The organism is Streptomyces sp. NPDC048603 (assembly GCF_043199475.1).
In the GTDB taxonomy this organism is placed as follows: domain Bacteria; phylum Actinomycetota; class Actinomycetes; order Streptomycetales; family Streptomycetaceae; genus Streptomyces.
The window spans coordinates 1-111,289 of the sequence record NZ_JBICVY010000005.1; the positions used below are offsets into that span (position 1 = coordinate 1).

Below are 111,289 nucleotides of genomic sequence, written 5' to 3' on the forward strand. Positions count from 1 at the left end.
AACCCGGAAGCTAAGCCTTTCAGCGCCGATGGTACTGCAGGGGGGACCCTGTGGGAGAGTAGGACGCCGCCGAACAATCATTGCGGGAAGCCCCGGACCTCATGGTCCGGGGCTTTCTTGCGTTCAGGGCACATGTGTTCTCCTGTAGGGTCAAGAGGCATCGTTCGCACGTTCAACAGTGACAGTGGAGGCCCCCGGGTGGAGGTCCAGGAGACTCGGGTTCAGACCGACCGAATTTTCACCATTCCGAACATCCTGAGCATGGCTCGGCTCGCCGGCATACCCCTGTTCCTCTGGTTGATCCTTGCGGAGTACGACGGTTGGGCGCTGCTCGTGCTCATGTTGAGCGGTGTCAGCGACTACCTCGACGGAAAGCTCGCGCGGCGGTGGAACCAGGTCAGCAGTCTCGGGCGGCTGTTGGACCCGGCCGCGGACCGGCTCTACATCCTCTCGACCCTCTTCGGTCTGACCTGGCGCGAAATTCTACCGCTGTGGCTCACTCTGGCCCTGCTCGCCCGTGAGGTCATGCTGGCGGTCATGGTGCTGATCCTGCGCCGGCACGGCTATCCGCCGCCGCAGGTCAACTTCCTCGGGAAGGCCGCGACCTTCAACCTCATGTATGCCTTCCCGTTGCTCCTCCTCAGTGATGGCACGGGATGGTTGGCCTGGCTTGCGTCTGTTTTCGGATGGGCGTTCGCTGGATGGGGTACAACCCTCTACTGGTGGGCAGGGATCCTTTACGTGGTCCAGGTTCGCCGGCTCGTGAAGGCGGACGCTGTGGCCGATTGAGCCGAGGAGGAGTAATCCGACATGAAGGCCGTCGTGATGGCCGGAGGCGAGGGCACACGCCTTCGCCCCATGACCTCAAGCATGCCCAAGCCGCTCCTGCCGGTGGCGAACCGGCCGATCATGGAGCACGTGCTCAGGCTGCTCAAGCGGCATGGGCTCAGCGAGACCGTGGTCACCGTCCAGTTCCTGGCGTCACTGGTGCGGAACTACTTCGGTGACGGCGAGGAACTCGGCATGGAGCTCACCTATGCCAACGAGGAGAAGCCACTCGGCACCGCCGGCAGCGTGAAGAACGCCGAGGCGGCCTTGAAGGACGATGCCTTCCTCGTCATTTCCGGTGACGCGCTCACCGACTTCGACCTCACCGACCTCATCAACTTCCACAAGGAGAAGGGCGCACTGGTCACGGTGTGCCTGACCCGGGTGCCGAACCCGCTGGAATTCGGCATCACCATCGTGGACGAGGAGGGCAAGGTCGAGCGTTTCCTGGAGAAGCCGACCTGGGGCCAGGTGTTCTCGGACACCGTCAACACGGGCATCTACGTGATGGAACCCGAGGTCTTCGACTACGTCGACCCGGACGTCCCGGTGGACTGGTCGGGCGACGTCTTCCCACAGCTGATGAAGGAAGGCCGGCCCATCTACGGCTACGTCGCCGAGGGCTACTGGGAGGACGTAGGCACCCACGAGAGCTACGTCAAGGCACAGGCCGACGTGCTCGAGGGCAAGGTCCAGGTCGAGATGGACGGCTTTGAGATCTCCCCGGGAGTGTGGGTCGCCGAAGGTGCCGAGGTACACCCGGACGCCGTGCTGCGCGGGCCCCTCTACATCGGGGACTACGCCAAGATCGAAGCCGGGGCGGAGATCCGCGAGCACACCGTCGTCGGGTCGAACGTGGTCGTCAAGAGCGGGGCCTTCCTCCACAAGGCCGTGGTGCACGACAACGTGTACATCGGTCAGCACAGCAACCTGCGCGGCTGCGTCATCGGCAAGAACACCGACATCATGCGGGCCGCACGGATCGAGGACGGCGCGGTCATCGGCGACGAGTGCCTGGTCGGTGAGGAATCGATCGTGCAGGGCAACGTGCGGGTCTACCCGTTCAAGACCATCGAGGCGGGCGCCTTCGTCAACACCTCCGTGATCTGGGAGTCCCGCGGCCAGGCGCACCTGTTCGGCACGCGTGGCGTGTCCGGGATCCTGAACGTGGAGATCACGCCCGAGCTCGCGGTCCGGCTGGCCGGTGCGTACGCCACGACCCTGAAGAAGGGCTCGACCGTCACCACCGCCCGTGACCACTCCCGCGGTGCGCGGGCGCTGAAACGGGCCGTGATCTCCGCGCTGCAGGCCAGCGCCATCGACGTGCGGGACCTGGAGAACGTACCGCTGCCGGTGGCCCGGCAGCAGACCGCGCGGGGCAGCGCCGGCGGAATCATCATCCGGACCTCGCCCGGGGTGCCGGACTCCGTGGACATCATGTTCCTCGACGAGCGCGGGGCCGACCTCTCCCAGGCGCAGCAGCGGAAACTTGACCGGGTGTACGCGCGCCAGGAGTACCGGCGGGCGTTCCCCGGCGAGATCGGTGATCTGCAGTTCCCGTCCAGCGTGTTCGACTCGTACACCGGCTCGCTGCTGCGGCGGGTGGACACCACCGGCATCGCCGAGTCCGGGCTGAAGGTGGTCGTGGACGCCACCAACGGCAGTGCCGGCCTGGTGCTGCCCAGTCTGCTCGGCCGGCTCGGGGTGGACGCGCTCACCATCAACCCGGGCCTGGACGAGACGCGGCCCACGGAGACGGCGGAATCCCGCAGGTCCGGACTGGTACGGCTCGGCGAGATCGTCGCCTCGGCGCGCGCCGCGTTCGGGGTGCGCTTCGACCCGGTGGGGGAGCGGATCTCGCTGGTCGACGAGCGCGGGCGGATCATCGAGGACGACCGGGCGCTGCTGGTGCTGCTGGACCTGGTCGCGGCCGAGCGGCGCAGCGGCCGGGTGGCGCTGCCCGTGACCACCACGCGGATCGCCGAGCAGGTCGCGGCGTACCACGGCACGCAGGTGGAATGGACGACGACCTCGCCGGACGACCTGACCAGAGTCGGCAGGGCCGAGAACACGATCTTCGGCGGTGACGGCCGGGGCGGGTTCATCGTGCCGGAGTTCAGCAGCGTCTTCGACGGCTCCGCGGCCTTCGTCCGGCTGATCGGCCTGGTGGCGCGGACGCAGCTCACCCTGAGCCAGATCGATGCGCGGATACCGCGTGCGCACGTGCTCAAGCGGGACGTGCCGACCCCGTGGGCGGTCAAGGGCCTGGTCATGCGGCGGGTGGTCGAAGCGGCCGGAGACCGGCACGTGGACACCACCGACGGTGTGCGGGTGGTCGAGGCGGACGGGCGCTGGGCGCTGGTCCTGCCCGACCCCTCGGAAGCGGTGACCCACCTGTGGGCCGAGGGCCCGGACGACGAGTCCGCGCAGGCCCTGCTGGAGGAGTGGGCCGGCGTGGTGGACGGCGCCGGGCACTGAGCCCGGAGGGCGCCCCCGGACAGGAGCCCGGGGGCGCCCTCATTCGGTGATGGGCGCGCCGACGTGCGACGATGTGCGGCATGTCGCAGCCGTCCCAGAACCGGAGCTCCCAGCCGCCCGCGCGTCCGGACGCCTCCATGTCGCTGCTGACGCACGTGATGGACAACAGTCTGGACGAGGGGTACGCGGAAGCCGCGGCCCGGCGCGAAGCGGCCGGCGCGGCCGGCCTGCCCCGGACGCTGAAGGCCAAGCTGGGTCTCGCCGCGGGTCTGGTGGTCGCCGCGGCGATCGTCACGCTGGGTGCCGCCGAGACGCGGCTCAGCGCGCCGGTGCTGGCCAAGGAGCGGCAGGAGCTGATCAACAGGGTCGAGCGGGCCGACCGCCGGGCCGATGTCCTGGAGAAGGACGTCGACACCCTGCGTGAGGACGTGGCGGCGCGGCAGCGGGCGGCCCTCAAACAGCACGGCGGTGACCAGGCGCAGCTCGTCGCGCTGCTCTCCGGCGCCACCGAGGTCCGCGGCCCGGGGATCAAGCTGGTCGTCGACGATGCCAAGGGCTCCGCGGCGGAGGGCGGCGGGCCGCGGGAGAACACCGGTTTCTCCGACACCGGCCGGCTGCGGGACCGGGACATGCAGCGGATCGTGAACGGGCTGTGGCAGTCGGGCGCGGAGGCGGTGTCCATCAACGGGCAGCGGCTGACCTCGCTGTCGGCGATCCGGGCAGCGGGTGACGCGATACTGGTCGACAACCGGCCACTGGTGCCGCCGTACGAGGTGCTCGCGGTCGGTGACAAGGGACGGCTGGGCACCGCATTCCAGGACAGTGCCGACGGCCAGTACCTGCACGTGCTGCAGGAGAACTACGGCATCCGGTACTCCCTGTCCGCCGAGAACGAGGTGCGGCTGCCGGCCGCGTCGAGCCTGACCGTACGTACAGCTACAGCAGCAGAGCCGAAGAAGGGTGCATCGTGATCGCGGTACTGGGCCTGGTGGCCGGAGTGGTGGTCGGGCTTCTGGTCCGGCCCGAAGTGCCGGCCGTCGTCGAGCCTTATCTGCCGATCGCCGTCGTGGCGGCGCTGGACGCGGTGTTCGGCGGTCTCCGCGCGATGTTGGACGGCATCTTCGTGGACAAGGTCTTCGTGGTGTCCTTCCTGTCCAACGTCGTGGTGGCGGCGCTGATCGTCTTCCTCGGCGACAAGCTGGGCGTCGGCGCCCAGCTGTCCACCGGTGTGGTCGTCGTCCTCGGCATCCGCATCTTCTCCAACGCCGCGGCCATCCGCAGGCACGTGTTCCGGGCGTGAGGGCGGTCCGATGAGTACGCATGACACTCCCCCGGAGGGGACTCCCGAGCCGGAGCAGCCGGAGCAGCAGCGGCCGGACCCCGAGTCGAAGCGGCCCGAGTCGATGCGGCCCGAATCGATGCGGCCCGAGCCGAAGCGGCCCGAGCCGGAACCGGAACGGCCGGAGCGGGTCAGCCCGCCGCCCGGACCGCCGCCCGGGCCCGAGGAGACCGGCCGGCAGCGGCTGAGGGCCGGCCTGTGGCCGCCGAAGTTCAGCCGCGCCCAACTGATCGTGGCGCTCCTGCTGTTCGTGCTCGGCCTGGGGCTGGCCATCCAGGTGCGGTCCCACACCGAGTCCAGCGCGCTGCGCGGAGCCCGCCAGGAGGACCTGGTCCGCATCCTCGACGAGCTCGACGGGCGCACCCAGCGCCTGGAGGACGAGAAGCAGCGGCTGGACGAGCAGCGCCGGGAACTGGAGAGCAGCTCGAACCAGGCGGAAGAGGCGCGCAGGCAAACCGTGGAGAAGGAGCGCCAACTGGGCATCCTGGCGGGTACGGTGGCAGCCCAGGGTCCGGGTATCACGCTCAAGGTCTCCGATTCCCAGGGTCTGGTGCAGTCCGACATGCTGCTGGACGCCATCCAGGAGCTGCGGGCCGCCGGTGCCGAGGCCATCCAGGTCAACGGAGTGCGCGTGGTGGCGGACACCTACTTCTCGGACGAGGACGGCGGTGTCGGCATCGACGGCAAGAAGATCGCACAGCCTTACGAGTTCAAGGTCATCGGCAAGCCGCAGGATCTGGAACCGGCACTGAACATTCCCGGCGGTGTCATCCAGACGCTGGAGAAGGAGCAGGCCACGGCCACTGTCGTACGGTCGCCCAAGATCGTTGTTGACGCCTTGCGGCCGGCGAAGCAGCCTGACTACGCTCGGTCGTCATCGTCATGAGGCGGGACGGAGGACGCAGCGTTCCACGTGGGCGCGAGCCTGCGGGGGGTCGACGCACGGAAGTCGCGGTGCGTGGTGGAAACTGTCTGGTGGTTACGGACGTTGTGAGAATGTCCGGGTCGGCAGGTGTGTCATTCGGAGTTCGTCCTGCCCCACGGGCGGGTCTGTTTCGGTCAAGGGGAATCGCCCGTGAAGTTGTTTGAGAAGTTGTTCGGCAAGAAGAACCGTGAGGAAAGCGGTGCGGCCAAGCACCGTGCGGGTCACGGGGAAGGGCAGGGCGACCGGCCGCTCTTCCGGGACGAGGTCGCCGGCCAGGGCGACCTCCCGGGAGGTCAGGGCGCGTCGGCCGCTGACCCCGCCGGTACCGCACGCATAGGCTTCGGTGACCCGTCAACCTCGACTGCGGGTGGAGGGTTTGACTCCGACCCGTACGCCACTCATGTCTCCGCGGGGCAGCCGCGGCCCGGGGAGGCGTCCGCGTCGGCCGACCAGGTGTGCGGCAGGTGCGGTCACCGCGCCCGGGCGACCAGCCGTTTCTGCTCGAACTGCGGCGCGCCGCTGCGGGCGGGGCTGACGCCGGAGCGGGCCTCGGAGACCACGTCCACCATCTCGATCTCGGGCCTGGAGGCCTACGAGGCCGAGGTGACCGGACAGCACCCGTCGCCCACGCTGTCCCCCGAGGCCCAGGCCGCGGTGGAGGCGCTCCCGTCGGGCTCCGCGCTGCTCATCGTGCGGCGCGGTCCGAACTCGGGCAGCCGCTTCCTGCTGGACGGTGAGCTGACCACGGCGGGCCGGCACCCGCAGAGCGACATCTTCCTGGACGACGTCACCGTCTCCCGGCGGCATGTCGAGTTCCGCAGGAGCCCGGACGGCGGCTTCACCGTCGCCGACGTCGGCAGCCTCAACGGCACGTACGTCAACCGGAACCCGATCGACTCCGTCGCCCTGAACAGCGGCGACGAGGTGCAGATCGGCAAGTACCGGCTGGTGTTCTACGCGAGCCAGCGAGGCATCTGACTCTGAATTCCCCCCGGGCTTCCGTCCGGGGGCATCCCAGGGAAGGTCCATGCTGCGTACACCGACGGGCGGTGCCGGGAACGGCGCCGCCGGCTCGGCGGAGCGGCTGGTGAGCATCGGGTCGGTGCTCGCCATGCTCCGCGACGAGTTCCCCGAAGTCACGATTTCGAAGATCCGTTTCCTGGAAGCGGAAGGGCTCGTGGAGCCCCGGCGCACCCCGTCCGGATATCGCAAGTTCAGTGCCGAGGACGTCGAGCGGCTGGCTCGGATCCTGCGGCTGCAGCGTGATCACTACCTCCCGCTCAAGGTCATCCGTGACCAGCTCGACGGGCGCGAGCCGGGTGAGCCGGCCCGGATCCCGGGCCCGGCGGCGCACGGCGACGAGGCTTCCGGTGCCCCGGAGCGGGCCACGGTCGGCAAGGTGGGCCGGGCCGAGCTGCTCGCCGCCGCCGAGGTGGACGAGGCGCAGCTGGCCGAGTGGGAGTCGTACGGCCTGGTGGCGGAGACGCCGGAGGGCGGTTTCGAGGCCCAGGCGGTCGCCGTGGCCAGGCTGGTGGCCGATCTCGGCCGGTTCGGGCTGGAACCCCGTCACCTGCGGGCCATGAAGGCGGCCGCGGACCGGGAGGCCGGGCTGGTGGAACAGGTGGTGGCACCCCTGCGCCGGCACCGCAACCCGCAGACCAGGGCCCATGCCGAGGCGACCATGAAGGAGCTCGCCGGGCTGTCCGTACGGCTGCACGAGGCCCTGGTGCAGACGGCCCTCGGGGTACGTCTGAACTGAGCGGGTGCCGCCCCGACTACCCAAACCCACACGGCAGGTCCTAGGGTTGCTGTGTGAACGAGCTCGACGTTGTGGGTGTCCGGGTGGAAATGCCCTCCAACCAACCGATCGTGCTCCTGCGTGAAGTGGGAGGCGACCGGTACCTCCCCATCTGGATCGGTCCCGGGGAAGCGACCGCGATCGCCTTCGCCCAGCAGGGCATGGCGCCTGCGCGGCCGCTGACGCACGACCTGTTCAAGGACGTGCTGGACGCGCTCGGAGAGGAACTCACCGAGGTCCGGATCACGGATCTGCGGGAGGGGGTCTTCTATGCGGAGCTGGTCTTCGCCAGCGGGGTGGAGGTCAGCGCGCGGCCGTCCGACGCCATAGCGCTGGCGCTGCGCACGGGTACGCCGATCTACGGCAGTGACGGGGTGCTGGACGACGCGGGGATCGCGATCCCGGACGAGCAGGAGGACGAGGTGGAGAAGTTCCGCGAGTTCCTCGACCAGATCTCGCCCGAGGACTTCGGGACCAGCAACCAGTGACGCACCGGCCACCGGTGACATCGATGAGATCGGTGCATGGTGGCGGGTGTTCCACCCCATTCGAGTAGCCTTTCCCCGATTCAGGGCACGGGAAACCACTCTCAGGGTGATTATCACTCGGCGTGCCGAGTGTGGCGATCGTTGACGCTGCCCTGGTGACTGCCTACCGTCGAGATGGCAGGTCAAGGACGGAGGGTCGGCGTGAGAGTCACGGGCGACGGTACGACCGGGGGCGTCCCCGCGCGGGGTGAGGGCGGGCCCTACCCGCTGCACGGGAGTGCGGTGGGTTCCGCGCGCCGGTCGCCGGAATGCGCGGCCGTGGCGCCGGTCGGGCCGGCCGGTGGCGGTGGGCAGGCCCGCGAGCAGATCGGCTACCGGGGACCGACGGCCTGTGCCGCGGCGGGGATCACGTACCGGCAGCTCGACTACTGGGCGCGGACCGGACTGGTCGAGCCCAGCGTGCGTCCGGCCTACGGCTCGGGCACCCAGCGCCTGTACAGCTTCCGCGACGTGGTCGTCCTGAAGATCGTCAAGCGTTTCCTGGACACCGGGGTGGCGCTGCAGAACATCCGTACGGCCGTCCAGCACCTGCGCGAGCGCGGCTTCGCGGACCTGGACCGGCTGACGCTGATGAGCGACGGCGCGACCGTGTACGAGTGCACCTCGCCGGACCAGGTCGTCGACCTGCTCCAAGGCGGCCAGGGCATCTTCGGGATCGCGGTGGGCGTGGTCTGGCGGGACGTGGAGAACGCGCTCTCGCAGCTGCACGGGGAGCGCGTCGACACGGGGGAGACCCTGGTCGGCCACAACCCGTCCGACGAGCTCGCGGCCCGGCGCAACCGGGCCGTCTGACCCCCGCCGGGCCGTCCGGTGTGACACGTGTGACCCGGCTGTCAGTGGGGTGAGGCAGCATCGGGGGTGTGAGAGCCGCGCCGACCATCCTCCACCTGGACATGGACGCCTTCTACGCCTCTGCCGAGCAGGCGGCGAAGCCCAGCCTGCGCGGAAAGCCGGTGATCGTGGGCGGGCTCGGGCCGCGCGGGGTGGTGGCCACCGCCTCGTACGAGGCACGGCGCTTTGGGGTGCACTCCGCGATGCCGATGGGCCAGGCACGGCGGCTCTGCCCGAACGGCGCCTACCTGTTCCCCCGCTTCACCCTCTACCGGGCGGTCAGCGACCAGGTCATGGAGCTGCTGCGGGCGCTGTCGCCGCTGGTCGAGCCGCTCAGCCTGGACGAGGCCTTCGTGGATCTCGAGGCGGGCGGGGTCGCCTTCGACTCGGCCTCGGCCCGGGCTGTCGGGGAGCGGCTGCGGGCGGACATCCGGGCGGTGACCGGACTCAGCGGATCGGTGGGCCTGGCCGGGTCGAAGATGCTGGCCAAGGTGGCCTCCGAGGAGGCCAAGCCGGACGGGCTGATGATGATCGAGCCGGGCACGGAGCGGGCGCTGCTGGCGCCGATGCCGGTCCGGACCCTGCCGGGGGTGGGGCCGGCGACCGGGGAGCACCTGCGCCGGGCCGGGATCACCACGGTGGGGGAGCTGGCCGAGGCGGGCGAGGACGAGCTGGTCCGGATGCTGGGGCGCGCACACGGTGTGGCGCTCTACCGGATGGCGCTGGCCCTGGACGACCGGGCGGTCGTGGCCGAGCGGGACGCCAAGTCGGTCTCGGTGGAGGACACCTTCGACGTGGACCTGCACGACCGGGTCCGGATCCGCTTCGAGGTGCAACGGCTGGCGGACCGGTGCGTGGGCCGGCTCCGCGCCTCCGGCCACTCGGGCCGCACCATCGTGCTCAAGGTGCGCAGGTACGACTTCTCCACCCTGACCCGGTCGGAGACCCTGCGCGGGCCCACCGACGACCCCGCGGTCATCCGCGAGGCGGCCGGCCGGCTGCTGGACGGGGTGGACACCACGGGCGGGGTGCGGCTGCTCGGCGTGGGGGTGTCGGGCCTCGCGGACTACACCCAGGAGGACCTCTTCGCCCAGACCCTCGCGGCTGAGCCGGACGGGGCTCCCGAGGCCCCTGTGGAGCCCGTGACGGCCGAACCGGTCCAGGAGGCCGAGACCCCGGTCGAACGGCGCTGGCCGGCCGGGAGTGACGTCCGGCACGCCCTCTACGGTCCGGGCTGGGTCCAGGGCAGCGGGGTCGGCCGGGTCACGGTCCGCTTCGAGCAGCCGTGGTCGCCGCCGGGCCGGGTGCGGACGTTCCTGGTCGACGACCCCGAGCTGGAGCCGTCGGAGCCGCTGCCGCTGATCGAGCCGGCGGCAGCGGGCGACCTGCCGGTCCCGTGGCACACCCCCGCCCCGGCGAGCGCGGCGGAGCCCGCGGAGGGCGCCCGGGGCCGCCCGGGGGACGCGGCGTAGGTCCTCTCGTGGACGCGGCTCAGCCGTCGTCGCCCGCCAGCCGGCCGAAGTCCCTGTCCTGGCCGTTGCGGAAGTCGCTCGGCAGGGCCACGTCCAGGCCGTAGTGGTGGTACAGCTGCAGCTCCTGCTCGGGCGAGAGGTGGCGGCCGACCCCGAAGTCCGGCGCCTCCTTGATCAAGGCGCGCTCGAACGGGACCCGGAGGGTGTCGTTCACCAGCTCGCTGGGCTCCAGGGGGACGAACGCGTCCCGGCTGAACAGGCCCGTGCGGACGGCCGCCCACTCCGGGACGCCGGTCGCGTCGTCGAGATAGACCTCGTCGACGGTGCCGATCTTGACGCCGTTGCGGTCGAACGCCTTGCGGCCGATCAGGCTGCGCGGATCGATGTCGGTCTGCACGGTCCCTCCATATGGTCGCAACTCCTCCGTAAGGACAACGAAAGGGCATATTCGGGGAGAGGGCCACTTGAGGGAGCCACGGAAGGCCCGGGAACGGCGCTGGTAGTCTGGGTGACGGCTGTCGACCCCGTGCGGGAGAGTCCTCCGACCGAGCCGGGACGGAGGCGCCGAAGGAGCAAATCCTCCCCGGAATCTCTCAGGCAGACGTACCGCATGGACGAGGCCACTCTGGAAAGAAGGGTGGACGTCGGGACCGCGGTGCCGACACTCCTCCCTCACCGACGGTGAAAGCCGGCGTCACCGGGCGACCCCCGGGAGCCGGTGAAGCTCTCAGGTTGAGATGACAGAGGGGGAGGCCGTCCGGGTGCCCGCCGTGGTACCCCTCGCAGGTCGCGCAGACCAGCAGACCAGGAGGCCTCCGTACATGACCGCCAACCGCATTTCGCTCTCCCAGCTGGAGCGGGGCATCCCCTTCGAAGAGCGCCACATCGGCCCCGACGCCGAGGCCCAGGCGAAGATGCTCGCCCAGGTCGGCTACGGCTCCCTCGACGAGCTCACCGCCGCCGCGGTACCGGATGTGATCAAGAGCGCCGGCGCTCTGAACCTGCCCTCGGCGCGTACCGAGGCCGAGGTCCTCGCGGAGCTCCGCACCCTCGCGGACCGCAACCAGGTGCTGCGTCCGATGATCGGTCTCGGCTACTACGGGACCTTCACCCCGCCCGTGATCCTGCGCAACGTGATGGAAAATCCGGCCTGGTACACGGCGTACACGCCGTACCAGCCGGAGATCTCGCAGGGCCGTCTGGAGGCGCTGCTCAACTTCCAGACCGTGGTCGCCGACCTGACCGGTCTGCCCACCTCCGGCGCCTCCCTCCTCGACGAGGGCACCGCCGCCGCCGAGGCGATGACGCTCGCCCGCCGGGTCGGCAAGGTCAAGGGCGGGGTCTTCCTCATCGACGCCGACACCCTGCCGCAGACCATCGCCGTGATCGAGACCCGCGCCGAGCCGCTCGGCATCGAGGTCGTCGTCGCCGACCTGTCCGAGGGCATCCCCGCGGAGATCGCCGAGCGCGGCGTCTTCGGTGTCGTGCTCCAGTACCCGGGCGCCTCCGGTGCCGTCCGGGAGATCAAGGCCGTCATCGACCAGGCCCACGAGCTCGGCGCGATCGTCACCGTCGCCGCCGACCTGCTGGCCCTGACCCTGCTGGTCTCCCCGGGCGCCCTGGGCGCGGACATCGCGGTCGGCACCACCCAGCGCTTCGGCGTCCCGATGGGCTTCGGCGGTCCGCACGCCGGCTACATGGCCGTCCAGGACAAGCACGCCCGCTCGCTGCCCGGCCGCCTGGTCGGTGTCTCCGTCGACGCCGACGGCAACCGGGCGTACCGCCTGGCCCTGCAGACCCGCGAGCAGCACATCCGCCGCGAGAAGGCCACCAGCAACATCTGCACCGCGCAGGTGCTGCTCGCCGTCATGGCCGGCATGTACGCCGTCTACCACGGCCCGGAGGGTCTGAAGACCATCGCCCGCCGCACCCACCGGTACGCCGCGCTGCTCGCGGCCGGTCTCACCGCCGGCGGGGTCGAGCTGGTCCACGGCTCGTTCTTCGACACGATCACCGCGCGGGTCCCGGGCAAGGCCGCCGAGGTCGTCGCCGCCGCCCGCGAGGCCGGCATCAACCTGTACCCCGTCGACGCCGACCACGTCTCCGTCTCCTGCGACGAGACCACCCTGCGCGCGGACATCGAGGCCGTCTGGGCCGCCTTCGGCGTCACCGCCGACCTCGAGGCCCTGGACGCGTCCGCCGCCGACACGCTGCCCGAGGGCCTGCTGCGCTCGGACACGTACCTGACGCACCCGGTGTTCCACCAGCACCACTCCGAGACCGCGATGCTGCGCTACCTGCGCAAGCTTTCGGACAAGGACTACGCGCTGGACCGCGGCATGATCCCGCTGGGCTCCTGCACCATGAAGCTCAACGCGACCACCGAGATGGAGTCGGTGACCTGGCCCGAGTTCGGCCAGCTGCACCCCTTCGCGCCGATCGACCAGGCCCAGGGCTACGCCACGCTCATCCGCGAGCTGGAGGAACGTCTCTGCGAGGTCACCGGCTACGACAGCGTCTCCATCCAGCCGAACGCCGGTTCCCAGGGTGAGCTGGCCGGCCTGCTCGCGGTCCGCGCCTACCACCGCGCCAACGGCGACGAGCAGCGCACCGTCTGCCTGATCCCCTCCTCGGCGCACGGCACCAACGCAGCCAGCGCCGTGATGGCCGGCATGAAGGTGGTCGTGGTCAAGACCGCCGAGGACGGCGAGGTCGACGTCGAGGACCTGCGCGCCAGGATCGAGCAGCACCGTGACGAGCTCGCCGTGCTGATGATCACCTACCCGTCCACCCACGGCGTGTTCGAGGAGCACGTCGCGGACATCTGCGCCCTGGTCCACGAGGCCGGCGGCCAGGTGTACGTGGACGGCGCCAACCTCAACGCCCTGGTCGGCCTGGCCAAGCCCGGCCACTTCGGCGGCGACGTCTCGCACCTGAACCTGCACAAGACCTTCTGCATCCCGCACGGCGGCGGCGGCCCGGGCGTGGGCCCGGTCGGGGTGCGCGCGCACCTCGCGCCGTACCTGCCGAACCACCCGCTGCAGCCGACCGCCGGTCCGGAGACGGGCGTCGGCCCGATCTCGGCCGCCCCGTGGGGTTCGGCCGGCATCCTGCCGATCTCCTGGTCGTACGTGCGCCTGATGGGCGGCGAGGGCCTCAAGCGCGCCACCCAGGTGGCGGTGCTCGGCGCGAACTACATCGCCAAGCGCCTGGAGCCGCACTACCCGGTGCTCTACACCGGCCCGGGCGGGCTGGTCGCGCACGAGTGCATCATCGACCTGCGCCCGCTGTCGAAGTCGACCGGCGTCTCGGTCGACGACATCGCCAAGCGCCTGATCGACTACGGCTTCCACGCGCCGACGATGTCCTTCCCGGTGGCCGGCACGCTCATGATCGAGCCCACCGAGTCCGAGGACCTGGGCGAGATCGACCGGTTCTGCGACGCGATGATCGCCATCCGCGCCGAGATCGAGAAGGTCGCCTCCGGCGAGTGGCCGGCCGGCGACAACCCCCTCGCCAACGCCCCGCACACGGCGGCCGCGCTCGGCGGCGAGTGGAACCACCCGTACACCCGCGACGAGGCGGTCTTCCCGGGCGGGGTCGTCGCGTCCGAGAAGTACTGGCCGCCGGTGCGCCGCATCGACGGTGCCTTCGGTGACCGGAACCTGGTCTGCTCCTGCCCGCCGCTGGACGAGTACGACAACTGAGGTTGGTTCCGTGCAGGTCCGTGAACGACCGATGTCCGTGAACGACCGACGTCCGTGAACGGCTGAGGGGCCGGTCCGGGGGAGTGATCCCCGGGCCGGCCCCTCGGCCGTTGTCCGGAGCCGTCAGGCGGCCTTCACCACGTGCGCCGCCGCGAGCGGGCGGTGCGGGGCGATGATCTGGCCGTCCGGCAGCAGCTCACCGGTGTCCTCGAAGAGCAGGACGCCGTTGCACAGCAGGCTCCACCCCTGCTCCGGGTGGTTGGCCACGGGCCGCGCGGCCTCCCGGTCGGCGGAGTCGGCTGATGGGCAGGCAGGCTGGTGCTGGCACATGGATGCGTTCTTTCGCTGCGGTGTCGTCTGTGTGCTGCGGCTCGATGCGTTGTTCATGGCCGCCCCCCGTATCGATCGCGGTTGGTCAGGATCCCAGTGTTGCCCCGCGGGCTCTGCTCCGCAGGGATTTCCCGGTAGCTGTCCTCTGGGATTGATGACGCATCACTCGTGCGGGCGGTTCAGCTCAACTCCCCTGCCAATTCGGATGGTTATGGCCTGGCCCGGGGGGACTAGGCCGAATGGGGCAACCGGGTCAGGCGGCCGCCTCACCCGCGAGCGCGGGCGGGGTGAGCCGGTGCGTCATCACCGGGAGCAGCTCCGAGAACGGATGCGGCCGGTACGCCGCGATCCCGGGCGGGGCCGGTGCCAGCGGGACCAGCAGGTCGGCGGCGTCCGGCAGGCCCCCGGCGGGATCCGCCCCGGGTGCCCCGTGCAGCCACAGGGTCAGCATGTACAGCTCCGGTACGGACAGCAGCCGCGGCTGGTAGGAGGCGCCCAGCGCACTCAGGGATTCGGCCTGGCGCAGCGCCCGTTCGGTGGCCGCGACGTACGGCCCCTCGAAGAAGTGGGAGAAGGCCCAGCCGTCGGGGGTGAGACGGGTGTCGGCGGCGGCCACGAACCGGTCACCGCTGCGGATGAGGAACCGCCAGGCCGCCAGACGGGTGCGGGGTGGCCGGCCTCCGGCGCTCACCCGGTCCAGGACATGGACGGGAAGCGGGAGTTCGGCCGTCACCGGTCCCTGCAGGGCGCGCAGGGCCGGGGTGTGATCGTCGCGGACGGCGGTGGGGGAACCGAGTGCCGCGAGAACGCTGCGCAGGGCGGGCGCGGGGGCCGGGGGGACATGCAGCGGCATGTGGGTCGCCTCTCACTTGGGAGACCGGTGGGAAGAACAGTGCGTGCGGAGGGCGCTGTCGCATTCTGGGGCCAGAGGGGGGCTGTGGGGCAATGGCCGCGCGCCAACTCTGTGCCCAGTCTGCGGAGTTTATACGACATGTGTTCACACGGTGTTTCGGCTAGCCGTCCCGTCAATTGCCGACAAGGCGCATACCGGTCCCGCTGTCCTGGAATTCATGCCGAGAGCGCGCGAAAGACTCGCGCTGACCTCGGAGGTTACCCGAAGCCTGCTCGGCTGGAAAGCATCGGTATTGCGATCGCCCGAACTTCGGCAAGTCCGGCGGGCAATGTGCATCCGGCAAGGTGCCGGGTGAATGTGCCAGGGCGCGGGCGGCGCGCCGGTGTGGCCGAACCGGCGTACGCTCCCCGGCCGTCGCGCCCCCTCCGCGTTAGGGATCGCGCCCCCGGGGCATCATCGACCGTAACGCGCGCGCCCGGGTGGCCGGGTGGGGCCCGCTCGAGGAGGGACGCTTCGATGGGGGAGAAGGTCGTGGCAGGCGGATTCGACCTGTCCGATCGGCAACGGTATCGGAGGAAGCTCCACGAGTGCCTGGAGGGACTGGAGCAGCTTCTGGCCGAGAAGAGGTTCGATCGCCCCAAGAATCTCATGGGTCTTGAGATCGAATTGAATCTGGCGGGTTCCGACGGTCTGCCGAGAATGGTGAACGCCCAGGTTCTGGAGCGGATAGCGAGTCCGGATTTCCAGACCGAACTGGGAATGTTCAACCTGGAGCTCAACATACTCCCGCACCGGCTCGGCGGACGGGTTTTCGACCAGCTCACCGAGGAGATCAGTGCCGGACTGGGTTACGCCCACCGGCATGCCGCCGAGGTCGACGCCGGCGTGGTGATGATCGGCATCCTTCCGACGATCTCGCAGGCCGACCTGGTGGCCGCGAACCTCTCCGCGGTGGACCGGTACTCGCTGCTCAACGAGCAGATCCTGATGCTGCGGGGCGAGGACTTCCACCTGGACATCGACGGGGTGGAGCGGGTCAGGTGGACCGCCGGGTCGATCGTGCCGGAGGCCGCCTGCACCTCCGTCCAGTTGCACCTGCAGGTCACCCCGGGCCGTTTCGCGGACGTGTGGAACGCGGCCCAGTGCGTGACGGCGGTGCAGATCGCGGTCGGCGCCAACTCGCCCTTCCTGTTCGGCCGGGAGCTGTGGCGCGAGTCGCGGCCGCCCCTGTTCCAGCAGGCCACCGACACCCGGCCGCCGGAGCTCCAGGCGCAGGGCGTGCGGCCGCGGACCTGGTTCGGTGAGCGCTGGGTGGACTCGGTGTACGAGCTCTTCGCCGAGAACGTCCGCTACTTCCCCTCGCTGCTGCCGATCTGCGACGAGGAGGAGCCGCTGCGGGTGCTGGCCGAGGGCGGGGTGCCCAGCCTGCAGGAACTGGTCCTGCACAACGGCACGGTGTACCGGTGGAACCGGCCGGTGTACGGGGTGGCCGACGGGCTGCCGCACCTGCGGGTGGAGAACCGGGTGCTGCCCGCTGGTCCGACCGTGACCGACGTGGTCGCCAACGCGGCCTTCTACTACGGGCTCGTCCGCACCCTCGCCGACGAGAAGAGCCCGGTGTGGAGCCGGCTGCCCTTCGCGGAGGCCGAGGCCAACTTCGACGCCGCGTGCCGCTACGGGATCGACGCCAGGCTCCGCTGGCCGCGGCGGGGCCGCTCGGGCGGGCTGGCGAGCGTACCGGCGGTCCGGCTGGTCCTGGACGAGCTGCTGCCGATGGCCGCCGCGGGACTGGACGCGTGGGGCATCGAGCCGGCGGACCGGGACCATTACCTGGGCATCATCGAGGAACGGTGCCGGCGGCGGGTGAACGGGTCCACCTGGCAGGTGGACACCTACCACCGGGGACTGGCCGGCGGCCTGGACCGGGACGCGGCACTGGCCGCGACCACCCGGCGCTACAGCGAGCTGATGCACAAGGGCGACCCCGTCCACACCTGGCCGGTGGGGCTTCCCGACCTGCCCGGGTGACCGTCCCTGATCCTCTCCCCGATCTCCTCCCCGCTCCCTTCGCCGCTCCCTCCGGTCCCCCTTCCGCCGTCGGCCAGGCAGTATGGGGTGATCGGAACGGGATCACGGGACGGGAGCGGGGCGTGCGGGCGGAACCGGTGCTGGAGGAGCTGCGCGAGGACGGGCGGCGCAGCCTGCTGCGCACCGAGATGCTGCTGGTGCTCGCCCTGTCGCTGGGCGCGAGCGGTGTCTCCTCCCTGATCAGTTTCATCGGCTCGCTGACCCGGCCCGGCGGGCTCAAGGACCAGGCCGCCACGCTCAACGGCTCGTACGCCCCCGGCCGGCCCTGGCTGGACCTGGCCTGGCAGCTGTTCGGCATCACCACCGCCCTGGTGCCGGTCCTGCTGGTGGCGCACCTGCTGACCCGGGAAGGGGTCGGCGGGCTGCGCGTCCTCGGCTTCGACCGCAGCCGGCCCGGGCCGGACCTGGCCCGCGGAGCGCTGGTCGCGGCGGGCATCGGCAGTGCCGGGCTGGCGTTCTACCTGGGGGCGCGGGCCTCCGGGTTCAACCTGACGGTGGTGCCGGAGGCGCTGCCCGAGGTGTGGTGGAAGTTCCCGGTGCTGATCCTCTCCGCCGTGCAGAACGCCGTGGTGGAGGAGGTCATCGTGCTGGCCTACCTGCTGCGCCGACTGGACCAGCTGGGCTGGTCGCCGAGGGCCTCGCTGCTGGGCAGTTCGCTGCTGCGCGGCTCGTACCACCTCTACCAGGGCATCGGCGGGTTCATCGGGAACGCGGTGATGGGCGCCGTGTTCGTCCTGCTCTACCGGCGGTGGGGACGGGTGGGCCCGCTGGTGGTTGCGCACTCCCTGCTCGACATCGTGGCCTTCGGCGGGTACGCCCTGCTCGCCGGAAAGGTGGGCTGGCTGCCCACCCCCGGCGGGAGTTAGGCCGTGTCTTTCGGATCATGCCGGGCCCGTGGCGGGCTGATCCGGCCTGATCCAAAAGACGCGGCCTAGCCCCCCGGCCGGCTCCTACCGTGCCGCGGCGCACTGCGGCAGGGTGGCCGGGCCGGGGGCGGTGCGGCTGCCCGTCACGACGATGACGCTGTCGCCCGGGGCGAAGGTGATCCGGTCGGCCTTGGCGGGGTTGATGCGGACCCCGAACCGCGGTGGGCGGGTGGACTGCCCGTGGATCCGGTAGCCGATGGCCGAGTGGCCCTGGCGGCGGGCCGATTCCACCACCGTCCGGAAGGCGACCTCGGTGCCTGGGCGCACGTATCCGGAGGCCGGCCGGAGGGAGATCTCGCTGCCGTGCGGGGAGAAGAGGTCGTCGAAGAGGCGGGCGAGGTCGCGGTTCTCGGCGATCTGGGTGAGCAGCAGGGCGATCAGGCGGCCGTTGACGACGAAGTCGTCCCCCCGGTTGACCGGGGCGAGCACCCTGCTGCGGTCGTCGTTCATCTCGGCCACCACGTGGATCTCACGGCCCAGGGTCCGTTCCAGTTCGCGCAGGTGGAGGAGGGTCACCAGGGTCCGGCCGTCGGACACCCAGCCCTCGGCGTCCCCCTCCTCCTCGTGGGCGAGGACCACGACGTGGTCGTAGCGGCCGACGTCCAGGCCGCGCAGTGTCTCCGGGTCGGTGACGTCGCCGTCCCGGAACGTGGTCTTCAGCAGGCCCGCGCCGGGCCCGTCACCGGGGGCGGGATCCGTGGCCACCACGTCCAGCACAGAGCCGGGGGCGGCGTACTGCGCCAGCAGCCCGACGACCAGCGGCGCCCGCCGGTTCCAGCCGAGCAGGAGCACGGACTCGGGGTGGGCGGGGTGGCACACCTGCGCGGTGATGGCCGAAGGGTCGGCGGCGGACGGGTCGGCGGCGGGCGGGCCGCCGCCGAGGACGACGGTGTCGTCGTCGCGGGAGATCGCGACGACCGCGTCGCCGGGGCCGATCGGGGTGGTGGAGGGAGGATTGAGCAGGAGCGAGCCGTCCGCCGCGCGCAGGCCGATGACCGACGAGGTGTCATAGGCGAGCAGCGCGTCTCCGTAGGTCCGTCCGGCCAGCCGGGGTTCCTCGGTCATGTAGATCTCGTCGCCCGCGTAGTCGAGGAGCTCCAGGTAGACGAGGGGAAGGCCCGGCTGACGGCAGGTCTGCACGATGAGCCGGGCCAGGATCTCGTCGTGGCTCAGGACGCAGGTCCCGGATCCGCCGGCGAGCTCGGCCGCGACGCGGTTGGCGCCCGACCGCACGGCGGTGACCACGTGGGGCCGGTGGCCGCCGGGCCGGTCGGCGCCGGCGCTGTTCAGGGCGAGCAGGGTCCGGACGATCCGGACGTCGGCGGTGGCGTCCGGCGGGGTGAGGACGATCACCGAACGGGCGGTGGCCGTGCCGACGAGGGCGATGTCGGCGGGGTCGTCGGTGCGGCCGGTCCGGCAGATGACCCGGGTGGGGCCGGTGCGCGGCACCTGGGTCCGGATCTCGTCCTCCATCTCCACCTTGTCGCGGTCGGCGAGGACCGCGACGGCCGCCCGGCGGCGGTTGGAATTGGCCTCGGCCAGTTCGGCGATCATCGGGAACACCTGGTCGGACCACCCGAGCAGCACGGTGTGGCCCTGCTCCAGCACCACCGAGCGGCCCTTGCGCAGGTCCATGATCCGGCGGTTGAGGCCCGCCGTGATCAGGCCGACCAGGGCGCTGGCGAAGAACAGCCCGACCAGGGAGACGAGGAGGGAGAGCGCCACGAACGCGGGGCTGCCGACGGGGCTGCCGAGTTTGAAGACGCCGGCCACGTTCTTCCAGACCCCGAGCAGCAGGGTGCGGGAGGTGGTCGGGACGTTCTCGTCCACGTGGACCAGCAGGGCCCCGGCCGGGACCACGACGGCCAGGCAGAGCAGCGACAGCCAGCCGATCAGGGCGGTGGTGCCGCGGGTCATGGTCGTGTCGAACCAGTAGCGCAGGCGGAGACGCAGGGGCGGGGCGGGCGGTGGCTGCGGGCCGGGCCGGGCGTGCGGGTCGGGGGTGACGCCGGGGGTGGCGCCGGGCGTTAAACGGGTGCCGGGGCCGGTGCCGGGGCCGGGGTGGGCGGGAGTCATGGTCGTACCTCCATCGGAACTCTCGGCACGCTACCGGTCGCAGCCTGTGACCGATGACCTTCCGCCGTTCCGCCGTACCGCCGTCCCCCGTATTGCTGACGCCGGCCCGGGTCCCGCACTCAGGGGCGTGCGAGCAGTTCGCCGTCGATCACCGTGACGGCCCGGCCGGTGAGCAGGGTGCGGTCGCCGGCCAGGGTGACCTTGACCAGGCCGCGGCGTACGCCGCCCTGGAGGCCGGTCAGTGTGTCGCGGCCGAGGCGGGCCGCCCAGAACGGGGCGAGCGCCGTGTGGGCGCTGCCGGTGACCGGGTCCTCGTCGATCCCGACGAGCGGGAAGAAGCCGCGGGAGACGAAGTCGTAGCCGCGGGAGGGGTCCTCGGCGGGGGCGGTCACGATCACCCCGCGCTTGGCGAAGGCGCGCAGGGCCGTGTGGTCGGGGCGGAGGCCGTGCACCGTCCGCTCGTCGGCGAGCTCGACGACCAGGTCGCCGATGTGGTCCGAGGTGTCGTGGACCGAGCGGATCTCGATGTCGCCGAGGGCGGCGGCGATCTCGGCCGGCGGGTCCCAGGGGGTCAGCGAGGACGTGGGGAAGTCCATGGTGATCGTGCCGTCCGCGGCGGCCTCGGCGGTGAGGACGCCACACCGGGCGGAGAACCGGATCAGCCCCTCGGCCAGGCCCGCCTGCGCCAGGACGTGCGCCGTTGCCAGGGTGGCGTGGCCGCACATGTCCACTTCGGCCGCCGGGGTGAACCAGCGCAGAGCCCAGTCGGCGTCCCCGCCCGGGGGCAGCGGGTGGGCGAACGCGGTCTCGGAGAGGTTGACCTCGGCGGCCACCTGCCGGAGCCAGGAGTCCGCGGGGAACGCGTCGTCCAGCAGCAGGACGCCGGCGGGGTTGCCGCCGAAGGGGCGCTCGGAGAAGGCGTCGACGATTCGGATTCGCATGGCACGACGGTAGGGGCCGCCGCTCGGCGTGATCCAAGGCCAATCCGGGACGACTGGCCTTGCTCACCGAACAGTTCCGATATATCGTTGACGCATCGCGACAGAACGGCGATGCTCGTAGTAATGACGGAATCGGACATGGCGAAAGGAGCGCGGTCATGCGTTCACATGGACACGAACACGGATACGGCCACGGACATGGGCACGGCCACGGCCACGGACGTGGTGACGGGTTCGGGCACTGCGGGCCCGACCGTCAGGGAGAGCGCGAAGGGCGCCGGCGGGCCTTCGGGCCGTTCGGCCCCGGCTTCGGCCCCGGATTCGGGGGCGGCCCCTTCGGCGGCCGCGGCGGACGCGGCGGCCCGCACCGGCGGGCGCGGCGGGGCGACGTACGCGCGTCGATCCTGGCGCTGCTCACCGACCGCCCGATGCACGGTTACGAGATGATCCAGGAGATCGGCGAGCGCAGTGGCGGGGCGTGGAAGCCCAGCCCCGGCTCGGTCTACCCGACCCTCCAGATGCTGGAGGACGAGGGGCTGATCAGCAGCGAGAGCGAGGGCGGCAAGAAGCTGTTCACGCTCACCGACTCCGGCCGCACCGAGGCGGAGGCCGGCCCGGCCGCCCCCTGGGAGGAGGCCGGACGCGGTGTCGACTGGGAGAGCATGAACGAGATCCGGTCGGCCGGCTTCGGCCTGATGGAGGCGTTCGGGCAGGTCTGGAAGACCGGCACGCCCGAACAGCGGCAGAAGGCCGTCGGGGTCATCAACGAGGCCCGCAAGAAGCTTTACCTGATCCTCGCCGACGAGCACTGACCGCCGGCGGACACCACGTCAGCGCCCCGCGACGCAGGTCGCGGGGCGCTGACGCCTGTGCGATTGCGGTGCAGCGGGTCAGGCCACCAGCCCGGCCAGCTTGCGCAGCGACTCGTTGAGCGCCGCCGTGGCGGAGTCCTTGAGCTTGCCCGCCATCAGCGACACGGCCGCGCCGGTGAACTCGCCGTCGATCCGGACGGTGGTCGACTCCCCCTCGGGGATCAGGGTGTACCGGGTGCCCACGACCACGCCCATCGGGCCCTTGCCCTTGATCGCGAAGACCCGCTCGGCCTCCAGCTCCTCGATGGTCCAGGTGACCTCGGCCGGGAAGCCCATCATCTTCATGTTCTCCTCGAAGGTGGCCCCGACCGCCAGGCTCTGCGGACCGCCCTCCGGGAAGTTGGTGTGGGTCATGCTCCACTGGCCGTACGCGCCCCAGTCCGTCAGCTGGGACCAGACCTTCGCGGCGGACGCCTCGATGCGTGATTCCGCGCTGACTTCGGCCATGCGACCACCCCTTCTCGTCGGGTACGCGTCCGGTTCGTGTGGCGGAACGTAATCCTGGCGGCCCCAACATTCAATACTGATGACATGTCAGAAAATCTGTGACCGTCTCAACAGGCGTCACCGCCGTGACGCTCCTGTCATGCGGTGTCATGATGGCCCGATGAAAGCGTCAGGGAAGAACTCCGGGCTGGGCATCGCGCTCATCTCGGCGGCCGCGTTCGGCGGCTCGGGTGTGGCGGCGAAGCCGCTGATCGAGGCGGGTCTGGACCCGCTGCACATGGTCTGGCTCCGGGTGGCGGGGGCCGCCCTCGTGCTGTCGCCGCTCGCCTGGCGGCACCGGGACCTGGTGCGCCGCAAGCCCGCCCTGCTCGCCGGCTTCGGGCTCATAGCCGTCGCCGGTGTACAGGCCTTCTACTTCGCTTCCCTGTCCCGGATCCCGGTCGGCGTGGCCCTGCTGCTGGAGTACCTGGGCCCGGCGCTGCTGCTCGGCTACATCCGGTTCGTCCAGCGCAAGCCCGTGACCCGGGCCGCCGCCGTCGGCGCGGCGGTGGCCGTGGCCGGCCTGGCCTGCGTGGTGGAGATCTGGGCCGGGCTGAGCCTGGACCCGCTGGGCGTGCTGCTCGGCCTGGCCGCCGCCTGCTGCCAGGCGTGCTACTTCATCTTCGCCGACCAGGGCGCGGACGCCGAGGACGTCCCGGACCCGCTCGGCGTCGCCGCGTACGGGCTGATCGTCGGCACCCTGGTGATGACCGTGATCGCCCGCCCCTGGCAGATCGACTGGTCGGTGCTCGGCGGGCCGGCGGAGATCGCCGGCACCGAGGTGCCGGGCCTGGTGCTGCTCGGCTGGGTCGTGCTGATCGCGACCGTGCTCGCGTACCTGACCGGAGTCGTCTCGGTCCGCAAGCTCTCGCCGCAGGTGGCCGGTGTGGTCGCCTTCCTGGAGGCCGTGGTCGCCACGGTGCTCGCCTGGGTGCTGCTCGCCGAGCACCTCTCGCTGCCGCAGGTCATCGGCGGTGCGCTGGTGCTCGGCGGGGCCTTCATCGCCCAGTCCTCGCGCCCGCCGCAGTCCGCGGCGGAGCCGGTCGCGGGTTCGGCCGCGGGTTCGGCCGCCGGTGAAGCGGAATCGGGCGAACTGGACCGGCAGACCGCGTCGGCCTAGGGTGACGTCCATGCGTTTGACCGTGCTTCCGCCGCCCGCCGTCTAGTCGCGGGCGGCCGCCGCCGCAGGTATCCGGCCCGGGGGTTCCCGGGCCGGTCCGTGCTGCCCGCGAAGCGATGACGTACGCCTTTCATCCTTCACGCATGCGCGGAGAACGCGGAGAAACACGTGTCGAACACCTCGCCCGCCGGGCGCAGTCTGCTGTACCTCGTCGTCGCCGGAGTCGCCTGGGGCACTGCCGGGGCGGCCGCTTCCCTCCTCTTCCGGGCCGGTGGCCTCGGGCCGGTCTCGCTCACCTTCTGGCGGTGCGCGGGCGGTCTGCTGGTGCTCCTGGGGGTACTCGCCGTACGGGGCGGCGGGGGCGGGACGCGCGGCCCGCGCGGCAGGCGCCGGCCGTCCTCGCCCTCACCCCGCTCCCTGGCCGTGACCGGCCTGTTCTTCACCCTCTTCCAGGTCGCCTACTTCTGGTCCGTGCAGGAGACCGGCCTGGCCGTCGGCACCGTGGTGACCCTCGGGGCGGGGCCGGTGCTGATCGCGCTCGGTGCCCGCCACTGGATGGGTGAGCGGCTGGGGACCGGCGGTGCCGTCGCCGTCGCCGGGGCGCTCGCCGGACTGGTGGTCCTGGTGCTGGGCAGCGGGGGCGGCGAAGTACGGCCCCAGGGCGTCGGCTGGGCGCTGCTGTCGGCCGCCGGCTACGCGGGAATGACCCTGCGCACCCGGCGGGCGGGGCAGCGCGGCGAGGCCGGCGACCCGCTGGTGACCACGGCGTGGTCGGCGGGCGTGGGGGCGGTCTGCCTGTTCCCGCTCGCGCTGGCGGAGGGTCTGCTGCCGCACGCCGCCGACCTCGGGCGGGTGATCTGGCTGATGGCGTACGTCGCGGTGGTGCCGACGGCGCTCGCCTACGCGCTCTACTTCACGGGTGCGGCCGCGGTACGGGCCGCCACGGTGTCCGTGATCATGCTGATCGAGCCGGTGAGCGCCGCGGTGATCGCGGTGCTGGCATTGGGGGAGGAGCTGACCGCCCCCATGGTGCTCGGCACCGGCCTGCTGCTGACGGCGGTCCTCGCGCTGATCGTCGCGGAGGCCCGCCGTCCCGTCGCGGAGCGGCCGAGGCTCCCCGCCGAGCCGGTTCAGAGCGCGGCGAGGTAGCCCGGGAGGGCGGGGCCGGCGCCCGGTTCCCCGGCCGGTATCGGGGTCCCGTAGGTGCGGGCCACCGGGACCACCCCGGACCAGTGCGGGAGGTCCAGGTCCTCGGGGTCGTCGTTCGGGCCGCCGGTACGGATCTTCGCGGAGACCTCGGCGAGGTCGATCCGGATCACGGCGGTGGCCGCCGACTCCTTGGCGTTCGCCGGGCGGCAGTCCGCGGCGCGGCCCGGCACCACCTGGTCCACCAGCGCGTCGAGCGCGGTCCTGCGCTCGGCCTCGTCGACCACGTCGTAGGCGGTGCCGTGCACCACCACGGACCGGTAGTTGATCGAGTGGTGCATCGCGGACTTGGCGAGCACCAGGCCGTCGACGTGCGTCACGGTCACGCACACCGGCAGGCCCCGCTCGCCTGCCGCGGCGGCGCCCCGGAGCGGCCGGGATCCGGTGGAGCCGTGCAGGTAGAGGGCTTCGCCGACCCGGGCGTACAGGGTGGGCAGGACCACCGGGGCGCCCTCGCGTACGAAGCCGAGGTGGCAGAGGTACGCCTCGTCGAGGATCGCGTGCACCGTCGCGCGGTCGTACTGCGCCCGGTGCCGGGAGCGGGTGGGGACGGTGCGGTCGGTGGGCCGGTACGCGGCTTCGGCGGGGACGGCGGTCATGGCGGCGAACTCCATTGCACTAGTGCATAATGTTCTTTGTGCTAGGAGATTACATGATCACGGGGCGGCGTGCATCGGAAATCGCGGCCAGTGTGGAAGCGGGGGTGGGTGCGGGGGAGCTCGCGCCCGGCGCGGTGCTGCCCCCGATGCGCGAACTCGCGGCCCGGCTGGGGGTCAACCCGAACACGGTGGCGGCGGCGTACCGCACGCTGCGCGAGCGCGGGGTCATCGAGACGGACGGCCGGCGCGGCAGCCGGGTACGGTCCCGCCCCGCCACCGCGCCGCGGGAGGCGCGCGGGGTCGCCGTGCCGCCGGGCGCCCGGGACCTGTCGAACGGCAATCCGGACGTCTCGCTGCTGCCCTCCCTGGACGGGCCGCTGGCGGCGGCCGCCCGGCGGTACGCGGAGGCGCCCACGGTGTACGGGCAGGACCCGGTGGTGCCGGAGCTGGCGCGGCTGGCCCGGGAGGGCCTGGCGGCGGACGGGGTGCCGGCGGACGCCGGGCCGCTGGCTCTGACCTCGGGCGCGCTGGACGGCATCGAACGGGTGCTGGTGGCGCACCTCAAGCCCGGCGACGCCGTCGCGGTCGAGGACCCGGGGTGGGGGAGCGTGCTCGACCTCGTCCCGGCGCTGGGGCTGCGGACCCTGCCGGTCGCGGTCGACGACGACGGGCCGCTGCCCTCGGCGGTGGCCCGCGCGCTGACCGCGGGGGCCCGGGCGCTGGTGGTCACGGCCCGGGCGCAGAACCCCACGGGCGCGGCCGTCGGGTCGGCCCGGGCGGAGGAGCTGAGGTCGCTGCTCGCCGCGCATCCCGAGGTGCTGGTCATCGACGACGATCACGGCCACGGCATCGTGGACCTGCCGCTGCACCCACTGGGCGGGGTCACCCGGCACTGGGCGCTGATCCGCTCCACGGCCAAGGCCTACGGCCCCGACCTGCGGCTCGCGGTGGTGGTCGGTGACGAGGTGACGCTGGACCGGCTCCGGGGGCGGCAGCGGCTGGGGCCCGGCTGGGTGAGCCGGCTGCTGCAGTACTCCGTGGTGGAGCTGTGGAGCTCGGGCGCGGTGGATGCGGTGGCGGTGGCCCGCTCGTACGGGGACCGGCGTGACGCGCTGGTCGCGGCGCTGGCCGAGCGCGGCGTACGGGCCCACGGGCGCAGCGGCATGAACGTCTGGATCCCGGTCGCGGACGAGACGAGCGCGGTCACAGGTCTGCTGGCGACGGGCTGGGCGGTGGCGCCGGGTTCCCGGTTCCGCCTGGAGACCGGCCCGGCGGTCCGCATCACCGTCGCGAGGCTGAGCCCGCCGGAGATCCCCGGACTGGCGGACGCGGTGGCCGCGGTGCTCCGCCCGTCGACCGCCTTCCGCCACGTGTAGGGGCGTACGGCGGATCGGGCCGGGCGGCCCGGCGGGGGAAGGACGGCCGGGCCGCGGCAGGGCGTCAGGTGCGGGGGCGGGACTGGGTGAGGGCGGCTCCGGCGAGGACGATGGCGGCGCCGACCGGGGTGTTCCAGTGGAGCTGCTCGCCCAGGACCAGGACGCCCGCGGTGGTGGCGATCACCGGGATGAAGTAGGTGACCATCTGCGCGGTGGTCGGGCCGACCTCGGAGACCAGTCCGTACTGCATCTGCAGGGCCATGCCCGTGCCCAGGGCACCCAGGGCGATCACCGAGAGAGTCGGCCACAGCGGGAATCCGGCCGGGGCGGTGGTGAACAGGGCGCTGACCGCGGTCAGCTGGAGGGTGGAGACCATCAGCTGCGCGCCGGTCAGTGCCACCGGGGAGCCGGGGGTGCCGGCCAGGGTGCGGCGGACGTAGATCCAGCCGATCGGGTAGCAGAGCGAGGCCAGCAGCGCGAGCGCGGTCCCCTTGGCGTCCACACCGGAGAAGCCCTGCCAGGCGCCGAGCACGATCAGCACACCGAGGAAGCCGAGGCCGAGGCCGGCGACCCGGCGGCGGGTCGGACGGTCCTCGGAGAGCGCGACGAGGGAGAGGACCATGCCCCAGAGCGGGGACGTCGCGTTGCAGATCCCGGCCAGGCTGGAGGGGATGCTCAGCTCCGCGTACGCGAACAGGGAGAACGGGGCCGTGTTCAGCAGCAGGGCGGCGACCGAGAGGTGGCCCCAGGTGCGCAGCCCGCGCGGCAGCGGCTCGCGGCGCACCAGCAGGACCGCGAGCAGGGCGAGCGCGCCGAAGAACACCCGGCCGAGGGCCACCTGGAACGGGGCGTACGCCTCGGTGCCGACCTTGATCAGCAGGAAGCTGAAGCCCCAGACCACCGAGAGCAGAGCGAACCGGACGCGCCAGTCCAGAGCGGAACGGCGCGCGGTGGTGGTGGCGGTGGAGGAACCGGCGGAGGCCGGTGGGGAGGGGGTGACTCGGGCGGTGGTGGGTGCGCTCATGTCCTTTAGATTGCGACGCTCGACGTCGTAGGACAAGCGAGATTTCTTTGGGGCGAAGGCGTAGCATCGCTTACATGTTGAACCTGGAGCGCCTCCGCACCCTCGACGCCCTGGCCCGTCACGGCTCGGTCGGCGGCGCGGCCGAAGGGCTGCACGTCACCACCTCCGCCGTCTCCCAGCAGATGGCCAAGCTGGAGCGCGAGGTCGGCCAGCCGCTCCTGGCCAAGCACGGCCGCGGCGTCCGGCTCACCGAGGCCGGACGGCTGCTCGCCGACCACGCCGCGCGGATCATCTCCCAGGTCGAGCTCGCCCAGGCCGACGTCGAGGCCCAGCGCGGCTGTGCCGTGGGGGAGCTGCGGATCGGAGCCTTCCCCACCGCGATGCGGGGTCTGCTTCCGGCCACGCTCACCTCCCTGCGCGCCGAGCACCCCGAGCTGCGCGCCCGGGTCCGCGAGATGGAGCCCGAGGAGAGCATGGCCGCGGTGGTGCGCGGGGACCTCGACCTCGCGCTGGCCATCGACTGGCACAACAAGCGCATGCCGGTCCCGGCCGAGCTGGTGCGGGCGCACCTGCTGGACGACGCCGCCGACGTGGCGGTGCCGGCCGGCCACCCGCTGGCCGGACGTACCGAGGGCGTCTCCCTCCGCGAGTTCGCCGAGGACGAGTGGATCTCCTGGAACGAGGGCCAGTTCTGCCACGAATGGCTGGTCTTCACCCTCCGCGGCACCGGGATCGAGCCGCGCATCACGCACATCGCCGAGGAGCACCACACCCAGCTCGCCTTCGTGGAGGCCGGGCTCGGCGTGTGCGTGACCCCCCGGCTGGGCCGCGGGCCGGTGCCGCACGGGGTCCGGCTGCTGCCGGTGTGCGACACCGTACGGCGGCACGTCTACGTGGTCTGGCGCGCGGACGCCGACCGCCGGCCCTCGATCCGGGCTGCCGTGGCCGCACTGCAGGCCACCGCCGCGGCCATCGAGGGCGGAGAGGGGGCGTAGGCCCTCTCTTTCGGATCTTGCCGGGCCGGGCCCGCCGCCGGCGGTGGTGAGCCCGGGCGCCGCCGGCCCGGTGCCGGGCACGCCTCAGATCTTGCGGAAGTCCCAGGACACGATCCGCTCCGGGGTCAGCCGGAGCCATGCGTGGCGGCCGTCGTGCGGCATCTCGTCGATCCCGAAGTTCTTGGCCGGAAAAAGCCGTTCGACCTCCTCCAGCTCGGGGCAGGGCTCGCCGGTGCGCGGGGCCTCGCCCACCGGCACCGCGCTGCCCGACAGCTCCACGCCCCGCAGCTCGTCGTAGGACTCGCCCGCGTCCACCACCACCGAGATCCGGGGGTCCTTGCGCAGATCGGCCCAGCGGCGGCTGCGGGTGATCGAGTACAGCCAGAACGAGGTGCCGTCCCAGGCGAACCACAGCGCACCGACGTGCGGGCCGCCGTCCGGGGAGACCGTGGCCACCCGGCAGGTGCGCTGTTCCCGCAGGAACGCGTCCACCTCCGCCGGGGTCATCATGATGCGCCGGCCGCGCCGCTGAGTGTCGTCCATCCGTCCTGCACCCCTTCACATCTGACTGTGTGTCAGGAATCATCGGGGCTCTTCCGCCGTCACACCAGGGGGAGCCATGCTCCAGCTCGATCCCGCGACCACCGCCCTGCTCACCGTCGAGTGCCAGAACGGCGTGGTCGGCGACGACAGCGCACTGCCCGAACTGGCCAAGGAGGCCCGCGCCTCGGGGATGCTGGCCCGGGTCGCCGCACTGGTCGCGGCCGCCCACCGGGCGGAGGTGCAGGTCCTCCACGCGGTGGCCGAGCGGCGGCCCGACGGCCGGGGAGCCAACTCCAACGCCCGGCTGTTCGGCGCGGCCGCGAAGCTCCCGGTGCAGCAGCTGTCCGGCACGCACGCCGTCAGGGTCGCCCCGCCCATCGAGGTCGCCGAAGCGGACCTGATCGTCCGGCGGCTGCACGGCCTCTCGCCGATGGCCGGAACCGACCTCGACCCGCTGCTGCGCAACCTCGGCTGCCGGACTCTGGTGGTCACCGGTGTCTCCGCCAACGTGGCCGTGCCCAACACCGTGTTCGACGCCGTCAACCTCGGCTACCGGGTGGTGGTCCCGGCCGACGCGATCGCCGGCGTGCCCGCCGCCTACACCGCCGAGGTCCTCCGCAACTCCCTCTCCCTGGTCGCCACGGTCACCACCACCGAGGAAGTCCTCAACGCCTGGACGTAGCCCCCGGCGGCCCGAACCCGCACCGGTGGCGCGGCGCGTCTCCCTTCGGGGTCACGCCGACGCCGAAGGACCGCGCAAGGGGACCCCGCCCGGGCCGGGCGCGCCCAGGGCGTCCCCGCCCGAGGTCCAGGCGACGTCGAGCCGCTGGTGGACCAGGAGCCAGCCGTCCGGGCCCCGGCGGAACTCCCACGCGTACGGGCCGCCCATGGAGGACGGAGAGGACTCCCGGCCGGGCTCGGTGACGGCGACGAACCACATGTACCCGATGCCGCTCGCCCGGTCGCCGTCGACCTCGACGTGCAGGTTCAGGATGTGGTGCTGCATGCTCGGGAGGCCCGACTCGGCCTCCTCCACCACCGCGCGGATCGCCTCCCTCCCGTACGTCGTGCCCCACGGCCCGAACTCGAGCACCGCGTCCTCGGCCCAACAGGCGGCCCAGGCCCGCCAGTCCTTCCGGTCCAGTGCCCGCCATCCGCGGACCAGCAGACCGCGCAGCGCCTCCTTGTCCTCCAGCTCCCTCAGCCGGCCGTCGAGGTCCCGTGCGCCGGGGCCGGTCACCGGGCGCTCGCAACGGGGCGCACGACGATCTCGTTGACGTCGACCTCCGGGGGCTGCGCCAGGGCATAGGCGATGGCATCCGCGATCGCCGATGCGGGCAGCGCCACGGCGCGATAGGCCTTCATCTCCTCCCGGGCCATCGGGTCGGCGATGGTGTCGGCGAGTTCGGACTCGGTGACGCCCGGGGACACGAGCGTGACCCGGATGCCGCCGGCCGACTCCTGTCGCAGGCCTTCGGAGATCGCGCGGACGGCGAACTTGGTGGCGCAGTAGACGGCGGCGGTGGGTGAGACCTCGTAGGCGCCCACGGAGGCGATGTTCACGATGTGCCCGCCGCCCTGGGCGCGCATCGCGGGGAGGGCGGCCGCGATGCCGTGCAGAACACCCCGGACGTTCACGTCGAGCATGCGGTCCCAGTCGTCCGTCCGCAGCGCGTGGAGCGGGGACAGCGGCATCAGGCCCGCGTTGTTCACGAGCGCGTCGAGCCGGCCGTAGGCGGCGATCGCCGCGTCGGCGAAGGCGCGGGTGTCCGCCGCGTCCGTGACGTCCAGCCTGCGGAAGGCGGCCTCGCCGCCCGCCTCGGTGATCTCCGCCGTGATCCGTTCGAGCCGGTCGGTCCGGCGCGCACCGAGCAGGACGCGGTGCCCGTCCGCTGCCAGGCGGCGCGCGGTGGCCTCGCCGATGCCGCTGCTGGCGCCGGTGACGGCCACGGTCCTGGCGGTGATGCCGGTCATGCCTGCCGTGCCTGTCATGCCTGCCATGCCCGTTCCTCCTGGGTAAGTCCCGTACGGCGACCCGCAGTCGAGGAGCCGAAGGGGCTCGTACGGTGACGTGCCGAGGAGTCTGGTGCGGCGGCAGGGGGCGGGCCAGGACGGTCCGTGCCGGGGTGCGGCGCACCCAGGCTCGCGGCCCGGAACCGGTCTAGCCTGGGCAGATGACCAGCAACGACCTCGGTGAGTTCCTCCGGGCCCGCCGCGCACGGCTGACCCCGGGCGACGTGGGACTGACCTCCTACGGGCGCCGCCGGGTGGCGGGGCTGCGCCGGGAGGAGGTCGCGGTCGTGGCCGGGATGAACAGCGACTACTACGCCCGACTGGAACAGGGCCGCGAGCGCTGCCCCTCGCCGCAGATCCTCGACGCGATCGGGGTGGCCCTGCGTCTGGACCGTGAAGGCCGGGCCCATCTGTACCGGCTGGCGGGCAGTGCCCCGGAGCCCGGCCGGGCGCAGCCGCAGGAGACGGTCGCCCCGATGCTGAGCCGGCTGCTGGACGGGTACGCGGACACCCCGGCGTTCGTCCTCAATCCGGCGCTGGACCTGCTGGCCGCCAACGGCCTGGCCGAGGCGCTCTTCTCTCCCTTCGGGGCCGCGGACAACCTCGCCCGCATGACCTTCCTCGATCCCGCCGGCCGCGGCTTCCACGCGCAGTGGCACCGGGCGGCCGAGGCGGTGGTCGCCACACTGCGCGGCGCGGCCGGCCTCGAACCGGACTACCCGCGTCTGCGCGAGGTGGTGGACGTCCTGACGGGGGCGAGCGAGGAGTTCGCCGCGCTCTGGTCCACGCACACCGTGCGCGGCAAGACCCACGAGGCCAAGGAGTTCGTCCACCCCGAGGTGGGTCCCCTGACACTCGCCTACGAGTCCTTCGACGTACGAGGCGCACCGGGTCAGCAGCTCGTGATCTACCACGCGGAGGCGGGGAGCCCCAGCGGCCGGAGCCTCGCACTGCTCGGCAGCCTCCACGCCACACAGGGCAGCAGACCGGCGGTCCGCGACCGGGAAGACGGCCCCGAAGGAATCCCGCTATGGCGCGACGATCACGACGCCTACTCTGGCGGGAGAGCGCCTCGAGACTCGGCGGAGGGACGTACAGCAAGAGAACGTCCCTTTGATTGCAAGGCCTGATGAATGGATACCCTGGGAAAATGCTTACAGAAGTAGCGGCGACCCGCTACGTCACACCACTGCGTGAGGGCGGCTCGCTCCCCGGCATCGTCGAGGCCGACGACCTGGGCACCTACGTCATGAAGTTCACCGGGGCGGGCCAGGGTCGCAAGACCCTGGTGGCGGAGGTGGTCTGCGGCCGCCTGGCCCAGGAGCTGGGGCTGCGCGTCCCGGAGCTGGTCCAGATCCAGCTGGACCCGGTGATCGGGCTCGCCGAACCCGACCAGGAGGTGCAGGAGCTGCTCAAGGCCAGCGGCGGCCTGAACCTCGGCATGGACTACCTGCCCGGCTCCCTCGGCTTCGACCCGCTGGCCTACCGGGTGGATCCGGTCGAGGCCGGCCGCGTGGTCTGGTTCGACGCGCTCATCAACAACGTGGACCGGTCCTGGCGCAACCCCAACATGCTGGTCTGGCACGGGGACCTGTGGCTGATCGACCACGGAGCCACCATGATCTGGCATCACAACTGGCCCACCGCGCAGACCGCGTCGGCCAAGCCGTACAACGCCTCCGACCACGTGCTGGCCCCGGTCGGGCCGGACATCGCCGCGGCCGCGGCCGAACTGGCCCCGCGGGTCACCCGCGAGCTGCTGCGCGAGGTCGCCGCCGACGTCCCCGACGAGTGGCTGGCCGACGAGCCCGGATTCGCCTCCCCGGACGAGGTCCGCGCCGCGTACGTGGACGCCCTGCTGCCGCGCGCGGCCACGATCCACGAGCGCATCTCGATGGAGGTCGAGGTCAAGGCCCCGTCCGAGCCCCCGGGCTGGCTCACCGACCACCTGACCGAATGGCCCCACAAGAACGTCAAGAACCAGAAGAAGAGCGACAGCCGGTGACCAAGCGGGACGTGTTCGAGTACGCGCTGGTGCGTGTGGTGCCCCGGGTGGAGCGCGGTGAGTGCTTCAACGCCGGAGTGATCGTCTACTGCCGGGCGCACGGGTTCGTGGCCGCCCGCACCCATCTGGACGAGGCCAAGCTCCTCGCCCTGGACCCCGCCGCCGACGTGACCGGCGTACGGGCCGCCCTGCGCGCCGTGGAGGGGGTCTGCGCGGGCGGTGAGGAGGCCGGCCAGGCCGCCGGGGACGACGCGGGACGCCGCTTCCGATGGCTGATCGCCCCCCGCAGCACGGTGGTGCAGCCCGGTCCGGTGCACACCGGGCTGACCGCCGACCCGGCCGCGGAAGTGGAACGGCTGCTCGACCTCCTGGTGCGCTGAACGCGTAGGGGGCCGCGGCGCCGTTGACACCCGGTGCCCGGCCTCCTAGCGTCCTCTCCAGCTGAAGCTACTAAGCGGTTGCTCAGTGCATCCGTACGGGCATCCGCAATTCCGGGCACCCCAAGGGCGAGGAGAATCCAGCATGTCCACCACCGAGCAGCGCGTCGCGATCGTCACCGGCGCGGCCAGGGGCATCGGCGCCGCCACCGCGATCCGGCTGGCCGCCGAGGGCCGCGCCGTCGCCGTTCTCGACCTCGACGAGACCGCCTGCAAGGACACCGTGGAGGCGATCAAGGCGGCCGGCGGCACGGCCCTCGCGGTCGGTTGCGACGTGTCGGACGCCGGTCAGGTGGAGGCGGCCGTCGCACGGGTGGCCAACACCCTGGGCGCCCCCGTGATCCTGGTCAACAACGCCGGAGTGCTCCGCGACAACCTGCTCTTCAAGATGGGCGAGAGCGACTGGGACACCGTCATGAACGTGCACCTGCGCGGTGCGTTCCTGATGTCCAAGGCCTGTCAGAAGCACATGGTCGACGCCGAGTTCGGCCGGATCGTCAACCTGTCCAGCTCCTCCGCGCTGGGCAACCGCGGGCAGGCCAACTACTCCGCCGCCAAGGCCGGCCTGCAGGGCTTCACCAAGACCCTGGCCATCGAGCTCGGCAAGTTCGGCGTCACCGCGAACGCCGTCGCCCCCGGGTTCATCGCCACCGACATGACGGCGGCCACCGCCGCCCGCGTCGGCATGGGCTTCGAGGACTTCCAGGCCGCCGCCGCCACCCAGATCCCGGTCCAGCGGGTCGGGCGGCCGGACGACGTCGCCAACGCCATCGCCTTCTTCACCGGCGAGGCGGCCGGCTTCGTCTCCGGCCAGGTCCTGTACGTGGCCGGCGGCCCGCTCAACTAGCGCGAGAGGGGCGCAGCTCATGGCGTACAACGGCACGGACAGCGGGCACGTCGCGCTGATCACCGGGGCGAGCCGCGGCATCGGCTACGGCATCGCCGAGGCGCTCGTCGCCCGCGGCGACCGGGTGTGCATCACCGGCCGCAACGAGGACACCCTGAAGGAGGCCGTCGAGCGGCTCGGTGCCGACCGGGTCATCGGGATCCCCGGCAAGGCGCACGACGAGGCCCACCAGGCCGCCGCCGTGGAGCGGGCCATGGAGGCCTTCGGCCGGATCGACTTCCTGATCAACAACGCCGGCACCAATCCCGTCTTCGGGCCCATCGCGGACCTCGACCTCGGGGTCGCGCGCAAGGTCTTCGAGACCAACGTGATCTCCGCGCTCGGCTTCGCCCAGCGCACCTGGCACGCCTGGCAGAAGGATCACGGCGGGGCGATCGTGAACATCGCCTCGATCGCCGGTGTCTCCGCCTCGCCGTTCATCGGCGCCTACGGGATGAGCAAGGCCGCCATGGTCAACCTCACCCTGCAGCTCGCGCACGAGATGGCGCCGGGGGTGCGGGTGAACGCGATCGCGCCGGCCGTGGTCAAGACCAGGTTCGCGCAGGCGCTCTACGAGGGACGGGAGGCTGAGGCGGCTTCCGCCTACCCGCTCGGCCGGCTCGGCCTCCCGTCGGACATCGGCGGGGTTGCGGCATTCCTCACCTCCGGGCAGGCGGAATGGGTCACAGGTCAGACGCTGGTCGTTGATGGGGGAATGTTTCTCAATGCCGGAGTCCACTAACCGATAACCGGACACAATCACTCTTTTAAGAGTGGTAAATGTGCCACTAATGTGCGCGAAACCGGTCAAGTGCCCCATGAAACCGACCCCATCGGATTCGTGGGGTACTGCGGTATGGTCTGCCGCACTCAGGCCGATCGAGGAGCGTGCACGTGTTCAACCGGACCAGATGCCTGCAGATCACTGCGGCCCTTGCGTCCATATCCATGCTCGCGGGTTGCGGGTTCGTCACGGGCGACGACTCGCCGGGCGAGAAGCGCCTGGTCGTGGGCACGACGAGCGCGCCGAGCACCCTCGATCCGGCCGCCGCATGGGACGGTTCCTGGGAGCTCTACCGGAACGTGTACCAGACCCTGCTCGCCTTCCCGACCGGCAGCACCAAGCCGCAGCCGGACGCCGCGCAGAGCTGCGAGTTCACCGACTCCAACAACCAGTCCTTCCGCTGCACGCTGCGCAAGGGCCTGAAGTTCTCCAACGGTGAGCCGCTGGACGCCAAGGCGGTCAAGCACTCCTTCGACCGGATCAAGAAGATCAACTCCACGGTCGGTCCGAAGGACCTGTTCGGCAGCCTGGACCGGGTCGAGGCCCCGGACCCGCTGACCGTCGTCTTCCAGCTGAAGACGTCCGACGCGACCTTCCCGTACGTGCTCGGTTCCCCGGCCGCCTCGCTCGTCGCACCGAAGGACTACCCGGCCGACCGGGTCCGCGAGGGCAACAAGGTCACCGGCTCCGGCCCCTACGTGCTCGACGCGTACGTGGACAAGGAGAAGGCCGAGCTCTCCCGCTACGCCGACTACCAGGGCTTCGCCCAGATCAAGAACGCCGGCGTGACCATCCGGTACTACGACGACTCCGGCAAGATGGTGGCCTCGCTCAAGGACAAGGAGATCGACGCCACCTACCGAGGCCTCACCGCCGAGGAGGTCAAGGAGCTCCAGACCGACGGCAGCCGCGAATTCGGCATCCAGGTGGTCGCCAACGTCGGCTCCGAGATCCGGTACCTGGTCTTCAACCCCAAGGACCCGGCCGTCAAGCAGCTCGCCGTGCGGCAGGCGGTCGCCCAGGTCGTCGACCGCGGCACGCTGGTCTCGAAGGTCTACCAGGGCACCGCGGAGCCGCTCTACTCGATGGTCCCCAAGGGCGTGTCGGGCCACCGGACGCCGTTCTTCGACAAGTTCGCCCACCCCGACGTCCCCAAGGCCAGGAAGTACCTCAAGGACGCCAACATCCAGACCCCGGTCGAGCTGAACTTCTGGTACACCACCGACCGCTACGGCTCCTCCACCGCGGAGGAGTTCAAGGAGCTCAAGCGGCAGCTCGAGGAGAGCGGCCTGTTCAAGATCGACATCCAGGGCAAGCCCTGGAAGGAGTTCCAGCAGGGCTACAAGACCGGCCAGTACCCGGTCTTCGGCCGAGGCTGGTTCCCCGACTTCCCGGACGCGGACAACTTCATCGCGCCGTTCGTCGGCAAGGAGAACGCGGTCGGCACCCCCTACGAGCCGCAGGCCATCCTGAACGACCTGCTGCCGAAGTCGCGCCGCTCCAGCGACCGCTCCGCGGTCTCCCCGCAGTTCGAGGACGCCCAGAAGATCATGGCCGACGACGTCCGCCTGCTGCCGCTGTGGCAGGGCAAGCTGTACGTCGCCGCCGGTGAGGACGTCGGTGGCGCCGAGCGCGCGCTCGACCCGCAGACCGCCATGCAGATGTGGGAGCTCTACCGCAAGCAGAGCTGGTAGCGGCCGCGGGCACGCGGCGGGCCCGTGCGGAACGGGCAGCGGGTTCGGTCGGTGTCAGTGGTCGCCGGTAAGTTCTGTGATCAGTTGCAGAACGATTGTCGGAGGTTGTCGACGTGACGCAGATGCTGCCCGAGTCCTGGCTGCCCGTGCTCGGCGAGGAACTGGAGAAGCCCTACTTCCAGGAGCTCCAGGAGTTCGTCGAGAAGGAGCGGGCCCAGGGGCCGGTCTACCCGCCGCGCGAGCAGGTCTTCGCCGCGCTGGAGGCCACCCCGTTCGACCGGGTCAAGGTGCTGGTCCTCGGCCAGGACCCGTACCACGGCGCCGGCCAGGGCCACGGACTGTGCTTCTCGGTCCGTCCGGGGGTGAAGACCCCGCCCTCGCTGCGCAACATCTACAAGGAGATGCACGCCGAGCTGGGCACGCCCATCCCGGACAACGGCTACCTGATGCCGTGGGCCGAGCAGGGCGTGCTGCTGCTCAACGCGGTGCTCACGGTCCGCGAGGCCGAGCCCAACTCGCACAAGGGCAAGGGCTGGGAGAAGTTCACCGACGCGGTGATCCGCGCGGTGGCCGACCGGCCCGACCCGGCGGTCTTCGTGCTGTGGGGCGCGTACGCGCAGAAGAAGCTCCCGCTGATCGACGAGACCCGCCACGTGGTGGTCAAGGGTGCGCACCCGTCCCCGCTGTCCGCGAAGAAGTTCTTCGGCTCCCGGCCCTTCACGCAGATCAACGAGGCCGTCGCCGCGCAGGGCCATGAGCCGATCGACTGGCGCATCCCGGACCTCGGCTGACGCCCGACCGCGCCTTGCGCGGCAATGTCGGTGCCTCCGGCTAGCGTCTTGATGATCAGACCATACGGGTCTGGCAGGACCGACCGCCGGAGGCCGCGTTGACCGAGCAGCAGGAGGCGTCGGAGGACGCCGTCATGACCCGGATCGGCCAGGCGATCATCCTCCTGCACGCCGGTGACCGGGAAGAGGCCCGCAACCGGCTCGGCGACATCTGGTCGGAGATCGGCGGGGAGGGCGACCCCCTGCACCGCTGCACGCTGGCCCACTACATGGCCGACGCGCAGGACGACCCCGCCGACGAGCTCGCCTGGGACCTGCGGGCCCTGTCCGCCGCCGACGCGCTCGGCGACGAACGGCTCGCCCGGCACGAGCCGCACCTGGCGGTCCGGGCCTTCTACCCGTCCCTGCACCTGAACCTCGCCGCGGACTACGCGAAGCTCGGACGGACGGAGGCCGCGCGGGTCCATCTGGAGCGGGCCCGCGCGGCCACCGGCGCGCTCGCGGACGACGGGTACGGCAACGGCGTCCGGGCGGCCATCGCCCGTCTGGCGGAACGGCTCGCGCAGGAGCCGTGGGACCTGCCGGGTCCGGGCTCCGTGCCCGGACAGCACCCGTAGGCCCTCTCTTCCGGGTCTTGCCGCGTCCGCGCGATGCCACCCCACCCAGGGGTCAGCCGGAGTGGACGCCGGCGCAGATGCGGGCCTCGGGGCTGTCCGGCTTGAGATGACCGTGCTCGCGGCCCAGCGCGCACACGTCGGCCGGCCGCACCGGAAGGTGCCTCATGACCTCCCGCTCCACCTCCCGGGCCCGCGGCCCCCGCCCCCCGTCCCGGCCGCTGTCCCGGCCGCCCTTTCGGCCCTTCCCGTCCCGGCCGGGCGTCCCGTTCCCAGGCCCGTCCCCGGACGCCCGGGGCTCCGGGATGTCCGGGACCGGTGGAACGGGCTCCGCAGAGCCCTCCGGGGCCGTCTCCGGGCCTTCTCCGGCCACTCGGTCGGGCGGCTCCGCGGCAGGGCCCGCGCCGCCCCCGGATCCCTCCGGAGCCGCCTTCAGCGCCTCCAGCGCGGGAGCCTGCACCACCACCGGCGCGGTCCCCGTCCCGCCGCGCGTCTCGTGCCGCGGCTGCCCGCCCGCCGACGGGGCGGCGGCGGGCTGCAGCGGGGCGGCGTCCGGGGTCACGTTCACGCAGCCGGAGACGGCCGAGACGGCAGCGGCGACTCCGAGGACCAGGGATGTCGTGGTTCGGGTTGGATGCACTCGCGCAACTCTGCTCTGCACGGACCCGGTTGCGAAAATCCGCGGGCCGTTTTGACCCGCACGAGTGACGGCTACGAGCCGGTTGCCCCGTCGATCTGCTCCCGGAGCAGGTCCGCGTGCCCGTTGTGGCGCGCGTACTCCTCGATCATGTGCGTGTACACCCAGCGCAGGTTGTACCGCTGCTTCCGGCGCGGGTGCTCGCCCACCGACACCTCGTCCAGCGAGCGCTCCGCCACCGCCTCCCGGGCCAGCTCGATCTCCCTGCGCCACACCTTCTCCGCGTCGGCGAAGGTGTCCTCCGGGCCGAAGTGGAAATCGCCGTCCTGGTCCTTCTCCGTGCAGTACAGCTCGGGCAGGTCCAGGCCCAGGCTGACCTCCCGGAACCACCAGCGCTCCACCTCGGCCATATGGCGTACGAGTCCCAGCAGGGTCAGCTCCGAGGGCGGCAGCGAGGCCCGGCGGAGCTGTTCCTCGTCCAGGCCGCGGCACTTCATCGCGAGGGTGACGCGGTGGTGGTCGAGCCAGCCCTCCAGCATCTCCCGCTCGCCGGCGGTGGTGGACGGGTCGGGGCGCTGGTCAAAGTCGAATGTCATGCCCACATCCTGGGACAACGCCACGTCCTGCACCAGGGATTAAGCTGCCGGGACGGACCGGCGGCAGTCGACACGGCAGTCGACACGGCAGACGGTACGGCAGACGACACAGGAGGATCCCCGGTGAAGGTCGCATGCATCGGACTCGGAGACATCGCCCAGAAGGCGTACCTGCCGGTCCTCACGGCCCGCCCCGGTACCGAACTGCACCTGCACACCCGCACCCCCGCCACCCTGGAGCTCGTCGGCGACCGGTACGCCGTCCCGGCCGCCCGCCGCCACACCGGCCTCGACTCCCTGCTCGACCAGGGCCTCGACGCGGCCTTCGTGCACGCCGCCACCGCCGCCCACCCGGAGATCACCGAGCGGCTGCTCCGGGCCGGCGTCCCCACCTACGTCGACAAGCCCCTCGCCTACGAGTACGCCGAGTCGCAACGGCTGGTGGAACTCGCGGAACAGCTCGGGGTGTCCCTCGCCGTCGGCTTCAACCGGCGGTTCGCCCCCGGCTACGTCCAGTGCGCCGACCACCCGCGCGACCTGATCGTCATGCACAAGAACCGCGTCGGGCTGCCCGAGGACCCGCGCACCCTGGTGCTCGACGACTTCATCCACGTCGTGGACACCCTGCGCTTCCTGCTGCCCGGCGAGGCCGACCACATCGACGTCCGGGCCCGGATCCGGGACGGCCTGATGCAGCACGTCGTGCTGCAGATGTCCGGCGACGGCTTCACCGCCCTGGGCATCATGAACCGGCTGTCCGGCTCCACCGAGGAGATCCTGGAGGTCTCCGGCCAGGACACCAAACGGCAGGTGCTCAACCTCGCCGAGATCGTCGACCACAAGGGCCAGCCGACCGTGCGGCGCCGCGGCGACTGGGTGCCGGTGGCCCGCCAGCGCGGCATCGAGCAGGTCGTGGACGCCTTCCTGGAAGCCGTGACGGCCGGAAAGGTACTCAGCGCCCGGGACGCCCTGCTCACCCACGAACTGTGCGAGCGGGTGGTCCTGGCGGCACTGGAGCAGGCCGCCTGACCCGGCGCACCACGAGGAACGCCACGTACCCGGCGAGCGCGGCCAGTGCCGCCCGCACCGCCCAGTCACCGGAACGGACGTACAGGGTGCTGCCCCGCGCGAGCGGGACGGCGTACACCTCGGCCACCGACGCCGAGGTGCCCAGCCGCTCCCCGACGGGCTCCCCGGACGGGCCGTGCACCGCGCTGATCCCGGTGAGGGTGGCGTGCACGACCGGGCGGCCGTTCTCGGCGGCCCGCAGCGCGGCGAGGGAGGCGTGCTGGGCGGGCGCCCAGCTGTCCTGGAAGGTGGACGTCGCCGACTGGGCGACCAGCAGCGCCGCTCCTTCCCGGGTCAGGTGCCGGCTCATGTCGGGGAAGGCCGACTCGAAGCAGACCAGCGGCCCGATCCGGACCTCCGGCCGGCCCGGCAGCGCCATCAGCACCGGCGTCGAACCCCGCCGGCGGTCCTCCCCGGCGGCCTTGCCCACCGAGGTCACCCAGCCCAGCAGCGAACGGGCCGGCACGTACTCCCCGAACGGCACCAGCCGCATCTTGTCGTACCGGTCCCCGGTGGGGCCCGCCCCGCCGACCAGCACCGAGGACTTGTAGATGCCCGGCCGGTCTGAGCGGCGCGCGTCCACGTTCACCAGCAGCGGTGCGCCCACCGCGTCCGACAGGGCCGCCAGCCGCCGGGTCAGGTCCGGCCGGGCCGCCAGGTCCGCGCCGACACTGCTCTCACCCCACACCACCAGATCGGGCCGCCGCCCGGCGAGCTCCCGGGTCAGCCGCTCCCCGACGGTGAACCGCTGTTCCACACTGTCCGCGCCGCCCACCACCCCCGGCTGGACGACCGCCACCCGCAGCACCCCCGACACCTGCGGCCGGGGTGCCCACAGCCACACCGCCCCCGTCAGCACCGCCAGCGCGGTCACCCCGGCGACCGCCGCGCCCCGGGCCGCCGGCGCCACGGCGAGCAGCACCAGCGCGCAGTTCACCGCGACCACCAGCAGGCTCACCAGCCAGACCCCGCCCACCGAGGCCAGCCGCAGCGCCGCCGGCACCTGCCACTGACTGGCGCCCAGCAGCCCCCACGGCCCGCCCAGGCCCTGCCACGACCGCACCAGCTCGGACAGCAGCCAGCCCGCCGGTACGAGCACCAGCGCGGCCGCCGCCCGGCCCGGCGGCGGGGAACCGCCGAGCAGCGCCCGGACCAGCAGCGCCCACGGGATCCACAGCAGGCCGACCAGCGCCGCCACCGGCAGCAGGAACACGTGCAGGCTGGGCAGCAGCCAGTGGTGCACGGCCACGATGAAGCCGAGACCGCCCAGCCATCCCTCCAGAGCCGCGCGCCGCGGGCTCGGGGCGGTGCGCAGCAGCAGCATCCACGGCACCAGGGCCGCGTACGCCCACCACCACAGGGCGGGCGCGGGGAACGCGAGCACGGGCAGTGCGCCGGCCGCCACCGCGGCCGGCGCACGCCACCACCGGGACCCGCCGGTCAGCATGAGGCGCCTCCCCCTCCAGTGTGGCCCGGACCAGGGCCGGTCTCATCCGGGACGAAGCCGGCCCGGCCCCGGTGCCGGCACTTCCCGGCCGTCGTCATGCCGCCGCCGTCATGCCGAAGTCGTCATGCCGGGAGGTGCCGCCACTTCTCGTGAACGGTGACCCGGCCGATCCGCCAGCCGTCCGGCGTACGGGCCAGCACGAAGGTGTAGCGGCCTGCCGCGACGAAGTTGGGGGCGGTGGAGCCGGCCCCCTCACCGCCATCGTCACCGGGGCCCGCGGCCTCGAGCCGCATCGGGTTCACGAAGTCGGCGCGGACCTCGGCCCGGTCGCCGGGGGACCCGTCCACCCGCTCCAGCAGCACCCGGCGGTTGACGATCAGGTGCTGGCGGACCGGGAACAGGGTCATGGTCCCGGCCAGCCATTCCGCCACCGCCCCGGCGGGGCCCTCGATGCCGCCGGCGGAGCGGTAGTCCGCCCGTCCGTCCGGTGCGAAGAGCGCCCGGTAGGCCGCCCAGTCCCCGTCGTCCACCGCGACCGCGTACCCCGTGATCACGTCGTCCACGGCGAGCCGGTCCATCACCGTCGCCAGGTCCACACGCTGCGTCATCGGGACAGTCTGGGGGAGCGGGCGCCCGAGGCCAAGGGTCGTGCGGCCACCGGGCCGAAGACCGCCGCCTCAGGGGCCCGAACGCGGGTCCCGCTGCCGGACCACCACCAGGAAGGCGTCCGTGGCCAGGTCCATCACCACCTCGGCCTGCACCCCCTCACGCATCCGCTCCGCCGCGTACTCCTCGGCGGGCCAGCTTCCCCTCGGACTTCCCGCGGGAAATCGCTCCAGCACCACACGGCCCATGGGACACCCCCTGCGCGTTGCCTTTCCTTCTCTCACAGGGACAACGACGCGGGGGCCGCCCGGGAACGTTCCCGGGCGGCCCCCGCGTCCTCGTCCGCGTCGTCCGCGGGCGGCTACTGGCCGGACTCGCCCGCGTGCGGGCTCAGCACGTCCGTGCCGACCAGCACGAACAGGGCGATGCCCAGCACGATCCGGTAGATCACGAAGGGCATGAAGCTCTTGGTGGAGATGAACTTCATGAACCAGGCGATGACCGCGTACCCGACGACGAAGGCGAGGACCGTCGCGAAGATGGTCGGCCCCCAGGACACGTGGCCCCCTTCCATCGCGTCCTTCAGCTCGTAGCCGCCGGAGGCCACCACGGCCGGGATGGCCAGGAGGAAGGAGTACCGGGCCGACGCCTCGCGGGTGTAGCCCATCAGCAGACCGCCGGAGACGGTCGCGCCCGACCGGGAGACACCCGGGATCAGCGCCATGGCCTGGCAGATGCCGAAGATCAGGCCGTCCTTGACGCTCAGGTCGCGGAGCGTCTTGCGCTCCCGGACCACCCGGTGCCGGCCGCCGGCCTCGTCCCGGGCCGCCAGCCGGTCCGCGACACCGAGCACGATGCCCATCACGATCAGCGTGGTCGCGGTGAGCCGCAGGTCCCGGAACGGGCCCTCGATCTGGTCCTTCAGCGTCAGACCCAGCACACCGATCGGGATGGAGCCCACGATCACCAGCCAGCCCATCTGGGCATCGTGGTCCGAGCGCATCGCCTTGTCCGTGAGCGACCGGCACCAGGCCGAGATGATCCGCATGATGTCCTTGCGGAAATAGATCAGCACCGCGGCCTCGGTGCCGATCTGGGTGATCGCGGTGAAGGCGGCACCCGGGTCCTCCCAGCCGGCGAACGCCGCGGTCAGGCGCAGGTGGGCGCTGGAGGAAATCGGGAGGAACTCCGTAAGCCCCTGGACGAGACCGAGGATTAGGGATTCGAACCAGCTCATGACGGGGTGCGCTCGTCCTTGTGATCGTCGGGCAGTTGGGTCAGATGCTAGGGCCCTTGGGTGAAGCCGGTGACCACAGGGGTGGGCTGCGGGGGCATTCCGGCCGCCGGCACGGCCGGTGCGGCCGCCAGCCGGTGCCTCTTGCGCCAGGCCACGACCCCGGCGAGCAGCCCGGACACCGCGATGAATCCGAAGGATGCGAGGAAGGCCGGGGAGGTGGGCGAGGAGGCGCTGCCGCCCGCGATCACGTACGCAGCGGTGTTGGGGACCGTCCCGATCGCGGTCGCCGTCAGGAAGGGCAGCCAGCCGCACCGGGACACGGCCGCGATGTAGTTGGCGGCCGCGAAGGGCACCCCCGGGAAGATCCGCACCGCCAGCATCGAGCGGAACCCGTGCCGGCTCAGCTGGCCGTCCGCCGCCTTCAGCCACCGGCCGCGCAGCAGCGGTCGCAGCGCGTCCTGACCCATCGCCCGGCCCAGGCCGAAGGCGATCCCGGCCCCGAGGACCGTGCCGGCCACCGCCGCCGCCAGACCGAACTGTGCCCCGAACACCGCCCCCGCACCCAGGTTCAGCAGCGGACGCGGCACGAACGCGGCCGTGCACAGGCCGTACGCCACTGCGAACAGCAGCACCGCCGTGCCGAGCGGGAGCCCGGGCGGCCAGCCCTCCGAGAGCAGTCGCTGGGGCTCGTACAGCACCACGCAGACGCCTGCCGAGACCAGCAGGACGACCAGCAGGGACAGCCGGGTCCACGGGGCGAGGAGGAGGGACATCCCGGGAGATTAACCGACACGCACGGCCGGCCGCCGTAATCTGCGCCTCAGGCGGCCGAACGCCCGGTGGCCGGAAGCCGCCGGAAAACCATTCGACGGCCGGGTCCGTGTCCGGAATGATCGGGGCCATGTTCCGGTACGCCTTCCCCGCAGCGCCGTCCGCAGTCGCGGACGCGCCGAAGGCTGCCGTCCTCGCTTTCGGCGGCGCACGAAGCTGACCCTTCCCGGATCGTCCGGCGGACCCCGCAGGGGGAGGGTCGGCAGGTCGCAGGGGTCCCGTCTCACGGCTTCGAAGCAACGGGAAGAGATCATGGCCAAGACGGCCTTCGTGCGGACCAAGCCGCACCTCAACATCGGCACCATGGGTCACGTCGACCACGGCAAGACCACCCTCACCGCCGCCATCACCAAGGTCCTCGCCGCGCGCGGGAGCGCCTCCTTCGTCCCCTTCGACCGGATCGACCGCGCCCCGGAGGAGTCCCGCCGCGGCATCACCATCAACCTGACCCACGTCGAGTACGAGACCGACACCCGGCACTACGCCCACGTCGACATGCCCGGCCACGCCGACTACGTCAAGAACATGGTCACGGGGGCCGCCCAGCTCGACGGCGCGATCCTGGTGGTCTCCGCCCTCGACGGGGTCATGCCACAGACCGCCGAGCACGTGCTGCTCGCCCGCCAGGTCGGCGTCGACCACATCGTCGTCGCCCTCAACAAGGCCGACGCGGGAGAGCCGGAGCTCACCGACCTGGTCGAGCTGGAGGTCCGCGAGCTGCTCACCGCGCACGGCTACGGCGGGGACACCGCACCCGTCGTACGGGTCTCCGGACTGCGGGCGCTGGAGGGCGACCCGCGCTGGACGGCGGCCGTCGAGGCACTGCTGGACGCGGTGGACACCTACGTCCCGATGCCGGTGCGCTACACCGACGCCCCGTTCCTGCTGCCGGTGGAGAACGTGCTCACCATCACCGGACGCGGCACCGTCGTCACCGGTGCCGTCGAGCGCGGCACCGTACGGATCGGCGACCGGGTCGCCGTCCTCGGCGGGCACGGGGAGCCGGCCCAGACGGTGGTCACCGGCCTGGAGACCTTCGGCAAGCCGATGGAGTCCGCCGAGGCCGGCGACAACGTGGCGCTGCTGCTGCGCGGGGTGCCCCGGGACGGCGTGCGCCGCGGTCACGTGGTCGCCGCCCCGGACAGCGTCACTCCCCGGCGCCGCTTCACCGCGCAGGTGTACCTGCTGTCCGCCCGGGAGGGCGGCCGCAGCACGCCGCTGGGCAGCGGGTACCGCCCGCAGTTCTACGTACGGACGGCCGACGTGGTCGGGGACGTGGACCTGGGGGAGGCCGGAGTGGCCCGGCCCGGCGAGACGGTCTCCATGACCGTGGAGCTGGGTCGCGCGCTTCCGCTGGAGCCCGGCCTCGGGTTCGCGATCCGCGAGGGCGGCCGTACGGTCGGCGCGGGCACGGTCACGGCGGTCGGGGAGTAGCCCCCGCCCTGGTGGCGGCAGGAGCGCACTGCGAGACTGCCGCCACCGGGTCACGGCATTCCAGGAAGGCGGCACCGATGACGGGGACGGGAACGGGCACCGGCGGGACGGCGCTGGTGCTGGGCGGCGGCGGGCTGACCGGCGTCGGCTGGGAGTGCGGCATCCTCCACGGTCTGGCCGAGGCGGGCGTCGACCTCTTCGGCGACGGCCTGGTGGACCTGGTCGTCGGCACCTCCGCCGGATCGCTCGTCGGAGCCCAGGTCACCTCCGGCCTGGCCGGCCCGCGCGAGCTGTACGAGCGCCAGCTCGGCGACCCGTCCGCCGAGCCGCGGGCCCGGCTCGGCGGCTCGGTCTTCGCGCAGTTCGCGCTGGCCATGCTGCGGTCCCGTACGGCGGAGGCGTACCGGCAGCGGATCGGCACCCTCGCGCTCGGCGCCGCCACCGAACCCGAGGAATCCCGCCGCGAAGTGCTCGCGGAGCGGCTGCTCAGTCACGACTGGCCGGACCGGCGGCTGCTGGTCAGCGCCGTGGACGCGGTGACCGGGGAGCTGCGCGCCTTCGACCGGGACAGTGGCACCGGGCTGGTCGACGCGGTCTCGGCGAGCTGCGCGGTGCCGCTGGTGTGGCCACCGGTGACCATCGGCGGGCGGCGCTACATCGACGGCGGGATCCGCTCCTCCGCCAACGCCGACCTCGCGGCCGGGTACCGCCGGGTGATCGTCATCGCTCCGGTGGCGCTGGGTTCGCGCCTGGTGCCCTCGCCGCGGACCCAGGCGGCCGCACTGCGGGAGGCCGGGGCGGACGTGGTGGTGATCCACCCGTCCCGGGAGGCCCGCAAGGCCTTCGGCCGCAACGTGCTCGACCCGGCGCGCCGGGCGCCGGCCGCCCGCGCGGGACAGGAGCAGGCCGCCGCGCACGCGGCCGAGGTCGAGCGGGTCCTGGCCGCCTGAGAGCCCCGCCGCGGGCTGCCGGACAATGGTGCGGTGAGCGACGAACGGATCCCGGTGCTGCGGGACACGGTGCAGGGCACCGCCAAGCTGATGCCGGACGTGGACCGGGACGGGGGCTGGCTGCTGACGGTCGACGGGGCCCCTCAGTCGTACGTGGACCTCGACGATCCCGGGTACCTCGAGTTCGAGTACGTCCGTCGCCTGGCCCACGTCCTGGACTGCGCGGCGGACCCGGGCGAGCCACTGGACCTGGTCCACCTGGGCGGGGGCGCGCTGACCCTGCCGCGGTACGCGGCCGCCGCCCGGCCGGGCTCGCGGCAGCGGGTGGTGGAGTTCGACGCGGCCCTCGTGGAGCTGGTCGCCGGGCACCTGCCGGTGCCGGCCGGTTCCGGGATCACGGTGCACACCGCGGACGCCCGGGCCTGGCTGGAGCAGGCCCCGGCGGCGAGCGCGGACGTGGTGGTCGGGGACGTGTTCGGCGGTTCCCGGGTACCCGCGCAGCTGGCCTCCGTCGACTACGCGCGGGAGGTGGCCCGGGTGCTGCGGCCGGGCGGCCTGTACGCGGCCAACCTGGCGGACGGGGCGCCCTTCGGTTTCCTCCGGGCCCAGCTCGCCAACTTCCGCGCGGTGTTCGGCCGGCTCGCGCTCATGGCGGAACCGGCAGTCCTCCGCGGCCGGCGGTTCGGCAACGCGGTCCTGCTCGCCTCCGACGCGGAGCTGCCCCTGACGGGTCTGGGCCGCCTGGGCGCGGGCGACGTGTTCCCGGCACGGGTCGAATCGGGTGCGGCGCTGACGAAGCTCATCGGCTCCGCCGTGGCGGTGGCGGACCGCGACGCGGTCCCCTCGCCGGCGCCTCCGGCGGGGGCCTTCACGCTGGACTGATCCGCCCGTACCGGCGTGGCCCCGCAGAGGGCAGGTCAGCGCGGAGCGGGCTCCGCCCGGGGCGTGTCGGCGTTCTGGGCCGGGCCCGCTTCCGGGCCGCTCACGGGCTGCGGAGCGAGGGCCCGCTCCTGGCCGGCGACCCGGGCCACCGGCCCGGTCGGCCGTGGCTCCGCCCCCGCAGCCCCGGCCGGCCTGGGACCGGAGGCCACCTGCTTGGCGGCCCGCCGCCGGAGCCGCCGTACGTCCGGGACCACGAGCACCAGCGCCGTCGGCAGGACGACCAGCGCCGCGCACCCCCACAGGGACGGGGTCCGCCCGAACGCCGACTCGGCCGGCCCGGCCAGCGCCGTCGCCAGCGGCAGCATCGACACCGAGCCGAACCAGTCGTAGGCGGACACGCGCGAGAACTTGTCCTCGGGGATCTCCTGGTGCAGCGTCGACATCCAGTTGACGCCGAAGACCTCGATCGCCGCCCCGCTCACGAACATCACCGCGCACAGCCCCCAGGCCGGCAGCGGCACCGCCAGGCCCGCCGCGGGCAGCGCCAGCGGGAACACGCACAGCGTGCCGACCAGCAGCATCCGGCGCGGCTTCCAGGCCATCATCAGCACGGCGCCCCCGATGGTGCCCAGGCCGAAGAAGGCCAGGGCGATGCCCCACGGTGCGGGCCCGCCGAGGTGATCGCGTGCGACCAGGGGTCCGTAGACGGACTCTGCCGCGCCCACGACGCCCACCACCACGGAGAACTGGAGCACGATGCCCCACAGCCAGGGGCGGGTGCGCACCTCCGCCCAGCCCTCGCGGAGGTCGGCCAGCAGGCCGCCGCTCTCCTTGGGCTCCGTCTTCCCGCCGACGTCCAGGAAGGCGCGCAGCACGCCCGCCACGGCGAACGCGGCGGCGTCCACGGCGAGTACCCAGCCCGGCCCCATCGCGGCGATCATCGCGCCGCCGAGCGCGGCGCCGCCGATGCCGGCACTGTTGACCGCCATCCGGAACAGGGCGAAGGCCCGGTTGGAGTGCTCGCCGGAGACGGTGGCGAACAGCATGCCCTCGGCCGCCGGGTTGAAGAACGCCTGGCCGGTGCCGCACAACGCGCTGAACAGCATCATCTGCCACAGCTGGGCGTGGCCGAGGAGCACCATGGCGGCGAAGGCGGCCTGGGAGACGCAGTTGACGGCGTTCGCGGCGACCATCACCCGGTGCCGCGGCAGCCGGTCCGCGACGGCGCCGCCGACGAGGAGGAAGAGGACGAGGGGAAGGGTGCGGGCGGCGGCCACCAGGCCGACGTCACCGCCCGAGCCGCCGGCCTCCAGCACCGCGAACGCCGACGCGACCAGTGCTCCGTGCGCGCCGAGGTTGGTGATGACGGCGGCGCCGGTCAGCAGGGTGTAATTGCGGCCCGCCCACGCGGGGCGTTGCCGGCCGGGCGTGCGGGCAGCGGAGGGCGCGGTGGGAGAGCTCACCCCCGGACTATCCCCGTTCGGGTCCGTTCTGCCAAACGGATTACCCGTCGGAAATCGTCCGGGGGCGGGGCGGATCCGCGCAGGATCAGCCGGAGGTGAGGCGGAGCGTGCTGAGGACCTTCTCGTAGACCTCGGGCTTGACCTCGTCCTTCACGCCGGCCGCGCCGTAGAGCACCCAGCTCGCGAAGTCACCCTTGCCGTTCTTGAAGCCGAAGCCGATGGCCTTGCCGTCGGTGGCGCACTTGTGGGGCTTCTTCACGCCGGTGGCGGTGGCGGTGACCATGTGGCCCTTGAGGCCGGAGGCGGTCGTGTACTCCTTGGGCGTGGTGACCTTGACCGTGCCGTCCGGCTCCTTCTGGGCGTAACCCGCCCAGACCCAGGTGCCGGTGTTGGCGGACGCGGCATCGCCGGTGTCCTTGGCGCCGTTGGCCCCCTTCACGCCGGTGCCCGCCAGCGAGAACTCCTCGGTGTCACCGTCCTTGTCGGAGTCGACCGTGCACCACTCCTCCTTGAGGTACGCGGGCGCCGACATGCTGATGGCGGGGGAGATGCCGTCGTTCTTCTTCTCGTCGAGGAAGCCGGCGCTGACGCCGGAGCCCAGCACCTTCCACTCCGGCGGGACGTCGAAGGCGACGCCGTACTTGGTGTTGACGACCACCTTCCAGCCGGGAACGGTCGGCTGCTCGGAGCCGCCCGCGCGCGGGTTGCCGCTCGGCGTGGCCGGGGCGGCCGGGCTCATCGCGGCGGAGGGCGGCGCGGACGCCGTGTTCTGGGGCTTGTCGTTGGCCTGGGGCTTCTCCTCGTCGTCCTTGGTGAGGACGAACGCGCCCGTGACGGCCGCCGCGACGACCACGGCGGCCGCGGCGACGATCGCCACGGTCTTGGTCGAGTTCGACGAGCCGGAGCCGCCGCCCTGCGGGGACTGCGACTGTGCCTGCGGTCCCCACGGCTGGGCGGCCGGCTGCTGGCCGTACCCCTGTTGCGGGTACCCGTAACCCGGCTGCTGCTGCCCGTACCCGGGCTGCTGCTGTCCGTACCCCGGCTGCTGGTACGGGTTCGGCTGCCCGGGCTGCTGCCCCGGCTGCTGGTACGGGTTCTGGTTGGCGTTCTGAGGGTTCTGCTCGCCCCCGGGCGACGGCTGCTGTCCTGGCCACATGGCCGGTAACGATAGTGGGAGGGGGTGACAGGGGCTACGCCCGCCCCTACCGGGGGGGCTGGTCAAGCGCGTCTACTCGCGGGTAACATCCGGTTCCATGAGCGCAGATCAGATGAACATGGGCGAACTGCTCGCCGCCACGGTGCCGATGGTCCGCACCCTCAACCTCGAGTGCGTGGAGACCACGCCCGAGCGCGCCGTCTTCCGCCTGCCGGACCAGCCGGACTACCACAACCACATCCAGGGCCCGCATGCCGGAGCCATGTTCACCCTCGCGGAGTCCGCGAGCGGTGCGATCGTGCTCGCCGCCTTCCAGGAGCAGCTCTCCCGTGCCGTTCCGCTCGCGGTCAGCGCGCAGATCGGCTACAAGAAGGTCGCCAAGGGCCCGGTCACCGCGACCGCCACCCTGGGCCGCCCCGCGGCCGAGGTCATCGCGGAACTCGACGAGGGCGGCCGCCCCGAGTTCCCGGTGGCCATCACCATCCAGCGCGACTCCGACCAGGCCGTCACGGGCGAGATGACCGTGGTCTGGACCCTGCGTCCGAACGCGTAGGCGCTGAACCGCCGGGGTGGCGCGCGGGTCAGTAGCCGCTGCCACCGGAGTTGCTGCCGCCGATTTCGCACCCGAGAGCCCACGCCGATTCGAAGAACGTCGCCTTGAAGTTCGCCACGAAGGCGCACATGTCCGGGTCGGCCGGGCCGCCCTCCGCCGCCTGAGCCCCCGCGATGAAGTCGACCGCGGCCATGAGCAGCAACACGCCCAGCACGACGCCGACGACCGCGGCGATGATGCAGCCGGTCCCGCTCCGGCGCGGCGGGGGCGGCGGAGGGTAGAAGTGCGGCGGGTAGGGCGGGTACGGCGGCGGCGGAGGAGGGTTGCCGGGCGGCGGCGGTAACGACATGGACTGTCCTCCGGCGGGATGCTGGGGCTCCTTCGTGCGGGACCTCTGCAGCGTAGATCTTGAGCGCCGATCCGATCCAGACCCGTGCACCGGGGAACGGCGAAGCCCCGCCTGGGTCCGGACCGGTTGCCTGGTCCGGCGTGTGGTGCCCGGCCTGTGGCGCGGCACTGGATACGCTCGCCGCGTCGTACCCGCCCGCTCATGGAATCCGAGGCACGTATGAGTCTGACCAGCGGGAACAGGTTCGGTGGACGGCGGTCGGGGCGGACGGCGGCCACCGTGGTCGCGGCGGCCGCGGCGTGTTCCGGGCTCACCTGGACGGCGGTCGCCCTCACCAGCAGCTCCACGGTTGCGAAACCGCCCGTCACCTGTGCCTATACGCCGACCAAGGGCGGATCCCGGACCGTCGGCGTACCGTCCTTCGAGGCCGCGGCGGCCGGCCGGCCGTTGACGTTCCGGCTCGCCACCGGCGAGGGCACGGTCACCGTCAAGGCGCTGACCGAGGAGGCGCCGTGCACCACGAACTCCTTCTCGTACCTGGCCGGGAAGAAGTACTTCGACGGCAGCAAGTGCCACCGCCTCACCACGACGGGGATCTTCGTGCTCGAATGCGGTGATCCCGCCGGGGTCGGCAATTCCGACCCCGGATACTCCTATCCGGACGAGAACCTCGCCGGTGCGGTCTACCCGGCCGGAACGGTGGCCGTGTCCAAGGCCCAGCCGGGGCGCAACGGCGGCCAGTTCTTCATCAGTTACGGCGATCCCGCGTTCCCGCTGAAGCCCGACTGGACCCCCTTCGGGAAGGTCGTCGAGGGGCTGGACGTGGTGAAGAGGATCGCGGCGAAGGGGACCGCGAACGGAGCGCCGGACGGAGCCCCCAAGGAGCCCGTCGTCCTCACGTCGGTCAGGGTGCAGAGCCAGTGAGGGCGAGGCCGGGTGACCGTGCCCGAGGTCACCCGGCCCCGCCCCGGTCGGCGGGCTCGAAGCGCGGCCGTCCGGGCCTCAGCCCGTGCGGCTGAGCAGGAGGAAGCCGTCCCTCTCCGCCACCGTGCGGTACCCCTGGGCGCGGGCCTCGGAGATGGCCATGGCCTCCCGGACGGACGACAGAGGGAAGCGCAGCGCCGGTGCCACCTGCTTGTCGATCATGATCCATTCGGGGTCCGGGCGGCTGTCGCCCCAGCCGTGGAGGCTGACGCTGGTGCGGTCGGCGAGGTGCGGCACCAGATAGCTCGACGCCTGGACCGTGGCGCCCTCCGGGATCTCCGCCATCACGCTGTGGGCCACCGCGGTACGGGAATGGTTGCGCCAGGTCTCCGGCTCGACCAGCTGCCACAGCGGGAAGTGCGGCAGCAGCATCAGGGTGATCGCCGCCGAACCCGCCAGATGGCGGTACAGGCCGACGCCGCTGTTGCCCCGCCGGTGCAGGGCGTCGGCGAAGGCGACGAAGACGATCGGCATGACCAGCAGCGAGTAGTGGTAACCGGTGCCCCAGTGGTCGGGGTAGCCCGAGGCCAGGCGCCACAGTACGGACGGCAGCGCGATCAGCACCAGCGGCGAGCGCAGGGCCAGGAACAGGGTCGGGGCCAGGATCAGGATGAGGGTCGTGACCTTCTGCTGCGGGGTGATCAGCCCGAGCGTCACCTTGTACAGGAAGCCCGTCAGGCCGTCCTGCGGCGCGTTCGCCAGCTCGGGCGGGAGCAGGCCCGGGGGCAGGGCCGGATTGTGGGAGGCGAAGTAGCCCTCGAACCCGCCCGGGTGGAACGAGCCCAGTACCAGCAGGGCCACACCTGCCGACACCACGCCGAAGGCGGCCGTGACCAGGCCCAGCCGGCGACCGCCCCGGCCGCCCCGCCAAGCGATGACCAGGCCGATCACGGCCACCGTCAGGCCGAGGTCCTCCTTCACCAGGACGAGCGGCAGTGCCCAGTACGCGGCGGCGCGCAGCCGGCCGCTGCTGAGGGAGGTGAGGGAGAGCACCAGCAGGGGAAGGGCGAAGGCCCACTCGTGGAAGTCGCTGGTGACCCCGCTCGCGATGCCCCAGGAGAGGCCGTAGCAGGCGCCGATGACGGCGGCGGCCGCGGAGCCGAGCGTACGCCGGACCCAGAAGGTCAGTGCCAGCACGCTGCCCGCCGCCAGCGCGGCCTGCGCCACGAGCAGCATCTTGACCGAGGGCCACAGCCAGTACAGCGGCGCGAGCAGGGCCAGGACGGGGGAGAAGTGGTCGCCGAGGACCGGGAAGTCCGGTCCCTTGACCTCGGAGACGGGCAGGTGCCCCTCGGCGTACGAGCGCACGACCTGGACGAAGATGCCCAGGTCGAAGGCGCGGGTGAGCAGACGCTCGTGGAGGGCCAGGGAGATGACCGAGTAGCCGAAGAACAGCGCCCCCGCCATGGTCCAGATCCACCACGTGTTCTCGGGACGGTCCTCGGCCGGGGGCTTGGGACGGGGCCGTGCCACGGTGCCGGTCTGCTGCGGTGGGAGCGTGGCGGCGTCGCCGGTGGGTGCGTGCATGGCTCCTCAAGATGCCAGCAACGGGGAGGGCCGGTGCAGGAGTTGCCTCCCGCCCCGGCAGATTCCGCCGAATGGCCCAGGCGCGGGGGTACCGGCGGGCCGCCGGGCCCGGATCCCGCGGCCTTGAGCTCTGAGTCCTGAGTCCTGAGCCCGTGCGTCCCAACAGCTGAACGCCCCGGCCGCCGGCCGCGAGCCTCCGCGGTGCCGGGGCTCCCCATGGCACAGAGTGGGCGGGGCGGCCCCGGGGGCCGCCCGCGCCGAGCGCCGCCGCAGGGAGTGCCCATGTCCGAGGCCCTGTCCGAGGCCCTGTCCAGACGTTCCGCCCTGCGGCTGCTGGGAGCGGCGGGCGCCGCACTCGGCACCGCCGGGACCGCCGGGTGCGTGGCGGACCTGCCGCCCGGGACGGCACCCCGTACGGCGGGCACGGCGAGCGGCGGAGCCGGAGCGGGACCCGCCCGGCCGGGCAGCGCCGTCCGGGTCGACGCCCTGCTCGAACACCTCACCCTGGACGAGAAGACCGCCCTACTGCACGGCACCCGCGACCCCGCCCCCCTCGGACAGGCGGCCTACGTACCCGGTGTGCCGCGCCTGGACGTGCCCGTGCTGCGCATCGCCCACGGACCCAACGGGATCAGCGTCGCCAAGCCGGCCACCGCGCTGCCCGCCCCCGTCATGCTGGCCTCCGCCTTCGACCCGGGGCTCGCCCGCGAGTACGGGCGCGTGCTCGGCCGCGAGGGCCGCTCGCTCGGCCAGGACCTGCTGCTGGCCCCGGTGGCCAACCTGATCCGCACCCCCTACGGCGGCCGCAACTTCGAAAGCCTCGCCGAGGACCCGCGGCTCACCGCCGACCTGGTCGCCGAACTGGTTCGCGGCATCCAGGACGAGGGCCTCATCGCCGCCGTCGGCCGCTTCGCCCTCGACAACCAGCAGCACGGCCGCGGCACCCTCGACGTGACCGTCGACGAACAGACCCTCCAGGAAACGGAACTGCGCGGCTTCGAGTCCGCCGTCGCCGCCGGAGCCGGCGCCCTCGTCGGCGCGTACAACAAGGTCAACGGCGTCCGCGCGGGCGAGAGCAGACTGCTCCTCGACGAGCTGCTGCGCGCCCGCTGGGGATTCGACGGCTGGGTGGTTTCCGACTGGAACGCCACCCACAGCACGGTCGCCGCCATCACCTCCGGCCTCGACATGGAACTCCCCGCCGGCATCCACTTCGGCGCCCCGCTGCGCCAGGCCGTGCGGGCCGGGACCGTGTCCGAACCCGCCGTGGACCAGGCCGTCCGCCGGGTGCTCGGCACCATGGACCGCTTCGGACTCCTCGACGGCAGGGCACCCCGCAGGCCCCCGCGCGACCCGGTGGCCGGTGCCCGCGTCGCCCGGCGCGTCGCCACGGCCGGAGCGGTCCTGCTCCGCAACGAGCGCGGCACCCTCCCGCTGGCCGGCGCCGCCGCCCGGTCCATCGCCGTCATCGGGCCCTCCGGCGGCGTCCCCTTCGTCAGCGGCGGCGGCGCCGCGCACGTGGTGCCCGACCGGGCAGCCGCGCCGCTGGCCGCCATCCGGCAGCGGGCCGGACGGAACGCCACCGTGCGCTACGCCCTCGGCGAGGACGTGCACGGACGCCCGATCCCCGCCGCGATGCTCACCCCGCCCGTCGCCTTCGAGGACCAGCGCGTGGACGCCGGCCGCAGCCGCGGCTGGGAGGCCTCCTTCACGCTCCCCGAGGACGACGAGTGGACCCTGCTGCTCCACCACTCCGGGCTGCGCCCCGAGGTCCGGATCGACGGCGAGGAGGTCTTCCCCGTACGCCCGGGCGTCGCCGAGCCCTTCACCGGTGCCCTGCTCGGCACGGCCCCGGACGGGCTCACGGTCCGCCGCCGCACCCTCGGCCTGAAGGCCGGGCCGCACAAACTGGCCGTCACCGCCCGCGGCGGCACCACCGGGCAGCGCTTCCGGCTGCGCCACACCACCCGGGCCGGCCGGGCCGCCGACCTCGCCGAGGCGGTCAAGACGGCCGGGGCGGCCCACAGCGTCGTGCTCTTCGCCTACGAGGACGCCGCCCCCGGCGCCGACCGCACCACCCTCGCCCTGCCCGGAGGCCAGCAGGCGCTGATCGAGGCGGTCACCGCGGCCAACCCGCGCACCACGGTGGTCCTCAACACCTCCTCCGCCACCGCCATGCCGTGGCTGGACCGCACCGGGGCGGTCCTCCAGATGTACTACCCGGGGCAGGAGGGCGCCGCGGCCACCGCCGACGTGCTCTTCGGCGACGCCGACCCGGGCGGCCGGCTCACCCAGACCTTCCCGGCCGGCGAACGGGCCCACCCGGTCGGCGGGGACCTGCTGCGCTACCCCGGGGTCGGCGGACGACAGGAGTACAGCGAGGGCGTCCACGTGGGACACCGCTGGTACGACGCGCAGCGCGTGGCGCCGCTGTTCCCCTTCGGGCACGGCCTGTCGTACACCACCTGGCGCTACGAGCAGCCCGCCGTCCGGTCCGAGGACGGGGCGCTGCGGGTGGAGTTCACCGTCCGCAACACCGGCCGCCGCAAGGGCACCGAGGTGGCCCAGGTGTACGTCGGGCCCTCGCCGGACCTCACGCTGGACCAGCCGGTCCGGGCCCTGGCCGGCTACCGGAAGATCGTCCTCGGCCCGGGGCAGGCGCAGCGGGTCACCGTGACCCTCGACCGGCGCGCGCTGTCCTCGTGGGATCCGGCCCGGCACGCCTGGGTGCTGGGCACCGGCCGCCGGGAGGTCTTCGTGGGGCGCTCCTCCCGGGAACTGCCGCTGCGGGCGAAGGCGGTGGTCCGCGGCAGGTAGGCTGCCCGGTCGGTGCGCGGTGCGCCACAAGGGGGCACCGCGGTTCGACGCGGCGATGCGGCGATGTGGGAGGACGTACCGGTGCACATCCAGGAGTGGCTGGAGACCGTTCCGGCGGTGAGTGTCTATCTGCTGGTGGGTGTGGTCATCGGGCTGGAGAGCCTCGGCATTCCGCTGCCGGGCGAGATCATCCTGGTCAGCTCGGCCCTGCTGGCGTCCCAGCACGGGGACATCGACCCGCTGGTGCTGGGCATCTGCGCCACCACGGGCGCGATCGTCGGAGACTCCATCGGCTACGCGATCGGGCGGCGCGGCGGCAAGCCGCTGCTGGAACGGCTCGGGAGGCGGTTCCCGAAGCACTTCGGCGCCGCGCAGATCGGCATGGCGGAGCGGTCCTTCGAGAAGTGGGGCATGTGGGCGGTCTTGTTCGGCCGCTTCGTGGCCCTGCTGCGGATCTTCGCCGGGCCGCTGGCGGGTGTGCTGCACATGCCGTACTGGAAGTTCCTGATCGCCAACGTCTTCGGCGGCATCCTGTGGGCGGGCGGCACCACAGCCGTCATCTACTACGTCGGCATCGTCGCGGAGGCCTGGCTGAAGCGGTTCTCCTGGCTGGGGCTGGTGCTCGCCGTGCTCATCGGGCTGACCTCGATGCTGGTGCTCAAGCGGCGTGCGGCGAAGGCCGCCGCCGCGGGCGCGGGTGAGGCGGAGCCGGCCGCCGAGCCGGAGCCGGCCCTGGCCTCCGAGCGCGGCTGACCCTTCCCCGCGGGGCTGTTCCCCACCCCGCCCCTTCCCGAACCGGGGGCGAGCCCCCGGGCCCCCGGACCCGTGTCCGGGGGCGTCCGGGCCGCGACGGACCTGCGCGCCGTTCTGTGGCTGGTCGCGCAGTTCCCCGCGCCCCTGACGGGGCGGGGGCTCGGGGCCGTTACCCGGCGGGGGTCACCGACGCGCGGTGCTGCTTCGCGAGTTCGAGGTACATCGCCGCGTTGAGGCGGATGCCCTCCTTCTCCTCCTCGGTCAGTTCGCGGCGGACCTTCGCCGGGACGCCGGCCACCAGCGAACCCGGCGGGACGACCATGCCCTGCGGCACCAGTGCCTGGGCGGCGACGAGCGACCCCGCGCCGATCACCGCGCCGTTGAGGACCGTGGCGCCCATGCCGATGAGGCAGTCGTCCTCGACCGTGCAGCCGTGCACCACCGCGTTGTGGCCGACGGAGACCCGCTCGCCGATGGAGACCGGGAAGCCGGGGTCGGTGTGGACCGTGCAGTTGTCCTGGACGTTGCTGTCCGCGCCCATCGTGATCGGGGCGCAGTCGGCGCGAAGCACCGCCGAATACCAGATGCTCGTGCCGGCGGCCATGGTCACGTCGCCGACGACCACGGACGTCGGGGCGGTGAAGGCCTCGGGGTCGACCTGCGGGCTCTTGCCGCCCACGCCCGCCACCAGCGCCCCGGCCGGTCCACCCGTCTGATACGTCATGTCTGGTCTCTTCCCTCTGGTTCCCGATGCCGCGCTCGGCAGCACCGTAGACGATGGGGTGAAGATCACAGCAGCCCGGCCCGGACGCCCGCCGCCCGGCCGACTACCGTGGCCGGGTGCCGAAGAACAGAAACACGTTCTCATCTGTCGCCCCCGCACTGGCGGCCTGGCGCCGCCGCCTGGGCAACCGCGCCGTGCACGCCGGCTGGCGGTGGATGCAGCAGGCCGGCGCGGTCACCGCACAGAACCCCGGCCCGCACCGGTTCGGCGCCATCGGCACCGGCACCCGGCTCGCGTTCCCCCAGGGCACCGTCTTCGGCGCGCCCTGGATCCGGCTCGGCGACCACTGCATCATCGGCGAGCAGGTGACCCTGACCGCCGGGATGATGCCCGACCTCGACCTCGGCCCGGACCCCGTACTGGTCCTCGGCAACGGCGTGGTCCTCGGCCGCGGCAGCCACGTCATCGCCGACACCCGGATCAGCATCGGCAACGACACCTTCTGCGGCCCCGGCGTCTACATCACCTCCACCAACCACAGCTACGACGACCCGCACGAGCCCGTCGGGAAGCAGTGGCCGCGCAGCGAGCCGGTCGAGATCGGCCCGGGCTGCTGGCTGGGCACCGGCTCGGTGATCCTCCCGGGGGCGCGACTCGGCCGGAACGTCGTGGTCGCCGCGGGGGCCGTCGTACGGGGCGAGGTGCCGGACCACGCCGTGGTGGCGGGGGCGCCGGCCCGGATCGTACGGCGCTGGGAGCCGGAAACCGGCTGGCAGCCGCCGCTGCGCACCCCGGCCCCGCGCCCGATCCCGGACGGGGTCACTCCCGGCCAGCTCCGCGCCCTGGCGGAGATGGCCGAAGCGGAGGAGACCGGCTGAGCCGAAGTTGTCCGGTCGGCGAGAAACGGCGCTCATGATTCCGGATCGCCTGTATCTTTCGCCCTGGCAAGGCCCGAGCGGGGCCGGGCGCGGCAGGCCGGGCGGGGAGACCGCAGGCCTGGCGCGGGACGGCCGGAATCCGCCGCGCGGACCGTCTCGGCACTGCCATGATGACGGCACTACGGCGGGCCGTGGCGCTTCTTCGGCCGGCCCGGGAGGGGGGCGGCGTGAGGCGCGAACCGGAGGCACTGCGGGCCGGTGATCCCACACAGGTCGGCCCGTACCGGATCACGGGCAGGCTGGGCGGCGGCGGCATGGGCACCGTCTACCTCGGGCGGTCCCGGGGCGGCCGAGCCGTCGCGGTCAAGGTGGTCCGCCCCGAGCTCGCGGAGGACGCGGAGTTCCGGCGCCGGTTCGTACGCGAGGTCACCGCGGCGCGCCAGGTCAACGGAGTGTTCACGGCCGGCCTCATCGACGCCGACCCGGACGGACGCCCGCCGTGGCTCGCCACGGCCTACGTGTCCGGCCCCTCCCTCAACGACGCGGTCCGTGCGCACGGCCCCTGGCCCGGGCAGTCGGTGCTCGCCCTGGCCGCCGGGGTGGCCGAGGCCCTGGAGGCGATCCACGCGCAGGACGTCGTCCACCGCGACCTCAAGCCGTCCAACGTGCTGCTCTCACCCGACGGGCCGCGCGTGATCGACTTCGGCATCTCGGTCGTCTCCGACGGCGCGACGGAACTGACCCGCACCGGATTCATGGTGGGCACCCCGGGCTTCATGGCCCCGGAGCAGCTCACCGGCGAACCCGTCACCGCGGCCACCGACGTGTTCGCGCTGGGTGCGCTGCTGACCTTCACCGCCACCGGCGTGGGCCCGTTCGGCGGCGGGACCGTCTCGCAGCTGATGTACCGGGTGGTGCACGACGAGCCGGACATCGCCGGACTGCCCCCGAGACTGCGCGAGGTGGTAGGCCGCTGCCTGGCCAAGGACCCCGCGGCCCGTCCCACGGTGTCCGGGCTGCTGGAGGAGCTGTCCGGCGACACCGAGGTCACGGCGGGAGTGCGGTGGCTGCCCGCGTCGCTGGCCGCACTGCTGTTCACCGAGGACACCGGGGGAGCGGGAGGAGCGGGCGCGGCTGCCGGGCCACGCACCGACGGGACGGCGCCGACCAAGATCGACCCGCGGACGCCGACGGCCGTGGACCCGCGCACCCCCGCACGGCCCGGAGCCGACCCCGCCGCCCCGACGGCCACCACCCCGGCACACCAGGAGCAGCCTCCCCGTCCCCGGCTGCCGCCGCAGCCACAGGGGCCGCCGGCCCCGGTGCCGTCGCACGGCCCCGGTGGTTTCGGGCCGCCGCTCCAGGACGTCCGGCCGCTGCCGCCCACCTTCCCCGAGTACCCGGTGGACGACCGGCTGCGGGGCGGGCCGCGACCGGGCCCGGGCGGCCGCACCGCGCTCTTCACCGGCGCCGCCGCGGCCGCCGCGGTGGTGATCGGCCTCCTGGCGTGGCTCCTGCCGCGGGCCTGGGAGGAGGCGGGCTCGGGCACCGGGAACGGACCGGTGTCGGCGCCGTCGCTGCCGGGGCCGTCCGTGTCGGCTCCCTCCGTGTCGGCTCCCTCCGACCCCGGAGCGCCGCCGCTGGGCCCCCGGCCGTCCGGTCCGGGACAGTCCTCCGGCGTCACGCAGGCGGGCCCCTCGCCGTCCGCGGACAGCGGACCCGGGGTGGTCGGCGTGTGGCGGGGCACCTACCGGTGCACCCAGGGCCTCACCCGTCTCGACCTCACCGTCAACCGCGCGGGCGGGACCGCCCTGCGGGCCGTGTTCGCGTTCTCCGCCCACCCGGACAACCCGGCCGTGCCGAGCGGCTCGTTCACGATGATCGGGTTCCACGAGAACGGACGGATGGTGCTGCGCGGAGACCAGTGGATCGTCCAGCCGCCGGGCTACCTGACCGTCGACCTGGAGGCCACGGTCACCGGTGACCGGCCCGCCGTCATCAGAGGCACGGTCGCCGCCGCGGGGTCCGCCTGCTCCACGTTCGCCGTGGACCGCCAGGACTGACCGGGCCCGGGCCCGCGGCCGGCCGGGGCCGGTTCCCTCAGCCGGCCGCCAGCAGTACCGTGCCGGCCAGGGCGAGACCCGCGCCGGCCGCCTGCACCGTACGCAGCCGTTCCTTCAGCAGCGCGAACGCCGCCAGCGCGGTGATCACCGGGTACAGGGACGAGAGGACCGCGGCCACCGTGACCGGCCCGGTCTGCGCGGCGAGCGAGTACGTGCCGTTCGCCGCGACGTCGGCCAGGCCGACGAAGGCCAGCGCGGGCACCAGCGGCCACAGGTCGCGGAGCCCGGTGCCCTCCGGCAGCGCCGGGGTGCCACGGCGGGTCCCCAGCCACAGCGCGGTCCCGCCCGCCGCCACATTGGTCACCCGCTGGACGAACAGCGCCAGGAAGAGTCCGGTCAGCGTGGACGACGCCTCCGCGATCAGCGCCATCACCGCGCCGAACCCGAAGGCCGCGACCAGGGTCAGCACGATCGCCTGGCGCTGTACGGGCGCGCCGCGCAGCTCCGGCCCACCGGCCAGCACGATGCCGACCAGGGCCACCGCGATCCCGGCGACCTGCCCGAACCCGGGCCGCTCGCCGATCGCCAGGCCGACGCCGACCGGCACCACCACGCCCAGCGAACCCAGCGGGGACACCACGCCCATCGGCCCCAGGGCAAGCGCCTTGTAGAAGCTGAACATCGCGACCGGCCCGACCAGACCGGCCCCGACCGCGAACCACAGCTGCGGCCCGGCCTCCCGCCAGCCGCCCGTCGCCAGCACGATCGTGCCCAGCACCACCACGGCGATCACCTGCGAGGCCATCACCACGGTCAGGGCCGGCAGCCGCCGCGTCAGCAGCCCGCCACCGAAATCGGCGAACCCCCACAGCACGGCGGTGGCCAGGGCGAGCAGGACGGACATGGGGGAACCTCACAGGGCGGTGCGGCGGGAGAAAGACGAACCACCGAGTACATCACACAGGTGTTCCGATACCCGAACCGTCGCTCCCGCCCCGCCCGGCCCGCTCGGTCCGGTCAGTCCAGCAGCGGGATCTCGATGGCCGGGCACTTGTCCATGACCATCTCCAGCCCGGCCGCCCGGGTCCGCTCGTACGCCGCCTCGTCGATCACGCCGAGCTGGAACCAGACCGCCTCCGCGCCCGCCGCCACCGCTTCGTCCGCCACCGGACCGGCCAGCTCGCTGTTCACGAACACGTCGACCACGTCCACCTTGAACGGGATCTCGGCCAGCGAGGCGTACCCCTGCTCGCCGTGCACGGTCTCCGCCTTCGGATGGACCGGCACCACCCGCTTGCCGTACCTCTGCAGGACGCGGGCCACCCCGTAGGCCGCCCGGCTCTGGTTGTTGGACAGTCCCACCACGGCCCAGGTGTCGCCGAGTCCGGTGAGGATGCTGCGGATGGTGGCCGGGTCGCCGTACACGGGCGCGCCTCCTGTTGCTGGTCGGCGGGCCGGCCGGTTGCCCGCCCGCACTCGTGGACAACCCGTCGGACACCGGTCCGATTCCCCGCACCGCTCCGCTTAGGGTGGAGCGGTGAAGGCAGACCAGTACGTGACGGTGGCCCGTGCGGGCGTGCACGAATCGGAGATCAACCGATCGAGGTTCATCTGCTCGCTCGCGCCCGCCGCGACCGAGCAAGAGGCCCAGGAGTTCATCGCCCGGATCCGCCGGGAGCACCCCACCGCCTCGCACAACTGCTTCGCGTACGTCATCGGGGCCGACGCCTCGGTGCAGAAGGCCAGTGACGACGGCGAACCCGGCGGCACCGCCGGGGTACCGATGCTGCAGATGCTCACCCGGCGGGACATCCGGTACGCCGTCGCCGTGGTCACCCGCTACTACGGCGGGGTCAAGCTGGGCGCGGGCGGGCTGATCCGCGCGTACGGCGGGGTCGTCGGCGAGGCCCTCGACGAGCTGGGCACCGTCACCCGGCACCGCTACCGGCTGGCCACCGTCACCGTCGACCACCAGCGGGCCGGGAAGACGCAGAACGACCTGCGCTCCACCGGCCGCGCCGTGCTGGACGTGCGGTACGGGGAGGCCGTCTCCATCGAGATCGGCCTGCCCGAGTCGGACATCGACGCCTTCCGGGTCTGGCTGGCCGACACCACCGCCGGCACCGCCGGCTTCGAACTCGGCGGCGAGGCGTACGGCGACGGCTGAGCCGTGGCGCGGGGGCGGTTACGGCGTCCCGAACAGGCGGTCCGCGTTGCGCAGGGCGTGCTCACCGACCGCCCGGCCGAGGCGGACGCCCGCCTCGTCCGCGGTGCGGCTGTGGATCCCGGACCAGACCCGCGCGTCCACGTTGTCCCGGGTCAGCGCCCGCCAGCTGGTGTACGTGCGCGTCACTCCCGGCGCGGTGGGGCTGGTGAGGGTGAACGGGTCCGTACGCGAGCCGGTCAGGGCGTCCAGCACGGCCTGGGCGGCGCCGGCGTAGGTCGCGTGCCCGCTGGGGTAGTCCGGGTGTGCCGGGGTCTGGTGCAGCGGACGCCAGGCCGGGTCGGTGCCGAGGGATCCGGTGCGGATCGCGGTCACCGGCCGCCAGCGGAGGTAGGTGTACTTGCTGTCCGAGGTCGCGATCTGGGTGTCGACCAGCGCGGTGTGGAACAGCGCCAGGAGCTCGGCGCGGTCACCGGCCGAGCCGCCCGACCGGGCCACGGCGACCCGCAGCGGTTCGGTGTACAGGGTCAGCGAGGAGCCGTACCAGAAGGTCGCGGTCTCGGTCTGCCGGGCCGTGCGCACGGTGCTGTCGGCCGCGCCGTACGCCCGCACCTCGGCCAGGTCGGCCCGATAGCGGCGGGAGTCGAGGGCCGGCGGCGGGCCGAGCCGGTACTGGGACGGGGAGTCCAGCAGGAAGGGCCTGGCGACGCGGTTCCCGTACTGGACGGCCGGGGCGTAGCCGTCCGGCGTGGGCTGCCACACGCCCGGAGCGGCGGGCGGCACCGTGAACGGGGCGTTCACGGAGGCCGGGTCGAGGCCGTCCCCGTTACGGGAGGCGAGGACCGCGCGGGCCTGCCGGGCCCCGGCGGCCACCCCGCGGTCCTCGGCCGGGCCGTCCGGCACCCGGGCCAGGCTCGCGGCCAGGGCCGCGTCGAGCTCGGCCGTGCGGGACGGCGTGAGGGCGACCAGCGCGTCGTGCACGGCGGTCGCCACGGCCGCGTCCTGGAAGGCGGCCCGGGACCGGCTGTGCGGCGCCTCCCTGGTGGCCCGGGCGGCGGCGAGCCAGCTGATGGCCCACGTCCGGCTGTTGGTGATCTGGGTGGGTGCGGGGGCGGCCTCCACCGTCCGCGCGGTGGTGTCGTACCAGTCGAGCACGACCGAGCCGGCCCCGGCACCGGGCGCGGCGTCCGCCGGGGTGCCGGCGGGAGCGGCCGAGGCGTTGGCCGAGGGCAGGGCGGCGGTCAGGGCGAACAGCATCGCGGAGCCCGCGGCGATCAGGCCGGGGCGCCGGGTGCGGGGACGTGTGATCAGCGGCATGCCGGGAAGCCAACCAGCGTGCCCGGCACGCCCACAACCACACGAAACAGCCAGGGCGGTTCGGCCACGGGATCTTCGTACGGGCGTCGCGGGACTGTCGTACGGCCGACACGAATGCCACGAATGACACGAACCATGGAGGCGACGGCGACGACGTGAGCGACACGAACGACACGGGCGTCAGACGAAATTGACTCCCACGCGCTCCAGCAGCGGGTCCTCGGTCAGCGAGAACAGCGGCACGGCGTTGTTGGCGCTGCGGAACCGGCCGCCGAAGTGCAGGCCGAGCACCCGGTGGTCGGCGAGGTCGAACACCGGCGAACCGCTGTTGCCGCCGAGCGTCGAACAGTCGTGGTGCATGGTCAGCCCGTCCGGCTGCAGCGCCGTCGCCGTACCCGGCTGCAGCCGCTTCACGTTGTACACGTCCATGAAGATCCGGCTCATCGCCACCGGCTCGTTGCGCCGGCCGTCCGCCGCCGGATAGCCCACCACGTACACCGGGCGGCCCGCCAGGTCGGGCGGGGCGTCCGCGGCCACCGCGAGCGGGGTCGGCAGGGCCCCGCCGCCGCCCGCCGTCGGCTCGACCCTCAGCAGCGCCATGTCCACGTCCCGGTGGATGCCCACCACTCCGGTGACCGCGAACTCGAAGGACCGGTCGGACGGCGGCGCGCCCAGCTCCTCGACGGTGTCGATGCGGGCACCCACGCCGGGCCGGAAGGTGAAACCGCCCTGTCCGTCCGTGCGGGTGAACTCGGCGGCCACGTGCCGGTTGGTCATCACCACGTCGGGCGACACCAGGAAGCCGGTGCCCAGCCAGTCGAAATCCGGGTGGCCGGTGACCTCGACCCGGCCGACCCGGGCGATGGACTCCCGGATCGCGGCCCGCTGCCCGTCCAGCACGGCCCAGTCGCCCTGCTGCGACGCGAAGTCCTGGTTCTGGACGAGGATCGCCGGCCGGCCTTCGAGCAGCACGATGGCCTCCACCCCGAAGTCCTCGTCCTCGTCGATCTCGTCGGCGCGGCCCGCGGCCAGCTTCTCCAGACCGCGGACCCCCGCGTCCAGCACCCGGGTCCGTTCCTCGCGCGCGGCGAGCCGGATCCGCTCGGCCGCCGCCTGCTCCGCGGGGAGCTCCACGTCGGATTCCAAGACCTCCGCCCCCGCTTCCGTGTCCAGGCCCTTGCGCACGCGTGCGGCGACCGCCAGCAGGTCCTCTCCGAAGACCCGCTCGGGCGGGGTCGCCACCGGGGAACCACCGCGCATCTCACACCTCCTGGGGTTGTTACGCCCTTCCCGATCCGTCATGTCCGCGCCAGGGTGGCCTGGGCCGCCGTGATCTCGGTGTGCACCTGCGGGGCCTTCTCCTGCAGGTGCCGCATGATCGCGCCGATCTGGGTGCCCACGTTCACGAACGCGGTGCTCTTGCCCTGGAAGCTGACGTCGGAGACCCGGCGGGTGCCCCGGTGCAGGGCCACCACCGTCCAGTCGTCCGTGAGCACCGGCGAACCGGAGGAGCCGCCCCGGGTGTCGGTGAAGTACTTGAGGTCCCGGTCGTCGGCCTCGAAGACCAGGTTGTTGCGCAGCGCGATGCGCTTCGGCTCGCCGCCCGGGTGCTGGATGATGTTGACCGCGACCGGCAGGTCCGGGGTCACCCGCAGCGGCTCGGTGGCGATCCGCAGGAAGGGTCGCGGCGGTGCGCCGGCGGCCAGCCGCAGGATAGCGAAGTCCAGCTCCTCGTCGGAGGCGACGAGTTCGCCCGCGCCGACCTCCCCGTCGGTGTCCAGGTCCTCCTCGGTCAGGTAGTCGAAGCGGGACCGGGAGTTGACCGCCTGGAGCAGCAGGTCTGCCGGGTCCGCGACCGGGCGTTCGTCGGCGGTGCGCTTGCGCGCGTTGACCACGTGGTGGTTCGTCACCAGCAGATCGGGCGTGATCATCCAGCCGGTGCCGTTGTGCGGCAGGGCGAGCGGCTGGAGCAGGGCGCCTCCCTGGTACGGCAGCACCTTGATGCGCGCGACGGAGGTGCCGGCGCGGGCACCGCCGCCGAGGAAGTCGAAGGGGACGGTGTCGTCCCGGAACACGATCTCCTCCTTGGTCTCCCCGGTGGGCAGGTCGGGCGCGACGTCGGGCTCGCCGGCGGAGTTCCGGGCCACCCGGTCCAGGGCGCCCTGGAAGAGGTCGCGGGCGGCGGCTTCGGTGAGCTGGTCCACGGCGTTGCGCAGCCACCGGTCCAGCGGAACGCTGCCGTCGATCAGCCGCTCCACCTGGTTCATCGCGTTGAGGTCGGAGAGGACCTGCTGACCGGGAGCCGGGTACTGCGGCAGTGCCGCGCGGTACTTGGGCAGGATCCCGGCGAAGAGGAGCTGACGGGTCATCGGGTCGGCAAGGCCCTGCTCCACGGCGGTGTCCCGCAGGCGGAGCACCTCGTCCTGGGACAGATAGGTGTCGGTCATGTCCGCTCCTCCTCGGTCCCCGCCGTACCGCCGACCGCCCGGCTGATCTCCCCGGCCCGCCCCGGGGGCGGGCCCGCCGGGGAGCCCATGCTCATCGCCGCGGCCACGCCCGCGGCCAGCCACCCGCTGCCGGAGTCCAGGGCCGGCAGCCGCCGGGCCAGTTCGTCGAGCGTGCCCAGACGCTGGGCGTCCTGCAGGCGGCCCGCGATCCCGGTGTGGGTGTGTGTCCGCCCGGCCGCCGTCCGCGGGTCCTGCGGGGCGGCGTTCGCCAGCAGGGCGCCCAGTGCGTCCCGCAGCCCCGGCTGCTCGGCGACGGCACGCTCGATCGCCAGGGCGAGGGCCAGCAGCACCCGCTGATCGGCCGGGGGCAGACCCACGACGTCCACGGCGCGCTCCAGCGCCTGCGGGTGGTCGCGGTAGACCTCGGCGGCCGCCGCCCGTACCAGTGCGGGCTGGCGGGCGAGGTCCGCGTCGGGGAGCCGGTGCAGCCGGTCGGCGAGCCGGTCGTCCGCCCCGGCATCGGGGACCGCGCCGGTCGCGGCGCCCGTTCCCGTACCGGTTCCGGTGCCAGGACCGGCTTCGGCACCCGCTCCCGTGGCGCCACCGGCGCTCCGTCCCGCAGTGCCACCGGCGCCCGGTCCCGTACCGCCGCCGGAATCCGTATCGGCGACGTCGGCACCGCCGGAGCCGAGGTGGGCGCGTGCGAACAGCGCGCCCAGGGCCTCCAGGCCCTCGCCCAGCCCGGTCGCGACCTCCTCGGCCTCGGCGAGGTCCTCGGCCGCGGCCGCCAGGTCGCCGTCCGCCTCCGCGAGCCGCGCCGACAGCTGGAGCAGTTCCAGCCGGAGCCGGGGGAAGCCCGCCGCCTCGGCGCGGTCCAGGGCCTCCTCGGCGGCCGCCCTGGCCTCCGTACGGCGGCCCAGCCGGTCCAGGGTCTCCACCCAGAGCGGGTGCAGGGGGCTGCCGGCCGTCCACGGCCGGCGCTGGGCGAGCCGGGTCGCGGCCTGTTCCGCGTACCCCTGGTCCAGCAGGTCCGCCACCTCCTGGGCGGCGATCCGCTCCCAGTCCTCCTGGTCGGCCTCCCGGAGCACCTCGTCCGGGGTGTGCCCGACGAGGTGCCCGCCCAGGTAGGCGGCGGACCGCCCCGCCATGTCCTGCTCGGCCCCCTCCAGGTACCGCTCCAGCCCCGGCAGCCAGCGCTGTTCCACCTCGCGCGGGTTCTGGTTGAGGCGCAGCCGGTGGTAGATCTCCTCGGCCCGGTCCTCCAGGCCCTCCCGGGCCGAGTGGTAGGCGACGGCCCGCTGGGCGACGGCCCCCATGAGGTCCGCACGGGCCCGGGTGGCCAGCCGCAGCATGATGGCGCGCAGGTCACCGCGGTGGCGTACGGAGCCGGGTCCGGCGGGCTCCACCAGGCCCTCCCGGGCCAGCAGGCCGAAGAGCGCGCGGGCCTCGTCGTCGGATTCCACGACCAGCCCGCACGGTACGGCGAGCACCTCGCGGATCAGCTCGGGGGTGATGCTCCGCAGCGCGAGGCCCGCCTCGGCCAGCGCGCGGACCCGGGCGTCCCCGATCCGGTCGAGGATCCGTTCGTACAGGGTGCCCTGGACGAGCAGCTGGTCGACGGCGCGGAAGAACCGCCGACGCCGATCGGGCAGGCTGTCGATCAGCTGCCGCAGTGACGCGGTGCCGTCGCCCGACTGCTCGGCGGCCTTGGCGGCGAGCTTCAGGCTCAGCGGGTGGCCGCCGACCCGGGCGGCCAGTTCCGCGGCCAGCCCGTGGTCGGAGATGCCGCAGGCGATCAGCAGGGCCGCCGAGGCCGGCGGGTCGAGTTCGCCCAGCTCGATGGTGATCGGCTGCACCACCCGGGCCGGATGCTCGGCGAGGACCCGGCCGGACACGAGGACACGCAGCCGTGGATGCGCCTCCTGCAGGGCGGACCAGATGGCCCAGAACCGGCCGAGTACCGGAGAGCCCCGGTACTGGGCCTCCTCGAAGGAGTCGATGACGATGACCAGCGGAGGCTGGGGTTCCCCGGACGGGATCCCGACCGACTTGACGACCAGCGTGGCCAGCCGTCCGGCCAGCTCCGCCTCCCGCACCGACACCCGGCGGTGCAGCCCGGACGAGGAGGAACGGCCCAGCGTGGCCCGGGTGGTGGAGAGCTGTCCGAGGTCCTCGACGGCGGTCTGCGCGGCCTGGTGGGTGCCGGCCGTCTCCTCGCACTCGCGGGCCAGGGCGTCGTACGCCTCCCGGTGGTCGGGGTACTGGATGCCGAGCTGCCGGGCCATCTCCGCGACCAGGGTGGCCGGTTCGTGCACGGAGAGGGTGGGCCGCTCGAAGTCGATGTACGCGAAGGGGAACCCGGAGGGGAAGTCCTGGAGGCTGTCCAGCAGGAACTTGGCGAGCAGGGTGCTCTTGCCCATGCCGCCGGGGCCGTGGAGCACCAACGGTGGGGTCGGGCCGGATCCGGCGCCCGGCGCGCCGCCGTCCGCCGGTACGGGGCCCCCGCCGGGTCCGTCGCCCTCCGGGGGTGCCACGGGCGGGGGCGGGAGGTCGGTGGGGATCCCGATGTACCCGCGCAGCACGGCCAGTTCGGCGGCGCGGCCCTGGAAGGGGTCCTGCACCAGTCGTCGCAGGGGCTGCAGCAGGCGGGCCCGTTCCAGCAGCCGCTGGACGGTCGGCGCGTCCGGGATCCGCTTGAGCCCCTTGATCTGAGCGAGCCACAGCACGGTCTGGAGCGTGAACGGCAGCTCGTCGGCGCCCTGCCGGGGCAGGTCGGGCAGCGCGCCGCTGAGGTAGGCCAGGGCCGTGCGTTCGATGCCCGGTCCGGGCGGCACCTGGTCCAGGTTGGCGAGCAGGGCGAAGCGGGCCGGGGCCGGGCCGGGGAGGCTGCGCAGAGTCAGGTCGCGGACGTCCGGCTTGAGCGTCCAGCTGACGGTGGCCAGGTTGCCGCCGCCCTGGCAGTCGTCGACCAGCTCCGTCACGGCCCGTCCGGTGGGTTCCTCCTCGCCGGGCAGCCGCAGCCGCGCCGGGTCGAAGTGGGTGAACAGGCAGGCCGCCTCGCGATAGGCGATCCGCAGGTCGGAGAGCGGAGGCGGCTCCGGTGCGCCGGCCGCGGCGGACAGCCGCTCGCGCAGCCGGGCGGCGAACCCGTCCGGGGCCGCCGGGGCCGGGGAGCCCTCCGGGGCGGGGGCGGGGGCGGGAGTGCGGTACAGCCGGACCGCCGTCTCGGCCGCGGCGCGCACCTTGTGCATGTAGCTGTCCGGTCCGGGCGCCTCGGCCGCCCCGAGCACGGCCGGGACGACGGCCTCCACCAGCGCGCCGATGCGCTGTCCGTCGGGCGGCGGCCCGCCGTCGGGCGGCGGGGTCTCCCCGAAGAACTCCCGGAAGAACTGGCGGAGGTCGTCGGGCGTGACCGCCCGCGCCGTGTCCCGGACCTCGTTGTTGCGTATCTCGTCGGGGAGTTGCCGCATGGTGTCGGAGTAGCCGAGCAGTACCAGGCGCGGCACCCCCTCCCGGTCCCCGGCGTACTCGTACACGGCCTCGGCGAGTTTTCCGATGCAGTCCCAGACGTCGGAGTTGATGTCGAGCCGGTCGCAGTCGTCCAGGACGAACCAGAACTGCTCCTCGGCGGCGGTGGCCTGCGTGACGATGCGGTGGACGGCCTTCTGCACCATGGGCAGTGGATCGTTCAACTGTGTGGGATTCAACGGTGAGGTGCCGGTGCGCGGGTCGGTCACGTACTCGGCGAGCCAGTGGACCACCTGGTCGGCCGTGGAGGTCCGGTTGAGGGTGACCCGCACCGGCCGGAAGCCGTTGTGGGCGCCGAGGTGGCGGATGAGGTTGTACGTGTGGGAACGCCCGCTGTCCGGGGCGCCGTCCACCACCAGGACCGTCCGGTACGGGTCCTCGGCGAACTCCTTGAGCCGCTTCCGCAGGTCCAGCCGGTCGATGAAGACCTCGGCCCCGTTCTTCAGGACACCCGCCAGGTAGGGGTCGCGGGAGGAAACGTGCAGCTCGACGGCGGCGGCCAGTTCGGCCCGGTACTGCTCGAGCATTTCGTTGTCGCCGAGCAGCGAGGTCAGCGAGCCCACCCGGGTCAGCGCGTCCAGCACCTCGCGCTGGGTGGCGAGGCCCCTGTTGCGCGCGGCCCGGATCAGGGCGGCGGCCTCGTAGTCGGCCGCACCGCTCTCCCCGAAGGGGACGGATGCGACGAACACCTTGTCGAGCCCGAGGCCGATGAGCGTCAACTGGGGGGATCCCATGACGAACACGTGGTCCCGGAACCAGTCCCTGACGACGTCCCATTGCGTATTGGTGAGCGGCATAGCGCACCTGCACAGCCGCCGCTGCTTCGGCGGCGGTACGGACTGTCTGACACAGTCATGGTTTCACCCGCCCCGTCCGGCTGCAACGCGGCCGGACGGGGGCCCGGTCCGCCGGGTGGGGTCTACGTGCGCAGGACCATGTCCTCGTAGGACTCCAGTTTCTTCCACCGTTCGGCGGGCGCCCGGGTGACGGGCATCAGGTCGGCGGCGGGCAGCGGACCGAAGTCCAGTCCGGTGAGTTCGACGATGTCGGTGACCGGCACCTGGAAGGTGCGGAACGGCCCGAGCGGCGGCGGGCCGCCGGGCTTCGCGCCCGCCATGGCCCGCTCGTGGTCGCGGGTGAGGTCGGGGCTCTGGTCCAGGATGTAGCCGGTGGCGGCCAGGCCGCCGTCCTGCAGGAAGGCGGCCACCTTCCAGAACCGCAGGGGGACCTGGATGCCGCGGTAGGGCGGGTCGGAGTCGTGCAGCACCGGTCCGGTCATCACGGTCAGCTTGCGGTCGAACTGGGCGGCGTGGTCGAGGAGATGGTTCTCCAGACCCTGCCAGAGCTGCTTCCCCTGGTTGAACACGTCGGCCTGCGGGGCGGCGTTGGTGTAGTGGAAGGTGTCGGCGTTGGCGAGGTGGGCCTCCGCGGAGGCGCCCCAGACCGGGTCGAGGCGGCGCACCAGGTGGCCGCGGTCCAGGGAGTTGTTGCGGTAGACGTCGTTGCCGCTCTGCTGGGACTCCGGTACCCGGGGGTCGAAGTTCCAGGCGTCGTCGCGGGGTACGTCCTCCAGGAGCCGCGCGCCGTCGATGCAGACGGCGGTGGAGGCGGCGAGCCGGCGGTCTGGGCGGAGCACGACGGTGAAGTGCGTGTAGGGCAGGACCACCGTCTCGACGTCCGGGGAGGCGGGCACCGGCAGCGGGACGACCGGCCCGAGGAAGGCCTCGTCGTAGCCGGTGCGGCCGCCGAGGGCGTCCACACGGGCCTCGGGAGGCGTATCAATTGCGTTCATATGATGGAAGTACCGCGCAGGGCGGGGCATTCACGGCGCGGTGCGACCGGCCACCCGAACAGCGGGCCTCCCTGATTCGGACGGCGGCGGACGCGGAACCCATGTTGTCGATCCCGCCCTTCCCCCTGCCCCGAGGAGTCACCGTGCCCACTGGCCTGTCCATCCACGTCGGTCTCAACAAGGTCGACCCGAAGAAGTACGACGGCTGGGACGGCAAGCTCCTGGCCTGCGAGAACGACGCACGCGACATGGCGGAGGTCGCCCGCGCCAACGGCTTCTCCGACACCGTGATCCTGACCGCCGACGGCACCGTCGAGAACATCACCGCCGCCCTGCGCGAGGCCGCGGGCCGGCTGGGCACCGGGGACATGCTGCTGTTCACCTACTCGGGCCACGGCGGCCAGATGGACGACCTGGCCGGCGACGACGACGAGGCCGACCGGCAGGACGAGACCCTGGTCTTCTACGACCGCCAGTTCCTCGACGACGAGCTGCACCGCGAGCTCCAGCGCTTCGAGCAGGACATCCGGATCGTCGTGGTGCTGGACTGCTGCCACAGCGGCACCAGCATCGAGTCGCTCCAGGCGATGCTCCGGCCCGAGGCACTGGAGTCCCAGTTCCAGACCCGCGACCCGGCCCGGATCGAGATCACCTCGCGGCTGATGCCCGAGTTCAAGCAGGCCGAGATCTTCGCCCGGGACCGGGACTTCTACGAGGGCCTGCAGCGCGAGCTCAGGAACGGCAACGGAGGGCCCGCGCAGAACGCCGTACTGATCGGGGCCTGCCAGGACAACCAGCTCGCCTCCGACGGCCAGGTCAACGGACTGTTCACCGAGCAGCTCCTCAAGGTGTGGCAGAAGGGTGCCTTCCGCGGCGACTACCGCGCCTTCCACCGCGACATCCAGAAGCGCATGCCGGCCATCCAGAGCCCGAACCTCTACACGACCGGGCGCCCCACCTTCCTCGAGCAGAAGCCCTTCACCATCTGACCTACGCTCGAGGGGACGGGGGACCGCCGGCCGCTCCCGTTCGCGGAGGTCCGATGCGAGAGCTCACGCACGCCACCGCCGTGCCCGTGCCCGTGGCCGTCCCCTGGCGTTCCTGCTGCTGACCGCAGGACTGCTCTTCGGCGGGCCGCCTCCGCCCCGCCGACGGTCGCCCCGCCGGCCGCCGCCGCTCCCGGCGACTGCGAGCAGGGCTACGTCCACCGCGGCGCGTTCCGGCCCGCTGGACCTGGTGTGCGTGTCACCCGCGAGCCGGGACCAGGCCCGGCGCGACAACGCCGCCGCGATCTCCCGGCTGGAGGGCTACCGCTGACCCGTGCGCGTTACTGTGGTGGGTGCTGCCAGCCGCACCCACCACCGGGCCGTGCGGTGGGCCCGGAGGTCGAGGAGCGGAACACATGCAGGTCGGGGCGGGGACTGGGGTGCGCGCGTGAGGTTCCTGCACACCTCCGACTGGCACCTCGGCCGGTCCTTCCACCGGGTCGGCCTGCTCGACGCCCAGGCCGCCTTCATCGACCACCTGATCGACACCGTGCGCGAGCGCGAGGCCGACGCCGTCCTCGTCGCCGGCGACGTCTACGACCGGGCCGTGCCCCCGCTGCCCGCCGTCGAGCTCTACGACCGCGCCCTGCACCGGCTCGCCGACCTCGGCGTGCCCACGGTGATGATCTCCGGCAACCACGACTCCGCGCGCCGCCTCGGCGTCGGCGCCGGCCTCATCGGCCGGGCCGGCATCCACCTGCGCACCGACCCGGCCGGCTGCGCCGACCCCGTGGTCCTGGCCGACGTACACGGCGAGGTCGCCTTCTACGGCCTGCCGTACCTGGAGCCGGCCCTGGTCAAGGACCGGTTCGCGGTCGACCGGGTCAGCCACGAGGCCGTCCTCGGCGCCGCGATGGAGACCGTCCGGGCCGACCTCGCCGGGCGCCCGGCCGGCACCCGCTCCGTGGTCCTCGCTCACGCCTTCGTCACCGGCGGCCTGGCCAGCGACAGCGAACGCGACATCGCCGTGGGCGGGGTCGAGGCCGTCCCGGAGAGCGTCTTCCAGGGGGTGGACTACGCCGCCCTCGGACACCTGCACGGCTGCCAGACGATCGGCGAACGGGTCCGCTATTCCGGATCCCCGCTCGCCTACTCCTTCTCCGAGGCGGACCACCGCAAGACCATGTGGCTGGTCGACCTCGGACCGGCCGGCGAGATCACCGCGGAACGCGTCGACACCCCGGTGCCCCGGCCGCTGGCCCGGATCCGCGGCCGTCTGGAACAGCTGCTCGACGACCCCGCCCTCGAACGGCACCGGGACTCCTGGGTCGAGGCCACCCTCACCGACCCGGTCCGCCCCGAGGACCCGATGGCCAGGATCACCGCCCGCTTCCCGCACGCCCTCAGCCTGGTCTTCGACCCCGAGGACCGCCCGGAGGACGGCACCGCCTCCTACGCCCAGCGCCTGCGGGGCCGCACCGACCAGCAGATCGCCGAGGACTTCGTCGCCCACGTCCGCGGCGGCGGCCTGCCCGACGAGGCCGAGCGGGCCGTGCTCCGCGACGCCTTCGACACCGTCCGTACCGACGCCGCCCTGACGGAGACCGGCCGATGAGGCTGCACCGGCTCCAGGTCACCGCCTTCGGCCCGTTCGCCCGGCCCCAGGAGATCGACTTCGACGCCCTCTCCGGCGCCGGGATCTTCCTTCTCCACGGCCCCACCGGCGCCGGCAAGACCTCCGTCCTCGACGCCGTCTGCTACGCCCTCTACGGGTCCGTGCCCGGCCCCCGCCAGGCCCCAGGCACCAGCCTGCGCAGCCACCACGCCGAATCCGGCACCCCCACCGAGGTCACCCTCGAGCTCACCGTCGGCGGCCGCCGCCTGGAGCTCACCCGGCGTCCCGAACAGGACCGCCCCAAGAAGCGAGGCACCGGCACCACCAAGGACAAGGCACAGTCCTGGCTGCGCGAGCACACCTCGGAGCACGGCTGGCAGCCGCTCTCCCGCTCCCACCAGGAGATCGGCGAGGAGATCGAGCAGCTGCTCGGCATGAGCCGGGAGCAGTTCTGCCAGGTGGTGCTGCTGCCCCAGGGCGACTTCGCCCGGTTCCTGCGCGCCGACGCCGAAGCCCGCGGCCGCCTGCTGGGACGGCTGTTCGACACCCGCCGGTTCGCCGCCGTCGAAACCCTGCTCGCCGACCGCCGCCGGGCCGCCGAGGCCAGGGTGCGGGCCGGGGACGAGAAGGTACTGGCCACCGCCCAGCGGCTGGCCCAGGCCGCCGGGGACTCCGCCGACCTGCGGGACTGGCCGCTGCCCGACCTGGCTCCCGGCGACCCCGGACTGGCGGGGGCCTTCCGCTCCTGGGCGGCCGTCGCCCGCAGCGGGGCCCGCGAACGGCTGACCGTCGCCGAATACGCCCTCGCCGCAGCCGAGGGCCGGCACGCCGCCGCCCGCCGCACCGCCGACGAGACCCGCGAACTCGACCGGCTGCAGCGCCGGCACGCCGAGACCCTCACCCGCGCCGCCGCCCTGGAGGCCGCCGCACCCGAACGCGACCGGGTCCGCGCCCGCCTGGACCGGGCCCGCCGCGCCGACCAGGTCCGGCCCGCCCTCCGGCTGCGCGAGGCCGCGGCCGACGCCGTCCGCACCGCCACCCGGGCCGAGACCGACGCCCGCGCGAGGCTGCCGCACACCCTGGCCGAGGCCGGCACCGAGCAGCTGGGCGTCCTGGAGCAGCGGCTGCGCGAGGACCTCGGCGCCCTCGGCGCCGCCCACCGCGACGAGCAGCGCAGCGCCGAGATCGGCCGCGAGCGCGCCACCCTGGACCGGGAGGCCCGGGCGGACGGGGAGCTGCTCCACGAGGACGCCGAGTGGCTGGCCCGCTGGGACACCACCCGCGCCGCCCTGCAGGGCCGGGCCGACACCGCCCAGCAGGCCGCCACCCTCGCCGAACAGCTGGCCGGCGCCCTCGAACCGGCCAGGCTGCGGCTGGACGCCGCCCGGCGCCGCGACACCCTCGCCGACCGCGCCGCCACGGCCGCCGCCGACCTGCTCGCCGTACGGGAGGAGTCCGGGGCGGCGCGGGAACGCTGGCTGGAGCTCAAGGAGGCCCGGCTCCGCGGGATCGCAGCGGAACTGGCCGAGGCCCTGGTCACCGGCGAACCCTGCACCGTGTGCGGCTCGGCGGAACACCCCGCACCCGCCCGTCCGGCCCCCGGCCACGTGGACCGGGCCGCGGAGGACGCCGCCCACGCCCGCTACGAGCGGGCCGAGGAACGGCGGGCCGAGGGGGAGCGCACGCTGGCCGCCGTACGCCAGGCCGGGGCCGAGGCGGCGGCCGCCGCGGGGGAGGCCGGGACGGCCGAACTGCTGGCCCGCACCCGGGAGCTGACGGCCCGCCACGCCGAAGCGCACGCCACCGCCGGCGGACTGCACGCGGCCCGGGAGGCCCTCGCCGCCGCCGAACGCGAGCACACGGCCCGCAGCGAGAACGTACGGCGGGCCGAGCGGCAGGCCGCCGCCCGGGCCTCCCGCCGGGAAGCGCTGGAAGCGGAACAGGAAGCCCTGGAGGCCGGACTGCGGCTGGTCCGGGGGGACGCCGGCAGCGTCGCCGAACGCGCCCGCACCCTGGAGACCAGGGTCCGCCTGGTGGCCTCCGCAGCGGAGGCCCTGCGCCGGGCCGAAGCGGCCGCACAGCGCCTGAAGGAGGCCGACGACCAGCTCGCCGACGCTGTCTTCAAGGCCGGCTTCGACACCACGGGACAGGCCGCCGAGGCGCTGCTCCCCGAGGACGAACGCGCCGCGCTGCAACGCCGGACGGATGCCTGGCAGGCCGAAGAGGCCCTGCTCGCCGACCGGTTCGCCGAGGCGGACGCGGCGGCCGCGGCCGGGAAGGAACCCGCGGACCCGGCCGGGGCCGCCGCCCGCGCCGACCGGGCCGCGGCCCTGCTGCGCGCCGCCGGTTCGGCCTGCGACGCGGCCCGGGTCCGCTGCGCCGAACTCGACCGGCTGTCCCGGCAGGCCGAGGCGGACCTGCGGGCCATCGGCCCGCTGCGCGAGGCCTACGACCGGGTGGCCCGCCTGGCGGCGCTGACCGCCGGCACCTCCGCCGACAACGAGCGGAAGATGAGGCTGGAGTCGTACGTGCTCGCCGCCCGGCTGGAGCAGGTCGCGGCGGCCGCCTCGGTGCGGCTGCTGCGCATGTCCGGGGGGCGGTACACCTTCGTCCACTCCGCCGCCCGGGCCAGCGGCCGGGGACGCTCCGGGCTGGGGCTGCACGTGGTGGACGCCTGGACCGGACTGGAACGGGACACCGCCACGCTGTCCGGCGGCGAGACCTTCTTCGCCTCGCTCGCGCTGGCCCTGGGCCTGGCCGACGTGGTCACCGACGAGGCCGGCGGGACGCGGCTGGACACCCTCTTCATCGACGAGGGCTTCGGCAGCCTGGACGACCAGGCCCTGGACGAGGTGCTCGACGTGCTGGACTCGCTGCGGGAACGCGACCGCAGCGTCGGCATCGTGAGCCATGTGGCCGACCTGCGCAGCCGGGTCCAGACCCAGCTGGAGGTCGTCAAGCAGCGCGGCGGCTCGGTGGTCCGGCACCGGACCGGCGGCGTCACCGGCTGAGCGGTGTCACGGGCTGAGCGGCGTCACGGGCTGAGCGGCCGGCGGGGGAGGGGCGAGGAGTAGACGATGCTGGTGGTGACCGGTCCGAGGCCGGCGATCCGGCCGGTGATCTCCTCCAGGTGCCCCATCGAACGGGCGGCGACCTTCAGCACGAAGCAGTCGTCGCCGGTGACGTGGTGCGCCTCCAGGATCTCGGTGGTGGTGTCGAGCAGGTCGTGGAACGGCTTGTAGTTGCCGTGCGGATAGCGCAGCCGGACCAGGGCCAGGATGGACTTGCCGAGCTTCTCGGGGTCGACCACCGCGGTGTAGCCGGTGATCACCCCGGCCTCCTCCAGCCGGCGGACCCGCTCGGTGACGGCGCTCGCGGACATCGAGACGGCACGGGCGAGCTCGGCGAAGCCGGCTCGGCCGTTCTGCTGCAGGGCTTCGAGGATGCGCCAGTCGGTGGCGTCCGGGGAATAGCCGGTCATGTCCGCCATGCTGCCGGGTAATCCCCGGTCCAACAAGTGATACGCCGGGGAAAGTCGCTTCCCGGGGTGGATCATGGCCCGTAGATTTCTGGCCATGACCACCACCGAGGCTGTGAACACCACACAGGGCTCCGCGCCCGCCGCTCCCGTCAACCCCGTGCTGCGCGTGCCGCCGGCCGCACCGGCCGCCGCGGCCGCGTACTTCGCCGCGAGCCTCGCCTTCCACGCGGACGTGTCCGATGTCGCCGCCGCCTTCAAGGCCCACCGCGAGCAGGGCGCCGAACTCGGCTTCCAGCTGGTCGACTCGCGCTCTACGGCCTCCTGGGACCAGGCCCACGTGCCCGGCGCGATCCACCTGCCCACCGCGCTCGTCCCGGAGCAGGCCGAGCGGCTGCTGGACAAGGACGTGCCGGTGGTGACGTACTGCTGGGGCCCCGGCTGCAACGGCGGCGCGCGCTCCGCGCTGGCGCTGGCCGAACTCGGCTACCAGGTCAAGGAGATGCTCGGCGGCATCGAGTACTGGATCCGCGAGGGCTTCGAGGTGGAGACCTGGCAGGGCCCCGCGCGGCGCGCCGAGGCGGACCCGCTGACCGCGCCGGTCGACTCCGACGACTGCGGCTGCTGACCGCCGAGCCGGCGCAGTCGGCCGGCGTACGCGGACGGCCGGCGTACGCGGGCACGCGGACGGGCACGCGGACGGGCGCAACGGACGGGCACGTGGACGGGCCGCCCGCTCCGCGGGGGGAGCGGGCGGCCCGTCCGTCGTCACGTCCGCCGCACCGGGGCGGGAGCCGCGAGCCCGGCCGGTCCGGAGCCCGGCAGGTCAGGGGGTCCGGCCGGTCGGGGTCCGGCCGGTCGGGGTCCGGCCGGTTCAGAGCCGGGACAGCTCGTCCACCAGGTCGTCCAGGCCCAGCGAGCCCTGGGACAGCGCCGCCATGTGCCACGCCTTCAGGTCGAAGGACTCTCCGTGCGCGGCCTTCGCGTTGTCGCGGCCCAGCAGCCAGGCCCGCTCGCCCAGCTTGTAGCCGATGGCCTGGCCCGGCATGGACAGGTAGCGGATCAGCTCGCTCGCGACGAAGTCCGCGGGGCGCCCGCTGTGCAGGCCGAAGAACTCCTCCGCGAGCTCCGGGGTCCAGCGCTCGCCCGGGTGGTACGGCGAGTCGGCCGGGATCTCCAGGCCCAGGTGCATGCCGATGTCCACGATGACCCGGCAGGCCCGCATCATCTGGCAGTCCAGGTAACCGAGCCGCTGTTCGGCGTCCTCGAGGTAGCCGAGCTCGTCCATCAGCCGCTCCGCGTACAGCGCCCAGCCCTCGGCGTTGGCGCTGACGATGCCGACGGTCGCTTGGTAGCGGGACAGCCGGTCGGCCACGTGCGTCCACTGCGCCAGCTGCAGGTGGTGGCCCGGAACACCCTCGTGGTACCAGGTCGACACCAGGTCGTAGACCGGGAACCGGGTCTGGCCCATGGTCGGCAGCCAGGTCCGGCCGGGGCGGGAGAAGTCCTCCGAGGGGGAGGTGTAGTACGGGGCCGCGGCACCGCCGGGCGGGGCGATCCGGGACTCCACCTTCCGGACCCGCTCGGCGAGTTCGAAGTGCGTGCCGTCGAGCTTCTCGATGGCCTCGTCCATGATGCCCTGCAGCCACGCCCGGACCTCGTCGACGCCCTCGATGTGGGTGCCGTGCTCGTCCAGGTGCTTCAGTGCCTCCCAGGGGGTGGCCCCGGGAAGGATCTTCGCGGCCTCGGCCTTCATCTCGGCCAGCAGCCGGTGGTACTCGGACCAGCCGTACGCGTACGCCTCGTCCAGGTCCAGGTCCGTGCCGTTGAAGTAGCGCGACCAGCGGGCGTACCGCTCCCGGCCCACGGTATCGGGCTTCCCGGCGACCGCGGGCTCGTACACGTCGCGCATCCAGTCGCGCAGCCCGGCCAGCGCGGTGGTGGCGGCGGCGGCGGCCGCGTCGAGCGCGTCCCGCTGCGACTTCGGGCCGTCCGCCGCGAAGGCGGTGAAGAAGCCGGGCTCGTCGCCGTCCTCGCCGGCCCAGCCCGTCAGCTGCTCGATGAAGGTGGCGGTGGGGCGCGGACCACCGTACAGGCCCTTGGACACACCCAGTTCGAGGCAGGCGCGGTAGCCGTCCAGGGCGGCCGGGACGGCGCGCAGGCGTTCCACGACGGCGGCCCAGTCCTCGTCGGTGTCCGTGGGGGTCAGCGTGAACACCTCCCGCACCGAGTGCACGGGGGAGTGGATGTTGCTGACCGCGCACAGGTCCTCATCGGCTTCGTGCACCGCGAGTTCGGCCGTCAGACGCTCGCGCAGGAGCCGGGCGCAGCGTCGTTCGGCGTCGCTGTCGGCACCCGGGAGCAGCTCGGCGGCGTCCAGCCGCGCGAGCGTCGCGCGTGCCAGGTCGGCTACGGCCGCACGGCCTGCCGGGGAGAAGTCGGGCAGCCGGCCGGAGCTGCCGGCGTCACCCAGGAAGGTGCCGGTGATCGGGTCGAGGGCGATCAGGGCGTCGACGTACGCGTCGGCTACCTGGCGCGGCAACTGGTGGTCCTGCTGAGGGGTGGTGTCTGACATGTGGACATCTTCGTACGGAGGACCAGCTTCCGTCACTACCGTTCCCGCTCAGCGGCATGACGGCGACCGCCCCGCGGCCGCCCCGGGAGTCGGGACGGTGGCGGGGCGGCGGTGAGGCGGCGGTGAGGGGGCCGGGGAGGCCGGGGGAGGCCGGGGGCTCAGAGCTCCCGGGGCCGCGGGAGCTCGCCCGGGACCGCGCGCGGGAGTTCGTACGTGAGCCGGGACCGGACCGGGGTGGCGTCGAGCCGGGCGGTGATCACCAGGGTGCCCTCCTCGATCTGGTAGTCGAGGGGCAGTCCGAGGCCCCGCATGGCCGCCACCATGCCGGTGTTGGAGGCCTGGGTGACGGCGTACACGCTGTCGCACCCGGCCTCCACGGCCATCGCGACGAGCCGGCGCAGGAGTTCGGATCCTATGCCGCGGCGCTGCCAGTCGTCCTCGATGAGCAGGGCGACCTCGGTCTCGTCGCCGTCCCAGAGCAGGTGGCCGAGGGCGACCAGCCTGCCGGAGGCCGTGGTGGCGGCCAGGGTGCGGCCGAACCGGGGGCTGAGCAGGTGGCTCAGATACCGGTCGGCGTCGGCGACCGGGCCGTGGTAGCGCAGCCCGAGGGTGCGCTCGGAGCACCGCTCGTGCATGGCGACGGCGGCCGCGAGGTCGGTGGAGTCGGCCCGGCGCACGGTGATCTCGTTGCCCTCGGGCAGGGTCAGTACGTCCCGGCTCCGCGGTACGCGCTGGCCGAGGCGGGCGTCGAGCTCGACGAGGGCGCGGGCCCGGGCGAACTCGGTGGGGGTGAAGGGCAGGTAGGGGCGTTCCACCGTGATGGCGCCCCCGGCGGGGTCGCGCAGCCGCATCACGGTGGCCTCCAGGACGCCCTCGACGGGGGCGTCGGCGGCACTGTTCGGGCGGCCCGAGAGGGTGGTCGCGGGAATCGAGTGGATGGTGCAGCGGCCGAGCAGGTGGCGCAGCGCGAGGGGGAGTTCGGCCGCGTCGAGGGCGGTCCGGGTGGCCAGGCCGAGCACCCGGGTGGGGGTGTCGACGAGGTCGTGCGCGTCGGCCCGCTCGATCCACGTGCTGTGTCCGCCGGCCGAGGCCACGGCCCGGACGATCCCGGCCGAGGGCAGTTCCTGCGGGGTGCGCAGCAGGAACTCGTCGACGGTGCCGCCCTCGGGGAGCGGGTGCGTCTGGAGCGCCAGGATGTCCACCCGGTGCGCGGCGAGGGCGGTGCACAGCGCGGCCAGGCTGCCCGGCTCGTCCCGCACGGTCGTCCGCATCCGCCACAGGGTGGTGGCGGACGCGGGGGCGGCCGTGGGGACGGCGGTATCGGACGGCGCGGTCGGCGGGGGCGGCGGCGCGTGGCTGTGCCGGCGTGCCCACCAGGTGTGGAAGGCGGCCGTGACCAGGAGGGCGACGGCCGAGGCGATCAGCAGGAACGGGCCCTCGGGACCGTGCGCGACGAGGTTGGCGATGGCGTCGGCCACCGCGACGGCGCAGAACAGGGCGGCCAGTTCGACGACGTCGCGGCGCCAGTGGTGCTGTCGGCGGTGCGAGTGAGGAGTGTGCGTGATGTGATCAGTCATGCGCACCACTCTGGCGAAGCGGTGTTGCGTGATCACGAATGATGTGTGACCGCGCGGTTAAGGATCCCAATGGCCGATTTCGTCCGCTTTTCCTGAGGGGACGTTCCGCTCACCGCGTGCGGTGGCCTCCGGGTCACTGGCCGACACGGCCGGGCTGGAGGGTCCGTGAGAAGAGTACGCCGACTCCCTCGCCGCGCAACCGCACCGTGAGCTCACCGCTGTCGCCGTCGATGTCCACCTCTCCGTAGTACGGAGGGTTCTCCGCCGGGGACAGGTTGGGCAGCGGGGCCGACCGTACGAACTCCTGGCGCGGGCCGAAGGTGCCGTCGAGCGGGCCGTGCGGGAAGCCGCCGGCTCCCACCGGACCGGAGACGAACTCCCAGAACGGCGCGAAGTCGGAGAAGGCGGCCCGCTCCGGCGCGTAGTGGTTGGCCGCGGTGTAGTGGACGTCGGCGGTCAGCCACACCGTGCCGGTGATGCGCCGGTGCTTGACGAACCGCAGCAGGTCGGCGATCTGCAGCTCGCGCCCGAGCGGGGTGCCCGGGTCGCCCTGGGCCACCGCCTCGAAGTCGGTTGCCCCGTCGGGGACCACGATGCCCAGCGGCATGTCGGCGGCGATGACCTTCCAGGTGGCCCGGGAACGGGCCAGCTCGCGCTTGAGCCAGGCCAGTTGCCCGGCGCCGAGGATGCCGACCGGGTCGTCGGTCTGGCGGTTCGGCGAGTTGGCGTTGCGGTGCGTGCGCATGTCGAGCACGAACACGTCGAGCAGCGGACCGTGCTGGACCAGGCGGTACATCCGGCCCTCGGCGTCGCCCGGGCCTCCGGCGTACCCGCCGGATCCCGGGTAGCCGGAGTGACCGGTGCGTCCGGAGCGGCCGAGGTCGGTGACCGGGAAGTACTCGCCGAAGGCCTGCAGCGCCCGGGCGGCGAGCACGTCCACCTCCTTGACCGTGTAACGCGGGTCGTCCAGCAGCTGGCCCGGGTACCAGTTGTTGCGCACCTCGTGGTCGTCCCACTGGGCGACCACCGGGACCTGGGCGTTGAAGGCCCGCAGGTTGTGGTCGAGCAGGTTGTAGCGGAAGTTCCCGCGGAACTCGGCGAGGGTCTCGGCGACCTTGGCCTTCTCCTCCGTGGTGACGTTCCGCCACACGGTGCCGTCGCGCAGCGGGACCTCCGGCCGGATCGGGCCGTCGGAGTAGACCGTGTCCCCGCTGAACAGGAAGAAGTCGGGGGAGAGTCGCCGCATCTCCTCGAAGACGCGGTATCCGCCGCGGTCGGGGTTGATGCCCCAGCCCTGGCCGGCCAGGTCGCCGGACCACAGGAAGCGCACCCCCGAGCGGCGGGTGACGGGGGTGGTGCGGAAGGTGCCGTGGACGGGCTCGCCCGCGCGGCGGGGGTCGTCGGGGTCGGCCAGCAGCACCCGGTAGTGGATCTGCCGCCCGGGCGGCAGGCCGTGCAGGGTGGTGATGCCGGTGAAGTCGGTGCCCGGGCCGAGGAAGGGGCCCGGGTGGTGGCGCACGCCGTAGCGGAAGGACTCGCTCGGCGAGGTCTCCACGGACATCCGGGCGGGCCGGTCGGAGCGCGTCCAGACCACGGCCGAGAACGGGGTGATCTCGCCGGACTGGACGCCCCAGGGAGCGCCCGGGCGGCCCGAGCGGGTGAAGGCGGGCGCGCCGCCCGGTGCCGGCCCGGGCGCGGCGGCGGCCGCTGCCGCCGCCGTGGATCCGGACGAGGCGCGTGCCGCAGGGGTGCCGGGGAGGGCGAGCACGGCGGACGCGGCGAGGGAGCCGCGGAACAGGGACCGGCGGGTGTGCGGCATCGTTGCGCCTCCAGGGGCTGGGGTGACCGGGCGGACCGTGGGTGCGGGGTCGGGCCAGTGTGCCGCCGCACTTCCGCCCGGCCGCGTCAACGACGCGAACCGCCGGTGAACAGCGGACGGCGGCGTCGGCCGGGCCGTCGGCCGGGGCGTCGGCCGGGCATCCGCCGGGGCGCCCCGGCGGGGCGGGGCAGCGGGCAGGGCGTCGTGGCGACCGCGAACATCCCGTGAACGGCTTGATACGTATGCCCGATGTGCCCGGTCCAGGCGTGAGGATTGGTCTTGACCAAGGTGGTGTGCCGCCCTATGGTCACAGGGATAGTGCAGGAACCTTTAATAAACAAAGGCGCGAAACCACGGCATCGAGCTGCCGCTGGAACAACGGCGATTGCAGCGCATGCGGCGAACGCAGGAGGAGTCAGGGTGGGGACGACGCAGCTCGAGACGGTGCCGGAGCCGAAGTACTGGCACCTCAAGACCGTGCTCAGCGAGGCGCTCGATCAGGACTTCGCGGTGGGCGAGGTCCTGCCGAACGAGCGCGAGCTCGCCGCCCGCTTCGGTGTCGCCCGCGCCACCCTCCGGCAGGCCCTGGAGCAGCTGGAGCTGGAAGGCCGGCTGCAGCGCCGCCGCGGCGTCGGCACCACCGTCGCCCCGCCGCGCGTCGGCGTGGACGTCGGCACCGCCCGGCAGAACTGGCCCGGCGAGACCGCCGACGGATGGCAGCTGGTGACCGCCACCGAGGACCGTCCAGGCGTCGCCGTCGCCAAGCTCCTCGGCGCCTCCGCCGACCTGCCCGTTCACACCGTGCGCCGCACCCGGATCAGCCACGGCCAGGCCGTCGCCGCGGAACTGCTGTACGTGCCGGCCGCCTCGGTGCCCGGTCTCTCCGCCATCGACGCGCCGTCCGGGCCGGCCCGTGCCCGTGCCGTGCTCCGTGAGCTCCAGCGGCTCGAACTGGAGGGCCAGGACCGCTCGGTGGAGCTCGGCTCGGCCCGCGCCGACGACGCCAGGGAACTGGACCGGCTGCCCGGCGCCCCCGTGCTCGTCGTCACCACCCGCTACATCGCCTCCGGCGGCACGGCGGCGGTCTCGGTCGCCACGTACCGCGCCGACACCTGCCGGCTGACCTTCGGGGACTCGGGCGACATGGAGATCCGCCACGAGGCGGAGGCGGAGCGCGTCGCCTCCTGAGCCCCGGCCCGGTGTGGGCAGGCGTCCCGCAGGGCGGGACGGCTGGGCACAGCGGGACACCACCCCGCAGGGACCGCGCAGCGTGTACGGTCACCGCCGCTCCGGCGGTGGCCGCGTACCCGCGCCGAAGCCGTGCCCGGGTCCGGCGGATCCGGGGCAGCGGGAGCCACGGCAGGGCACGAAGAGCCGGCGCGGCCGGTCAGCGGCGGCGGGCCGTCACCGTCTTCTCGACCGCGAACAGTTCCTCCTCGGCCTGGTCGAGGGCAAGCCGCAGCGCACCGGTCGCCACCGCCGCCTCACCCAGCATCGACAGCGTCACCCGGGGCGGCCGCAGGCAGTACCGGGCGAGTTCCCGGCGCAGCGGCTCCAGTACGTCGTCCAGGCCGGCCGCCCAGCCGCCGACCACCACCAGCTCCGGATCGATCGCCAGCACCAGCGCGGCCACGTCGTGCACCAGGCGCTGCACGAACCGGTCCAGCGCGGCCACCGCCTGCTCGTCGCCGCGCCGGGCCATCGCGAAGACCTCCGCGACGGCCTGCTCGTCCAGCGGGTGCAAAGGCTCCCCGGTCGTGGACAGCAGCTTCTCCGGCGATGCCTCGCGGCCCAGCAGGTGCAGTGCGCCGATCTCGCCGGCCGCCCCGCCGAACCCCCGGTGCAGCCGGCCGCCGATCAGTGAGCCGGCTCCCGGGCTCAGCCCCGCCATCACGAACACGATGTCGTCGGTGTCCCGCGCGGACCCCTTCCAGTGCTCGCCGACCGCCGCCGCGTTCGCGTCGTTCTCGACCTGCACCGGGCACCGGAACGAACGTCTGAGCCGGTCCCCGAGCGGCAGCCCGGTCCACCCCGGCAGCGCCGTGCCCAGCCGCACCGTGCCGTCCGCCTCCACGATCCCCGGACTGGCGACCCCCACCGCGCGCAGCGAGTCCCGGGGCACCCCGGCCCGGCGCAGCAGGTCGGCGACCGTCGCCCGGACCTTCTCCAGCCGCTCGTCGGCGGAGGCGGTCTCGGAGACCTCCTTGGTGCCGGCCCCGATCACCCGCCCGTCCAGCCCGGACAGCAGCGCGGCGATGCGGTGCGAGCCGATCTCGATGCCCAGCAGATGGCCGGCCTCCGCCCGGAACCGGAACCGGCGGGCCGGCCGGCCCTGTCGGCGCGCGCCTTCCTCGACGGCGGCCTCGACGACCAGCCCGGTGCCGATGAGGCCCTCCACGACCCCCTCCACGGTCGGCCGGGACAGACCGGTCAGCCGGGTCAGGTCGGTGAGGGTGGGCGATCCTGCCGCGCGCAGCGCGCGCAGCACCACGGCGGAGTTGATCCGTCTGAGCAGAGAGGGATCCCCGCCGGTCAGCTGCCCCAACGTGTGTCCTCCCAGCTAGCGCGCCTGTCAGCCGGATCGTACTGCGCCCCCGGAGGGACGGCGAGAACGAGGGGGGTACCCGCGGACGTCCCCGGTCAGGCCGGGGCGACGAACCCCGACTCGTACGCGGTGATCACCGCCTGCGTCCGGTCCCGTGCGCCCAGCTTCGCCAGCACCGCGCTCACATGCGACTTCACGGTCTCGGTGCCGACGAACATCTCGCCCGCGATCTCCGCGTTGGTGAGCCCCCGCGCCATCAGCCGCAGCACCGCCTCCTCCCGTTCGGTCAGCGCGGCCCGCTCCAGCCTGGCCCGCGCCTTGCTGTTCCCGTACTCCGAAGCCATCGACCGGACCGCCGCCGGGAACAGCAGCGAATCCCCTTCCGCGACCAGCCGCACCGCGTGCACGATCTCCGCCGGCCGGGCCCGCTTCAGGAGGAAGCCGTCGGCTCCCGCCCGCAGCGCCCGGTACACGTACTCGTCGTTCTCGAAAGTCGTCACGACCAGGATCTTCGGCGGCTCGTCGATGTTCTTCAGCACCGCCTTGGTCGCCTCGATCCCGTCCAGCAACGGCATCCGCACGTCCATGGCCACCACGTCCGGCCGCAACTGCCGCACCAGCGGGATCACGGCCGCACCGTCGGCGGCCTCACCCACCACCTCGATGTCGGGCTGGGCGTCGAGCACGGCGCGCAGACCCGCGCGCACCAGGGGTTCGTCGTCGACGAGGAGTACGGTGACCGGCATCCCCTCAGCGTATGTGCTCCAGCGGAAGCCGTGCGCGCACCCTCCAACCCCCCTCGTGCGGGCCGGAGTCCGCCGCCCCGCCCAGCAGCGCGGCCCGCTCCCGCATGCCCCGCAGTCCGCTCCCGCTGCCCCCGCCGGACGCCTCCCGGCCGGCCGGCAGCGGATTCGTCACCTCCAGCTCCAGGCGGCCCCCGGTCACGTCCACCCGCACCCGGACCGGCACCGGCCCGCAATGCCGCAACACGTTCGTGAGCGCCTCCTGCAGGATCCGGTACGCCTCCCGGGTGACCGGCCCCGGCAACGACTCCAGCGGGCCGTTCAGTTCGGCCTCCACCCGGGCACCGGAGGCCCGCGTCGACTCCAGCAGCCGGTCCGCGTCGGCGAGCGTCGGGCGCTGCGAGGGTCGGGGACCGGAATCCCGCAGCACCGCCAGGACCCGCTCCAGGTCCTCCAGAGCGGCCCGGCCGGTCTCCTCGATGGCGCACAGTGCCCGTTCGGTGAACTCCGGGTCCCCCGCCGCCCGCGCGGCCCCCGCCTGCACCACCGCCACCGTCAGCGCGTGGCCGATCGTGTCGTGCAGTTCGCGCGCGATCCGGGTGCGCTCCAGCAGTTGCTCCGTGCGCTCCTCCAGGACGGACAGGCGCTCGGCCGCCGAAGGTCCCAGCAGCCGGGTCGCGATGGCCGTGACGAGCTCGCCCAGCAGGAACACGATCACGAACAGCACCATCAGCGGCAGGGGCACGAGCACCGCAGCCAGCCAGCGCGGCGGCACCAGGGGCAGCATCACGTCCCCGCGTATCGGGTACCCGAAGGCAGTGGTGAGCAACTCGACCGTGAACGCGGGCAGCCACACCGTGGCGAACATGGCCCCGAACGCCACGACCAGCCGTATCTCCAGCCACAGCACGGTCCGCCCGCGGTCTCCCCAGCGCTTCGAGGCCACCGTGGAGATGGCGTTCTCCTCGGACCCGCGGTCGTAGGGGGTGAGCAGGAACTGCGCCTGCAGTCCCTCGGCCGTCCGCATCCAGGGGATCAGACCGAACGGAGCGATGATCAGGGCCGGCGCCCACGGGGCCGCGGGCTGTATGAACATCCATACCGCCACCAGCAGTACGGGCACACACAGGTGCAACCAGCGCGAGTACGTGAGCGGTTGGAACGGGGCCCTGATCAGTCGGTACATGCCCCCATCGTGGCAGCAGCACGATCACGGCCGTCTCCCCCGTGCGGGGGAGACGATCCCCCCGCACGGGGGAGGAACGGGGGTGTGGCCGACGGCGAACCTGGATCCATGAACGCAGCCACGAACACCATCGAGATCCGCCGCCTGACCAAGGAATACGGCACCACCCGGGCCGTGGACCAGCTGTCCTTCGACGTGCTGCCCGGCCGGGTCACCGGCTTCCTGGGCCCCAACGGTGCGGGCAAGTCCACCACCATGAGGCTGCTCCTCGGCCTCGACCGGGCGACCTCGGGCGCGGCCACCATCGGCGGCCGCCGCTTCACCGACCTCGTCGATCCCCTCCACCACGTGGGCGCCCTGCTCGACGCCCAGGCCGCCCACGGCGGACGCACCGGCCGCGACCACCTGCTCGCCCTGGCCGTGAGCAACGGCATCCCGGTAAGCCGGGTGGACGAGGTGATGGAGCAGGCCGGCATCGCCCCGGCGGCCCGCAAGCGCATCAAGGCCTACTCGCTGGGCATGCGCCAGCGGCTCGGCATCGCGGCAGCCCTGCTCGGGGACCCGGGAGTGCTCCTGCTGGACGAGCCCACCAACGGCCTCGACCCGGAGGGCATCATCTGGATCCGCGAGCTGATGCGCGGTCTGGCCGCGGAGGGGCGGACCGTACTGGTCTCCAGCCATCTGATGTCCGAGACGGCTTCCTTCGTGGACCACCTCGTGGTCCTCGGCCGGGGGAGGCTGCTCGCCGACACGTCGATGAAGGACTTCATCGACGAGCGGAGCACCGCCAGGGTCCGGCTGCGGACCTCCGACCCGCTACGCCTGCGGGCCACCCTCGCCCGGGACGGCTTCCGGCTGACCGAGGCCGGGGAGGGCCGCTGGACCGTCGACGGGATGCAGGCCGAGCAGATCGGTGCGCTCGCCGCCCGCGAGGGCATCCCGATGTTCGAACTCTCCGACGAGCGAGCCTCGCTGGAGCAGGCCTACCTCGACCTCACAGCGGACCACGGCGAGTTCGCCGCCGCCCGCTGACCACGACCGAAGGAATGAGCATCATGTCCACCATCGCCCTGCCCACCCGAGCCGCTCTGCACGCTGAATGGATCAAGATGCGGTCGCTGCGCGGCACCAGCGTGTCGCTCGTCGCCGTCCTCGTGGCCACGGCCGGAATCCAGATGCTCACCGCTGCCGCCATCGGCACCGCCGAGGAGGGCAGCATGGGCCAGGACCCGCTGTTCGCGGCCTTCTACGGCCTGGTGTTCGGGCAGATAGCCGCCATCTCGTTCGGCGCGAACGCCTTCGCCAGCGAGTTTCACAACAACGCGCTGCGCATCACCCTTACCTCGGTGCCGAACCGCGCCCGCTTCTACCTCTCGAAGCTGCTGGCGGTGGGCGGACTCGCCTTCCTGACGGGCCAGGTGACCGCCTTCACGACCTTCCTGGGCGGCCAGGCCTTCATGGGGCAGTACACCATCGGCCTGGGCGACGAGGGCGCGCTGCGTGCCACCGTGGGATGCGGGCTGTACCTGACCCTGATCGCCCTGTTCGCCGCGGGCCTCACGGCGGTGTTCCGCAGCGCCGCCGCGACGCTGAGCATCCTCATACCGTTCATGCTGATCATCTCCTTCGTCGTGGGCGACGTCGTGGGCGGTGCCGCGCAGTACTTGCCGGACCGGGCGGGGCAGATGGTGATGCGCATCGAGCCGCACGGTGAGCTCGGCCCGTGGACCGGCCTGGGAGTGATGGCGCTGTGGACGCTGGCCGCACTGGTCGCCGGCTGGCTGGCAGTGCGCCGGCGGGACGCCTGACCGCATGACGGGCGGCCAGTTGTCAGTGGTCGCCGGAATACTGACGGCATGACCACGGCAGAGCATCTCGAGACGATCGACCGGCTCCGGACGTGCGGCTTTCCCGAGGTCCGGGCCCGGTCCGGGCAGGTCACCAGCGGCCCCGGCTACCACCTGGTGGAACTGGGCGAGAGCCGCTGGTACGGGGACGAGGACCCGGCCGACCGGATCGAGGGGGAGGAGCGGGTGTCCGCCGAGTACGGCGTGCTGGCCCGGGCGCTGGCCGGCCGCTGGGGGGAGCCCCACCTGGTGTGGACGCGGGGGCTGCTGGAGCGGGCCGGTGCGGGGGACCGGCTCGCCGAGCCCTGGCAGGAGCTGAGCGGCACCACCGATCACCTGCACCTGTGGAATGTGGCTGACCGGTGGGTTGCGGTCTACGCCGCCCAGTGGGGGGCCGACCACTCGCCGCAGCTGATGGCGGCGGTCACGGTGGTCGACCCGCCGTGAGGGAGGGCACGTCCCCTCCCGGTCCGACAGGCGGGGAGGGGTACGCCGGCCCCCGGAGGCGGGGTCCTACTCGTTGTGCAGGACCTCGGAGATGGCGAGCCGGGCCGCGGACCGGGCCGGGATCAGGGCGCCCAGGACGGCGATCAGCACGCCGGCCAGGACGAGGCCGGTGAGCTGCGGAGCGTGCCACACGTTCTTCAGGGACTCGGGGAAGGAGATCACGCCCACGTGGTCGACGACCAGCCGGTGGGCGGCGATCCCGAAGGGGATCCCGACGAGTCCGCCGACCGCGCCGATCCCGGCGACGGAGGTGACGGTCATCAGCACCACCTGGCGCGGTGTCATCCCGATCGACTTGAGCATGCCCAGGTCACGCCGCCGCTCCCGGGCGTTGAGGAGCACCGTGTTGAAGACGCCGAGCGCGGTCACGACGCCGACCAGCAGGGTGAAGGCGGAGGAGAATCCGATGACGGTGGCACCGACCCGGCTGTCGTTCTCCGACACCGTGGCGCTCAGGCCCGGGCCGAGGGCGCGGACCGCTTCGGCGTAGGCGTGGGGGTCCGCCCCGTCGGCGAGCCGCACCGCGTAGCTGACGGCGCGCGTCTCCGGGGCGAGCAGCCCGAGGGAGGCCCAGGAGGCCGTGAGCGCCCGGGGGTCGCCGTCCGTCAGCTCTCCGGTGATCCGGCCGGAGACCCGGTGGCCGTTGAGCTCGAGGGAGACGGGGTCTCCGGGCGCCAGGCCGCGCTGGGCGAGGAAGCCAGGTCCTGCGATCACCTCTCCGGGTGCCTGGGGGAGCCGTCCGGAGAGCACCGACACCTGCTGGGCCTGGGTGTCGCCCCGGTAGAAGTCGGCGAAGACGGGGCGGCTGTGCCCGGTCATCCGGACCTGGACATGGGCCCGGGCGAGCACCTGCTCCGCGCCGGGCAGGGCCCTGAGCCGGGCCTCGATCTGCTCGTCGGTGAGTGTGGGCACGACGCCGTTGTTCTCATGGCCCCCGGCCCGGACGCTGATCCGGGGGCCGCCGCCGTTCGCCTCGCGGTCCAGTTTCCCGAAACCGAGCAGGGTGCTGGTGAGCCCCGTGGCCAGAGTGACGGTGGTGATGCCGAGGGCGATCGCCGACAGGGTGAGCAGGGTCCGCGCGGGGCGGACGAACGGCTGGCCGAGGCCGAGGCTGACCGGGCGCGGCAGCCGGGTGCCGGCCAGGAACCGCTGCACCCGCAGGCCGCGCCCGGTACGCGGGGCACTTCCGGCGGTGAGAGCGCGGGCGGCTGGTACACGGTGGGCGCGGAGGGCCGGGACCAGTGCGGCGAGCGCGACCAGCGCGGGCATGCCGAGCAGGCACAGCGCCGGCACCCAGCGTGCGGGGCTGACGACGGCGTTGCCGGTCTCGATGCCGGAGAAGGCCATCGTGAGGAACGGTTCGGCGAGCAGGCTGCCCAGCAGGGTGCCCAGGACGCTTCCCGCCACCGCGGGAACGGAGACCATCGTCAGGTAGACGGCGACGACTTGGCCGGGGGTGTAGCCGAGGGCCTTGAGGATGCCGATGTGCCGGTAGCCGGAGACCACGGCTCCGCTGACCACGTTTCCGACGATGAGCACGGAGACGAGCAGGCCGAGGACGCTGAAGAGGCTCATGAAGGGCAGGTAGGCGTCGGCATTGGCGGAATAGCTCGCCCGGAGGGCGGTCCACGGCTGGGCGGTGAGCAGGGCGCCCTCGGGCAGGTCCGCGGTGGCACGGGCCAGTGCCCTGCCCACCTGGCCGGTGTCGGCGGCGGTGTCGAACCGGTACAGCATCTGGGTGGCCGTGGGGTTCAGCCCGGCGATCTGGCCGGGTGCGACCCAGGCGCCGGCCGACTGGCTCATGCTGGTGGCGAACCCCACGACGGTCAGGGGCGGGGCGCCGATCGCCTGCAGCCGGGTGCCGAGCAGCTCCAGGTCGGGGGTCCCGGCGATCGGCCAGTCGACGACGATCTCGCCCGGTGCGGTGGCCCAGCGTCCGGCGAGGAGCTGGACGCGGTCGACGGCGTCGCGGGCCGGATCGGCGCGGCCGACGACGGTCAGCGGGCCGGGCGGGTTCCACAGCCAGTCCTGCGGCATCTGGAGCACCGCCTGGTCGAAGGGGCCGGAGGCGGCCTCCACCCCGGGGTGGAGGGCGGTGCCGGCGAGCCGGTCGGCCGGGGCCTGCGCGCGGTCGAAGGTGGCCACGGAGTGGGCGCCGCGCTGCTCGTCGTAGGCGCGCTCGAAGGGGCCGGAAGCCGCGTCCAGGACGCTGAGGGCCAACAGGACCGCGGTGGTGGAGAAGAGGACGAGGAGTCCGATGAGGGAGGTCTGGAGCCTGCGGCGGCGAACCGCCGCACGGGAGGCCCGCCACACGGCGCTCACGCGGCACCCGTCTCGGCGGCGAGGGAGGACTCCCGGGCGACCCGGCCGTCGGCGACCTCGACCAGACGACCGGCGCAGCGGGTGGCGAGCTCGCGGTCGTGGGTGACGATGAGGAGGGTCTGGCCGATCTGGTTGAGGTCGATCAGCAGGTCCATCACCTGCTCGCCGGAGCGGCTGTCCAGCGCACCGGTGGGTTCGTCGGCGAGGAGCAGGGCCGGACGGTTCATCAGGGCGCGCGCCACGGCGACGCGCTGCCGCTCGCCGCCGCTGAGGGCCGCCGGATAGGTGTCCTTGCGGCCCGCGACGCCGAGTTCGTCCAGGAGTTCCAGGGCACGCCGGCGGGCCTGCCGGGCGGGGGTGCCGGTGAGCTGGGCGGCGAGGGCCACGTTATCCAGGGCGGGCAGGTCGTCGATCAGGTTGAAGAACTGGAAGATCATGCCGATGTGGCGGCGGCGGAACAGGGCGAGGCCGGTCTCGTCGAGGCCGGACAGGTCCTGGCCATTGACCTCGACGGTGCCGGAGGTCGGGCGGTCCAGGCCGGCGACCATGTTCAGCAGGGTCGACTTCCCGCAGCCGGAGGGCCCCATGACGGCGACCGCCTCACCGGCGCGTATGTGGAGGTCGAGGCCGTTCAGTGCCCTGGTGTCGCCGAAATCCTTGTGAACGCCCTCGAGTCGGACGGCGGCCTGCCGCATCGTACGGCCGTGATCAGTGGTCATGGCATGAAACTAGGCGCGGCGGCGACGGCCGGGCGTCCCTCCCCCGATGTAAGCGGGGCGGGTTGTCATCCTGGGGATGTATGCGTGGGGACGCCTCTGTGGAGTGATGCGGATCAAGGTATGACCTGCGAAGCTGACGTCATGTGGGGTTCAGGGGAGGAATCTTCGGGGGTGGTGGCGGCCGTCGTCGTCGCAGCCGTGGCCTGTGCGGCCGCCTGCGGTCTGGGGGTCGCACTGGTACGGGCGCGGCGGCGGCACCGGGCCGCGCTGGGAGAGCGGGGGTGGCTGCTGGAGCGGGAACGGGAGAGCGCGGCGCAGGCCGCGGTGGACCGGGAGAGGGCGCGGATCGCGGCGGAGCTGCACGACATCGTCAGTCACAACGTGAGCCTGATGGTGGTCCAGGCGGGAGCCGCCCGCGAGGTGCTGACGACCATGCCGGACGAGGCGGCCGCCGCCATGGCGGCCGTGGAGTCCGCGGGGCGCGGCGCCATGACCGAACTCCGTCACCTGCTGGGGCTGTTGGCGCCCTCGCAGAGCGGGGAGGACGAGCCGTACGGAGCGGAGGAAGCACCTGCCGGCGGACCGTCCGTGCTGTCGCCGCAGCCGAGCCTGGGCCGTCTCAGCCCGCTCGTGGACCGGATCTCCTTCGCCGGTCTGCCGGTGGAGGTCCGGATATCCGGGGAGCCGCGCGCGCTCCCCACCGGGATCGACGTCACCGCCTACCGGATCGTGCAGGAGGCGCTGACCAACGCACTCAAGCACGGGGACGGAGGCAAGGCAGAGGTGACGGTGCGGTACGCGGACCACTTCCTGCGGGTCGAGGTGCTGAACAGCGGGCCGAGCGTGCTGACCGGGGACGGGCCGCGGGACGGCGGCGGGATCCTGGCCGACGGGGCGGGCCGGGGCCTGCTCGGACTCCGGGAGCGGGTCGCGGTGTACGGCGGCGAGCTGGACGCCAGACGCCGGCTGGGCGGCGGGTACCGGGTCCGCGCCCGAATACCGCTGGACCGGCCGTGACGGGGGAGACGGGGGAGGAGGGGCGGGCGGCCCCGCGGGTGCTGGTCGCCGATGACCAGGAGCTGGTCCGCACCGGGTTCCGGCTGATCCTCACCAGCCGCGGCATCGAGGTGGTCGGCGAGGCCGCCGACGGGGCGGAGGCGGTGGAGCTGGCCGCACGGCTGGCGCCGGACGTGGCACTGCTGGACATCCGGATGCCGGTGATGGACGGGCTGGAGGCGGCCCGGCGGATCCTCGCGGCCGCACCGGACTGCCGGGTGATCATGCTGACCACCTTCGACCTGGACGAGTACGTCTACGCGGCGCTCGCGGCGGGGGCCAGCGGCTTCCTCCTCAAGGACGTCACTCCGGCCCATCTGGCCGCTGCCGTACGGCTGGTGGACACCGGGGACGCGCTGCTCGCCCCGTCGATCACCCGGCGGCTGGTGGAGCGGTTCGCCGGCCGCGATGACCTCACGGCCCGTCCGGGCGCCGGGGCAGGGCAGGGGCAAGGGCAGGGACCGGGCTCGGTGACGGGAGCCGGGGTGCCGGCCGTGCACCGGGATCTGGCCGCGCTGACCCCGCGGGAGCTGGAGGTACTGACCCTGATGGGCCGCGGACACTCCAACGCCGAGCTGGCCGGGGTCCTGACGCTCAGCGAGGCGACGGTGAAGACCCATGTGGCCCGGATCTTCGCCAAGCTCTCCCTGCGCGACCGGGCCCAGGCGGTGGTCCTGGCCTACGAGACCGGCCTGGTCGCCCCCGGCGACACCCTCGCCGACGGCTGAGCGGCGGCCGTCGGGCGTGCCGCCGGGTGTCAGCGATCGCGCCCGGCCTCGGGTCCATCCGCCCCCGGGCACAGATCGAGCGTCTTGCAGAGCAGGACCACCTGGTACGGTCCCCCCTCGCTCGACTCCGTGCCACGAGCATCGTCGGAGTGGGACACGAACCGCCACTGCGAGGCCTTGGCATGGCGCGTCAGGCCGGTCTTCTCCACGCGGACGCTGAGGGTTCGGCTCTGGGGGTCGTTGGTCTCCACCAGGATCTCGTCGCCGCCCAGCGGGAAATGATCATGTAGAAGGCACAGACCGAAGCGGTCCAGGTTGCCGTGCTTCTCCAGCACCGCCACAAGGTCCCGGACGAACTCCGCGTCGCGGGGCCCGAGGCATTCGGCATCTTCGAAGCGGGGAAGCGGCCTGCTGGGACCGTATCCCTTCGTCTCGGTCATGACTTCTCCGTCAAGTGTCCGATTCTCATCTTCCCATCCGATTCCATCGTCGAATGGTCGCCATGTTCCTGCAAATCGTTCCTGCATATCCGTGTGGCGGCCGACGGAGTGGGCTCCTGGAATTCCGCCGTGTCTGCGCATGACATGCGGCCTCTCATGCGTTACCTCTGTGGCGTTTTGATCCGGACCGTGCGATGCGGATGGGGGCGCTGTGTACGTGTTGCCAGAACAGAGGGTGGACGCGACGCCGGCAGTCCGATGGTGGCCGCGAGTGCTGTCGCTGGTGATTGTGGCGATAATGTGCGTCGTCACGTGGCCGGCGGAGGCGACGGGGAATGCACCTGACGACTGCCAGGCCGATCGACTCGCCGCCCGTGTCAGCAGGGCGGAGATTCGGTTCGCCCACCATGACCAACCTTTCGTCCAGGCAACGTCGGACACTTCCATCGTGGTGGAGGCGGACAAATGGCCCCTGGCCCGCGACTTGATGCTCGGTGAGGACTCGAAGGGGTACCGGACGGCGATGCGCTGCCTGCTGCGGGGGCCGGGCAGCTCCGAAATCCGCAGGGACGAATGGCGCTACAGTGAGCCCGTTGTAACCGCCGAGAAGAACCAAGTCACGGTCGACTACACGGCCATCGCCTGGCTCAAGGACTACAAACAGGTCCTGCTGGGCCCCTGGCGGATCGACGTCAAGAAGAAGAACTGGACGCTTCGTCTCCAGCCGCCGACAACACTGGTGAAGATCCCGTGGCGACATATTGAGGTCCGGCTGGGCGGCCTCAGCGCCACACGCATCTCCACCCAGGTGACATCCGCCGACGAGAAGAGGCTGGTGTGGTCGGAGCGCATGCCCCGGGACGTCCGGGTCGAAGTGGATCCCCCCTGGCAACGCTCCGTAGCCCTGGACAACGAGGTCGGGAACCGGAGCAAGGTCGGCGCCGCATCGTGGTGGGCGTGCGTCACGTTGTTGATCGCAGCCGTCGCACTTCCCGTTCTGCGGCCCTATCCGGCTCCTGCGCCGGGGACGCGCCGGCAACCCGTGCAGAGATTCAGGCGGTGGGTCGGGAGCGGAGGCACGACCTTCAGGGAGAGCCCCGCGATTGCCGTTCTGCAGTGGGCCGTGCTCAGTGCGGTAGTCGCCCTGATGCTGTTTCTGCTGACGTGGGGCGTGTTCGGCAAGGGCCTTACGCCATGGTGGCGCGCCCACATCGTCATTGCAGCGGCACTGGCTCTGGTCCTGGTGGCCCGCCCATGGCCTCGAGTGGTGTCGCCCGCTGTCCCGCATGCCACGGGTGACCAGTCCAGCCGTCCGGAAGACGTCCGGAACCGTCGCCCGGCCCGGGCTGTCATCTGGACTGCTTCAGTGGCGGCCTTCCTGGGCCTGCTCGTCCTCTGGATGCCGCTCTTCGGCCTGCCCGCAGAGCTGAGCCCGAAACCACCGTCGACCGCGCGCGGCTTGGTCGGGCTCACAGTTCTGGGGCTGGTGACGCTGTGGCTGTGGCTGGCCGCGATTGCGGCGTGGGCATGGCGCTTCCTCCAGGAGGGGGACCTGGTACCCAGGTCCTGGACCCGCACCTGGAACAGGGCGCCGGCCCGCTGCCTCACAGGCGTCGGAGCCTTGCTGTCGCTGGTTGCCGTGGCCATGACCGCCAGCTTCTGGGCGGCATACGAACACCAGCAGAGACGCGTCCGTTGGCTCATGGAGCCATCGGACTCCGATGCCTACAACCAATTCCTGGCATGGTTCCCGCGAACAGGCATCACGTGGCTCTACGCGTACACGTGGGTGGTGACAGGTCTCGCATTCCTCGCTCTGATGCACTTCCGCGTCAAGGAGGAGAAAGGCCGCCTCGCCCGTCAAGAGGGGCAGGTGTCCCTGGGGCCATCCGGGCTTGAACTCCTGCTGACGGCCGCCGTGTTCTCCCTCGCCCTGGGGCTCAGGCACGTAGCATTTGCGAACTACATTCTGCTTTATGGCCTGTGGCTCTTCCTGAACATCCTCTCCTTGTATCTGGTCCTTGCCGTAGGGCGGCGGAGGTCCGTGCTGCGTCAGGTAGGAGAGACGTTCTGCGCTCACTGGCTGAGCACCAAGGACCGCCGCAGTGAACTGCTGCAGAAGGCCCACGAGTACCGTGACCTGCACCAACGACTGTACGGGGTGGACCACGGACGCACAGAGGGCGCTACCCGGAATGAGCTGGAGAATCACCTGAGAGAGCAGCGCCGGTCACTGATCGCCGCTTATGGAGGCTCTCCGCTCCGCCCCCAGGTTTCGGTGATGGACATCGCCATGTGCTGGGGGCCGGAAGACCACTGGTGGGACAATGCTTTGTACGCCGCGCGCTTGGCCTTCTGGTTCGGCATTCCGTTCAGTGCGGCACTCGTCTGGCTCAACAGTGTCAGGGACGACGACAAGTGGTTCGCCACGCTCCATGACCCCATCGGAATTCCTGAGATCGTGGTGACGTTCATCACCTTCCAGGTGGCATGGGCAGGTGGCGGCTTCGTTCTCGGGGCGTTGTGGCGCCTTCTGCCCGGGCACCGCAGTCCCGTGCGCGCCCTGAGCCTGACCGTCGCCTATGCCATTCCCGTCTCTCTGGGCGCCTGGGCCGCCAGTATCAATGACGCAGGAGTCGGCTACGCGTTCCTGAACGTCCTGCTCCTGCTCATCGTCCTCACGCTCACGAGCATGTGGATGGACATGGCGACCTTCAGTGAGGAGAGGCTGTTCTGGCCCACGCGCTATGGCCTGCTGCTGTCGATCTATCAGGTGCGGGGCTTCTCCACGCAGGTCGCCTATCTCCTCACCCAGGTGACGGCTGCCGTGCTGCTCTGGCGGCAATTGTCCGGCGGCGACTCGAAGCCGCGGCTGTGACCGGTCAGAGGGCGGTCAGGTTTGCCCGCAGAACAGCACACGCAGACCGCCCGCGACCACGTCCGGGAGGACGCGGTCACGGGCGGCGTTCAGCTCGTCGGGGGTCAGAGGATCGACCCCGGCGTGTACCCGGCGGCCTCCGGGTGCTGCTTGGCGATCTCCTCGATGCGGGAGACCACCACGGCCACCTGGTCGCCCGCCGCTCCCGTGAAGGACAGCTTGTCGGCCATCAGGGCGTCGAGCGCGGCGCGGTCCAGCGGGATCCGCTCGTCGGCGGCCAGCTTGTCCAGCAGCTCGTTGCGCTCCGCGCCCTGCTCGCGCATGGCGAGGGCGGAGGCCACTGCGTGCTCCTTGATGACCTCGTGCGCGACCTCGCGGCCCACACCGGCGCGCACGGCACCCATCAGCACCTTGGTGGTGGCCAGGAACGGCAGGTAGCGGTCCAGCTCGCGGGCGACCACGGCGGGGAAGGCGCCGAACTCGTCGAGCACCGTCAGGAAGGTCTCGAGCAGGCCGTCGAAGGCGAAGAACGCGTCCGGCAGGGCCACCCGGCGGACCACGGAGCAGGACACGTCGCCCTCGTTCCACTGGTCGCCGGCCAGCTCGGCGGTCATCGAGGCGTAGCCGCGCAGGATGACCATCAGGCCGTTCACACGCTCGCAGGAGCGGGTGTTCATCTTGTGCGGCATCGCGGAGGAGCCGACCTGGCCGGGCTTGAAGCCCTCGGTGACGAGCTCGTGCCCGGCCATGAGCCGGATGGTCTTGGCGACCGAGGACGGGGCGGCGGCCAGCTGCACCAGGGCGGTGACCACGTCGTAGTCCAGCGAGCGGGGGTAGACCTGGCCGACCGAGGTGAAGGCGTGTGCGAAGCCGAGGTGGCCGGCGATCCGCTGCTCCAGCTCGGCCAGCTTGGCGGTGTCCCCGCCGAGCAGGTCCAGCATGTCCTGGGAGGTGCCGACCGGGCCCTTGATCCCGCGCAGCGGGTAACGGCCGAGCAGGTCCTCCAGGCGGCCGTAGGCGACCAGCAGCTCGTCGGCGGCGGTCGCGAAGCGCTTGCCCAGGGTGGTGGCCTGCGCCGCCACGTTGTGCGAGCGGCCCGCCATGACCAGCTCGGCGTACTCGCCGGACAGCTTGCCCAGCCGGGACAGCACGGCGACCGTGCGGTTCCGCGCCAGTTCCAGGGAGAGCCGGATCTGGAGCTGCTCGACGTTCTCGGTGAGGTCCCGGGAGGTCATTCCCTTGTGGACGTGCTCGTGGCCGGCGAGGGCGTTGAACTCCTCGATGCGGGCCTTGACGTCGTGGCGGGTGACCTTCTCGCGCTCGGCGATGGAGGCGAGGTCGACCTGCTCCAGGACGCGCTCGTAGTCGGCCAGGGCGGCGTCCGGGACCTCGATGCCGAGGTCCTTCTGGGCGCGGAGCACGGCGAGCCAGAGCCGCCGCTCCAGGGTCACCTTGTACTCGGGGGACCACAGGACGGCGAGCTCCGGGGAAGCGTAGCGGCCGGCCAGGACATTGGGGATGCGGGGCTTGGCAGTCACGGATAGGGATTCTAGCCGCCGCCGGACTGTGCGTTTACGCAGGTCCGGGCCCTGTCTCAGGTTGTGGGTTGCTACGAGTACGGGAGCAGCTCGGGTCGCTTGGCGGGACGGCCGTCCCCGGAGGAGCGGCCGGTCAGCCGGCGGCCGACCCACGGCAGAAGGTGCTGCCGGGCGAAGCGTAGGTCATCGGTTCGCCTGTCCGTCCACCGGGCGGGCCGTACGGGAGGGAGTTCCGTCCGCCAGTCCTCGGCCGGGGGCAGGCCCAGGGTCTGCCAGACCGCCTCGGCCACCCGGCGGTGGCCCTCGGCCGTCAGGTGCAGCCGGTCCACGGCCCACAGCCGGGGATCGGCGAGCACGGGCGCCCCGTACAGGTCGGCCACCACGGCGCCGTGCCGGGCCGCGAGCTCCTCGAGGATCCCGAAGAGCTCCTCCATGCGCGGGCGGAAGCGTTCCATCACCGGTCCGTTGCGGCCGGGGGAGCGCATGAGCACCAGCTTCCGGCAGGTCGGGGCCAGCCGCTCCACAGCCTCCTCCAGATGGCCGCGGACCCGGCCCATGTCCACCCGGGGACGCAGCGTGTCGTTGAGCCCGCCGACCAGGGTGACCACGTCGGCCCGCATGGCGGCTGCCGGTTCCACCTGCTCCTCGACGATCTGCCCGATGAGCTTGCCGCGCACCGCGAGGTTCGCGTAGCGGAAGCCCGGTTCGCGGGCCGCCAGGCGGGCGGCGAGCAGGTCCGCCCAGCCCCGGTAGGAGCCGTCGGGCAGCTCGTCGGACATGCCCTCGGTGAAGGAGTCGCCGAGCGCGACGAAACTGGTGTATGGCGCATTCATCTCCATGGCGGAGCGATGTTACCGCGCGGTCGGTCCGTATGCGGTGCGGTCAGGAAGTCTTGCCGAACAGCTCGCGCAGCACGTCCTCCATCGTCACCAGCCCGGCCATCGCCCCGTCCGCGTCCAGCACCGCCGCAAGGTGCGTACTGGTCCGCCGCATCGCGGTCAGCACGTCGTCCAGCGGGGTGTCCGCACGGATCCGGGCGATCGGCCGCACGGCCGACTCCGGGAACGGCTCCTCCCGCGACGGCGCGTCCAGGGCGTCCTTGACGTGCAGGTATCCGAGGATCATCCGCTGCTCGTCGACCACCGGGAACCGCGAGTACCCGGAGCTCGCGGAGAGCCGCTCCAGCTCCCCGGGGGTGATCCCCTGCCGGGCCTGGACCACCTCGTCCGCCGGCAGCACCACGTCCGTGACCGGCCGGCGTCCCAGCTCCAGCGCGTCGTGCAGCCGCTCGCTGGCCCGGTCGTCGATCAGCCCCGCCTCGCTGGAGTCCCGGACGATCCGCGCCAGCTCGTCGTCCGAGAAGGTGGCCGAGACCTCGCCCTTGGTCTCCACGCGCAGCAGCCGCAGCAGTACGTTGGCGAAGGCGTTCACCGCGAAGATCACCGGCCGCAGCGCCCGGGTCAGCGCCACCAATGGCGGCCCCAGCGCCAGCGCCGTCCGCACCGGCTCGGCCAGGGCCACGTTCTTCGGCACCATCTCCCCGAAGAGCATGTGCAGGTAGGTCGCCAGGGACAGCGCCACCACGAAGGAGATGGCGTGGGTCAGCCCGTGCGGCACCCCGAGGAGGTCCAGCAGCGGGCTCAGCAGGTGGGCGATGGCGGGCTCGGCCACCACGCCCAGCACCAGCGTGCACAGGGTGATGCCCAGCTGGGCCGCCGCCATCAGCGCGGACACGTGCTCCAGGCCCCACAGCACACTGCCGCCCCGCCGGTCGCCGCGCTCCGCGTACGGCTCGATCTGGCTCCGCCGGACCGAGATCATCGCGAACTCCGCTCCGACGAAGAAGGCGTTGACGACCAGCGTCGCCAGGCCGATCAGCAGCTGGACCACGGTCATCGGGACCCCTCCCGCCCCTCGGCGCGCTCCACCGGCTCGTGCAGCAGCACCCGCGCCGCCCGCCGCCCGGTGGCGTCCACCACCTCGATGCGCCACCCGTCGAGCTCCAGGCTGTCGCCTGAGGCCGGGATGCGCCCGAGCTCCGTCGCTATCAGCCCGGCCAGGGTCTCGTACGGCCCGTCCGGTACCCGCAGGCCGATCCGCGCCAGCTGGTCGGTGCGGGCCGCGCCGTCCGCCGCGTACAGCCGCCGCCCGTCCGTGTCCGCGCCGGCCGGGGCCAGGTCCGGGGTCTCGTGCGGGTCGTGCTCGTCCCGCACCTCGCCGACGACCTCCTCGACGATGTCCTCCAGGGTGACCACCCCCGCGGTGCCGCCGTACTCGTCGATGACCACGGCCATCGTCTGCCTGCCCGACAGCCGGTCCAGCAGCCGGTCCACGGTCAGCGACTCCGGCACCAGGAGCGGCTCGCGGAGCAGCCGGGACACCGGGTAACCGTGCCGCTCGGCGGCCGGCAGGGCCAGGACGTCCTTGATGTGGACGGTGCCGACCACCGAGTCCAGGCTGCCCCGGTACACCGGGTAGCGGGACAGGCCGGTGGCCATCGTCGCGTTCGCCACGTCCTCCGCCGTGGTCTGCACGTCCAGCGCGGTGACCTGGACCCGCGGGGTCATCACGTTCTCCGCGGTCAGGTCGGCGAGGTTCAGGGTGCGCACGAACAACTCCGCGGTGTCCTTCTCCAGCGCCCCCTCCTTCGCGGAGTGCCGGGCCAGCGCCACCAGCTCCTGGGGGGTCCGGGCGGAGGCCAGCTCCTCGGCCGGCTCCAGACCGAACCGGCGCACCATGTGGTTGGCCGTGGTGTTCAGGTGGCCGATCAGCGGCCGGAAGGCGCCGCTGAACACCCGCTGCATGGTCGCCACCCGCTTGGCCACCGCCAGCGGGGAGGAGATCGCCCAGTTCTTCGGCACCAGCTCGCCGACCACCATCAGCACCACCGTCGACACGGCCGTGCCGAGCACCAGGGCGGTGGAGGAGGCCACGGCCGGGGACAGCCCGATCGCCTCGAACGGGCCCTGGAGCAGGGCCGCGATCGACGGTTTGGCGATCATGCCGATGATCAGGCCGGTGACGGTGATGCCGAGCTGGGCCCCGGACAGCTGGAAGGTCAGGCTCCGGACGGCCGACAGGGCGCTCTCCGCACCCCGCTCACCCCTTTCGGCCGCCCGTTCGAGCTCGCTGCGCTCGACGGTGGTCAGCGAGAACTCGGCCGCGACGAAGACACCGCAGGCCAGGCAGAGCAGCAGCGCCACGATCAGCAGAAGCACTTCGGTCATCGGTCCACCTCCATCCCATGATCAACCAGGAGTCGGCGGGACGCGCGGCGGAACGCGCGGCGGGACGTGCCGCGAGGCCCTCGCGGGGGGTCTCGGGGGGTCTCGTGGGGCGGAATCCGGTGGCGGGCCCGGTCCCCCGCGTGCTTGGCTGCCGACCATGATCGAACCGCAGCTCCGGGCCGCCGTGCCGGCCGACGCCGAGAACGTCCTCGCCTTCTGGAAGGAAGCCGCCGAGGGCACGTCCATCACGGACGACGTGGCCGGAGTGACCGCACTCGTCACCCGGGACCCCAGGGCCCTGATCCTGGCCGAGGCGGACGGCCGGATCGTCGGATCGGTCATCGCCGGCTACGACGGCTGGCGCTGCTCGCTCTACCGCCTGGCCGTCCTCCCCTCGCACCGCCGCCGGGGCATCGCCACCCGCCTGCTCGACGCCGCCGAACAGCGCTTCCTCGCGGTCGGCGGCCGCCGCGGCGACGCGATGGTGCTGGAGGCCAACGAACGCGCCCACCAGGCCTGGGCCGCGGCGGGCTACCACCGCGAAGACCACTGGCGCCGCTGGGTCAAGCCGTTCGGTGCCTGAAGCGCGGTGGTCCGCCTCCCACACTTCCGACGAAGGAATACGAAAGGAGCACGAACGGCATGACCGGTATGACCCCGGCCGACTGGTGGGCGGTGCTGCCCGTCGGCATCCGCGCACAGGTCGACGGATACGTCCTCCAGGACGCCAGGTTCCAGGCGGTGCGCGTCGTCTGGGAGGCCGGCCGGGGACAGGGCCTGGGGCTGACCGATGCCCAGTACGTGGTCCACGACCGGTACCTCCACCACGGTGACCGGATCGCCCGTACCCCCGACAGCCCGCTCGACGTGGACTCCCTGGCCGCCCGGGCCTCGGGCTGCCACGGCCGCGTGGTGGCGATCGAGGCGGTGTGGGACGGCGACACCGTGCACGACTGGTTCGTCAACCTGCTGGCCGTCACCGGCGACCCCGACGGGGAGCACGCGCTGGCCGTGATCCACCAGGGCACGGCCGTACGGTACCTGGGGGACGGGGAACCCGCGCCGTTCGGCCCGGTGGCCGCCGCCGCCGCCGAGCGGGCCGGCCGGGCACTGGCCACCCGCCTCTCCGTGCCCTTCCACTTCGGCAGTCCGCAGGTCCCGGACGACGACGCCCCGCGCTGGAGGCCCTGAGCGGCGACGCGCTGTCCGGCCCGGCGGGCGGCCGTGGCTACACGTCGTCGAAGGGGCGCCGGGCCGAGCCGATCACGCAGTACGACGTGGGCAGCGCGGGACCCCGCTCGGGGAGCCGGAAGGACCGCTGTCCGGTGATCCGGAAGCCGGCGGCCTCGATCGCCGCCACCGGATCCCGCGAGGTGTGGCAGCCGCCGAACAGGCGGGGCCACACCGTCCGGTCCAGGGCGCGCTGCACCGACGCCATCCCCGGCCCCGGGGCCAACCCGTGCTCGAAGAAGCGCAGTTCGGCCCCGGGCCGCAGCACCCGCCGCAACTCGGCGAGCGAGCGCGGCAGATCCCGTACGCTGCACAGCACGAGCGAGGCCACGGCCCCGTCGAACGCCTCGCTCTTCACGGGCAGGGCCTCGGCGGCCCCCGGGACCACGTCCACCGGGACCTCCGCGCGCAGCGCGGCCGTACGGGCCAGCCCGCGCAGGCTCCGCTCCGGTTCGACGGCCACGACCTCGGAGACCGCGCGCGGGTAGTGGGCGAAGTTCAGGCCGTTGCCCGCGCCGATCTCGATGACCCGGCCGGACAGCCCCGCCAGCAGCTCCTCGCGGAGCGCGGCGACCCCGCCGCGCGCGTCGGCCTGCACGCTCAGGCGGGCGTAGAACCGGGCGAACAGAGGGTGGTGGACGGTGTCCGGGGGAAGCGGCCGTTCCGGGCGCAACGGCATGGTGGACCTCCTCGCAGCGGAACTTCACCTACCGCAAGTCTTCCCCGGACCCCACCGGGAGAACACCCCGGGCCGACGTCGGGCCGACCGGCGGGCCTGCCCCCACCCGGTGTCAGGCCTGCGTCAGGCCGACCAGCGTGCCAGGAACTCGCCGGCCGGCCAGGCGCCGCCCAGGACCGGATCCAGCCAGCCGGCCGCCGCGGCGCGGAACTCCGCCGGGGCGAGCGCCCCCGCACCCTGCGGCACCGCCCCCAGCAGCGGCAGCCCCGACACCGCGGGCAGGTCCGCCAGGTTGCACCGCGAGGCCAGGTCCGGCTCGGCCGGCCAGCTGCCCACCACCACGCCGGGGGAGCGCAGCGACCGGGCGCGCAGCGCCTCGGCCGTCAGCGCCGTCGAGTTGAGCGTCCCGAGCCCCGAAGGGGCCACCACGAGCACCGGAGCGCCGAGCAGCCGGGCCGCGTCCGCCAGCGTGTGCCCCGCGTCGTCGAACCGCACCAGCAGCCCGCCCGCACCCTCGACCAGCACCAGGTCGTGCGAGGCGGCCAGCTTCTCCGCGGCCTCCGCGACCCGCTCCGGCGACACCGTCGCCAGCCCGGACCGGCGCGCCGCCGCGGACGGCGCCAAAGGCTCGGGATAGCGCACCAGTTCGGCGGTCGTCACCTCCGGCCCGGCCAGCCGCACGACCTCCGCGGCGTCGCCGGGCTCCTCCGGACCGACTCCGGTCTGCGCGGGCTTGAGTACCGCCACCGACCGGCCCGCCGCCACCGCCACGGCGGCTACCGCCGCGGTCACCACGGTCTTCCCGATCTCGGTGCCCGTCCCGGACACCACCACGACCTCGCCCATCTCAGCCCTCCCGTGCCGCCGCGCACACCGCACGGCAGATCCGCGCCACGTCCGCGTCCCCGGTCACGAACGGCGGCATCGTGTAGATCAGGTCGCGGAACGGGCGCAGCCACACGCCCTCCCGGACCGCCGCCGCGGTCGCCGCGGCCATGTCCACCGGGTGGTCGAGCTGGACCACGCCGATCGCGCCCAGCACCCGTACGTCCTTCACCCCCGGCACCGCCGAGGCCTCCGCCAGCCCCTCCCGGAGCCCGGCCTCGATCCGCTTGACCTCCTGCGCCCAGTCCTGGCCGAGCAGCAGGTCGATCGAGGCAAGAGCCACCGCCGAGGCCAGCGGGTTGCCCATGAAGGTCGGGCCGTGCGCCAGCACCGGCACCTCGCCCTGGGAGATCCCGTCCGCCACCCGCTCCGTGCACAGGGTCGCGGCCATGCTCAGGTAGCCGCCGGTCAGCGACTTGCCCAGGCACATCACGTCCGGCGTGATGCCCGCGTGGTCGGCGGCGAACAGCGCGCCCGTCCGCCCGAACCCGGTCGCGATCTCGTCGAGGACCAGCAGTACGTCGTACTCGTCGCACAGGTCGCGCAGCACCCGCAGGTGGGCCGGGTTGTGGAAGCGCATGCCGCCCGCGCCCTGCACCACCGGCTCCACGATCACCGCGGCCAGCTCGTGCGCGTGCGCGGCGACCAGCGTGCGCAGGTGGTCGGCGTACGCCGGGTCCACCGGCGTGTCGAAGTCCCCGGGCGGGGCGTCGGCGAACACCTGCTTCGGCAGGTGTCCCGACCACAGTTCGTGCATGCCGCCCTCGGGGTCGCAGACGGCCATCGGCTGCCAGGTGTCCCCGTGGTAGCCGCCGCGCCAGGTCATCAGCCGGGTCTTGCCGGTCCGGCCCACCGAGCGCCAGTACTGCAGGCACATCTTGACCGCGACCTCGACCGCCACCGAGCCCGAGTCGGACAGGAACACGTGCTCCAGTCCCGCCGGGGTCAGCTCGACCAGCTTCGCGGCCAGCCGCACGGCGGGCTCGTGGGTGAGCCCGCCGAACATGACGTGCGACATCCGGCCCAGCTGGCCGGTCACGGCATCGTTGAGCACCGGGTGGTTGTAGCCGTGGATCGCCGACCACCACGAGGACATGCCGTCGACCAGCTCGTCCCGCCCCTCCGCCGGGGCGGCCAGCCGCAGCCGGACCCCCGAGGCGGAGGCGACGACCAGCGGCTCCTGCCGTCCCGGCATGGGCCCGTAGGGATGCCAGACGTGCTGCCGGTCGAGGGCGATCAGCTCCTCGACCGGCAGCACCCGGTGCAGGTCAGGCATTGGGGGCGAGCTCCGTCCCGGCCCCGCGGCGGCGCACCGCCACCAGCTCGGGACGCACCTCTCCGGGCGCGGCCTGCGCGGGGGCTTCGGCCGCCTCCGCGGCGGGCGCCGCCGCCTCGGCCGGCACCTCGGCCGGCACCGGCTCGGCAGCGGTCTCGGCGGCCGGCGCGTGGGAGCCGCAGCCCCCGCAGCCCGAACCGCAGCCCGCGCCGGCCGAACCGTCGGCGGCCGGGCCGCACACGGAGGCACCGGCCCCGTGCGATCCGCAGCCGCCGCCCGCCCGGGCGGCCGCCACGTCGGCGCGGTGCGCGGGCAGGGTCGTCGTACCGGCGCCCTCCACCTCGAAACCGGCGTCCGCGATCATGTCGAGGTCGGCCTGGCCGGCCTGGCCCTCACTGGTGAGGTAGTCGCCGAGGAAGATCGAGTTGGCGATGTGCAGCGCGAGCGGCTGCATCGAGCGCAGGTGCACCTCGCGGCCGCCGGCGATGCGGACCTCGACATCGGGGCAGACGAAGCGGACCATCGCCAGGATCCGCAGGCAGCGCTGCGGGGTGAGGTTCCACTCCTTGGCCAGGGGGGTGCCCTCGAAGGGGATCAGGAAGTTGACCGGCACGGAGTCCGAGTCCAGCTCGCGCAGCGAGTAGACCACGTCGACCAGGTCCTCATCGCTTTCGCCCATACCCGCGATCAGACCGGAGCAGGCCGACAGGCCCGCCGCGTGCGCCTTCTGCACGGTGTCCACGCGGTCCGCGTAGGTGTGCGTCTTGGTGATCGCACCGTACGTGGACTCGGAGGTGTTCAGGTTGTGGTTGTACGCGTCGGCGCCCGCGTCCCGCAGCTTCTCCGCCTGGCCGTCCGAGAGCAGGCCGAGGCACGCGCAGACCTCGACGCCCTCGTTCTGCTCCTTGATGGCCGCGATGGTCTTGCCGACGCGGTCCACGTCCCGGTCCGTCGGACCGCGGCCGCTGGCCACCAGGCAGACCCGCTTCGCCCCGCCGGCCACCCCGGCCGCAGCGGCCTGGGACGCCTCCTCCGGCTTCAGCCAGGTGTACTTCAGGATCTCGGCCTTGGAACCCAGGCGCTGGGAGCAGTACGAGCAGTCCTCCGGGCACAGGCCCGACTTCAGGTTGACCAGATAGTTCAGCTTGACCCGGCGGCCGAACCACCGGCGGCGCACCTTTCCGGCCGCGGCCACCACGTCGAGCAGGTCGTCGTCGGAGGTCGCCAGCACGGCGAGCGCTTCTTCGCGGGTCGGCAGCTCACGCCGCAGTCCCTTTTCCACCAGGGTGTTCAGCAGGTCCATGAGGGCGATCCTGTCCCACACCACCCATCCCGGCCAAGGAGGAACCATCCAAGATGGCTGGAAGGGAGTGTGTGTATCACCACACCAACCACACCGGTCGCGGGCGGCTAGGGTCGGGGATGGCCTGTGGACAGCCGACAAAACACGATGCGAGGACCGGCATATGGACGTGTTCGCCTGGATCGACGACGAGGCGCTGGCCCGGGAGCGGGCCGGACTGGAGCGCACCCTGCGCCCCCGCCCCGCCGCGTCGGACCTGCTGGACCTGGCGAGCAACGACTACCTGGGCCTGTCCCGGCACCCCGAGACGGTCCGCGGGGCGCGGGAGGCGGCCGAGCGCTGGGGGGCCGGCGCCACCGGATCCCGCCTGGTCACCGGTACCACCGAACTCCACGCCGAGCTGGAGCGCGAGCTCGCCGCCTTCTGCGGCTTCGAGGCCGCCCTCGTGCTGTCCTCCGGGTACGCCGCCAACCTCGCCGCCGTCACCGCGCTCAGCGGACGGGGCACCCTGGTGGTCTCCGACGCCGGCAACCACGCGTCGATCGTGGACGCCTGCCGGCTCTCCCGCGCCGAGACCGCGGTGGTCCCGCACTCGGATCCGGAGACCGTGCGCAAGACCCTGGCCACCCGTCAGCCCGGCACCCGGGCCCTGTTCGTCAGCGACTCGGTGTTCTCGGTGGACGGGGACGCGGCGCCGCTGGCGGGGTACGCCGCGGCCTGCCGGGCGGAGGGGGCGGCCCTGGTCGTGGACGACGCGCACGGGCTGGGCGTGCTGGGCGAGGGCGGCCGGGGCGCGCTGCACGCGGCCGGGCTGGCCGGGGCGCCCGGTGTGGTCGCCACGATGACCCTCTCGAAGTCCCTGGGGAGCCAGGGCGGGGCGGTGCTCGGGCCGGAGCGGGTGATCCGCCACCTGGTCAACACGGCCCGGACCTTCATCTTCGACACCGGCCTCGCGCCGGCCGCCGCCGGCGCCGCGCTGGCGAGCCTGCGGCTGCTGGCCCGGGAGCCGGAACGCGCCGGGCGGGCCGGGGAAGTGGCCGCCGAGCTGTACGGGCGGCTGACCGCGTCCGGCCTGACCGCGGCCCGGCCGGACGCTGCCGTGGTGTCGGTACGGGCCCCGTCGCCGTCGGCGGCACTGCGCTGGGCCGCCGACTGCCGAGGGGCAGGAGTGTCCGTGGGGTGCTTCCGCCCGCCGTCCGTTCCGGACGGCATCTCCCGGCTCCGGCTGACCGCCCGGGCCGATCTCACGGGGGACGAGATCTCCCGGGCCGTGGAGACGATCCTGCGGACCGCTCCGGAGGGAGCGGCGACCCGCTAGGCCGCGTCTTCCGGAGCAAGCCGG

Annotated in this window: 100 protein-coding genes, 1 rRNA gene and 1 riboswitch; of the genes, 53 read left to right on the forward strand and 48 right to left on the reverse strand. The window is 72.9% G+C overall.

Annotated elements, in window-relative coordinates; translation table 11 throughout:
• The 11 genes from rrf to ACGFQ9_RS12895 all read left to right on the forward strand — a co-directional run.
• A 5S ribosomal RNA gene (rrf, locus tag ACGFQ9_RS12845) occupies window positions 1-75 on the forward strand; the annotation flags it as partial.
• Between the two features lie 123 nt (window positions 76-198).
• Window positions 199-789, forward strand: a complete 591-nt coding sequence (locus ACGFQ9_RS12850) for a CDP-alcohol phosphatidyltransferase family protein (protein WP_393573781.1) — start codon at window positions 199-201, stop codon at window positions 787-789.
• A 21-nt stretch (window positions 790-810) separates the two neighbouring features.
• Window positions 811-3,306 (forward strand): sugar phosphate nucleotidyltransferase, encoded by a 2,496-nt coding sequence (locus ACGFQ9_RS12855; RefSeq protein ID WP_393573782.1) that lies wholly within the window; start codon window positions 811-813, stop codon window positions 3,304-3,306.
• Between the two features lie 71 nt (window positions 3,307-3,377).
• Window positions 3,378-4,277 carry a DUF881 domain-containing protein gene (locus ACGFQ9_RS12860; RefSeq protein ID WP_393573783.1) on the forward strand — a complete coding sequence of 300 codons (900 nt, stop codon included), beginning with the start codon at window positions 3,378-3,380 and terminating at the stop codon, window positions 4,275-4,277.
• On the forward strand, window positions 4,274-4,606 hold the full coding sequence (locus ACGFQ9_RS12865; RefSeq protein WP_281207173.1) for a small basic family protein: 333 nt from the start codon (window positions 4,274-4,276) through the stop codon (window positions 4,604-4,606). Before ACGFQ9_RS12860 ends, ACGFQ9_RS12865 begins: the two co-directional genes overlap by 4 nt.
• Window positions 4,607-4,616: 10 nt before the next feature.
• Window positions 4,617-5,531 carry a DUF881 domain-containing protein gene (locus tag ACGFQ9_RS12870; protein ID WP_393573784.1) on the forward strand — a complete coding sequence of 305 codons (915 nt, stop codon included), beginning with the start codon at window positions 4,617-4,619 and terminating at the stop codon, window positions 5,529-5,531.
• Between the two features lie 189 nt (window positions 5,532-5,720).
• On the forward strand, window positions 5,721-6,548 hold the full coding sequence (locus tag ACGFQ9_RS12875) for an FHA domain-containing protein (protein WP_393573785.1): 828 nt from the start codon (window positions 5,721-5,723) through the stop codon (window positions 6,546-6,548).
• A 49-nt stretch (window positions 6,549-6,597) separates the two neighbouring features.
• Window positions 6,598-7,329 carry a MerR family transcriptional regulator gene (locus ACGFQ9_RS12880; RefSeq protein ID WP_393573786.1) on the forward strand — a complete coding sequence of 244 codons (732 nt, stop codon included), beginning with the start codon at window positions 6,598-6,600 and terminating at the stop codon, window positions 7,327-7,329.
• Window positions 7,330-7,382: 53 nt separating this feature from the next.
• A complete protein-coding gene (locus tag ACGFQ9_RS12885; RefSeq protein WP_393573787.1) occupies window positions 7,383-7,856 on the forward strand; it encodes a bifunctional nuclease family protein in 474 nt (157 codons plus the stop codon).
• A gap of 201 nt (window positions 7,857-8,057) precedes the next feature.
• Window positions 8,058-8,708, forward strand: coding sequence for a MerR family transcriptional regulator (locus ACGFQ9_RS12890; RefSeq protein WP_393573788.1), 651 nt, complete (start codon window positions 8,058-8,060; stop codon window positions 8,706-8,708).
• 68 nt (window positions 8,709-8,776) lie between these two features.
• Window positions 8,777-10,219 (forward strand): DNA polymerase IV, encoded by a 1,443-nt coding sequence (locus ACGFQ9_RS12895; RefSeq protein ID WP_393573789.1) that lies wholly within the window; start codon window positions 8,777-8,779, stop codon window positions 10,217-10,219.
• A 19-nt stretch (window positions 10,220-10,238) separates the two neighbouring features.
• Here the strand turns inward: ACGFQ9_RS12895 and ACGFQ9_RS12900 are convergent, their stop codons facing one another.
• Complete coding sequence (locus ACGFQ9_RS12900; protein WP_393573790.1) at window positions 10,239-10,616, reverse strand: PRC-barrel domain-containing protein; 378 nt, start codon at window positions 10,614-10,616, stop codon at window positions 10,239-10,241.
• 122 nt (window positions 10,617-10,738) lie between these two features.
• Window positions 10,739-10,838: riboswitch (glycine riboswitch) on the forward strand.
• Window positions 10,839-11,040: 202 nt separating this feature from the next.
• On the opposite strand from ACGFQ9_RS12900, the gene gcvP reads away from it, so the two are divergent.
• The gene (gcvP, locus tag ACGFQ9_RS12905; RefSeq protein ID WP_393573791.1) at window positions 11,041-13,926 is read left to right on the forward strand and encodes an aminomethyl-transferring glycine dehydrogenase; all 2,886 of its coding nucleotides are present in this window, start codon (window positions 11,041-11,043) and stop codon (window positions 13,924-13,926) included.
• Window positions 13,927-14,049: 123 nt separating this feature from the next.
• Here the strand turns inward: gcvP and ACGFQ9_RS12910 are convergent, their stop codons facing one another.
• Window positions 14,050-14,256, reverse strand: coding sequence for a DUF5999 family protein (locus ACGFQ9_RS12910; protein WP_351308967.1), 207 nt, complete (start codon window positions 14,254-14,256; stop codon window positions 14,050-14,052).
• A gap of 253 nt (window positions 14,257-14,509) precedes the next feature.
• Window positions 14,510-15,109, reverse strand: coding sequence for a hypothetical protein (locus ACGFQ9_RS12915; protein WP_393573792.1), 600 nt, complete (start codon window positions 15,107-15,109; stop codon window positions 14,510-14,512).
• A gap of 516 nt (window positions 15,110-15,625) precedes the next feature.
• Between ACGFQ9_RS12915 and ACGFQ9_RS12920 the strand changes: the two genes are divergently transcribed.
• Complete coding sequence (locus ACGFQ9_RS12920) at window positions 15,626-17,137, forward strand: glutamate-cysteine ligase family protein (protein ID WP_393573793.1); 1,512 nt, start codon at window positions 15,626-15,628, stop codon at window positions 17,135-17,137.
• A 188-nt stretch (window positions 17,138-17,325) separates the two neighbouring features.
• Entirely contained in the window at window positions 17,326-18,063 is a 738-nt protein-coding gene (locus ACGFQ9_RS12925) for a CPBP family intramembrane glutamic endopeptidase (RefSeq protein WP_393574284.1), read from the forward strand.
• A gap of 84 nt (window positions 18,064-18,147) precedes the next feature.
• On the opposite strand, the gene ACGFQ9_RS12930 is transcribed toward ACGFQ9_RS12925, so the two are convergent.
• Window positions 18,148-20,199 carry an NAD-binding lipoprotein gene (locus ACGFQ9_RS12930; RefSeq protein WP_393573794.1) on the reverse strand — a complete coding sequence of 684 codons (2,052 nt, stop codon included), beginning with the start codon at window positions 20,197-20,199 and terminating at the stop codon, window positions 18,148-18,150.
• Window positions 20,200-20,318: 119 nt separating this feature from the next.
• On the reverse strand, window positions 20,319-21,140 hold the full coding sequence (locus tag ACGFQ9_RS12935) for a PhzF family phenazine biosynthesis protein (RefSeq protein WP_393573795.1): 822 nt from the start codon (window positions 21,138-21,140) through the stop codon (window positions 20,319-20,321).
• 158 nt (window positions 21,141-21,298) lie between these two features.
• Here ACGFQ9_RS12935 and ACGFQ9_RS12940 point away from each other — a divergent pair, with 158 nt between their 5' ends.
• Entirely contained in the window at window positions 21,299-21,952 is a 654-nt protein-coding gene (locus ACGFQ9_RS12940; RefSeq protein WP_393573796.1) for a PadR family transcriptional regulator, read from the forward strand.
• 78 nt (window positions 21,953-22,030) lie between these two features.
• Here ACGFQ9_RS12940 and ACGFQ9_RS12945 read toward each other — a convergent pair whose 3' ends face one another.
• Window positions 22,031-22,459 (reverse strand): SRPBCC family protein, encoded by a 429-nt coding sequence (locus ACGFQ9_RS12945; protein ID WP_393573797.1) that lies wholly within the window; start codon window positions 22,457-22,459, stop codon window positions 22,031-22,033.
• Window positions 22,460-22,619: 160 nt separating this feature from the next.
• On the opposite strand from ACGFQ9_RS12945, the gene ACGFQ9_RS12950 reads away from it, so the two are divergent.
• Together ACGFQ9_RS12950 and ACGFQ9_RS12955 are read left to right on the forward strand one after the other, a co-directional pair.
• On the forward strand, window positions 22,620-23,618 hold the full coding sequence (locus ACGFQ9_RS12950; RefSeq protein WP_393573798.1) for a DMT family transporter: 999 nt from the start codon (window positions 22,620-22,622) through the stop codon (window positions 23,616-23,618).
• Window positions 23,619-23,786: 168 nt separating this feature from the next.
• Window positions 23,787-24,767, forward strand: coding sequence for a DMT family transporter (locus tag ACGFQ9_RS12955; protein ID WP_393573799.1), 981 nt, complete (start codon window positions 23,787-23,789; stop codon window positions 24,765-24,767).
• Here the strand turns inward: ACGFQ9_RS12955 and ACGFQ9_RS12960 are convergent.
• A complete protein-coding gene (locus ACGFQ9_RS12960) occupies window positions 24,749-25,423 on the reverse strand; it encodes a pyridoxamine 5'-phosphate oxidase family protein (protein WP_393573800.1) in 675 nt (224 codons plus the stop codon). The genes ACGFQ9_RS12955 and ACGFQ9_RS12960 overlap by 19 nt on opposite strands.
• 29 nt (window positions 25,424-25,452) lie before the next feature.
• Between ACGFQ9_RS12960 and ACGFQ9_RS12965 the strand changes: the two genes are divergently transcribed.
• A complete protein-coding gene (locus tag ACGFQ9_RS12965) occupies window positions 25,453-26,799 on the forward strand; it encodes an aminotransferase class I/II-fold pyridoxal phosphate-dependent enzyme (RefSeq protein WP_393573801.1) in 1,347 nt (448 codons plus the stop codon).
• A gap of 64 nt (window positions 26,800-26,863) precedes the next feature.
• On the opposite strand, the gene ACGFQ9_RS12970 is transcribed toward ACGFQ9_RS12965, so the two are convergent.
• Complete coding sequence (locus ACGFQ9_RS12970) at window positions 26,864-27,823, reverse strand: DMT family transporter (protein WP_393573802.1); 960 nt, start codon at window positions 27,821-27,823, stop codon at window positions 26,864-26,866.
• Between the two features lie 74 nt (window positions 27,824-27,897).
• On the opposite strand from ACGFQ9_RS12970, the gene ACGFQ9_RS12975 reads away from it, so the two are divergent.
• Entirely contained in the window at window positions 27,898-28,818 is a 921-nt protein-coding gene (locus ACGFQ9_RS12975) for a LysR substrate-binding domain-containing protein (protein WP_393573803.1), read from the forward strand.
• 84 nt (window positions 28,819-28,902) lie between these two features.
• Here the strand turns inward: ACGFQ9_RS12975 and ACGFQ9_RS12980 are convergent, their stop codons facing one another.
• Window positions 28,903-29,361 (reverse strand): pyridoxamine 5'-phosphate oxidase family protein, encoded by a 459-nt coding sequence (locus ACGFQ9_RS12980; protein ID WP_393573804.1) that lies wholly within the window; start codon window positions 29,359-29,361, stop codon window positions 28,903-28,905.
• Between the two features lie 76 nt (window positions 29,362-29,437).
• On the opposite strand from ACGFQ9_RS12980, the gene ACGFQ9_RS12985 reads away from it, so the two are divergent.
• Window positions 29,438-30,043: a cysteine hydrolase gene (locus ACGFQ9_RS12985; RefSeq protein WP_393573805.1), complete on the forward strand. Its 606-nt coding sequence runs from the start codon at window positions 29,438-29,440 to the stop codon at window positions 30,041-30,043.
• 51 nt (window positions 30,044-30,094) lie between these two features.
• Here ACGFQ9_RS12985 and ACGFQ9_RS12990 read toward each other — a convergent pair whose 3' ends face one another.
• A complete protein-coding gene (locus ACGFQ9_RS12990; RefSeq protein WP_393573806.1) occupies window positions 30,095-30,601 on the reverse strand; it encodes a nuclear transport factor 2 family protein in 507 nt (168 codons plus the stop codon).
• A complete protein-coding gene (locus ACGFQ9_RS12995; RefSeq protein ID WP_393574285.1) occupies window positions 30,598-31,353 on the reverse strand; it encodes an SDR family oxidoreductase in 756 nt (251 codons plus the stop codon). The genes ACGFQ9_RS12990 and ACGFQ9_RS12995 overlap by 4 nt, the downstream gene beginning before the upstream one ends.
• Window positions 31,354-31,535: 182 nt before the next feature.
• Here ACGFQ9_RS12995 and ACGFQ9_RS13000 point away from each other — a divergent pair, with 182 nt between their 5' ends.
• The 8 genes from ACGFQ9_RS13000 (at window position 31,536) to ACGFQ9_RS13035 (ending at window position 38,588) form a co-directional block, all read left to right on the forward strand.
• Window positions 31,536-32,504 (forward strand): helix-turn-helix transcriptional regulator, encoded by a 969-nt coding sequence (locus tag ACGFQ9_RS13000; protein ID WP_393573807.1) that lies wholly within the window; start codon window positions 31,536-31,538, stop codon window positions 32,502-32,504.
• Between the two features lie 20 nt (window positions 32,505-32,524).
• Complete coding sequence (locus tag ACGFQ9_RS13005; RefSeq protein WP_393573808.1) at window positions 32,525-33,379, forward strand: HipA family kinase; 855 nt, start codon at window positions 32,525-32,527, stop codon at window positions 33,377-33,379.
• Window positions 33,376-33,759: a DUF3037 domain-containing protein gene (locus ACGFQ9_RS13010; protein ID WP_393573809.1), complete on the forward strand. Its 384-nt coding sequence runs from the start codon at window positions 33,376-33,378 to the stop codon at window positions 33,757-33,759. Before ACGFQ9_RS13005 ends, ACGFQ9_RS13010 begins: the two co-directional genes overlap by 4 nt.
• Before the next feature lie 142 nt (window positions 33,760-33,901).
• Window positions 33,902-34,663 carry a 3-oxoacyl-ACP reductase FabG gene (fabG, locus tag ACGFQ9_RS13015; protein ID WP_393573810.1) on the forward strand — a complete coding sequence of 254 codons (762 nt, stop codon included), beginning with the start codon at window positions 33,902-33,904 and terminating at the stop codon, window positions 34,661-34,663.
• Window positions 34,664-34,682: 19 nt separating this feature from the next.
• Window positions 34,683-35,444 carry an SDR family oxidoreductase gene (locus ACGFQ9_RS13020; RefSeq protein ID WP_393573811.1) on the forward strand — a complete coding sequence of 254 codons (762 nt, stop codon included), beginning with the start codon at window positions 34,683-34,685 and terminating at the stop codon, window positions 35,442-35,444.
• Window positions 35,445-35,596: 152 nt separating this feature from the next.
• Window positions 35,597-37,180 (forward strand): ABC transporter substrate-binding protein, encoded by a 1,584-nt coding sequence (locus ACGFQ9_RS13025; protein ID WP_393573812.1) that lies wholly within the window; start codon window positions 35,597-35,599, stop codon window positions 37,178-37,180.
• A 122-nt stretch (window positions 37,181-37,302) separates the two neighbouring features.
• Window positions 37,303-37,971, forward strand: a complete 669-nt coding sequence (locus tag ACGFQ9_RS13030) for a uracil-DNA glycosylase (protein ID WP_393574286.1) — start codon at window positions 37,303-37,305, stop codon at window positions 37,969-37,971.
• A gap of 98 nt (window positions 37,972-38,069) precedes the next feature.
• On the forward strand, window positions 38,070-38,588 hold the full coding sequence (locus ACGFQ9_RS13035; RefSeq protein WP_393573813.1) for a hypothetical protein: 519 nt from the start codon (window positions 38,070-38,072) through the stop codon (window positions 38,586-38,588).
• 52 nt (window positions 38,589-38,640) lie between these two features.
• Here the strand turns inward: ACGFQ9_RS13035 and ACGFQ9_RS13040 are convergent, their stop codons facing one another.
• Window positions 38,641-39,225: a hypothetical protein gene (locus tag ACGFQ9_RS13040; protein ID WP_393573814.1), complete on the reverse strand. Its 585-nt coding sequence runs from the start codon at window positions 39,223-39,225 to the stop codon at window positions 38,641-38,643.
• A gap of 71 nt (window positions 39,226-39,296) precedes the next feature.
• Entirely contained in the window at window positions 39,297-39,818 is a 522-nt protein-coding gene (locus ACGFQ9_RS13045) for a DinB family protein (RefSeq protein WP_393573815.1), read from the reverse strand.
• Window positions 39,819-39,941: 123 nt separating this feature from the next.
• Here ACGFQ9_RS13045 and ACGFQ9_RS13050 point away from each other — a divergent pair, with 123 nt between their 5' ends.
• Entirely contained in the window at window positions 39,942-40,847 is a 906-nt protein-coding gene (locus ACGFQ9_RS13050) for a Gfo/Idh/MocA family protein (RefSeq protein ID WP_393573816.1), read from the forward strand.
• On the opposite strand, the gene lnt is transcribed toward ACGFQ9_RS13050, so the two are convergent.
• The 5 genes from lnt to ACGFQ9_RS13075 form a co-directional block, all read right to left on the reverse strand.
• Window positions 40,792-42,333, reverse strand: coding sequence for an apolipoprotein N-acyltransferase (lnt, locus tag ACGFQ9_RS13055; protein ID WP_393573817.1), 1,542 nt, complete (start codon window positions 42,331-42,333; stop codon window positions 40,792-40,794). The two genes, ACGFQ9_RS13050 and lnt, sit on opposite strands and share 56 nt — an antisense overlap.
• A 122-nt stretch (window positions 42,334-42,455) precedes the next feature.
• Window positions 42,456-42,941, reverse strand: a complete 486-nt coding sequence (locus ACGFQ9_RS13060; RefSeq protein ID WP_393573818.1) for a nuclear transport factor 2 family protein — start codon at window positions 42,939-42,941, stop codon at window positions 42,456-42,458.
• Between the two features lie 69 nt (window positions 42,942-43,010).
• Window positions 43,011-43,187, reverse strand: coding sequence for a hypothetical protein (locus ACGFQ9_RS13065; RefSeq protein WP_393573819.1), 177 nt, complete (start codon window positions 43,185-43,187; stop codon window positions 43,011-43,013).
• Between the two features lie 113 nt (window positions 43,188-43,300).
• Window positions 43,301-44,176, reverse strand: a complete 876-nt coding sequence (locus ACGFQ9_RS13070) for an undecaprenyl-diphosphate phosphatase (protein WP_393573820.1) — start codon at window positions 44,174-44,176, stop codon at window positions 43,301-43,303.
• 47 nt (window positions 44,177-44,223) lie between these two features.
• Window positions 44,224-44,949, reverse strand: a complete 726-nt coding sequence (locus tag ACGFQ9_RS13075) for a TVP38/TMEM64 family protein (protein WP_393573821.1) — start codon at window positions 44,947-44,949, stop codon at window positions 44,224-44,226.
• A gap of 310 nt (window positions 44,950-45,259) precedes the next feature.
• Here ACGFQ9_RS13075 and tuf point away from each other — a divergent pair, with 310 nt between their 5' ends.
• From tuf to ACGFQ9_RS13090, 3 genes are all read left to right on the forward strand, one after another.
• Entirely contained in the window at window positions 45,260-46,441 is a 1,182-nt protein-coding gene (gene tuf / locus ACGFQ9_RS13080; RefSeq protein ID WP_393573822.1) for an elongation factor Tu, read from the forward strand.
• Between the two features lie 77 nt (window positions 46,442-46,518).
• On the forward strand, window positions 46,519-47,391 hold the full coding sequence (locus ACGFQ9_RS13085; RefSeq protein ID WP_393573823.1) for a patatin-like phospholipase family protein: 873 nt from the start codon (window positions 46,519-46,521) through the stop codon (window positions 47,389-47,391).
• Between the two features lie 90 nt (window positions 47,392-47,481).
• Window positions 47,482-48,273 (forward strand): spermidine synthase, encoded by a 792-nt coding sequence (locus ACGFQ9_RS13090; RefSeq protein ID WP_393574287.1) that lies wholly within the window; start codon window positions 47,482-47,484, stop codon window positions 48,271-48,273.
• Window positions 48,274-48,308: 35 nt separating this feature from the next.
• On the opposite strand, the gene ACGFQ9_RS13095 is transcribed toward ACGFQ9_RS13090, so the two are convergent.
• Window positions 48,309-49,736 (reverse strand): MFS transporter, encoded by a 1,428-nt coding sequence (locus ACGFQ9_RS13095; protein ID WP_393573824.1) that lies wholly within the window; start codon window positions 49,734-49,736, stop codon window positions 48,309-48,311.
• Between the two features lie 85 nt (window positions 49,737-49,821).
• The gene (locus tag ACGFQ9_RS13100) at window positions 49,822-50,892 is read right to left on the reverse strand and encodes a hypothetical protein (protein ID WP_393573825.1); all 1,071 of its coding nucleotides are present in this window, start codon (window positions 50,890-50,892) and stop codon (window positions 49,822-49,824) included.
• A gap of 97 nt (window positions 50,893-50,989) precedes the next feature.
• Here ACGFQ9_RS13100 and ACGFQ9_RS13105 point away from each other — a divergent pair, with 97 nt between their 5' ends.
• Window positions 50,990-51,445 (forward strand): DUF4442 domain-containing protein, encoded by a 456-nt coding sequence (locus ACGFQ9_RS13105; RefSeq protein ID WP_393573826.1) that lies wholly within the window; start codon window positions 50,990-50,992, stop codon window positions 51,443-51,445.
• 28 nt (window positions 51,446-51,473) lie between these two features.
• Here the strand turns inward: ACGFQ9_RS13105 and ACGFQ9_RS13110 are convergent, their stop codons facing one another.
• A complete protein-coding gene (locus ACGFQ9_RS13110; protein WP_393573827.1) occupies window positions 51,474-51,794 on the reverse strand; it encodes a hypothetical protein in 321 nt (106 codons plus the stop codon).
• 219 nt (window positions 51,795-52,013) lie between these two features.
• On the opposite strand from ACGFQ9_RS13110, the gene ACGFQ9_RS13115 reads away from it, so the two are divergent.
• Entirely contained in the window at window positions 52,014-52,718 is a 705-nt protein-coding gene (locus tag ACGFQ9_RS13115; protein WP_393573828.1) for a peptidylprolyl isomerase, read from the forward strand.
• A 78-nt stretch (window positions 52,719-52,796) separates the two neighbouring features.
• Here ACGFQ9_RS13115 and ACGFQ9_RS13120 read toward each other — a convergent pair whose 3' ends face one another.
• Complete coding sequence (locus ACGFQ9_RS13120) at window positions 52,797-54,305, reverse strand: DUF2079 domain-containing protein (RefSeq protein ID WP_393573829.1); 1,509 nt, start codon at window positions 54,303-54,305, stop codon at window positions 52,797-52,799.
• 282 nt (window positions 54,306-54,587) lie between these two features.
• On the opposite strand from ACGFQ9_RS13120, the gene ACGFQ9_RS13125 reads away from it, so the two are divergent.
• Together ACGFQ9_RS13125 and ACGFQ9_RS13130 are read left to right on the forward strand one after the other, a co-directional pair.
• On the forward strand, window positions 54,588-57,122 hold the full coding sequence (locus tag ACGFQ9_RS13125) for a beta-glucosidase (protein ID WP_393573830.1): 2,535 nt from the start codon (window positions 54,588-54,590) through the stop codon (window positions 57,120-57,122).
• A gap of 81 nt (window positions 57,123-57,203) precedes the next feature.
• Window positions 57,204-57,875, forward strand: a complete 672-nt coding sequence (locus ACGFQ9_RS13130) for a DedA family protein (RefSeq protein ID WP_393573831.1) — start codon at window positions 57,204-57,206, stop codon at window positions 57,873-57,875.
• A gap of 169 nt (window positions 57,876-58,044) precedes the next feature.
• Here ACGFQ9_RS13130 and ACGFQ9_RS13135 read toward each other — a convergent pair whose 3' ends face one another.
• The gene (locus tag ACGFQ9_RS13135) at window positions 58,045-58,599 is read right to left on the reverse strand and encodes a gamma carbonic anhydrase family protein (RefSeq protein ID WP_393573832.1); all 555 of its coding nucleotides are present in this window, start codon (window positions 58,597-58,599) and stop codon (window positions 58,045-58,047) included.
• Window positions 58,600-58,715: 116 nt separating this feature from the next.
• On the opposite strand from ACGFQ9_RS13135, the gene ACGFQ9_RS13140 reads away from it, so the two are divergent.
• A complete protein-coding gene (locus ACGFQ9_RS13140) occupies window positions 58,716-59,477 on the forward strand; it encodes an acyltransferase (RefSeq protein WP_393573833.1) in 762 nt (253 codons plus the stop codon).
• A 227-nt stretch (window positions 59,478-59,704) separates the two neighbouring features.
• Window positions 59,705-61,540 (forward strand): protein kinase, encoded by a 1,836-nt coding sequence (locus ACGFQ9_RS13145; RefSeq protein WP_393573834.1) that lies wholly within the window; start codon window positions 59,705-59,707, stop codon window positions 61,538-61,540.
• A 37-nt stretch (window positions 61,541-61,577) separates the two neighbouring features.
• Here the strand turns inward: ACGFQ9_RS13145 and ACGFQ9_RS13150 are convergent, their stop codons facing one another.
• Together ACGFQ9_RS13150 and ACGFQ9_RS13155 are read right to left on the reverse strand one after the other, a co-directional pair.
• Window positions 61,578-62,444: an EamA family transporter gene (locus tag ACGFQ9_RS13150; RefSeq protein ID WP_393573835.1), complete on the reverse strand. Its 867-nt coding sequence runs from the start codon at window positions 62,442-62,444 to the stop codon at window positions 61,578-61,580.
• 113 nt (window positions 62,445-62,557) lie between these two features.
• Entirely contained in the window at window positions 62,558-62,965 is a 408-nt protein-coding gene (locus tag ACGFQ9_RS13155; RefSeq protein ID WP_393573836.1) for a CoA-binding protein, read from the reverse strand.
• A gap of 112 nt (window positions 62,966-63,077) precedes the next feature.
• Here ACGFQ9_RS13155 and ACGFQ9_RS13160 point away from each other — a divergent pair, with 112 nt between their 5' ends.
• Window positions 63,078-63,707, forward strand: coding sequence for a YigZ family protein (locus ACGFQ9_RS13160; RefSeq protein WP_393573837.1), 630 nt, complete (start codon window positions 63,078-63,080; stop codon window positions 63,705-63,707).
• 18 nt (window positions 63,708-63,725) lie between these two features.
• On the opposite strand, the gene ACGFQ9_RS13165 is transcribed toward ACGFQ9_RS13160, so the two are convergent.
• From ACGFQ9_RS13165 to ACGFQ9_RS13185, 5 genes are all read right to left on the reverse strand, one after another.
• The gene (locus ACGFQ9_RS13165; protein ID WP_393573838.1) at window positions 63,726-65,021 is read right to left on the reverse strand and encodes a vanadium-dependent haloperoxidase; all 1,296 of its coding nucleotides are present in this window, start codon (window positions 65,019-65,021) and stop codon (window positions 63,726-63,728) included.
• A 180-nt stretch (window positions 65,022-65,201) separates the two neighbouring features.
• The gene (locus tag ACGFQ9_RS13170; protein WP_393573839.1) at window positions 65,202-66,281 is read right to left on the reverse strand and encodes a trypsin-like serine peptidase; all 1,080 of its coding nucleotides are present in this window, start codon (window positions 66,279-66,281) and stop codon (window positions 65,202-65,204) included.
• Window positions 66,282-66,319: 38 nt separating this feature from the next.
• On the reverse strand, window positions 66,320-67,468 hold the full coding sequence (locus tag ACGFQ9_RS13175) for a trypsin-like peptidase domain-containing protein (RefSeq protein WP_393573840.1): 1,149 nt from the start codon (window positions 67,466-67,468) through the stop codon (window positions 66,320-66,322).
• The gene (locus tag ACGFQ9_RS13180; RefSeq protein ID WP_393573841.1) at window positions 67,465-71,793 is read right to left on the reverse strand and encodes a hypothetical protein; all 4,329 of its coding nucleotides are present in this window, start codon (window positions 71,791-71,793) and stop codon (window positions 67,465-67,467) included. Before ACGFQ9_RS13180 ends, ACGFQ9_RS13175 begins: the two co-directional genes overlap by 4 nt.
• A gap of 122 nt (window positions 71,794-71,915) precedes the next feature.
• Window positions 71,916-72,788, reverse strand: coding sequence for a DNA/RNA non-specific endonuclease (locus tag ACGFQ9_RS13185; protein WP_393573842.1), 873 nt, complete (start codon window positions 72,786-72,788; stop codon window positions 71,916-71,918).
• Window positions 72,789-72,931: 143 nt separating this feature from the next.
• Between ACGFQ9_RS13185 and ACGFQ9_RS13190 the strand changes: the two genes are divergently transcribed.
• From ACGFQ9_RS13190 to ACGFQ9_RS13200, 3 genes are all read left to right on the forward strand, one after another.
• Window positions 72,932-73,777, forward strand: a complete 846-nt coding sequence (locus tag ACGFQ9_RS13190; protein WP_393573843.1) for a caspase family protein — start codon at window positions 72,932-72,934, stop codon at window positions 73,775-73,777.
• Window positions 73,778-74,222: 445 nt separating this feature from the next.
• Window positions 74,223-75,389: an exonuclease SbcCD subunit D gene (locus ACGFQ9_RS13195; RefSeq protein WP_393573844.1), complete on the forward strand. Its 1,167-nt coding sequence runs from the start codon at window positions 74,223-74,225 to the stop codon at window positions 75,387-75,389.
• Window positions 75,386-78,400, forward strand: a complete 3,015-nt coding sequence (locus ACGFQ9_RS13200) for an AAA family ATPase (protein ID WP_393573845.1) — start codon at window positions 75,386-75,388, stop codon at window positions 78,398-78,400. Before ACGFQ9_RS13195 ends, ACGFQ9_RS13200 begins: the two co-directional genes overlap by 4 nt.
• 23 nt (window positions 78,401-78,423) lie before the next feature.
• Here the strand turns inward: ACGFQ9_RS13200 and ACGFQ9_RS13205 are convergent, their stop codons facing one another.
• Window positions 78,424-78,870, reverse strand: coding sequence for an Lrp/AsnC family transcriptional regulator (locus ACGFQ9_RS13205; RefSeq protein ID WP_393573846.1), 447 nt, complete (start codon window positions 78,868-78,870; stop codon window positions 78,424-78,426).
• A gap of 94 nt (window positions 78,871-78,964) precedes the next feature.
• Here ACGFQ9_RS13205 and ACGFQ9_RS13210 point away from each other — a divergent pair, with 94 nt between their 5' ends.
• Window positions 78,965-79,495, forward strand: coding sequence for a rhodanese-like domain-containing protein (locus ACGFQ9_RS13210; RefSeq protein ID WP_393573847.1), 531 nt, complete (start codon window positions 78,965-78,967; stop codon window positions 79,493-79,495).
• 246 nt (window positions 79,496-79,741) lie between these two features.
• On the opposite strand, the gene ACGFQ9_RS13215 is transcribed toward ACGFQ9_RS13210, so the two are convergent.
• From ACGFQ9_RS13215 to ACGFQ9_RS13225, 3 genes are all read right to left on the reverse strand, one after another.
• Window positions 79,742-81,442: a DUF885 domain-containing protein gene (locus ACGFQ9_RS13215; protein ID WP_393573848.1), complete on the reverse strand. Its 1,701-nt coding sequence runs from the start codon at window positions 81,440-81,442 to the stop codon at window positions 79,742-79,744.
• A 158-nt stretch (window positions 81,443-81,600) separates the two neighbouring features.
• Window positions 81,601-83,019, reverse strand: coding sequence for a GNAT family N-acetyltransferase (locus ACGFQ9_RS13220; RefSeq protein ID WP_393573849.1), 1,419 nt, complete (start codon window positions 83,017-83,019; stop codon window positions 81,601-81,603).
• Between the two features lie 133 nt (window positions 83,020-83,152).
• The gene (locus ACGFQ9_RS13225) at window positions 83,153-84,838 is read right to left on the reverse strand and encodes an alkaline phosphatase D family protein (RefSeq protein WP_393573850.1); all 1,686 of its coding nucleotides are present in this window, start codon (window positions 84,836-84,838) and stop codon (window positions 83,153-83,155) included.
• A gap of 420 nt (window positions 84,839-85,258) precedes the next feature.
• Here ACGFQ9_RS13225 and ACGFQ9_RS13230 point away from each other — a divergent pair, with 420 nt between their 5' ends.
• The gene (locus ACGFQ9_RS13230) at window positions 85,259-86,026 is read left to right on the forward strand and encodes a GntR family transcriptional regulator (protein WP_393573851.1); all 768 of its coding nucleotides are present in this window, start codon (window positions 85,259-85,261) and stop codon (window positions 86,024-86,026) included.
• 199 nt (window positions 86,027-86,225) lie between these two features.
• On the opposite strand, the gene ACGFQ9_RS13235 is transcribed toward ACGFQ9_RS13230, so the two are convergent.
• The 3 genes from ACGFQ9_RS13235 to ACGFQ9_RS13245 all read right to left on the reverse strand — a co-directional run bounded on the left by ACGFQ9_RS13235 (window position 86,226) and on the right by ACGFQ9_RS13245 (window position 89,312).
• A complete protein-coding gene (locus tag ACGFQ9_RS13235; RefSeq protein WP_393573852.1) occupies window positions 86,226-87,383 on the reverse strand; it encodes an ROK family transcriptional regulator in 1,158 nt (385 codons plus the stop codon).
• 95 nt (window positions 87,384-87,478) lie between these two features.
• Entirely contained in the window at window positions 87,479-88,129 is a 651-nt protein-coding gene (locus ACGFQ9_RS13240) for a response regulator (RefSeq protein WP_393573853.1), read from the reverse strand.
• A gap of 4 nt (window positions 88,130-88,133) precedes the next feature.
• The gene (locus ACGFQ9_RS13245) at window positions 88,134-89,312 is read right to left on the reverse strand and encodes a sensor histidine kinase (protein WP_393573854.1); all 1,179 of its coding nucleotides are present in this window, start codon (window positions 89,310-89,312) and stop codon (window positions 88,134-88,136) included.
• A gap of 108 nt (window positions 89,313-89,420) precedes the next feature.
• Here ACGFQ9_RS13245 and ACGFQ9_RS13250 point away from each other — a divergent pair, with 108 nt between their 5' ends.
• The 3 genes from ACGFQ9_RS13250 to ACGFQ9_RS13260 are packed head-to-tail and all read left to right on the forward strand — an operon-like array spanning window position 89,421 to window position 91,606.
• The gene (locus tag ACGFQ9_RS13250) at window positions 89,421-90,344 is read left to right on the forward strand and encodes an ATP-binding cassette domain-containing protein (RefSeq protein ID WP_393573855.1); all 924 of its coding nucleotides are present in this window, start codon (window positions 89,421-89,423) and stop codon (window positions 90,342-90,344) included.
• Window positions 90,345-90,367: 23 nt separating this feature from the next.
• Window positions 90,368-91,120: an ABC transporter permease gene (locus ACGFQ9_RS13255; protein WP_393573856.1), complete on the forward strand. Its 753-nt coding sequence runs from the start codon at window positions 90,368-90,370 to the stop codon at window positions 91,118-91,120.
• 48 nt (window positions 91,121-91,168) lie between these two features.
• Window positions 91,169-91,606 (forward strand): hypothetical protein, encoded by a 438-nt coding sequence (locus ACGFQ9_RS13260; protein WP_393573857.1) that lies wholly within the window; start codon window positions 91,169-91,171, stop codon window positions 91,604-91,606.
• A 66-nt stretch (window positions 91,607-91,672) separates the two neighbouring features.
• Here ACGFQ9_RS13260 and ACGFQ9_RS13265 read toward each other — a convergent pair whose 3' ends face one another.
• Entirely contained in the window at window positions 91,673-93,988 is a 2,316-nt protein-coding gene (locus ACGFQ9_RS13265) for an FtsX-like permease family protein (protein WP_393573858.1), read from the reverse strand.
• Window positions 93,985-94,707, reverse strand: coding sequence for an ABC transporter ATP-binding protein (locus tag ACGFQ9_RS13270; RefSeq protein WP_393573859.1), 723 nt, complete (start codon window positions 94,705-94,707; stop codon window positions 93,985-93,987). Before ACGFQ9_RS13270 ends, ACGFQ9_RS13265 begins: the two co-directional genes overlap by 4 nt.
• A gap of 120 nt (window positions 94,708-94,827) precedes the next feature.
• Here ACGFQ9_RS13270 and ACGFQ9_RS13275 point away from each other — a divergent pair, with 120 nt between their 5' ends.
• Both ACGFQ9_RS13275 and ACGFQ9_RS13280 read left to right on the forward strand, forming a co-directional pair.
• Window positions 94,828-95,724, forward strand: a complete 897-nt coding sequence (locus tag ACGFQ9_RS13275; RefSeq protein ID WP_393573860.1) for a sensor histidine kinase — start codon at window positions 94,828-94,830, stop codon at window positions 95,722-95,724.
• Window positions 95,721-96,491 carry a response regulator gene (locus ACGFQ9_RS13280; protein WP_393573861.1) on the forward strand — a complete coding sequence of 257 codons (771 nt, stop codon included), beginning with the start codon at window positions 95,721-95,723 and terminating at the stop codon, window positions 96,489-96,491. Before ACGFQ9_RS13275 ends, ACGFQ9_RS13280 begins: the two co-directional genes overlap by 4 nt.
• A 29-nt stretch (window positions 96,492-96,520) precedes the next feature.
• Here the strand turns inward: ACGFQ9_RS13280 and ACGFQ9_RS13285 are convergent, their stop codons facing one another.
• Complete coding sequence (locus ACGFQ9_RS13285) at window positions 96,521-96,931, reverse strand: hypothetical protein (protein ID WP_393573862.1); 411 nt, start codon at window positions 96,929-96,931, stop codon at window positions 96,521-96,523.
• A gap of 271 nt (window positions 96,932-97,202) precedes the next feature.
• Here ACGFQ9_RS13285 and ACGFQ9_RS13290 point away from each other — a divergent pair, with 271 nt between their 5' ends.
• A complete protein-coding gene (locus ACGFQ9_RS13290) occupies window positions 97,203-99,809 on the forward strand; it encodes a DUF6185 family protein (RefSeq protein ID WP_393573863.1) in 2,607 nt (868 codons plus the stop codon).
• 104 nt (window positions 99,810-99,913) lie between these two features.
• On the opposite strand, the gene purB is transcribed toward ACGFQ9_RS13290, so the two are convergent.
• From purB to ACGFQ9_RS13310, 4 genes are all read right to left on the reverse strand, one after another.
• The gene (gene purB / locus ACGFQ9_RS13295; protein WP_393573864.1) at window positions 99,914-101,347 is read right to left on the reverse strand and encodes an adenylosuccinate lyase; all 1,434 of its coding nucleotides are present in this window, start codon (window positions 101,345-101,347) and stop codon (window positions 99,914-99,916) included.
• A 71-nt stretch (window positions 101,348-101,418) separates the two neighbouring features.
• Complete coding sequence (locus tag ACGFQ9_RS13300; protein ID WP_393573865.1) at window positions 101,419-102,186, reverse strand: SGNH/GDSL hydrolase family protein; 768 nt, start codon at window positions 102,184-102,186, stop codon at window positions 101,419-101,421.
• 43 nt (window positions 102,187-102,229) lie between these two features.
• The gene (locus ACGFQ9_RS13305) at window positions 102,230-103,243 is read right to left on the reverse strand and encodes a hemolysin family protein (protein ID WP_393573866.1); all 1,014 of its coding nucleotides are present in this window, start codon (window positions 103,241-103,243) and stop codon (window positions 102,230-102,232) included.
• Complete coding sequence (locus ACGFQ9_RS13310; RefSeq protein WP_393573867.1) at window positions 103,240-104,574, reverse strand: hemolysin family protein; 1,335 nt, start codon at window positions 104,572-104,574, stop codon at window positions 103,240-103,242. Before ACGFQ9_RS13310 ends, ACGFQ9_RS13305 begins: the two co-directional genes overlap by 4 nt.
• Before the next feature lie 157 nt (window positions 104,575-104,731).
• Between ACGFQ9_RS13310 and ACGFQ9_RS13315 the strand changes: the two genes are divergently transcribed.
• Both ACGFQ9_RS13315 and ACGFQ9_RS13320 read left to right on the forward strand, forming a co-directional pair.
• Window positions 104,732-105,157: a GNAT family N-acetyltransferase gene (locus ACGFQ9_RS13315; RefSeq protein WP_393573868.1), complete on the forward strand. Its 426-nt coding sequence runs from the start codon at window positions 104,732-104,734 to the stop codon at window positions 105,155-105,157.
• Between the two features lie 59 nt (window positions 105,158-105,216).
• On the forward strand, window positions 105,217-105,765 hold the full coding sequence (locus ACGFQ9_RS13320) for a hypothetical protein (RefSeq protein WP_393573869.1): 549 nt from the start codon (window positions 105,217-105,219) through the stop codon (window positions 105,763-105,765).
• 37 nt (window positions 105,766-105,802) lie between these two features.
• On the opposite strand, the gene ACGFQ9_RS13325 is transcribed toward ACGFQ9_RS13320, so the two are convergent.
• The 4 genes from ACGFQ9_RS13325 to bioB form a co-directional block, all read right to left on the reverse strand.
• Window positions 105,803-106,483: a class I SAM-dependent methyltransferase gene (locus ACGFQ9_RS13325; protein ID WP_393573870.1), complete on the reverse strand. Its 681-nt coding sequence runs from the start codon at window positions 106,481-106,483 to the stop codon at window positions 105,803-105,805.
• 123 nt (window positions 106,484-106,606) lie between these two features.
• Entirely contained in the window at window positions 106,607-107,329 is a 723-nt protein-coding gene (bioD, locus tag ACGFQ9_RS13330; protein ID WP_393573871.1) for a dethiobiotin synthase, read from the reverse strand.
• Window position 107,330: 1 nt separating this feature from the next.
• A complete protein-coding gene (locus tag ACGFQ9_RS13335) occupies window positions 107,331-108,644 on the reverse strand; it encodes an adenosylmethionine--8-amino-7-oxononanoate transaminase (protein WP_393573872.1) in 1,314 nt (437 codons plus the stop codon).
• The gene (gene bioB / locus ACGFQ9_RS13340; protein ID WP_393573873.1) at window positions 108,637-109,947 is read right to left on the reverse strand and encodes a biotin synthase BioB; all 1,311 of its coding nucleotides are present in this window, start codon (window positions 109,945-109,947) and stop codon (window positions 108,637-108,639) included. Before bioB ends, ACGFQ9_RS13335 begins: the two co-directional genes overlap by 8 nt.
• Before the next feature lie 163 nt (window positions 109,948-110,110).
• Here bioB and ACGFQ9_RS13345 point away from each other — a divergent pair, with 163 nt between their 5' ends.
• The gene (locus ACGFQ9_RS13345) at window positions 110,111-111,265 is read left to right on the forward strand and encodes an 8-amino-7-oxononanoate synthase (RefSeq protein ID WP_393573874.1); all 1,155 of its coding nucleotides are present in this window, start codon (window positions 110,111-110,113) and stop codon (window positions 111,263-111,265) included.
• Window positions 111,266-111,289 lie beyond the last annotated feature (24 nt).

Excerpts from the sequence above, each read along its gene's own strand:
- ACGFQ9_RS12855 (WP_393573782.1), top strand. The coding sequence starts at position 811 with ATGAAGGCCGTCGTGATGGCCGGAGGCGAGGGCACACGCCTTCGCCCC.
- ACGFQ9_RS12860 (WP_393573783.1), top strand. The coding sequence starts at position 3,378 with ATGTGCGGCATGTCGCAGCCGTCCCAGAACCGGAGCTCCCAGCCGCCC.
- ACGFQ9_RS12870 (WP_393573784.1), top strand. The coding sequence starts at position 4,617 with ATGAGTACGCATGACACTCCCCCGGAGGGGACTCCCGAGCCGGAGCAG.
- ACGFQ9_RS12880 (WP_393573786.1), top strand. The coding sequence starts at position 6,598 with ATGCTGCGTACACCGACGGGCGGTGCCGGGAACGGCGCCGCCGGCTCG.
- gcvP (WP_393573791.1), top strand. The coding sequence starts at position 11,041 with ATGACCGCCAACCGCATTTCGCTCTCCCAGCTGGAGCGGGGCATCCCC.
- ACGFQ9_RS12910 (WP_351308967.1), bottom strand. The coding sequence starts at position 14,256 with ATGTGCCAGCACCAGCCTGCCTGCCCATCAGCCGACTCCGCCGACCGG.
- ACGFQ9_RS12915 (WP_393573792.1), bottom strand. The coding sequence starts at position 15,109 with ATGCCGCTGCATGTCCCCCCGGCCCCCGCGCCCGCCCTGCGCAGCGTT.
- ACGFQ9_RS12920 (WP_393573793.1), top strand. The coding sequence starts at position 15,626 with ATGGGGGAGAAGGTCGTGGCAGGCGGATTCGACCTGTCCGATCGGCAA.
- ACGFQ9_RS12925 (WP_393574284.1), top strand. The coding sequence starts at position 17,326 with ATGCTGCTGGTGCTCGCCCTGTCGCTGGGCGCGAGCGGTGTCTCCTCC.
- ACGFQ9_RS12930 (WP_393573794.1), bottom strand. The coding sequence starts at position 20,199 with ATGACTCCCGCCCACCCCGGCCCCGGCACCGGCCCCGGCACCCGTTTA.
- ACGFQ9_RS12935 (WP_393573795.1), bottom strand. The coding sequence starts at position 21,140 with ATGCGAATCCGAATCGTCGACGCCTTCTCCGAGCGCCCCTTCGGCGGC.
- ACGFQ9_RS12940 (WP_393573796.1), top strand. The coding sequence starts at position 21,299 with ATGCGTTCACATGGACACGAACACGGATACGGCCACGGACATGGGCAC.
- ACGFQ9_RS12945 (WP_393573797.1), bottom strand. The coding sequence starts at position 22,459 with ATGGCCGAAGTCAGCGCGGAATCACGCATCGAGGCGTCCGCCGCGAAG.
- ACGFQ9_RS12950 (WP_393573798.1), top strand. The coding sequence starts at position 22,620 with ATGAAAGCGTCAGGGAAGAACTCCGGGCTGGGCATCGCGCTCATCTCG.
- ACGFQ9_RS12960 (WP_393573800.1), bottom strand. The coding sequence starts at position 25,423 with ATGACCGCCGTCCCCGCCGAAGCCGCGTACCGGCCCACCGACCGCACC.
- ACGFQ9_RS12965 (WP_393573801.1), top strand. The coding sequence starts at position 25,453 with ATGTTCTTTGTGCTAGGAGATTACATGATCACGGGGCGGCGTGCATCG.
- ACGFQ9_RS12970 (WP_393573802.1), bottom strand. The coding sequence starts at position 27,823 with ATGAGCGCACCCACCACCGCCCGAGTCACCCCCTCCCCACCGGCCTCC.
- ACGFQ9_RS12975 (WP_393573803.1), top strand. The coding sequence starts at position 27,898 with ATGTTGAACCTGGAGCGCCTCCGCACCCTCGACGCCCTGGCCCGTCAC.
- ACGFQ9_RS12980 (WP_393573804.1), bottom strand. The coding sequence starts at position 29,361 with ATGGACGACACTCAGCGGCGCGGCCGGCGCATCATGATGACCCCGGCG.
- ACGFQ9_RS12985 (WP_393573805.1), top strand. The coding sequence starts at position 29,438 with ATGCTCCAGCTCGATCCCGCGACCACCGCCCTGCTCACCGTCGAGTGC.
- ACGFQ9_RS12995 (WP_393574285.1), bottom strand. The coding sequence starts at position 31,353 with ATGACAGGCACGGCAGGCATGACCGGCATCACCGCCAGGACCGTGGCC.
- ACGFQ9_RS13000 (WP_393573807.1), top strand. The coding sequence starts at position 31,536 with ATGACCAGCAACGACCTCGGTGAGTTCCTCCGGGCCCGCCGCGCACGG.
- ACGFQ9_RS13005 (WP_393573808.1), top strand. The coding sequence starts at position 32,525 with ATGCTTACAGAAGTAGCGGCGACCCGCTACGTCACACCACTGCGTGAG.
- fabG (WP_393573810.1), top strand. The coding sequence starts at position 33,902 with ATGTCCACCACCGAGCAGCGCGTCGCGATCGTCACCGGCGCGGCCAGG.
- ACGFQ9_RS13020 (WP_393573811.1), top strand. The coding sequence starts at position 34,683 with ATGGCGTACAACGGCACGGACAGCGGGCACGTCGCGCTGATCACCGGG.
- ACGFQ9_RS13030 (WP_393574286.1), top strand. The coding sequence starts at position 37,303 with ATGCTGCCCGAGTCCTGGCTGCCCGTGCTCGGCGAGGAACTGGAGAAG.
- ACGFQ9_RS13045 (WP_393573815.1), bottom strand. The coding sequence starts at position 39,818 with ATGACATTCGACTTTGACCAGCGCCCCGACCCGTCCACCACCGCCGGC.
- lnt (WP_393573817.1), bottom strand. The coding sequence starts at position 42,333 with ATGCTGACCGGCGGGTCCCGGTGGTGGCGTGCGCCGGCCGCGGTGGCG.
- ACGFQ9_RS13060 (WP_393573818.1), bottom strand. The coding sequence starts at position 42,941 with ATGACGCAGCGTGTGGACCTGGCGACGGTGATGGACCGGCTCGCCGTG.
- ACGFQ9_RS13065 (WP_393573819.1), bottom strand. The coding sequence starts at position 43,187 with ATGGGCCGTGTGGTGCTGGAGCGATTTCCCGCGGGAAGTCCGAGGGGA.
- ACGFQ9_RS13070 (WP_393573820.1), bottom strand. The coding sequence starts at position 44,176 with ATGAGCTGGTTCGAATCCCTAATCCTCGGTCTCGTCCAGGGGCTTACG.
- ACGFQ9_RS13075 (WP_393573821.1), bottom strand. The coding sequence starts at position 44,949 with ATGTCCCTCCTCCTCGCCCCGTGGACCCGGCTGTCCCTGCTGGTCGTC.
- tuf (WP_393573822.1), top strand. The coding sequence starts at position 45,260 with ATGGCCAAGACGGCCTTCGTGCGGACCAAGCCGCACCTCAACATCGGC.
- ACGFQ9_RS13085 (WP_393573823.1), top strand. The coding sequence starts at position 46,519 with ATGACGGGGACGGGAACGGGCACCGGCGGGACGGCGCTGGTGCTGGGC.
- ACGFQ9_RS13090 (WP_393574287.1), top strand. The coding sequence starts at position 47,482 with ATGCCGGACGTGGACCGGGACGGGGGCTGGCTGCTGACGGTCGACGGG.
- ACGFQ9_RS13100 (WP_393573825.1), bottom strand. The coding sequence starts at position 50,892 with ATGTGGCCAGGACAGCAGCCGTCGCCCGGGGGCGAGCAGAACCCTCAG.
- ACGFQ9_RS13105 (WP_393573826.1), top strand. The coding sequence starts at position 50,990 with ATGAGCGCAGATCAGATGAACATGGGCGAACTGCTCGCCGCCACGGTG.
- ACGFQ9_RS13110 (WP_393573827.1), bottom strand. The coding sequence starts at position 51,794 with ATGTCGTTACCGCCGCCGCCCGGCAACCCTCCTCCGCCGCCGCCGTAC.
- ACGFQ9_RS13115 (WP_393573828.1), top strand. The coding sequence starts at position 52,014 with ATGAGTCTGACCAGCGGGAACAGGTTCGGTGGACGGCGGTCGGGGCGG.
- ACGFQ9_RS13120 (WP_393573829.1), bottom strand. The coding sequence starts at position 54,305 with ATGCACGCACCCACCGGCGACGCCGCCACGCTCCCACCGCAGCAGACC.
- ACGFQ9_RS13125 (WP_393573830.1), top strand. The coding sequence starts at position 54,588 with ATGTCCGAGGCCCTGTCCGAGGCCCTGTCCAGACGTTCCGCCCTGCGG.
- ACGFQ9_RS13135 (WP_393573832.1), bottom strand. The coding sequence starts at position 58,599 with ATGACGTATCAGACGGGTGGACCGGCCGGGGCGCTGGTGGCGGGCGTG.
- ACGFQ9_RS13150 (WP_393573835.1), bottom strand. The coding sequence starts at position 62,444 with ATGTCCGTCCTGCTCGCCCTGGCCACCGCCGTGCTGTGGGGGTTCGCC.
- ACGFQ9_RS13165 (WP_393573838.1), bottom strand. The coding sequence starts at position 65,021 with ATGCCGCTGATCACACGTCCCCGCACCCGGCGCCCCGGCCTGATCGCC.
- ACGFQ9_RS13170 (WP_393573839.1), bottom strand. The coding sequence starts at position 66,281 with ATGCGCGGTGGTTCCCCGGTGGCGACCCCGCCCGAGCGGGTCTTCGGA.
- ACGFQ9_RS13175 (WP_393573840.1), bottom strand. The coding sequence starts at position 67,468 with ATGACCGACACCTATCTGTCCCAGGACGAGGTGCTCCGCCTGCGGGAC.
- ACGFQ9_RS13180 (WP_393573841.1), bottom strand. The coding sequence starts at position 71,793 with ATGCCGCTCACCAATACGCAATGGGACGTCGTCAGGGACTGGTTCCGG.
- ACGFQ9_RS13185 (WP_393573842.1), bottom strand. The coding sequence starts at position 72,788 with ATGAACGCAATTGATACGCCTCCCGAGGCCCGTGTGGACGCCCTCGGC.
- ACGFQ9_RS13200 (WP_393573845.1), top strand. The coding sequence starts at position 75,386 with ATGAGGCTGCACCGGCTCCAGGTCACCGCCTTCGGCCCGTTCGCCCGG.
- ACGFQ9_RS13205 (WP_393573846.1), bottom strand. The coding sequence starts at position 78,870 with ATGACCGGCTATTCCCCGGACGCCACCGACTGGCGCATCCTCGAAGCC.
- ACGFQ9_RS13210 (WP_393573847.1), top strand. The coding sequence starts at position 78,965 with ATGACCACCACCGAGGCTGTGAACACCACACAGGGCTCCGCGCCCGCC.
- ACGFQ9_RS13215 (WP_393573848.1), bottom strand. The coding sequence starts at position 81,442 with ATGTCAGACACCACCCCTCAGCAGGACCACCAGTTGCCGCGCCAGGTA.
- ACGFQ9_RS13220 (WP_393573849.1), bottom strand. The coding sequence starts at position 83,019 with ATGACTGATCACATCACGCACACTCCTCACTCGCACCGCCGACAGCAC.
- ACGFQ9_RS13225 (WP_393573850.1), bottom strand. The coding sequence starts at position 84,838 with ATGCCGCACACCCGCCGGTCCCTGTTCCGCGGCTCCCTCGCCGCGTCC.
- ACGFQ9_RS13240 (WP_393573853.1), bottom strand. The coding sequence starts at position 88,129 with ATGCCGGTCACCGTACTCCTCGTCGACGACGAACCCCTGGTGCGCGCG.
- ACGFQ9_RS13245 (WP_393573854.1), bottom strand. The coding sequence starts at position 89,312 with ATGTACCGACTGATCAGGGCCCCGTTCCAACCGCTCACGTACTCGCGC.
- ACGFQ9_RS13250 (WP_393573855.1), top strand. The coding sequence starts at position 89,421 with ATGAACGCAGCCACGAACACCATCGAGATCCGCCGCCTGACCAAGGAA.
- ACGFQ9_RS13255 (WP_393573856.1), top strand. The coding sequence starts at position 90,368 with ATGTCCACCATCGCCCTGCCCACCCGAGCCGCTCTGCACGCTGAATGG.
- ACGFQ9_RS13260 (WP_393573857.1), top strand. The coding sequence starts at position 91,169 with ATGACCACGGCAGAGCATCTCGAGACGATCGACCGGCTCCGGACGTGC.
- ACGFQ9_RS13270 (WP_393573859.1), bottom strand. The coding sequence starts at position 94,707 with ATGACCACTGATCACGGCCGTACGATGCGGCAGGCCGCCGTCCGACTC.
- ACGFQ9_RS13275 (WP_393573860.1), top strand. The coding sequence starts at position 94,828 with ATGACCTGCGAAGCTGACGTCATGTGGGGTTCAGGGGAGGAATCTTCG.
- ACGFQ9_RS13285 (WP_393573862.1), bottom strand. The coding sequence starts at position 96,931 with ATGACCGAGACGAAGGGATACGGTCCCAGCAGGCCGCTTCCCCGCTTC.
- ACGFQ9_RS13300 (WP_393573865.1), bottom strand. The coding sequence starts at position 102,186 with ATGGAGATGAATGCGCCATACACCAGTTTCGTCGCGCTCGGCGACTCC.
- ACGFQ9_RS13305 (WP_393573866.1), bottom strand. The coding sequence starts at position 103,243 with ATGACCGTGGTCCAGCTGCTGATCGGCCTGGCGACGCTGGTCGTCAAC.
- ACGFQ9_RS13310 (WP_393573867.1), bottom strand. The coding sequence starts at position 104,574 with ATGACCGAAGTGCTTCTGCTGATCGTGGCGCTGCTGCTCTGCCTGGCC.
- ACGFQ9_RS13315 (WP_393573868.1), top strand. The coding sequence starts at position 104,732 with ATGATCGAACCGCAGCTCCGGGCCGCCGTGCCGGCCGACGCCGAGAAC.
- ACGFQ9_RS13320 (WP_393573869.1), top strand. The coding sequence starts at position 105,217 with ATGACCGGTATGACCCCGGCCGACTGGTGGGCGGTGCTGCCCGTCGGC.
- ACGFQ9_RS13325 (WP_393573870.1), bottom strand. The coding sequence starts at position 106,483 with ATGCCGTTGCGCCCGGAACGGCCGCTTCCCCCGGACACCGTCCACCAC.
- bioD (WP_393573871.1), bottom strand. The coding sequence starts at position 107,329 with ATGGGCGAGGTCGTGGTGGTGTCCGGGACGGGCACCGAGATCGGGAAG.
- ACGFQ9_RS13335 (WP_393573872.1), bottom strand. The coding sequence starts at position 108,644 with ATGCCTGACCTGCACCGGGTGCTGCCGGTCGAGGAGCTGATCGCCCTC.
- bioB (WP_393573873.1), bottom strand. The coding sequence starts at position 109,947 with ATGGACCTGCTGAACACCCTGGTGGAAAAGGGACTGCGGCGTGAGCTG.
- ACGFQ9_RS13345 (WP_393573874.1), top strand. The coding sequence starts at position 110,111 with ATGGACGTGTTCGCCTGGATCGACGACGAGGCGCTGGCCCGGGAGCGG.